Genomic DNA, 115,343 nt, shown 5'->3' on the forward strand with positions numbered 1-115,343 from the left:
AACGGATGCCGAGATCAAAACCCGGTGCCTTACCACTTGGCGACGCCCCTATCTTCAAAGCTGAAAATTATATAGTGGAGATCGTTGTAAACTTTTTACCACGTAAGCCTTACATGGTGCATTTGCAACAATTTCAACAACATTCATTTCATCATTGATCTCAGTAAAAACACAAGCACCTGTTCCTGTAAGCTTTGCTGGACCAAATTGATCTAAATAATGCATTGCTTCATCAACTTGTGGATATAGACTTCTTGCGACTGGCTCAAAGTTATTTCCAAAGCTGGATGGCTTTAACTGATAGGCGCAAAATGTAGTAGTCTTAGAATCTCTTGTCAATGTTTTTTGCGAAAAAAGTAGTTGAGTGCTGATAAAACAATCAGGTTTTAAAATAATGTATTGTTTTTGAGCTAAGTCTATGAATGATAAACGTTCACCTATGCCTTCCGCCCATGCATTTTGCCCATGGATGAACACCGGAACATCGGCACCTAACTGTAGTCCAAGTTGAGCCAATTGTTGAATATTTAACCCGCATTGCCAAAGCTGATTGAGCACGATAAGTGTAGTAGCAGCATTGGATGAACCTCCGCCTAATCCTGCACCCATAGGAATGTTTTTCTCAATTTGAATATTCAAGCCACATATTTTTTTTGCATAGGGCTTTAATATTTCTGCTGCCCGATAAATCAGATTATTTTTTAGATCGATTTGCTCCAGTCCAGCTATATATATTGCCAAATCAGTTTTCGATTCAAAACTCATCCAGTCATACAAATCAATCAGTTCAAAAATGGTTTGCAATTCATGGTAGCCGTCTGCACGGCGACCTGTTATATGCAAAAACAAATTGAGTTTGGCAGGAGAGGGAACCCGAATCATAATATTAACTTGGCTTAACGATTTTGAATGACCATTGTAATACGATTTTCTTTATGATCTTCAAGCATTTGGTTTAAAATAAGTTTGTTCGGTAGTTTTTGTTCAGCGTCATAGCTTAGATCAACATTCCAGCCATCTTCCTCAATATGATTGATTCGACCAGTTGAATCTTGAGAGGTCTGTGCTTGTGTCGTTGCTGGTCTGGCTTGTACCCAGCTAATAATATGAGTAATTGGTGCTTGCCATCCTGTTGCACGTTCGAGTAATTCTTCGGGCGAGGATGCTGTGATGAGGCCAGTTTTTGCGCTATTCAGCGTGACTTTACCATTTTGCCCCTGAATCTGGGTTTTACCCATGCCTAAAATCCCAGTCAATTCAATATCGAAATTCTGTTGTTGCTGTGCCCATGTAAAAAACGCACTTCCTGATTGTTGGGGGGTACGTACACCAATTTTGCCTTGTAAGTTAAATTGATTTTCACTTTCATGAGTGCTCTTTGGAAGTTGCGGCTGGGTAAAATGCTGACAACCTGTCAAAAAGAATACACTTGAACTGCATAAAATAAGACAGGTTTGAGAAAGCTTATTCATAAATTAACTCTTTTTGGTACTGAGCGGTAAGATTAATCCATCAAGTTGTTGTAATTGTGGATCATTTGCATGCTTTTGTTTTAGCTGTTGTAACACCTGACTATATTTGTCCAGATCACCTTGCATATACAATGCTTTTGCAAATCGTACCCCGATATTAACGTTATGACTGAGAGTATAAGCTTTACCTAATGAGTCAGCGGCGGCAGAAAAATCATTTTGTAAAAAAGCGATATAGCCTAAAGTATCTAGAATTGAAGCTTGTTCAGGTGCATATTCTAGCGCTAGTTCAGCATATTCTCTGGCCTCGTTCAGACGACGATTTTGTAAGGCAAGCGTATAAGCGTAAGCATTTAAATAGGTTGGACTATTGGGCTCAATTTGTAGCAATTGCTTTAATGCCCGATCAAGTTTATCCCGATCAATATTGGGATCGAGCATCAGCACTTCAGCATAAATCAGTTCGGGATCATCTGTAATACTTTTGATGGCTTCATCCAGCAAACGAATGGCTGCTTTTTTATTGCCCATTTTTTTGAGGATTTCAGCCTGAGCCTGATATAAAAAACTGGCATGTTGAGGATAATTGACGCGTTCTTGAGTTAAAAAACGTAAGGCATCATTTAGGTTATTCTGTTTTTCAAAAATCGCTACCATATTGCGGCGTGAAACGACATAGAGACTACCATCTACTAGTCGATAATAGGCTTTTGCTGTTTCAAAATGCTGTTTGCGTTCAGCATTCACGGCCAGATAGTAGTAGGCTTCATTTTGATATTTGGCCGAATAACGTAAATCAACTAGATATTGTTCGGCTTTTTCATATTGTTTTAAATCAATACTGGTCAAACCTGCAATAAACTTGGCTTCTTCCGCGTCTGGCCAATCTTTGATAATACTTTGTAATTTTTCTAGTGCCAGCTCTGGCTCATTATTTTTGACTAAAAAACGTGCCTCTGCCAAACGGACCTCTAGATTATCCTTATGGCGTCTGCTGGATTTTGCGTACCATGCCTGAACACCTTCAAGATCATCTAATCCAAGGAGTAAATTGGCTTTCATGAGAATAAAACCCGTGACTTTGGGACGTTTGCGCAAGGCTCGATTAATGGTGGTAAGTGCTTGCTCTAGATCATTGTTTTGTGCTTCTAAACCTGCAATCAGTGCCAATACGGATGGGTTATTCTTTTCTTTACTTGTATTTAAAATATTAAGTAAGTCAGCACGATCTGATGCTGATTCAGGTGCAATACCTGCAACAATTTGTTCAAGATCTGCATTAGGATCGATATTTAAAATTTTATCGAGTGTATCTGCGGCTAGCTTGTATTCATGTGCTTTTAGCGCAATATGTGCGAGATAAAATAGCGCTGGTACATCTTCTGGCTCTTGTACCACCCAGTGGGTCGCAATATCCAGTGCAGCTTTCGTGTCATTATATTCCAGTGCAATATCTAGTGCGCGTTGTTTAATGGCAGGAGAGTTGCTTTTAATCGCTAAAACAGTGTAATTATGAATTGCTGTAGGAATATCATCATACGCAAGTGCAAACTCAGCAATCATACTTTGCTTAAGAGCTTCAGTATTCGGTTGAAGTGGATAAAAATCAGTCACAGCACGTACATGCGCTGATGATGCCATGCTCCCTAACAGTAAGAATGTGGTAGAATATTGTCTAATCGACGTACCATTAATTCGGCAATTCATTTGACGCAATTTTAGTAATCCATTTTTCCGTAATCTAAGTATGCTTTTTATGACACCGTTATTGCACAATAGCATAAATTTAGCGAAATGATGATCTGATATGTCCTTCTTTGCATTGGGTGTCAACCATCAAACAGCTTCCGTAGAGTTAAGAGAACAAATCGCCTTTAATGCAGAGCGATTAAGTGCTTTGCTTGCCGAACAACGTGATCATCATCATTTAAATGATATGGTCGTGGTTTCGACCTGTAATCGTACAGAGGTGTATGCCATTGCAGACAATGCTGAAATGGTACTCGACTGGCTTGCCCAATCAAATGATATTGAAGTAAAACAATTACTTCATCATGTTTATCGTTACGAAAATGCGCAGGCAGTTACACATTTGATGCGTGTTGCCAGTGGACTAGATTCACTTATGTTAGGTGAGCCACAAATTTTGGGGCAGGTCAAAAGTGCGCTGAATCTGTCTAAAGACGCTCATACTATATCTCCAGATTTAAATCGAATTTTTGAATACGCTTTCTATGCAGCCAAGCGAGTAAGAACGGAAACGGCTGTTGGTAGTCATGCCGTGTCAATGGGCTATGCTGTGGCTCAACTGGCTTTGCAGGTATTTAGCCATCCTGAAAAGTTAACCGTAATGGTGGTGGCTGCAGGGGAAATGAATAGTTTAGTGGCGAAGCATTTTGCGGAAATGGGAGTTGCAAATATTATTATCTGTAATCGTAGTCGTGAACGTGCTGAAAGCCTATCACAGGAAATTGCTCAGCAGGTCGATGTCGAGATTATAGAGTTTAGTCAGTTAGCGGATCATTTGCATCGGGCTGATGTCGTGTCGAGTTGTACTGGCAGTTTACATCAAGTGATTCACTATAAAGATGTACGGGTTGCTTTAAAAAAACGCCGTTATAAACAGATGTTATTGGTGGATTTGGCTGTACCGCGTGATATCGACCCCAAAGTCGAAAGTCTGGATGGCGTTTATCTGTATGGTGTTGATGATCTACAAAGTGTGATTGATGAAAATCTGGCGCAACGTCGTCAGGCCGCGGTGGAAGCTGAAGTTATGGTCAACCAGTTGGCGACTCAACTGGTGACTCAGCAAAAAATACAGCAGGCAGGCAGCACCATACAGGCCTATCGTGAACATGGCGAGACGCAAAGTCAGGTTGAACTGAATTTGGCGCTTGAGGCATTAAAAACGGGACAGAATCCAGAAAAGGTGCTTCAAGCTTTCGCACATCGTTTGACACAGAAAATGCTGCATCCGACTTCAATTTTATTACGTGAAGCTGCACAAAATGAAAGCCCTGATTATTTCGAGTGGATGCAAAGTGAATTGGCTGATGTTTTTGCCAAAGAACGAAAGCCAAAAAAATAATTAGGATTCAGTTAATAATCTTAAACTGATCTGCTTGGTTAGTTCATTGAGTTGCTGACGTAAGTTGCGTGACTCTAAAAGAGAAATAGGCGCTTTCAATTTTTGTCGTAAATATTTTTCCTGTAAGCCAAGCGAATATTCTTTAGCCAATTTATCTGCAGTCTCGGGCGCTTGGGTCAAGCTTTCGATATTGGTTCTTTGCATGATGTCTGCAATTTCATGGCAATACGCACTACATGCTCCTAACACATAATAAGTTGCCAATTCCTGATCATCAGGTAATTCATCAAAGATTCGATCGAAAATTGCTAAAGTTTTGCCTAACAATTCATTCGAATCAATTACGGCGCGTAAGGCTTCAAAATGAATATATAAATAAGGATGGTGCATCAAAATCGCCAGTGCAAAATCTTCATCTTTCGTCTGGATGTTAAAAGATAAGGATGCATCATGGCTGATTTGTGGTGTCCATTTACGCCCTAAACCCAATTTTTCCCTAAAAGATTGGGTCAGCAAATAACGAAATGAACCATGTTTGGGTAATAACTCTGTAAGTTCCTTAAGCTCACCCATGACCAGACTTTTACCTTCTGGGGTAGAGATATCATGTTGTCCTGTTAAGTGTGCAAAGACAAAATCTGATAATAATGGAGCCTGATCCAGTAAACGATTAAAATTTTCTAAGCCTTCACGGCGAATTAGCGAATCTGGATCGTGTTCATTGGGCAAGACAAAAAATTTAAGTTCACGTCCGTCATTTAAGAGTGGAAGTGCTATTTCTAAAGTCCGTCGAGCTGCTTTTTGACCTGCGGTATCCCCATCAAAAGCAATAGTAATACGCGAATTTTGTTTAAATAAAGTATTTAGATGATCTGCATTACTGGCTGTTCCAAGTGTAGCAACTGCACCATATACACCGTATTGTTGTAATGCAATGACATCCATATAACCTTCAACCATCAGCCAGTCATGTGCTTTAAGTTTTCGGCCTTCATAAAGACCATAGAGCAATTGATTCTTATGAAATACTTCTGAATCAGGTGAGTTGATATATTTAGGTTTAATTTCATCATTGAGTGCTCGACCGCCAAAGCCAACTACGCGTCCCTTATGATCACGAATTGGAAAAATCACCCGTTCACGCAATAAGTCAAAATCACGGCCATTATCACTTGACCGAATTAAGCCAACTTTTTTTAAACCATCAATATCTTGTGGAAACGCTTTTTCCAAATGTTGCCAATCTTCAGGCGCATAACCCAAACGCCAAAATTGAATGGTTTCAGGTGTTAAGCCACGTTGTTTAAAATAGGCTTGTGCCTTTTTACTAGGAGGAAGTTGTCGTTCATAAAATTGTGCTACATTTTCAAGTAAGTCATACAGATTTCCCTCTTGTGGCATGTCCTCAAAATTAGAAAAAGAAGTATCAAACTGGGCAAAAGGGTCATCAAAATAAGCAGGAATCTCTAAATTTGGAGACTCTGCAAACGCCTGTTTTGGGTCTTGTTGTAGGATGGGTGGCAAGACGCTTTCGTTTGTCGCAATCGCTTGAGGCTCAATTTTTTGTGGGGTGCGTTTATACGAAAGTTTTTTATTGTCAAAATTATCTTTTGGTAATTCAATGCCTGCTTTACTGGAAAGCTCCTGCATGACATCAATAAAATTACGGCTATCAATATCCATGAGAAAACGAATGGCATTACCATTGGCTTGACAGCCAAAACAGTGATAATAGCCTTTGTCCCGATACACGTGAAAAGATGGCGTTTTTTCCTGATGGAATGGGCAACAGCCCGAATAACTGCGTCCAGTTTTCTTAAGCTTTACCCGTTGACCAATCAGCTCGACCAGATCGGTACGATCCAGAATCTGATCAATCGTATGTTGAGGAATCGCCATAATAAAATACCGTGTCTGAATCGGGACGAAAATGCTTTTGCTACGCAGAGGTATCTACATGATGCAGTGTAATGGATATGATTTCAATGCACTAAAAATGAAAAAGGCAAGTCATATAAACTTGCCTTACCGTACAACTAAAAAATTAGTTGGCAGCATCATCATCATTTGTTTGCGGTGCAACCGTATCTGGTACAACACTCATACTCGGAACAGTTTGTTGTACGGGTGGTGCGGAAATAGGCGAGACTTCATGTTGTTCAGGTTTATCCAGTAAACCAAAACTCAAGCGATTTGTCAGACTACGTGTTTCGGTAGGATGATCTGATGCTACTTCTTCAACACCAGAAGTTTTTGCACCACGACCTAAGATACCTAAAGTGGCACGGTTCCACCAGCTTCCTTCATGACGAGCTGCACGTAAATTCACTTTGCCATTCGACTTAATTAAATCTGGATAGTTGAGTTTTAACACGTCTACATATTGTTGTGACGTCGCATTATCACCTAACTCGTCATAGGCATAGGCCAATGTTGCTAGTGCCTCTGGAACTTGAGGAGTTTGTGGATAATGTTCGACCACCCATTGCGCACGTTCCGCTGCTGCCAGCCATGCTTTACGTTTTAAGTTAAAACGCGCCACATTAATTTCATTTTCAGCCAGTTCTTGCTGAATGTATTTCATGCGTTGTGCTGCATCCACTGCATATTCGCTGCTTGGGAAACGACGAATAAAATCGACAAAATTCTGATAGGCCAGTTTTAAATAACTCACATCACGGTGTGATTGTTGTAATGAGGTATAACGTAGCAAACTATCGTAATTAAGTTCCATGTTCGATACGCCACGTACATAGTAAGCATAATCTACATTTGGATGTTGGGGATTCAAACGAATAAAACGATCTGCTAGCGCAATAGCACCTTCATAATCTTTTTGCTGAAATTTGACATACAGAAGCTCAAGCTGCGCTTGTTGGGCGTATTGGCCTGTAGGATAATAAGTATCAATCGCTTCTAATGATTTTGCAGCGTCAGAATATTGCTTACGATCGAGTGACTTTTCTGCTTTTTCAAAATAAACTAGTTCACTTGACTTAGGCCCAGTATCGACTACTTCTTTTTTTGGATTACTGCTACAACCCACCATTGCAGCCGCTACGCCAAGAGAAAGGGCAAGCATGGTAATCTTATAATTTGGTAGCGACATAAAAACTCCTCTGTTATATACGGGCAATGAGCTACAATTGCGCTATTAAACCACTTTTATCACTTTGAGCAAATGACTTCAGCACAATCTTCTAATTCAAATCTCTCAGAAACAGACTTCAATCTACTTGAAGATTCTGAGGATGCAGATAATCATAATTCTGACACAACTGCAACACGTTTATCGTTGCAGGAGCAGCTTGACGAAACTTATCTGGGACAACGCATTGATCAGGTCGCGGCCACTGTCTGGAGCGACTTTTCCCGAGAACGCCTTAAACAATGGATGAAAGACGGCCATTTATTGGTAAATGGTAATATCGTTAAGCCTAAATATCGTTGTGAAGGCAATGAGTTATTGACTTTAAATGTTGAACTGGAAGCACAAACGACCAGTCAACCTGAAAATATTCCTCTTGATATTGTTTATGAAGATGCAGATATTTTGGTCATTAATAAACCTGTTGGGATGGTTGTACATCCTGGTGCAGGCAATAGCTCAGGTACTTTGGTTAATGCTTTGCTCTATCATTATCCAAAATCGGCAGAACTGTCGCGAGCTGGACTGGTGCATCGAATCGACAAAGATACCAGCGGCTTGCTCGTGGTGGCCAAAAATCTCGAAGCGCAATTTTCCTTGAGTAAACAGTTGGCTGATAAATCTGTCTATCGAATTTATGATTTAATCGTCTATGGCAATATCGTCGCAGGCGGCACTATCGATGAACCAATTAAACGTCATCCTGTTGACCGTATTAAAATGGCTATTCTACCGGGTGGGCGAGATGCGGTGACCCATTATAATGTCAAGGAGCGTTTTCAAAACTTTACCCGTGTACAGGCACAGCTTGAAACAGGGCGAACTCATCAGATTCGGGTGCATTTTAGCTATATTGGGCATGGGCTGGTGGGCGATTCAGTTTATATGAATCGTGTGCGTGTTCCTGCAGGTGCGAGTGAGCGTTTAAATATAACATTACGTGCTTTTAAACATCAGGCTTTACATGCAGCTAAATTAGGGTTGGTTCATCCTCGTACTCAGGAAAATATGATGTTTGAAGCGCCTTGGCCAGAAGATTTTACTTATTTGGTCGAGGTTCTACGTCAGGACAATGCTGCTTATTAGAGAAAGGAATTCATTCATGAATTTTGTACAGGGTTTACCACAAGGCGTTTATGTGGGGCAGACGACCATTCAGCATGTGCATGCCTTACCAAGTGCTAATCCTGATCTAGCTGGATTCAATCTGGCTTTACATGTTAATGACGATCCAGAACGCGTTCAGCAGCATCGCATGATATTGCTGAATGAATTTGCAAAGTTTGATGTGAACAAAATTACATGGATGACCCAAACCCATAGCACCATTTGCCATACAGTCAATGAGCAAATTACTTTTGAAGCATTGATAGGAGATGGCCTGGTGACTCAGACGAAAGGTCATGCCTTGATGATGATGACAGCGGATTGTCTACCTGTAGTTTTGGGTAATCGGGACGGTACTGAAGTTGCCAATCTGCATGCAGGTTGGCGTGGTCTGGCAGGCGGGATTATTGAAAATACTATTGAAGCTATGCAGAGTGGTGCGACATGGGCATGGTTAGGTGCGGCGATTAGTCAACCCTGTTTTGAAGTGGGTATAGAAGTCAAACAAACATTTTGTGAGAAATATCCAGAGCTGGCTATGGCCTTTGAACAAGGTAAACAGAAGAATAAATTTTATGCTGATCTCTATGCCATTGCACGTTACATATTAGAGCAGCAAGGCATAGAGCATATTTTGGGGGGAGATCAATGCTCCTATCGTCAGCAAAGCGATTACTATTCTTATCGGCGTAATGCTAAAACAGGACGCATGGCGACATTCGTTTTTATGAAATAAAAGTGGTAAACTTTCAAGGTACTATCAGTTTAATTTATTTATGTCATTGCTCAAGAAATCGCTTTGTATTGTTTATCATAGCCCATACGGACATACAGCCAGAGTTGCTTCGCATATTGCACAAGGTGCGAAAACCTTGGGTATCGAGGTGCATTTGATGTCGATTGAACATATAGACTGGGATGCGTTAGATACAGCACAAGGCATTATTTTTGGTTCACCGACTTATATGGGTAGTGTTTCAGCTGATTTTAAAAAATTTATGGATAGTACTTCTAAACGCTGGAAGAATCGCATTTGGCAAGGAAAACTTGCTGCAGGATTTTCTAATTCAGGTGGGTTAAGTGGTGATAAATTAGCTGTTTTACAACAGTTAAATATCTTTGCCATGCAGCACGGCATGTTGTGGTCAGGTTTGCCCTTAATGCCAACAGGACATACTGAAACAGATTTAAATCGGCTTTCAAGTTGTTTGGGGTTGATGACTCAATCAGACAATGCGCCTGTTGAAATTACGCCACCCAAAGGTGATCTAGATACCGCAGTATGGTTTGGAGAATATATTGCTGGAATTTTATATCGTTTGCATTAAATAGAGTTCGTATGAGTAAAAAAAGCCTCGTGATGAGGCTTTTTTGCGTTTTATTTATGCATCAAACGTGCTTTATCGCGTTGCCAGTCACGGTCTTTTTCAGTAGCACGTTTATCATGTAACTGTTTACCTTTTACTAGTGCAATTTCAAGTTTGACCAGATGACCTTTCCAGTAACAGGCCAAAGGAACACAAGAATAACCTTTTTGATTCACTGCACCCATCAATTGTTCAATTTGTCTGCGTGACAGCAACAACTTACGGGTTCGTGTTGCTTCAGGAACGATATGCGTGGATGCAGAAAGCAAAGGCTGAATTTGTGCACCAAATAAATAAGCTTCGTTATTTTTAAAAATAATATAACTTTCGGTCAGGCTCATACGGCCTGCACGTAAAGACTTTACTTCCCAACCAAGCAGCGCAATGCCTGCTTCAAATTTTTCTTCAATAAAATAATCGTGGCGCGCGCGTTTGTTCTGCGCAATGGTGCCGCCGTTATTTTTTTTAACTACTACTGCTTTCGCCATAATCTTAAAATTCCAAAGTTAAGCCTATTGTGCCTGAAACAGTGACCGAGGTGAAGTTTTTTCATTTTAATCAGGTCGCTTATTCATGGGATGTCTTCGCTAAGAAATCAAGATTTGCTAGAATATAACCCTCAGAAAATAAACTAGAGTAAAAATGGATGACTAAAGCACGTGTTATCTATCCAGGTACATTTGACCCAATCACCAATGGACACATTGATTTGGTCACTCGGGCCTCACGAATGTTTGATGAAGTCGTGGTTGCAATTGCGATAGGACATCATAAGAATCCTGTCTTTAGTTTAGACGAGCGAGTTGCATTAGCCAAAGCATCTTTAAGCCATTTGCCCAATGTTGAATTTGTTGGATTTGATGGATTATTGGTTAATTTTTTTCGTGAGCAAAAAGCTACCGCAGTATTGCGTGGTTTACGTGCAGTTTCTGATTTTGAATATGAATTTCAGTTGGCTAATATGAACCGTCAACTTGATTCACATTTTGAAGCGGTGTTTTTAACACCGTCTGAACAATATTCCTTTATTTCATCGACTTTAGTTCGTGAAATCGCGCGTTTAAGAGGTGATGTTGCCAAGTTTGTTCCACAAGCTGTGGTAGAGGCCTTTGAACGCAAGCACCAACAAGGCTGGTAGTGTGTCATTAATTATTACCGAAGAATGCATCAACTGTGATGTCTGTGAACCCGTTTGTCCCAATGAAGCAATATTTATGGGCGAGGTGATTTACGAGATCCATCCAGACTTATGTACTGAATGTGTGGGGCATTTCGATGAACCACAATGTCAGTTATTTTGTCCGGTCGATTGTATTCCTAAAGATCCTGATCATGTGGAAACCCAAGATCAGTTGTTGCAAAAGTATCAAAAACTAATTGATCAAAAAAGCACGAGCAATTAGTCTAAATTTTTGTTACCATGCGCTCCTGAAGTGGACTGGACGGTCGCTGCTGTGGAGGTCTTCGTGACTGAAGCAGGGGAGGAAAGTCCGGGCTTCACAGGGCAGGGTGCCAGGTAACGCCTGGGCGGTGAAAGCCGACGGAAAGTGCAGCAGAGAGTAGACCGCCTCATTCGTGAGGTAAGGGTGAAAGGGTGCGGTAAGAGCGCACCGCGTGTCTGGTAACAGTTCACGGCATGGTAAACCCCACCAGAAGCAAGACCAAATAGGAATCCTGAGGTACGGCCCGTACTGGATTCGGGTAGGTCGCTTGAGCGTATGAGTGATTGTACGCCTAGAGGAATGATCGTCCTCGACAGAACCCGGCTTACAGGTCCACTTCACCAATTTTTGAAAAATTTGCTTGACGTATCTAGGATAACTTTAGATAATGCGCGCACAGTTTTCGGCTATGTAGCTCAGTTGGTTAGAGCACAGCACTCATAATGCTGGGGTCACAGGTTCAAGTCCCGTCATAGCCACCATTTAACAGACCATGCTCCTGCATGGTCTTTTTTTATGTCAATTTTATTGCTTATATATACATTTATAAAACGCTTACCTTGCTATCCTCTAAGTAGTTGAATGCATAGGTGTACATAAATTAATCGCCATGTAAATCAACTGTGAATATTTGTAGCAAATAATATTATTTTTGATTATCATTCTCATTTAAATCTATTCGCTCTTTATCTCCTCCAATTTATCAGGATAAAACTAAATAAATTGGCATATTGAATAGTAATCATTATCCTTAGTACTATTATTTAGGTGTTGACTATGCATTGTCATCAGAATCTGTCTGTGTCCAAAAATAAGATCAATCATTCGATTACATTGAGACCGCATTATTTAGCTGTATGTCTTGGAATGCTGATGGCACCCATTTCAACGGGTTTATTTGCAGCGGAGGAGAGTAAAACAGCTGATTCAAATCACTACACCAAGCTTTCTGTGATTACCGTGTATGCCGAAAAAGAAGATAAAATTCCTTCTTCAGTCACGACGATTAGCCGAGATAATTTAGATCGTACTGGCGCGACAGATATGGCAAGTATTGTGAAATATTTGCCGCTCGTAAGTGCACCATTTGCAGCCAATGGTGCTAGTGCATTTTATGCAGGTTCAGGTACGAGCAGCTACAATATCCGAGGTATCGATGGTAATCGAGTTGGATTAGATGTCGATGGCATTGATATTGCTGATGCAACTGTTGCGACTTGGACAGGTGCAAGTATGCGTAATAGTGCAGCAGGCCGGGATTATATTGAACCTGAAATGTTTCAAACGGTGAATATTCAATCAGGCACAACAGGCGCTTCTACGGATGGAATAGGGGGGCGTGTTTCATTTAAAAACAAATCACCAGAAGATTATCTGGTGAATGGTAAAAATTTAGCTGCTACTGCTAAGGTGGGTTATAGCTCAGCAGATGAAGCTTGGTTGAGTTCTGTAACAGGCGCAGTCGGAAATGATACATTTAAAGCGCTTATTGTTTATGCACACCGAGATGGTCATGAAATGCAGGGTAACTCTAATACCAAACAATTCCCTGCTGACTGGAAATCTGATGCAATTTTAAGTCGTATCATCTGGGATATTAATGAACAAAATCAATTGGGTTTTACTGCTGATTATTATAAAAAGAAAAATGATATTAGTGGAATGGATGGTTCGACCTACACGGGTATCACTTTTAATGATGGTACACAACATCAGGATATTGAACGCGAACAATATAGCCTAGATTATCGCTTTAAACCCCAAAATTTTGCTTTATTTGATCAGCTAAAAGCTAAGCTTTGGTATCAGGAGTCACATAATGATACCCGTACTGGTTATAAGGCTACGACGTATTATCGCGATGTCAATAACACCTTTAAAGAAGAAAATACAGGAATTAAGCTCGATATTGAGAAATATCTGGGCATACATCATTTTGAATATGGTCTATTAATGGATCAAAAGGAATATTCAAGTAATCGAAAAGAATTGCGTAATGGTGCTCCGACTTCATCGACTTTGTATCAAGGCGCTTATTTATTTGACTCAAAGGTTAATCGTTATGCAGCTTATGTGACCGATACAATGAAGTTTAATCTTTGGGAGCGTGATCTTAAACTCACTCCTTCTTTACGTGTAGAACGTCAAGAATACAAACCAGAAAATTCAACTTATGGGGGAGTGGTTGATAAAGACTTTAACTATGTCTCACCAGGGTTATCATTAAGCTATCAGTTGACCCCTTATAATTATACTTATGCAAAATATACTCGTGGTGCCCGTGTTCCAAGCGCAACAGAATTAGGAAGTTATTTTCAAACAACTTCAGGGGTTTCATATTACTTATCTGGAAATTCAGACTTGAAAAAAGAGACCAGTGACGCATTTGAGGTTGGTCTAAGAAATGATTCAATTGAAGGAATTAAATTTGATCTAACTGGATTCTATACCAAATACGATAATTTCATTGATTATAAATCACTTCCTGCTTCTGAATGCACAGTTTCAGGCGTATTTTTATGTTATGAGGCACAGAATTTGGCGCAAGCTGCAATTTGGGGGGGAGAGCTTTCTACGCATGTCGATCTAGGGCATTTTATTAATAATGCTGATGGTTTTAGCTTAGCCCTAGTAGCCGGTAAAACAAAAGGTCATGCCAAAGATAATGAGGGCAATAAAAGTGGCATAAACTCTGTAACCCCAGGCAAGGCTAGTCTATCTCTTGCTTATGATGATCCTGACCAAGTATTTGGTCTTGGATTTACCACTACAGCAGTAGAAAGTAAAACTGCTTCCCAAGATGTCAGTACCTATTCAGGTAACGCAGGTTATATTCCTGTGAAGGGATACACTGTATTTGATTTATCAGCATATTGGAATATTCATAAAAATGTGAAACTCAATGTGTCGTTAAACAATATCTTTGACAAAACTTATTGGAATTACGCAAGTGTAGGCACTTTAAATAAATCTACTAGTACAAGTGGAAGTATCGATGCATTACGTGACCGTTCGGCTGAAGCTGGTCGCAATGTGGTCGCTAGTGTTGAGTTTAAATATTAATTTTATCAGGGGCCCTTTAGGATATTGCTATGAAAAACATCAAATTTACACTTTTGGCTTGTAGTACGTTATTGAGTTCAGTTGTAATTGCTGCTCCTTTAGAGAATCAGACCGAAATGCAGGCTTACGGTCTTTATTCTCTCTATCATTCACAGGAGCAAAATCCAAATAACGCGACATTTGTTAAAAACTATACAGCTGACTATGCAGACTTATTCAAAACCCAAAAGCAAGTGAATCAGTTACAATATGTACAGTTTGAGCAAGCTAGATTAGAACCCATATTAAAACAACGCCGTGAGATGTCATTAAAACAAGCTCATGTCCGTTTTGGCGTATTGAATACCAATAAAGATGATAAAATTACCTTAAAGGAATATCAGGAAATTGGTCTTAAGACTTTTGATCAATTCGACAAAAATCAGGATGGTCTGATTAGTGCCGAAGATGCCAAGCTTGAATCAACACCAATAGGAACGCATGATGGTTTTAGAATGAAATCACCACTATCTATGCCGATGGCAGGTAATGTGAATGAATTTATTCAAATGTATGCAAATAACAACAAAACTTATGTCACTCTAGGTGACTATTTAACGCATCGTGATCAACAATTCGTCTTAACTGATACCAATAAAGATCTAAGCTTATCTGAAGATGAATATGTTGGCGAATTTACCCAACGTTATGATGAGCATTTGGCGCAAGCTCGGAAGGGATATCGTGAAATTTTTGATCAGCAATTTTTGAAAATAAGTCATGGCAAAGCCACGATTCAGGAAAAAGACATCAAAGCGTTTGCAACCAATGTCGCTAAAGAGAAGAGTTTGAAAAAATAATCGGATCAATTTATTGGAATAAGCCACTATTGACCGTTTTTTTTGTTTTATTAAAGCAAAGACGGTCAATGGATGATTTAAAAATTTTACTCTATGCGTGAGTAAAAGATGAAAATTTTGACAGGTTTATTTCGATGATTTTTATATTACTTTGATCAGTTTTGTTCGGAAATTCAACTAAATTTTTCTTACCATAGAAAGATGACCCTACAATACGTTGCAGCATGATTTGTGAGTTTAATAAGCTGTTTGAAAATTGAATTTTGATTGCACGTTTTTGGGTTCCATAGCCCAATTTATCTAATATATTGTAAATATTATGCAGCATGGCTTTTTCGCGGTGTCTGTTATTTATTCTTATCTTAGAAAAAGGGGACGTACAAATCTTGTCACTTCCCACTTTATCCTTAGTATAAAAAACAATCTAGATTATGAAGATCAAATATGGGGAGAAGTCTTAGTTTTGTGTTTTAGTTCGGTCTTACAATCAAATTTATAAATACTTGATTAATCAGACCTGAATCGCATCCAAAATCAGATTTATGTTTAAACGCTGACGGCATTGCTCGACAAAGTCTTTAATTTTTTCAGTTTTATAACGTTGAAAATCAAAACCTTGATAATCTGTAGAGATCGATCCTAAGTATTTTGACCGAAAAGCATTGTGATCAAAGATTTGATGAATAAAACTTCCTTGAATATGTTCATGTTGAAAATAAAGTGGATATTTTTTACTTACCCCATGATGCATCTCAAAACCTTCAATTGGCATGTCAAAAATAGTATAGATTTTTTTTGCTAAAATTTTATCTTTGATAAATTCAATATCATCATCAATAAAACCTAGCCCTTCGGCAGTTGTAGGTTGGGGGTTTTCGACCTGTTCTGGGTCATTTAGGTTTTGAAAGAGCATTTCATAACCGCCGCAAATGGCAAAAATCGCTTTTTTACGCTGTTGTAGCTGTTCAAATAAGCCATTTTGTTTTAACCAGTTTAAATCTTGAATCACCAGTTTTGAACCAGGTAGTATCACCAGATCAAAACGCTCCAGTGAAATAGGGCTATTGATAAATTCCAGTAAGACTTCATCATCAGCAATCAAAGGTTCAAAGTCGTTGTAATTACTCATATAAGGATAGGCAATGACACCAATCGCTATTTTTTTCTGACTGGGTTGTTGTACAAAATTTTGCAGGCTGGCATTGTCTTCAAAACCAAGATTAAATGGCATATACGGCAAAACGCCCAGCACTGGAATTTTAAATTTTTCCTGAATAATATGTATGCCTTCATCAAATAAAGACAAATCACCACGAAATTTATTGATGATCACACCAATGACACTGTCACGTAAGTGCGCAGGAAGCAGATTATAAGTACCCCAAACCGAAGCAAATACGCCGCCTTTTTCAATATCAGCTACCAAGATGATTTTAGTGCGGTAGGTTTCAGCAATGAAAAGGTTGGATAAATCCTTGTCGATTAAGTTGAGTTCAACCGGGCTGCCTGCACCTTCTGCTACAACGCAATCATAATGTTCAGCCAGATACTCAAAACAGCGTTGTACCGCAGGTTTGAGTTGATCCAAGTCACGATAATATTCCAGCACATGTTGCTGGGAAATCACTTTACCTTCGACAATAACTAATGCGCGGCCATTTACGCCAGATTTCAACAATATTGGATTGAGATGATACGAGGTCGGAATACCCAGAACTTCAGCCTGAAATGATTGGGCAATAGCAATTTCACTGCCATCATCACAGACGCGTGCATTATTGGAGACATTTTGTGCTTTGAACGGAGCAACCCGAACACCAGCATCTTGTAAAATTTTGGCAATCACAAAGGTCAAGGTGGATTTTCCAGCATCACTGGACGTTCCAAAAATCGAAATATGTCTCATACTGATATGCTTATCAATAAAATCGGGTAGGCAGAAACAGGCGGCTACGGCATAATACGCTATTTTACGATCAACGTAGTGGTCAAATTCAGACTGCATTGCGTGTTTTGTATATGATTAAATCAGATATACATATGAAAAAACATGCAAAGTGGGCGCTGTTTAAATCACTATAATGAATATCTATTTCCAGATCTAGCATAAGGCCAATCTGGTGAGCTATGTCGAATTTTCAATTTGGAGTTGTTATGGCACTCGTTCCTCCATATGGTGGCGCAAGTTGTGACGAAAAAATACTTGGCGGCTTAATGATTAAAACGGACTGGAAAGGAGATGCACATGACTGAAGATAGATTAACCCATCTCAAGCAGCTTGAAGCTGAAAGTATCCATATTATTCGTGAAGTTGCAGCCGAATTTGAAAACCCAGTGATGCTTTACTCGATTGGTAAAGACTCTGCGGTTATGTTGCATCTTGCACTCAAAGCTTTTTATCCTGCAAAACTTCCATTTCCATTGTTACATGTGGATACTGGTTGGAAATTTAAGGACATGATTGCCTTTCGTGACAACATGGCTAAAACCCATGGCTTTGATTTGATCGTGCATCAAAACAAGGAAGGTCGTGACGCGGGCATCAATCCATTTGATCATGGTAGCTCGAAATATACCGATATCATGAAAACTCAAGGCTTAAAACAGGCTTTGGACAAGTACCAGTTTGATGCAGCTTTTGGTGGTGCGCGTCGTGATGAAGAAAAATCACGTGCTAAAGAACGTGTTTATTCATTCCGTGATAGCAAGCACCGTTGGGATCCTAAAAACCAGCGCCCAGAACTTTGGAATCTTTACAATGGTAAAGTAAACAAAGGTGAAAGCATTCGTGTATTCCCATTGTCTAACTGGACTGAACTGGATATCTGGCAATATATCTATTTGGAAAATATTCAAATCGTACCGTTGTATTTCTCTGCGGTGCGTCCTGTGGTTGAGCGTAGTGGTACGCTGATCATGGTAGATGATGAACGTATGCGTTTAAAAGAAGGCGAAGTTCCACAAATGAAATCAGTACGTTTCCGTACTCTCGGCTGTTACCCATTAACAGGTGCCGTGGAATCTGAGGCAGATACCTTGCCTGAGATTATTCAGGAAATGCTTTTGGCCACGAGCTCAGAACGTCAAGGTCGTATGATTGACCATGATGAAGCGGGCTCAATGGAAAAGAAAAAGCAGGAAGGTTATTTCTAAACAGCTTTAATGAATGTTTGGAAAAAGATTTCAGAATTTGTGGAGTTAGAGCATGTCTCATCAGTCAGATCTTATTAGTCAGGATATTCTGGCCTATTTAAAACAACATGAGCAAAAAGATTTACTACGCTTTTTGACGTGCGGTAATGTTGATGATGGTAAAAGTACCCTTATTGGGCGTTTACTTTATGATTCAAAATTGATTTATGAAGATCAATTACAGGCGGTTACGCGCGATAGTAAAAAAGTCGGAACCACTGGCGACGCTCCTGATCTAGCTTTACTTGTAGATGGTTTACAAGCTGAACGTGAGCAGGGCATTACCATTGATGTCGCCTATCGCTATTTCTCTACAGAAAAGCGTAAGTTCATTATTGCGGATACTCCGGGGCATGAGCAATACACACGTAATATGGCGACAGGTGCTTCAACAGCAGACCTCGCGATCATCCTGATCGATGCCCGTTATGGTGTACAAACTCAAACACGTCGCCATTCATTTATTGCAAGCTTACTCGGTATTAAAAATATCGTAGTTGCGATCAACAAAATGGACTTAGTTGAGTTTTCTGAAGCACGTTTCAATGAAATTCAGGTTGAATATGATGCTTTTGTGAGCCAATTGGGAGATCGTCGTCCAGAAAATATCCTATTTGTACCGATTTCAGCTTTAAATGGTGATAATGTCGTAAATCCATCGACGAGTACGCCATGGTACAAGGGTCAAACCTTGATGAACATTCTTGAATTGGTGGAAATTAAACGTGAATCCAATAAACATGAATTCCGTTTCCCTGTTCAATATGTGAATCGTCCAAACCTTGATTTCCGTGGCTTTGCAGGGACAATTGCACTCGGTGAAATCAATGTCGGTGATGAAATCGTGGCATTACCATCGGGCAAAAAATCGACTGTTAAAGAGATCGTAACTTTTGATGGTAATCTTGAACAGGCGATTGCAGGTCAGGCAGTAACCTTGACCTTAAATGATGAAATTGATATCTCTCGTGGCAACGTGTTGGTGCGTTCAGGTGAGCAGCCGCTGATTTCTCGTTCTGTACGTGCATCTGTGGTTTGGATGAATGAACATGCTTTAGTGAAAGGTAAGTTATATAACGTCAAGATTGGTACACAAACTGTTCCTGCCAAAGTGACCGAAATTAACTATCGTGTCAATGTGAACACACTTGAGCACACGCAAGTCGAAGAACTTGAATTGAATGCGATTGCTGATGTGACGGTTGAATTTGATGCGCCAGTAGTATTTGATCGTTATCAGGATTCTCGTTATACAGGTTCATTTATCTTCATCGATCGTTTGAGTAACGTAACGGTTGGGGCCGGTATGGTTGAAGCTGCGGTTGAATGGACTGCCAGCAATAATCCTGTAACCGCGGAAGATCGTGCAGCACGTTTGGGTCAAAAACCTGCAGTGATTGGTATAGCTGTATCCTTGCTTGAGAAAGCTCAAGCCTTGGAAAGCTTGCTGATTCAGCAGGGTGTCGTGGCGATTGTCAAGGCAGACTTGAATCTAGAACAGATTAACCTACTCCGTGAAACGGGTGTGGTGGTAATTACGACGATTATCGAAGGTACAGATACAAACGTAACAGCTGAAACTGTTGAGGATGTAGTTGACCAAGTCGTAGAGTTAGTTCGTTTGTAATTAGACTCTTGAAACAAAAAAAACCTCCTAAATTTAGGAGGTTTTTTTAATCGAACCATTTAAACGATACTGATCAATGGAAAAACGCCAAATACTAAAGCACTGCCCATAAGTACACAACACGTCATAAATGCCCATTTCAAAGTAAATTTTTGATGGTCAGCAAACTCAACTGCAGCTAGACCACACAGTAAATAAGTTGATGGAACTAATGGGGAGAGGAGGTGAATCGGCTGACCTACAATAGACGCTCGCGCAATTTCAACGGGTTCAATTCCATAATGAGTAGCAGCTTCGGCTAAAATTGGTAATACGCCAAAATAGAAAGCATCATTGGACATAAAAAATGTCAAAGGCATACTCAGCGCCCCCGTAATAGGTGCCATATATGGCCCCATACTTTCAGGAATGAGCGAAACAAATTGTTTTGACATGGCTTCTACCATACCTGTTCCCGTCAAAATTCCTGTGAAAACTCCTGCAGCAAAAATCACACCAACGACTGCAAGTACACTATCGGCATGCATAGCAATTCGTTTTTTCTGCATTTGTAAATCTGGGTAGTTCACGATAAGTGCAATACAGAAACCGAGCATAAATAGAATAGGCATTGGTAAAATTCCTTTTACCAAGGATGCCATCAGCACGATTGTCAAAATACCATTAAACCAGCGTAAATGTGGACGCTGCGCTTCAGGGTCTTTAGAGATAGTAATGTTGTCAGCATGGCTAATGTCGTCAATACTAATCACCCCCAGACGTTTACGTTCATGTTTACCATAGAGATAAGCAAGGAAGAATAGCCAAATAATGGCAATCAACATAGATGGAATCATTGGGATAAATACGTGGCTGGCATCGACTTGTAATGCACTCGCGGCACGAGCAGTTGGTCCACCCCAAGGTGTAAGATTCATAACTCCACTACTTAATAACATTAAACAGGTCATTACCAGTGGATTCATGCCAATACGTTTATAGAGTGGCATCATCGCTGCGACACAAATCATATATGTAGTTGAACCGTCACCATCCAAAGAAACAGTTAAGGTTAAAAAAACAGTACCTAATGTAATTTTAAGTGGATCTCCTTTCACCATCTTCAAAATCCATTTAATTGATGGGTCAAATAAGCCCGAATCGATCATTAAGGCAAAATACATAATTGCAAAGAGTAACATGACGCCAGTTGGTGCAAGCTTTTTAATACCATCTAGCATAGTTTCACCTAACATTGACACTTCAATATGGCTTAAACTGTCAATATGAAACCCAAGTCCCCAACCGATTAGAGCAAAAATAACAGGAATGAGAATGAGTGCAACCAACGCACTGAGACGTTTTGACATGATCAAATACATAAAACACATGATCATGCTAATACCTAAAAAAGTAAGCATAAAAGCGATCCTTAGCCCAAAAAATTATTATTGATAAAACACGCTTTCACTTTAATGTGGAGCAAATCTATATTTATTATTTATTCTAAAAAATGCAATTACAAAACATATTTATAATACTAAGGTCTATAGTGAGTGGCCTACGTATTTTATACGATGGAGGTAAAAATACCTTATGGCAACAAGCCATCTAAATGTGATGAAAATCTGCAATAGATTATTTATTTTTATTCTGCTTTGAAAACACTTTTATGCGACAATAGTTCTTTCATTTTTCCCAAGGACTCCCATGACAGAGCACTCTCATGAATCTTTAACTGATATCGAAATTATAGATATTTTACAGTCAATGAAGAAAGACGAGCTTGATGCTGAGGCGAAAGAAATTATTCGTGATGGGGGAAAGGCGGGTCGACAAGAAGCACATAAACAAGCACTTGTGGCCTTAAATCATAATTTTGAAGAAAAGTTTGTAGAAGCGGTAACTTTAGCATTGGGGTTAAATGCTGCACAGGCAAAGAAAATTCGATATAAAAAAGATCGTATCCGTATTTTCAAAGCCAAAGGTTTGGGTTATATGGCAATTGATGGTGCAGAAACAGCGCAGGTTTTAGCCCAAATTGCGCAGGCTATTTTACGTGAAGATGCAATTGTGACCAAAGATTTGCACAATATTTTTCCTTTTTGGAAAGAGGGCTGGCCGATGGTGCAATTTGATAGTGCCTACAAAATTTTGGCAGAAGACATCCAATTGCATTATGAGGCGTTAATTAATGCATTGCTTGGGCATTGATTAAAAAAATGAGAGAGATTCAAGATAGTCTCTCTCACGAATTAGTCTTCAAGTAAACTTTGATCTTCCAGTTTTTCCAAAATTCGTGTTACTAATAATTGGTCAATTTTATAATGATCAACATCGACCACTTCAAATTTAAAACCACTAAACTCTACACTATCCGCAGGGCGTGGAATTTTGCGTAATTGATACATCATAAATCCTGCCAGAGTTTCATAATTCTCTTCATCTGGCATTTCATCAATTTCAAGCGCATGTTTCAGGTCTTCAATTGGGGTGCTCCCATCAATTAGCCATGAATTATTATCGCGTTTAATAATTTGCTGATCTGCTTCAATTGGGGTTACCCAGTCACCCATTACCGTAATCATAATATCACTTAAGGTAATAACACCCACGACCAAGGCATATTCATTGATGACCACGGCAAATTTTTCTTTGGTTGATCGAAAGCGATCCAGCACTTCGGAAAGTGTCAGGGTATCTGGAATGGTCAAGACCGTACGAATAGTATTTTCTTTGAGCTGGATTAATGATTGACTATTTAAAATCCGAACCAGTATATCTTTGGCATCTACATAGCCAATGACCTGATCAATACTTTCATTACACACCAAAAATTTGGAATAAGGATATTCTGCTAGCTTTTGACGAATGCTTTGATCCGATTCATTCAGGGTAAAATACACGATATTTTCTCGTGTCGTCATACTTGATGGAACTGTTCGTTCTTCTAGCTCAAACACATTTTCAATAAAATGATGTTCTTGTTTTTGCAATACGCCCGCTTGTGCGCCCGCTTCCATTACAGCTGAAATATCATCAAAAGTAATATTGTCATCGCGTGTAGTATTCACCTTGAATAGGCGAAATAATAAATTAGCAATAGCATTGATTAACCATGCCAGGGGTTTACAGATTTTGATAAAAACCTGAATGGGGTTAATGACTGAAACTGCAATTTTTTCAGGTGCGATCATAGCCAGACGTTTAGGCATTAGATCGGCAAATAAAATGAACAGTGAAGTTACAAAGGTAAAGGAAAGGACAAATCCAATAGTCTGCGTCCACGGACCATCATAGAAACGATCCACTAAATTCACAAAAAATGGACGAAAAGCAGCTTCACCCAAAATACCGCCAAGAATAGCAACAGCATTTAGACCAATTTGCGATGCAGCAAAGAAATCAGCTGATTGATGCTGAAGATCAAGGACTTGTTGAGCACGTTCATCGCCTGATTCCGCAAGAATTTTTAATTTTACTTTACGCGCACCAGCAAGGGCGATTTCCGTTAAAGATAAAAAACCCGCCGCGATAATCAGCATGACAATGATAACGACGTTTTGAAAAAGGCTCACAGTTCACCTGTAGTCATTCGTTATTATGAGAAAGTTTTAATACAATGAAAAAGAGGGAGGTAGTTTTAACTACCTCGGTATAGGATCAGTATAAGCTTGAAAACAGAAGAAATTAACAAAAATTTATTTTAATAATGCGAAAATTGCGAATTATTGGTTAAAAACTCGCGATTTTCTTCTTCTATCATTTGACGTGCGACAAATAAAATCAGCTGTCGTAACCAACGATGGGCTGGATGATGATGCAATAGCGGACACCATGCCATTTTTAATTCGAACTCGGGAATATAAAACGGCGGATCTTTGATTAATAATTTTGGATTACTGGCTTGCAATCGAGCCATACGAGTAGGCAAGGTTGCAATTAAATCTACATTTTGAGCCAATAAAGCTGGCATTTGATAATGACGCGTAAATACTGAGATTTTACGTTTTTGACCAATACGTTCCAGCGCCTGATCAATCCAGCCTAATCCCGCTTGTTTATCCGGATTAATACCAAAACCAACACCCATTCCAGTTTTAGATACCCAAATATGTTGCGCATCTAAATAGTTTTTGAGATTGAGATGCTGACCCGCTGGGTGTTTATCATTTAACAAGCAGCTAAAACTATCACGCCAAACTAAAACTTGATGGAAACTTTGTGGTATTTCATTGAATCGGTTAATGGCAAGATCGACTTTACCTTGTTCCATATCACGGTAAGATACATCACTTGGAGTAAGAAAATCTAATACCACATTGGGAGCTTCAGAACGTAACGCTTTGACCAAACGAGGAACCAGAGTCGCTTCAGCGTAATCTGAAGTCATAATGCGAAACACTCGATTACTGGTATAAGGTCGAAATTCGGTACGCGGTTCCAAAATCATGGACAGATCAGAAAGTGCATCGCGAATACGGGGCTGTAATTCAAGTGCACGTTCCGTCGGAGTCATGCCTTCTGATGAGCGGATCAAGAGGGGATCATTAAATAAATTGCGAAGTCTACGCAAAATATTACTCATAGCGGGTTGGGTAACGCCTAACTGTTCGGCGGCACGAGTGACATTTTTTTCGCGAAGAAGCACGTCAAGATAAATTAATAGATTAAGATCTACCCGCTCCAGATTCATAAAAAAAATACCGAAAATAAAATCATGAAATTGTGATCGATTATGCCATAGATGAATGGATTTGTGTGAAAAAACGCTGAAAAAAACAGCGGTTCTAAGGCATAAATCTAAATATTATGATGGATTAGACATCTTGAAATATTGATAGAAAATTCTGAATCAACTTTAGAAAATAATTCAAAAAAGTAGAACTCGTGCGAGTCTAAATGATCTGATTCATCATTATAACGTGGGTTGTTAAGCTAAACATTGGCAAGTTTTTACTATTTCACATCATGAAACGATGAGTAAATTCACATTGTGACTTAAGTCGAATAGATCAAAAAACCACTTAAAACGACCAAATTGAATCATTTTATGAATTTTATAATTTAATTTAATTGATAAAAATCAATAATTTGAATTTTAGATATATAATTATAATACGACTTTAATCTATATATTTTTTTAAAAAATACTGAAGATTAATGGAGGATATTGGATTAATTTTTTGGCTCAGACTAAGCTGTGATCATATTGATGGAGTGGCTGAATTATAGTCGAGTCAAATAAACATGACAGTTCAGCATGACATCTTTTCGATGAAATCCTAAAAAGGAATATATCATGACATATCAATCAGCTCTTGAGCACGTACGTGCCGTAAAAAACAAATTAGGTGGCACTTGGGATGCAATTCGTCCTGAAGACGCTGCTCGTATGATCGTTCAGAACCGTTTCCATACGGGTTTGGACATCGCTAAATATACAGCTGCTATCATGCGTAAAGATATGGCTGAATATGATGCTGACAACAGCAACTATACTCAATCTTTGGGTTGCTGGCATGGTTTCATCGCTCAACAAAAAATGATTGCGAATAAAAAATATTTCGGCACAACCAACAAACGTTATATCTACCTTTCTGGTTGGATGGTTGCTGCACTTCGTTCTGAATTTGGTCCACTTCCTGACCAATCTATGCACGAAAAAACTGCTGTGCCAAAATTGATTGCAGAAATCTATACTTTCTTACGTCAAGCTGATGCGAAAGAATTAAATGACTTATTCCGTGCATTGCAAAAAGCTGAAGGTGCTGGCGATACTGCAAAAGTAAAAGAAATCGAAGCTCAAATCGATAACTTTGAAACTCATGTCGTGCCAATTATTGCTGACATTGATGCTGGTTTTGGTAACGAAGAAGCAACATATTTGTTAACTAAGCAAATGATCGAAGCGGGTGCATGTGCAATCCAAATCGAAAACCAGGTTTCTGACGCTAAACAATGTGGTCACCAAGCTGGTAAAGTAACAGTTCCACACGAAGACTTCCTTGCGAAAATTAATGCTGTACGTTATGCGTTCCTTGAGCTTGGTGTTGATGATGGTGTTATCGTTGCGCGTACTGACTCTGAAGGCGCAGACTTGACTCAAAAGATCCCTGTATCGAAAGAGAAAGGTGACTTGGCTTCTCAATATATCAGCTACTTAGATACTCAGGAAATTGATATCTCTGAAGCAAGTGATGACGAAATCCTGATCAAACGTGATGGTAAATTACACCGCCCAACGCGTTTAGCCTCTGGCTTGTATCAGTTCCGTGAAGGTACTCAGCATGACCGCGTTGTACTTGACTGTGTAACTAGCTTGCAAAATGGCGCGGACATGATCTGGATCGAAACTCCAACTCCAGATGTTCAAGGTATTGCTGGCTTTGTAAATGACATCAAAAAACAAGTTCCAAATGCAAAACTTGTTTATAACAACTCTCCATCGTTCAACTGGACCTTAAACTTCCGTCAACAAGCGTATGATCGTTGGGTTGCTGAAGGTAAAGATGTTTCTGGTTATGACCGTGCGAAGTTAATGAGCGCTGAATACGATGCTTCTGAATTGGCTGCTGATGCTGATGAAAAGATTCGTACTTTCCAAGCTGATGCTGCACGTGAAGCTGGTGTGTTCCATCACTTGATCACACTTCCGACTTACCACACTGCTGCTCTTTCTACTCATGAGCTTGCTAAAGGTTACTTCGGTGAAGAAGGTATGTTGGCTTATGTTGCTGGCGTACAACGTAAAGAAATCCGCGGTGGTATCGCGTGTGTTAAACACCAAGCAATGGCTGGTTCTGACATCGGTGATGATCACAAAGAAATCTTTGCGGGTGAACAAGCGCTTAAAGCGGGTGATGCAAGCAAAAATACAATGAATCAATTCTCAGCTCACTAAGTTGAAATTGATTTAAAAAAACCCTGCATATGCAGGGTTTTTTTATGAACTTTTGAGTTCAATTTGATCCAATAATTACGAACCGAGAAAACGGTTTAAGCGTTGTTGAATAATTTCATGCGCCTCAGTCATAATGCCGTGAATGAGATCATGACAGCTTGGAATATCGTGAATCAGTCCTAACACTTGTCCTGCTGAAAGTAATCCTGCATCAACATCACCTGCTTCCAAAGCAATTCGGCCTTTTGCACCAGATACATAAGGACGAATTTCTTCAAATTGAATGTCTGGTTTCTGGCTAAGTTCAACGACCAAATCAGAAATACTATTTTTGGCTACCCGAGTAGTATTACGAAATTTTCTAAAAATCAGGTTAGTTGAACGTTCATCTTGCGTTAAATAATACTGTTTGATTTTTTCATGAATAGGCGCTTCCTGCGTCATACAAAAACGAGTCCCCATATTGATGCCTTCTGCTCCAAGAGCCAGAGCTGCAACCAAACCACGACCGTCTGCAAAACCGCCACTGGCAATGAGTGGAATTTTTACTTGATCCGCGGCAGCTGGAATCAAAATTAATCCAGGAATATCATCCTCACCCGGATGTCCAGCGCATTCAAAACCATCAATTGAAATAATATCAGCCCCCATACGCTGTGCAGAAAGGGCGTGACGAACTGAAGTACATTTGTGGAGTACTGTAATGTTATGCTTCTTTAAATCTTCAATATGTTCCTGTGGCTTATTGCCTGCGGTTTCTACAATTTTGACACCACTTTCAATGATAGCTTGACGATATTCGGCATAAGGTGGTGGATTAATGGCTGGTAAAAAAGTCAAATTCACAGCAAAAGGTTTATCAGTCATTTCCCGACAACGCTGTATCTCTTTTAATAGATCTTCGGGGGTGGGTTGAGTCAATGCAGTAAGCGTTCCTAAACCACCCGCATTGGAAACTGCACTTGCTAATTCAGCTCGTCCGACCCACATCATGCCACCTTGAATAATGGGATATTCAATACCAAGTAATTCTGTCACACGAGTTTTCATTGAAGAGAGTCCTTATTTTTCATTGGATATATTTTGCAGTTTGATCTTACTATAGTGTTTTATTTTTAGAAATTTCAACCATGTTTTTAGAAATTTTATTTCATTATGCGATATTTATAAAAATACCAACCTCTTAGGATTGGTATTTATCAAGACGTTATATGAACTCAGCGTTTAATGGTTTTCTTTTTTTAATACATAAAGATCAGCCATCGCACCTTCGATTTTATTGCCTTCCATGTCCAATGCAGTTGCAGTGTTTTCACCAATAAAGAAGTAACGTTTATCGGGTTGAGTATCCAGAATAATCACAGAAGGTTTTTGCTCATCAAATTTAAAAGTACCTTTGGTCTCGATGGGTTTACCATCACTTTTGCCACCAAGATAAGTTTCTTTTAACTCAAAAGTTTTATCAGCTTTTAATTCTAGTTCAGTTTTAATACCTTCACAGTCGGCACAAGGTAATTTACCTTCATAATCACCCCCCCAGTCCAACGAGTTCTCAGCTGTATGAGCAGTATCGACAGCTGTTGCTGTTTCGGCAGGAGCAGATGCAACATGAGTTTGGTCCGCAGCAGCTGGTGTTGTTTCAGCTTGGTTTTCTTTTTTTGAACATGCCATTAATAAGGTCGTTGCGATTGCAATCCCAATAATTGATTTTTTCATTAGATGTGTCCAAGTATTTTTAAATCAAAACTTAGACTATAAAAATATAAGTCTTAGAAAAAGTGAGGATATGTAAGCAATTTGAATAAAATCATTCTTTTAGTATCAATTTGGTTGGTTTGTGTAGGTTTTGATAAGGTGATCATTTAAAAATCAGACGTTACGCCACCTAATGACTGACAAGCCGATTTATAAAGCTGATATTGCTGTTCAACCACTTCATCCAGTGGCATATCAAACAGCGTTTGACCTTCTTTATATTGTTCAATATAAGTACTGGCTTTCTGTTTGCTTACGGCTAAGGATTGCTGATGAAAAGTGTTGATATTACTTTGAGGCATATCATGCACTTCAATATTTTTGCATTGAAAGTGTTCAAGCATTTTTTCTGCGCTTTTAATTTCACTCGAGCTTCCTAGTGCGCAGCCAAACAATAAAGCAGAACTCGCCATAATAAAGAAAAATTTCATAAAATTGAGTGAAAGTAAAAGTGGAGTAATATTTTATAAGGATTTTAAAATAAAAAAGTTGGCGTATTTGAAAAAAGTGCTTAAATTTTGGCTAATTAAGCACTTTTAAACCTCTATACTGGAAATTTAGTTTTTCACCAAGCCGCCATCTACCATTAAATTTTGGCCAGTGATGGCCCGTGACCAAGGCGATAAGAATAGCAGAACGGCATCGGCAAATTCCTGCGGTGTTGTGGTTCGTCTGAGAGGGGTGGATGCTGCAATTAAATCGAATACTGCATCAGGAGTTGCTTTACTGGCATCCGTGGTTTGTAGCAAGCCACCCGAGAGCATGTTGATATTAATGCCAAATGGTCCTAATTCATGTGCACTGGTTCGAGTAAAAGCTAAAAGTGCTGCTTTGGCAGACGTATAATCATGGTAAGGCACTACAGGATTTTGCACCAGATTAGTTCCTATATTAATAATTCGTCCAAATTGCATGGCTTTCATGTCTTCAAGTCCAGCTTGTAAAGTGTTTAACGCGGCTTTTACTGCACCTTGAAATTGCTGTTGCATGGTCTCCCATGTCAAGTTCTCAATAAATGGACGAGCATCACCATTAAATTCAAACTGAATCAATGCATTATTAACTATAGACGTAATTCCACTTCCAAAATGATTTTTGGCTGCTTCAAACATGCGCAAAACCTGATCACTTTGGGTGACATCAGCTTGATAAATAAAAACGTGTTCTGGAAATTGTTGTTGTAAATTTTCGGCTGCTGTATGGCTTTTTAAATAGTTCACTACAACGCGGGAGCCTTGACTAAGTAAAGCGTGTGAAATTGCTAAACCTAAACCACGTGCCCCGCCAGTTACTAGCACGATTTGCTCTTGAATTTCCATGTTGAACCACTTTTAGATTGGATTAAAGACGACTCAAGATTAGGAAAAACCGAGACTGAAATCAAATATATATTTTCCTTTCAAGTGGGTGATAAATTAAGCATATAATTTGAAATACAATAATCTGCAAGTTATTGGTGCAGTTTTTGCATTATAAAAATGCCACTCACTTATGTCATAAAAGGATTGAAATGAATCAACCGCAAGACTTTATCGCCCAAAGGTCTAAAGCTTTGTGGTATGCCGAGTTGGAGTTGGGATTTAAGTATGATGGTCATCGCACCATTATGAATCATCGAAAACATTATGGTCCTGTTCGGGTGCAAAAAATGCTATGGCCCGAAAAAACAGGAGTTTGTCATGCGATTATTGTGCATCCACCCGCAGGAATTGCAGGGGGTGATCATTTAACTTTTCAAATTTCTACCCACCAAACTTCACATGCGGTAGTGACCACACCGGGTGCAGGTAAATGGTACAAAACTAATGGCAAGCAGGCGTTTCAGCATATTCATTTAAATGTAAAAGAGCATTCCATATTAGAGTGGTTGCCGCAAGAGACCATGTTATTTGATGGTGCAAATGCACATTCAGAAACCCACATTCACTTAGATCAACCTGCTAGTTTTATTGGTTGGGATATGTTGGTGCTTGGACGACAGGCACGTGCTGAGACCTTTCAGAGCGGTGCGTATGCCAATCAATTTAAACTTTATCGTGAACAAAAACTTTTAGTCGCAGATACGCTACGTTTTCAAGGGCAGGATCGATGGTTATCTTCTTGTTTGGGCATGAATAAACAGGCGGTAATGGGGAGTTTATGGGCAGTTGCTCCTGAACAATATCGTGCTTCTTCTTATTTAGAAGCGCAAATTGAACTGATTCGTGAATTAATGATGCGTATGGATGTACCCGTTACTTTAACTCGATTAGATGATGTCGTCTGTGCGCGTTTTCTAGGAGATGATGTCAGAATTTGTCACGATGCTTTTGCTGCGATTCGTGCACGATTACGCCGTTATTGGTATGGTTTGAATGAAGAATTTCCACGTATTTGGCGTACTTAGATATATGGCGTACTTAATAATGTGTTTTAGTCATATTACATACAAAGATCAAGATGGCGATTTGTGCATATATTTTGCTTCAACCTGAATAATCAAGATTAGGAATATTTATGGAACTTAATCCGACCGAAAAAGACAAGATGCTAATTTTTACTGCGGGACTTGTAGCAGAACGTCGCAAAGCCCGTGGTTTGAAATTGAATTATCCAGAAGCAGTGGCTTTTATTTCTGCCGCTTTGCTTGAGGGTGCACGTGATGGTATGAGCGTGGCTGACTTGATGCATTACGGAACGACATTATTAAGCAAAAATGATGTGATGGAAGGTGTACCTGAGATGATTGCGGAGGTACAAGTCGAAGCGACTTTCCCTGACGGCTCCAAACTGGTCACGGTTCATCAGCCCATTGTATAACGATAACAAAGGAGAGCGGCATGATTCCTGGTGAAGTGATTACCCTAGATCGTGAGATTGAGTTAAATGTAGGACGACAGACCATAAAAATAACGGTAGCTAACACAGGTGACCGTCCTATTCAGGTGGGGTCACATTTTCATTTTGCTGAGGCAAATGATGCTTTGCAGTTTAATCGTGAACAAACCAAAGGTTATCGTCTGAATATTGCCGCGGGTACTGCCGTACGTTTTGAACCAGGTCAGAGCCGTGATGTAGAGTTGGTCGCATTGTCAGGTAAGCGAGAAGTTTATGGTTTTGCTGGACGTGTGATGGGCGCATTAGATTCAGAAATAAAATGATTTAGAAGGTCTATGATTATGAAAATGTCGCGTCGTGCATACGCTGAAATGTTTGGGCCAACGGTGGGAGATCGTGTCCGCTTAGCCGATACAGAACTGTTTATTGAAGTTGAACAGGATCTGACCACTTACGGCGAAGAAGTTAAGTTTGGTGGGGGGAAAGTCATACGTGATGGCATGGGCCAATCGCAAATGTTGGCGAATGAGGTTGCAGATACCGTTATTACTAATGCCTTGATTGTCGATTGGTGGGGCATTGTCAAAGCAGATGTTGGCCTTAAAAATGGACGTATCTGGAAAATTGGTAAAGCAGGCAATCCTGATATTCAACCCGATATTACCATTCCACTTGGAGCGGCGACTGAAGTTATTGCGGGCGAAGGTCAGATTTTGACTGCAGGCGGGATCGATACACATATTCACTGGATTTGTCCGCAACAGGTTGAAACTGCGTTGATGTCAGGTGTGACGACTATGGTTGGTGGCGGTACAGGCCCGGCCGCAGGAACCTCAGCGACTACTGTTACACCGGGACCTTGGCACATTGGCACAATGCTACAGGCAATTGATGATTTGCCGATGAATATTGGTTTATTGGGTAAGGGGAATTTAAGTTTACCTGAGCCGATTCGAGAACAGATTAGAGCAGGTGTGGTGGGGTTAAAGCTACATGAAGACTGGGGATCAACACCCGCCGCAATTGACAACTGTCTCAGCGTCGCAGATGAATTTGATGTACAAGTAGCGATTCATACTGACACGCTTAATGAAAGCGGTTTTTTGGAAGAAACATTGGCTGCATTTAAAAATCGTACTATTCATACTTATCATACCGAAGGTGCCGGAGGAGGACACGCGCCTGATATTTTAAAAGCTATCGGCCAAGCGAATGTACTTCCATCTTCAACAAATCCGACTAGACCTTATACCATCAATACCATTGATGAACATTTGGACATGCTGATGGTGTGTCATCATCTTGATCCTGCAATTGCCGAAGATGTCGCATTTGCAGAAAGTCGTATTCGCCGTGAGACCATTGCAGCAGAGGATATTTTGCAAGATCTTGGCGCAATTGCGATGATGTCCTCAGATTCGCAAGCTATGGGACGTGTCGGCGAAGTGATTATTCGTACTTGGCAAACTGCGCATAAGATGAAAATTCAGCGCGGTGCTTTAGACGGTGATCATTCAAGTCACGATAATAATCGTGTCAAACGCTATATTGCTAAATACACCATTAATCCTGCAATTACGCACGGTCTAAGTCATGAAATAGGCTCAATTGAAGAAGGTAAGTTGGCAGACTTGGTGCTGTGGAAACCTGCATTTTTTGGGGTGAAACCGTCAATGATTATTAAAGGAGGCATGATCGCGGCGGCACCCATGGGAGATATTAATGCCTCAATTCCAACACCACAGCCCGTACATTATCGTCCGATGTTTGGCGCTTATCCGCGAGGTGTGCATAACACTTGTATTACATTCTTGTCTCAAGTCGCGATAGAAGAAGGTGTAGTAGAAAGGTTAAAACTGAAAAAGCTGATCAGTCCATGTAAAAATACCCGAAATATTACGAAAGCAGATATGAAACACAATACCTATTGTCCAGTGATGGATGTTCATCCAGAAACGTATGAGGTCCGCGCGGATGGTAAATTGTTGACGTGTGAACCTGCTGACGTATTACCGATGGCGCAGCGTTATTTCTTGTTTTGACCATCAAAATTAAGTATGAGGAATTCTATGAAAATCTACACCCAGCGTCTCAATGAAATATTACCTGATCAGACTTTTGATACTGTCGAATTGACTTTTGATACACGACAAAAATCGCGTTTCCGTGCCACTTTAGCCAATGGCACAGATATTGGTGTTGATTTACCACGTACCGGCATTTTACGCAGTGGATCTTTTATTGCCACTAACAACGGTGAGATATTACGCGTCGATGCCAAACCAGAACAACTCATGCAAGTGATGGCCAAAACTGATTTTGAATTACTTAAGGCCGCTTATCATCTAGGTAATCGTCATGTACCTTTAATGTTGACGCCTTATGCGCTTTATTTTGAGCCTGATCATGTATTGGCAGAAATGGTCGAGGGTTTAGGGCTGGACGTAAAACAAGTTGAACATGCTTTTGAACCCGAAAGTGGCGCTTATGCACAGCATGCGCATGATCATCGTTTAAGTCCAATCAAGTCCTTACATCATGTCCATTAAGGCTGCGCAACTACTCAAGCTGTTGACCTTGTCATCAACGGCGTTGCCTGTAGGCGCATATTGTTATTCTCAAGGTGTTGAAAGTGCAATTGAAACAGGATTGATTCAGGATGAAGCCAGTAGTGTGGCCTATTTTGAAGAAGTGCTGGAAATGCTTTTGATACGGTTTGAATTACCTGTATTGAAACGTTTAATGACGTCTTATGCCAATGATGTGCAGTTTTTATATTGGGCTGATTTATATAAAGCCAGCCGTGAGAGTAAAGAACTCTTGGCAGAGTCACAGCAGCTGGCATTTTCATTAAATGCATGGATTAAAGATGTCTTGAAAATGCCTGTTGAAGTGAAAAAACAATATGGTTTTGTACCTGTTTATGCACAATTATGTGGCCGTTTAGGTTTAAACGAAGCGGATGTTTTAACGGCTTATAGTTTTAGTGTGCTGGAAAACCAAGTCTTGGCAGCTGTTAAAACTGTACCGCTGGGTCAGATGAGTGGACAGCGGATTTTGTGGCATTTACATCATCTAGTGCCACAGGCAGTCGAACAGGCTTTAGCATTAGCAGATGATGAGATCAGCAGTGCCTTACCCCAATATGCCATGTTTAGTATGCGACATGAAACCCAGTATTCGCGATTATTTAGATCCTAAATTTTTACTACAACATTTTAGTTATCTTTCAAAAATGTAAGTGAAAAACTAGGTGTATAAAATTTTATAGAGTTATAGAAATAGGAATCAAAAATGACAGAACGTAGTCCTTTACGTGTAGGTATTGGTGGTCCAGTGGGATCAGGTAAAACTGCACTGACCTTAAACTTATGCCGTGCATTGCGTAATAAATACAACATGGCGGTTGTGACAAATGACATTTATACCAAAGAAGACTCTAATTTCCTGACACGTAATGAAGCGATGTCGCCAGACCGTATCGTGGGTGTTGAAACTGGCGGTTGTCCGCACACAGCAATCCGCGAAGATGCATCTATTAATCTGGCGGCGATTGATGACTTATGTGAAAAGTTTGGGGGTTTGGAACTAATCATCATTGAAAGTGGCGGCGATAATTTGGCTGCAACATTTAGTCCAGAATTGTCTGATCTCACTTTGTATGTGATTGATGTGGCAGGCGGTGAGAAAATTCCACGTAAAGGCGGCCCAGGCATTACCAAGTCAGATTTACTTATTATTAATAAGACTGATCTTGCGCCGATGGTAGGGGCAAATCTTGACGTTATGGAACAGGATGCCAAACGTATGCGCGGCGAAAAACCTTTTTTATTTTCAAACATGAAAACAGAAGATGGTTTAACCCAAATTATTGAATTCATTGAAAAGCAAGGCTTATTTAAAGCTTAAGGAGGCGCTATGCGCGCATTCAACAAACAGCTATTAGTGGTCATGTTTGGTTTTTTGCCGATGATCACTATGGCTCATCCTGGACATGATCAGACGCATTTGGGATTTTGGGAAGGCTTAATCCATCCTTTTACTGGACTTGATCATCTAATGATGGCGATTGGGTTTGGTGTATTGTTGTGGACCGTGGCAAAACAATGGCGAATTTTAGGCATATTGGGTTTAAGCTTAAGTTTGGTAATTGGCTTTATTCTGGGCGCAAATCAGATTGTATCAGCAAGTGTGGCTGAGTATGGCATCGTTGCTTCTTTGGTGGTGCTAGCGATTGCACTATGGAGCAGATCCTATCGCGTATTACCGATAGCCGCTGTATTGATGGCGAGTTTTCACGGAATAGCGCATGGGGTTGAACTTGCGCCACAAGGTCATACAGTGGGGTTAGTGCTCGGCATGATCTCTGGTATGACGATTTTATATGTTATGGGTCTGGGTTTGGGTGAATTCATTCGCCGCTATGTGCCTTATGGTCGTAAGATCATGGCAGGTTTGGCCGCCATCGTTGCCGTAGTTGGTTTAACTTAGTGAATTGTATTTATTCAAGTTTAAAGGTAGCGTATGCTACCTTTTTTATTCTTTTTTTAAGAGACAATGGGTTTTCATAAAATCATTTTCAGGATATTTATTGTATGGGATATTACATATTTACCCTATGCTTATGCCTATGATTTTTTTGCCGAAAATTCTTCAACACAGGTGGCAGAGGTCGAATATAGCCCTGAGAATACAGATTTGAATCAAATACAAAAACATTTGGCTGAACAGCATGAACAAGAAGAAAATAATTATGAGATTCTGAAAAATCCTTTTTACTCCAACGAACGTATCAATATCTACAACTACACCGCTTATAATGCTGATAGCCTAAAAAATAAAATGATCAATGGTGGTTCAGAGCATATAAGTGCCAATGATTTGTCCATTTCATTTGGCTATGGCATGACCTATAAAATTAATACACAACATAAAGTGGGTTACGAATATATTTCAAGTTTTCCTTATGATCGTGGCCAATTGATCCGTATTTTTTGGATTTGGTCTTTTTAAGATTGCAGTTAAGTATATTTACCGATTTAACATAACAGATATAGAGCATATCTAAATTACTTGTATTTTCTTCAAATTGATTTGTCTGGTTTCAGGCAGACTGATTGCAGTTTGAAAAGCAAGAGAGTTTAGGATGATGAAAAAAATACGTTCTTTAGTTTTGATTGTTTTGAGTTTATTTGGATGTATTTTGAGTTTACCTAGTCAGGCCCAAAACAATACACTAATCTCTAGTCAATTTATGATGCACCATTCAAAACATTGGAGCTTGCAGCCTCAGCAGCAAAATGACGATGATGATGTACGTGAACTTCGTGAGGAGGAAATGGTTCGTGATATTCGACCTGTTCGACTGGACCGTCCTCAGTAAATAAATGTTTAGACCAACGTTGAGACCACCAAAAAAGCTCCAGAAGCAAACAATAACGAGAGCACGATTTGTTTGAACTGCTTTTCTGAGATTTTATAAAATAACTGCGCGCCCAATATTGCTGGAACAGTAACACTGACCATCAGGGCAAAAATATAAGGCCATTGTCCGAATTGCACAGTACCTTGAAAAATATAGACAGCAAAAGTAAACAGCTGAATCCCAAAATTAAAATGTCTGAGGATGTAACGTTGTTCAATTTTACTTAAACCCTTAAGCATGACCCAAGCAGAGGGCAATGAACCGCAAAAACCACCCAGTCCACCTAACACACCACCAAAAAAACCAATCATTGCATCTGTTTTTTTGCCTAAGCTTTTTAATGATTTAAATTCAGGGGTAAAGTACATCACTGGACACCAGATCAGTAAAAAAAGACCTAAGATCAGTTTAAAAGTCTGCGCATTAATTTGATGTAAAAGGTACGTTCCTAAAGGAACTCCGATTAAGCCTGCGATGATATAAGGAAGAACCAGAGATACATTGAGCTGATGTGGGCGTTCTTTACTCAGTGCGATAATATGGCTCCATAAAGAAGCAAAAACCACAAGTGGAGCAGCCATTTGAGGCGGTAAAGCCCACACCCAAAAAGACATGGCAACCAAGGCAAAAGCAAAACCCGTTAGTCCCTGAACAAAACCTGCAATACACGCGCCGACTAAAAATAATGACCATGATTGCATAAATGTTTATCTCATTATTTAGACGAAGGATTTAATTTTTTTGGAAAAGTCCTGCGCGAACTGTGCCTGCCTTGGTGGATTTTATCAACTGCCATGATGATGGCAAATCTAACCGATTCAGTTCCTGATCTGCTTCGACATAAATAAATGCTTGCTCTTTTAATAAAGGATCGATCAATGCGGAAAGATCTTTCCAAAGTTGCAGGGTGTAGGGCGGATCAAGAAAAACCACATCAAACTGCTGATTAAGTTTTGGTAATACCTGTTGTGCGGTTGCAACCTTTAACTCACAATTTTGTGCGGCGAGAAGTTGAATATTTTGCTTCAGGATTTTAGCTTGAGTTAAATCAGGTTCGATCATCAGAACTGAACTAGCCCCGCGTGATAGTGCCTCAAAAGCCAAAGCACCTGAACCTGTACAAACGTCCAGCACCACAGCATTTGGAATGTCCCACATCAACCAATTGAATAAGGTTTCACGAACCCGATCTGGAGTAGGCCGCAATCCATCTATACTTGCAAAAGGAAGAACACGACGTTTCCATTCTCCTCCAATAATTCTGAGTTGATTCTTCATTACTCCGTATCCTCGGCAGTAATGGGAACAGATGCAGGTGCAGCTTGTGTTTGAGGTTTTTGTTCAGGTTTTTTCTTATTAAGATTGGCACTCGGATCAGCTTCTAGTATGGCACTACTTGGAAGTTCACCAGGCTTAATTCCTGCGGTCATTAATCCACCGCTAATTTGATGGTTTGCTGGGCGAATTTGCTCTTTTTTACGGTTGACAAGCCAATAATCAAATATAGGTTTGGCAAGCTGAGCGGCTGAACCCCCATGGCGGCCATTTTCCCAAATGACTGAAATGGCAATTTCAGGATTTTCGGCAGGCGCAAATCCAACAAATAAACCATGATCCAGTTGGCGCTGGGTAAGAATGGACTCGTTATAGCGTTTACCCTGTGCAATACTTTTAACTTGTGCAGTTCCAGTTTTACCCGCAATTTGATAAAGCGGTGTACGAATACCACGTCCAGTACCAGATTGAACTACATCGACCATTGCATCACGCATATTGATCCAGTCTTGTTCAGTCCCATTAAAATTGATTTTGCCATCTGGCGCATTGTGAATTTCATGTTTTTTTGCCCCACGAGTGGCACGTAATACATGCGGGGTCACATGCGCACCATGATTAGCCGTAATCGCGGTTGCCATTGCGAGTTGAAGTGGAGTAGCAGTAAAAGCACCCTGACCAATACTAACGGAAATAGTTTCACCTTTTAACCATTTTGATTTTCGGGTACGCATTTTCCATTCAGGACTTGGATAGAGACCGGTACTTTCACTAGGTAAATCAACTCCAGTTTTTTCACCGAAACCAAATTGACGCATCCAGTCATTCATGCGTTCGATGCCCATCTGATAGGACAATACATAAAAATAAGTATCACACGATTGAATGATGGCTTTGTGCATGTTTACGACACCATGACCAGTTTTTTTCCAGTCACGGAATTTATGTGAGTCACCAGGAAGATGGAAGTACCCTGGATCATTAATGGTCGTTGCCCAATCAACCAAACCATAATGAATACCACCCATAGCCTCCATTGGCTTGATCGTGGAACCGGGAGGATAAGCTCCCTGAACCGCACGGTTATAAAGTGGCTGATCCAGATTGTCGCGCAATGCACTATAGTCTGTACCGCTAATACCAGTAACAAATAGATTTGGATTAAAACTTGGACTGGAAACCAGTGCTAAAATTTCACCTGTGCGCGGGTCTATTGCTACGATTGCCCCACGTTTGTCTGCCAGTTGTTCTGCCGCAACCACTTGTAGGCCATAATCCAAAGACAGATATAAATCATTCCCGCGAGTGGATTCTTTACGACCTAAGTGCCTGAGAACATTCCCATGTGCATCGGCCTCAATAGATTCATAGCCAGGCGTACCATGCAATAAATCTTCGTAGGTTTTTTCAACTCCGATTTTCCCAATCAGGTTCGTTCCTGCATAAATATCACTATTAATCGATTTTAATTCTTTATCATTGATTCGACCCACATAACCAATCACATGAGCAAATAAATCACCATGTGGATAATAGCGTGTCATTTGGGTTTCAATCCGTACCCCAGGAAACTTATATTTTACTTCACTGAATTTAGCGATATCTGTTTCTGTTAGATTCAGCTTAATCGACACTCGTTCGGTTTTGCGTGCAGTTTTGATTCGTGATTTAAAACGATCAATATCATCCTGACTGAGGCTTAAAATAGGGGTCAGTTGTTCAACCGTGCCTTCAATATCTTCAATATCGGCTTTGCTTAGTGTTGCAGTAAAAACTGGATAATTATCTGCAAGCAAAACACCATTGCGATCATAGATATAACCTCGCGCAGGAGCGAGAGGTTGTAAGCGGATACGGTTTTTATCAGAAGCTGTTGAGAACTCCTCATAATGCACAATTTGCAAATATGCATAACGACTAAGCAGTAGTAATAAAGAACAGCAAACTAGTCCAATGGCAAAAAAGATTCGCCCTCGATAAATGCGCTTTTCTTGCTGATTATCTTTTAAAGGAAAGTGCTGTTTCATACCTAACTGACTTGACAAAGCAGACCACAAAAATAGCCGACAAGTTTAACCCATTCGTCATCATAATTTTGGATATTTTTAAATTATTCACGAAATTTTTTTAATTGCTTTTTTGACCATGCAGACATCAAAATTGTAATGTGCTGTATATAAGAACGAAAATAATTCTGTTAAAGTCACAAATTGGATGAGTGGAATCCCCTATATCAGATAAATAGGGAAACATGGAGAAAATAATGAAAAAAATCTATCCCTTGGTCGTGCTTCTAGCCCTTAGTCAGGCAGCCTTTGCAGATGAAAATCGTTTTAAACCTGAAGCAAAACTCACCGAGGGAAGCGCATCGACATGGAATGCAGGTGCCGGGATTACCCAAAAATTAATTCATCTGAACGGTGAATGGGTGAATCCATATGGAATAGCCTATGCTAAAGTGGGTACTTATCTCAATGGCGACCATAACTTTGGTGGTCAAGTCGGTTTTCGCTATCCTTATTACCTCACTGGTGTAAATAAAAATGGCTATTATGTGGGGCTGTATGCAGGTTCAATTGAAAGTAAAGAAATCAATGGTGATGATAAAACCCGTTTAGGTGGTGGCGTTGATCTCTCTTATGTATGGCTGGATAAAGAACGAATCAGTACTGTTAGTGTAGGCATTGGTGCTGGCGAAAAGTTAAAAGATGCGAGTGGCGAGGTTGTAGCGGATATAGAACCCAAACTACAAGTTTCCTATACGTTAAGTATTGGCCTGTAATGTTTAATTGTAGCTTTAAAAATGTAGAAGCCCATAAAGTAGAATGAAATACGAGAGTAATGGATGTTAGAGTTCGTCAGTAATTTGTGGCAAGCCTTTTTAAACCGACCTGATCATCTGGCGGTCTTGAGTATTATTCCAGTAACTGCCTTTGTGACATGGGCACATGTGTGGATGGCTTTAAAAATGGTGTTTTACCCAATTAATTTTTGGGGATTCCACCTAGGGCCATTACCCGTCGGCTGGCAGGGGATAGTGCCAAGAAAAGCTGGACGTATCTCGGGCATTATTACCGATAATACTTTATCCAAACTAGGTTCCCTACGCGAATTTCTTGAGGCGATGGATCCTGCTGACATGGCACGGATTATTGGCGAGCAGGTTGGTTTTGAGCTTGAGCATTTGATTGATGAAGTCATGATTGATCGAAATGCGGTCCTCTGGGAAAATTTGCCTTATTCCATTAAGCGTCGTATTTATGCGCAGGCGCACAAACAATTACCTGCTGTGTTAAAAGAATTAGTGACTGAACTGACCATGAACGTCGAGTCACTTGTAAATATGCGTGAAATGGTTGTTAGCCAGATGGAAGGTGACCGCCGTTTAATGGTACGCATGTTTTTAAAAGTGGGTCAAAAAGAAATCAATTTTATTTGGCATATTAGTGCATTAATTGGGATGTTTTTTGGTATTTTCCAAATGCTGGTGTGGTTCTTTGTGCCATGGCACTGGACAGTACCTTTCTGGGCTGCGATTTGGGGCTTTTTAACCAACTGGATTGCGATCTGGATGGTATTTAATCCGATTGAACCGCATTATATCCGCTATCCTCAGTTCTTTCGTTTAACGACTGACCGTAAGTTTCCGTGGGTTGTTCCCGTCATTCCACGTATTGGAACGTATAATGTTCAAGGCGCATTTATGAAGCGTCAGGAAGAAGTATCGGATGTATTTGCAAGTGTGGTCACCGAAGATCTGATTACTCTTAAATCCATTATGACTGAAATGATGTATGGCAGTAAAAAAGATAAAACTCGCCGAATTGTCAAGCGTCATATTAATGAAATAATGGAAACCCCGTTGGTAAGAACTTCACTACAGCTTTCCTTGGGACCACGTGAATATGCTAAACTTAAGACAGACTTGATTGATCGATCAATTGAAATTACGATGGTGCCTGTATGCGACCCTGCTTTTAATGCGAGCCGTGCACAGAAAATATTTCAAATGTTTCGTGATCGTATTCGTGAACTAACCCCCAAAGAGTTTCAGAATCTTTTGCGTCCTGCATTTCAGGAAGACGAATGGATTTTGATTGTGTTGGGTGGGGTCACAGGTTTTATCGCAGGTACGATTCACTTATTTGTTGCTTTCTTATAATTTAATTAGATGTTGGTAGGTATGGTCTATACAACCATAGTCAAAGACATCATGAAAATTGTTCTTAATGAGGATTTTTTGTTATGCGCATTATTTTACTCGGACCACCTGGAGCAGGTAAAGGTACTCAGGCTCAGTTGATCTGTAAGCGCTACGATATCCCACAAATTTCAACCGGTGATATGCTCCGTGCTGCAATTCGTGAAGGTACTGAACTCGGCCTTAAAGCTAAAAGCGTAATGGAATCTGGTGGTTTGGTATCAGATGAGCTGATTATTGGCTTGGTAAAAGAACGCATTGCACAACCTGATTGTGTTAATGGCTGCATTTTTGATGGTTTCCCGCGTACTATTCCACAAGCAGAAGCTTTGGAGAAAGAAGGTATTTCAATTGATCACGTGATTGAGATTGCTGTACCAGACGAAGAAATCATTAAACGTCTTTCAGGGCGCCGCCAACACCCTGCTTCTGGTCGTGTTTATCATATTGAATACAATCCACCAAAAGTCGAAGGTAAGGATGATGTAACAGGTGAAGAACTGGTACAACGTCCTGATGATCAGGAAGAAACGATTCGTAAACGTTTAGGATCTTATCATACTGAAACTGAGCAACTCGTAGGTTTTTATCAAGGACGTGCAGCATCTGGTGAAAATGCACCGACGTATGACAAACTAGACGGTTTACGTAAAATCGAAGATGTGCAAAAAGATTTATTTGCAATTTTAGATCAAACTAAATAAGCCGCATTATTTTGTTTTAAAAGAGCTCTGTTATGATAGGGCTCTTTTTATTTTTCAAGGTCGATTATTTTGAAGATCGCTTTAGTTGTTTTGGTGATTCTAAGTTTAGCTGGGCTTGGCTATTTACTTTATATTAGTTATAAAATGCTACGTCGTGTACAACAGCAGGAAGCACAGGAAAAAATACAAAATAAATCAATACATAAAGATCCTGTTAAATCTTCTGAAAAGAAGTCCGATTAAAAGAGTTTTATGATTGAATAGGTAGCGCACCTTTATGTGCCCCAAACTCAAAACGCTCAGGCCAATTACACACATCTGATACTACACATTCACCGCATTTGGGTTTACGTGCCACACAGCAGTAACGACCATGTAAAATTAACCAATGATGTGCATCCACGATAAATTCTTTAGGAATGACTTTAATTAGACGGTGTTCCACTTCCAATACATTTTTTCCAACTGCCAAACCTGTACGATTCCCTACGCGAAAAATATGGGTGTCGACGGCCATAGTGGGCTGACCAAACGCAGTATTTAATACCACATTTGCTGTTTTGCGTCCCACACCTGGTAATGCTTCAAGTTCAGGTCGGGTACTCGGAACTTCACCTTGATGCTTTTCCAGTAAAATTTGACAAGTCTTGATGACATTTTCTGCTTTGGCGTTATATAAACCAATGGTTTTAATATATTCTTTAAGCCCATCCACGCCAAGCGCATAAATTTGTGCGGGTGTATGAGCCACAGGATAAAGTTTATCTGTCGCTTTATTGACACTCACATCTGTGGCTTGTGCGGAAAGCATCACGGCAATCAATAGTTCAAATGGTGAAGAATAATTAAGTTCAGTTTGTGGATGAGGTCGCTGAGCACGTAGACGTTCAAAAAACGTTTGAATCTGTTTTTTGGTCATATTCTTCACTGGCATTTAAAGCTCCTGAATTTCGCCTAAACGTTGCTGTAATTGATCAAGTTGCTGCTGTTTTGTAGGATCTGGCCGAACATTTAGCTGTTTTTCTAGTTTTTTGATTTGTGTCCGGATTTTAGCCAATTCGATCGTGGTTTTGGCATCTATCGAATTTGTTATTTTGGTCTTACCTTCAAGACGCTGAATAACTGGTATTTCTTCAAGCGCATTTGAAAACTGGGCGAATAACTCAGTGTCAATCTCAGCACGAACAACAGGTCCTTTACGATGAACGCGACGTAATTCTTCACGTTGAATATGAGCGTAATAACGTTGTCTTAAATCACTTTGTTCCTGCTGCTTTTGGAGGGGAGTTAAAAGCGGCTGTGGGTCTTCAATGAGATCAATACAATCTACAGGACAAGGAGGAATACACAGTTCACAGCCTGTACATAAGTCGCTTAGAACACTATGCATAAGTTTTCCGCTACCGATGATGGCATCAACAGGGCAGGCATTAATACATTTGGTACAACCAATACACTCATCTTCACGAATAATGGCTTTCATTCGTTGTGGACGGCCATCCTCTTGAATGGGCCAAACACTTGCCTCAGCTTGCAAAAAAGGCCGCTGTAACAATGTTGCAAGGGCATCTGCAACGGGCTGACCACCCGGAACACATTTATTGGCATCTTCACCTTCAACAATCGATTTTGCATAAGGTAAACATCCATCACGATGTCCACATAAACCGCATTGGGTTTGGGGTAATAGAGCATCAATTTCGCGGATTAGCGTAATAGCAGCATTCATGGGTTTGGCAAACTGAAGAAAAGATTAAAGAAGTAGCAGTGAAAATAAATGATACACAGACCAGCGTGCTATTTTAGCATGAAAAAAGCCTTAAGATATTGATCTATTATGGTTCTATAAATGCGTTAAAATAGCGCATGATTAAACAAAAGTGATATAGCTAATAAATAAAGTGTTTAAACTAATTATATGAATTATAAATAAAAATAAAAAAATATAAATAATGATTGTGCTTGGGTGCCAAACATTATTTAATCAGTTGCTCTAAAATTTATCATTCTTTGAAAAATTTGCACAATATTGAATCATTTTACAACTGAGGACGAAGCGTTGAAATATACTAGCCTTAACGACTTCCTAAACGCCGTGAAAGCACGGGATCCGCATCAACCAGAATTTCTACAAGCCGTTGAAGAAGTCATGATGAGCTTGTGGCCCTTTATTGAAAAGCATCCTGAATATGCAGAGTATGGTTTGCTGGAACGTTTGGTCGAACCTGAGCGCGCAATTCAATTTCGTGTATCGTGGGTCGATGATCAAGGTCAAACGCAAGTTAATCGTGCTTTTCGGGTGCAATATAATTCTGCAATTGGACCATTTAAAGGCGGGATGCGTTTTCATCCTTCTGTTAATTTATCTATTCTCAAATTTCTAGGTTTTGAACAGACCTTTAAAAATGCATTGACGACCTTGCCTATGGGTGGCGGTAAAGGTGGTTCAGATTTTGATCCTAAAGGAAAGTCTGAAGGCGAAATCATGCGTTTTTGCCAGGCATTAATGATTGAACTTTATCGTCATTTAGGACCAGATACAGATATTCCCGCCGGTGATATTGGGGTAGGTGGGCGTGAAGTCGGCTACATGGCAGGTATGATGAAAAAACTCAGTAATAATACTTCATCTGTATTTACTGGTAAGGGAATTTCTTTTGGCGGCAGCTTAATGCGTCCTGAGGCTACAGGTTACGGTACGGTTTATTTTGCAGAAGAAATGTTAAAAACGCACGGAACACATTTTCAGGATAAAACAGTTGCAATCTCAGGTTCAGGAAATGTTGCCCAGTTTGCTGCTGAAAAAGCGATGTTTCTTGGTGCAAAAGTCGTGACATTATCTGATTCCAACGGCACGGTTTATCTAAAAAATGGGTTTACCGATGAGCTTTTAGTTGAAATCATGGAGCTTAAAAATAAAAAGCGTGGCCGTATTTCTGAGTTCGCATCTAAATACGGTTTTGAATATTTCGAAGGGAAAACGCCATGGCATATTCCTGTCGATATTGCTTTGCCGTGTGCCACTCAAAATGAATTGACGGCGCAAGATGCTGAAGTTTTGATTAAAAATGGAGTAATCTGTGTCGCTGAAGGTGCAAATATGCCATCGACATTGGGCGCAGTTGAGAAATTTATTGAGGCTAAAATTTTATATGCGCCAGGTAAAGCGTCAAATGCGGGCGGGGTAGCTACTTCTGGTCTTGAAATGTCACAGAATGCAATTCGTCTAGCGTGGTCTCATGCAGAAGTTGATGAGCGCTTACATGCCATTATGAAAGATATTCACGCGAACTGCGTGAAGTATGGAACCAAAGACGATGGTTCTGTGAATTATGTAGATGGTGCCAATATTGCAGGTTTTGTAAAAGTCGCTGATGCCATGTTGGCACAGGGTGTGTTTTAAATCTACAAATATGTAAATGCACATAAAAAAACCGATGCTCAATGCATCGGTTTTTTTATTCATATTTTGAGGTTATGGTTTTTTAACCATTTCCTGTTCAACAGTCATGTCGTGCACATAAGCATATTTTGACTGATCAGCCGCAGGGTTTTTACGTTCATAACGTTTTACCCGAATAATTACACGTTGATCATCACGATGCTGATAGCCTTCGATTTGATCATAAAACAATGTCCAGTCTTTATCGACCTGAGTTTTGATGCCTTTACCATCATATTTAATTTCACGAACCTGTAAGCAGGTTTGTGGCGCTACGCCAGTGCATTGTTTGGTTTCTGGAGCGATTTCCAGAAAAATAATTTCACCCTGAGACTGATACTTAGTTTCAGGAGTCATAGTTCCTTTAAATTCATATTGTTGACCATTCGATGCGGTAATAGTCAGGGTGGGTTGCTCAATAGAGGAAGTATTTAATTCAAATTTATTTTTTTGATCGCTTAAAAGACCGCTTGCGAATCGTTCATTCTTCATGAGAGCAGGTTCACAAGCTTTCATAGTTGAAACTAGAGAGGATGTAATTAATTGATTATTTTCGATTTTCCATGAGCCGCCCTGATTATTACAGCCCGTAATAATACTTAAACGATTTTCAGAAAAATTTAATTGAACTGGGCGAGGGGTACCATCTGGCTGATATGACCATGTATAAGCGCTCAAAATTTTGTTTGCATTCATTTGTTTTTCTGCATGAATTACGGCTGGAGCTGAAGTCTGTTGAACAGATTGGCATGCCACAATGGAAAAAGGTAAAAGAGCAAGGATTAAACATCTGATTTTCATTTAATAGTACAATTATTGCTTTAACAGACTGTATATTAATAGATTATTAGAAAAATAAAACAAGAACAATGCAGGCTTTCAGTTTCATATTGTATTTATTTTGCAACAATGACGTCATCTTAAAAAAATTATAAATTTTCTAAAAAATGGTTATCTTCTAAAGGCTTGTAAATTTATAAATGACTTTAATTAAGTTTTTTATAGTAATTCTTACCTTCATAACTATTATAACTCTGGCATTCTGCATGTATAGAATCCAGCAAATTGACACATGTGATCAAGATAATGAGAAGGACGAAGCTCTGTAAAATACAGAACTTCGTCCTTAAATGTTACTTGGTTAAATCATCCAACTCTTACTGAGAAAGATTAAATTTTAAGAGGATTCCTTGTTTAGCTTTACGCAATTGAATCATCTAAATTCGGTGCCAACCAACGTTTTGCTTCATCCAGTGTCCAACCTTTACGTTTTGCATAATCTTCAAGTTGATCCTGAGAAATTTTGCCAACGTTAAAGTATTCACTGTCTGGATGCGAATAGTAGAAGCCACTCACAGAAGAAGGGGGCATCATGGCAAAGTGCTCAGTCAACTTGGTCCCTATCTTCGCTTCAGAACCCAACCAGTCAAATAACACGGCTTTCTCAGAATGTTCTGGACAAGCAGGATAACCCGGCGCAGGACGAATACCGACATATTTCTCTTTAATTAAAGCGTCGTTATCTAAAGTCTCATCGGCTTTGTAACCCCAGAACTCCTTACGAATACGTTCATGCAAATGTTCAGCAAAAGCTTCAGCAAAACGATCAGCTAGAGATTGAACCAAGATCGCAGAGTAATCATCACCTTTGGCTTTATAGTCATTCGCCAATTCTTCTGCACCGAAAATTGACACAGTGAAACCACCCAGATAATCGGTATTGTCTTTTGATGAGCTAATGAAGTCGGCTAAAGATAGATTTGGCTTACCTGTGACTTTGTCAGATTGCTGACGAACATGTTCAAACGTATGCGTGACATTTTGACCATTTTCATCAAAAACGCTGACGCTATCTGCACCCGTACGTTGAGCTGGATATAAACCAAACACCGCACGTGCATCAAAACGATGATTCTCAATAATGTCTTTAAGCATGGCTTGTGCTTGCTTGTATAAATCAGTGGCTGCTTCACCCACTACTTCATCTTTCAAAATTTTAGGGAACTTACCTGCCAAACTCCAAGAAATAAAGAAAGGTGTCCAGTCAAAATATGGCACTAAAGTTTCAAGCGGATAATTTTTAATAACGTGTGTACCTAACGCATTTGGTTTTGGTGGCACGTAGTTTTCATCAACTTTGAAACCATTTGCAATCGATTCAGCATAACTGAGTTTAGCTGCTTTTGGTTGCTTGTTGGCTAAGCGTTCACGAATTTTGGCATATTCTGCTCTATGTTCTGCAATAAAATTACCACGCATTTCTTTCGAGAGCAGAGTTGTTGCTACGCCCACCGCACGCGAAGCATCGGCAACATAAATCACGGCATCATTTGAATATTGTGGATCGATTTTTACTGCGGTATGTGCTTTCGATGTGGTTGCACCACCAATCAATAAAGGGATATTGAAACCTTTTCGTTGCATTTCTTTGGCAACAAAGACCATTTCATCCAAAGATGGGGTGATCAAACCAGACAAACCAATGATGTCACATTTTTCATCAATGGCAGTTTGCAGAATTTTTTCCGCAGGTACCATCACTCCAAGATCAACAATATCGTAGCCATTACAGCCTAAAACCACGCCGACGATATTTTTACCAATATCGTGTACATCGCCTTTTACGGTCGCCATCAACACTTTACCTTTAGATTGGCTACCTGTTTTTTCAGCTTCGATGTAGGGGTTTAACCATGCCACGGCTTGTTTCATCACACGTGCAGATTTCACCACTTGCGGCAAGAACATTTTACCTGAGCCGAACAGGTCACCGACCACGTTCATACCATCCATCAATGCACCTTCAATAACATCCAGTGGACGTTTGGCTTTTAAACGGGCTTCTTCGGTATCTTCATCAATATACGTAGTGATCCCTTTCACAAGCGCGTATTCAAGGCGTTTTTCAACTGACTCATTTCGCCATTCCAGATTTTCAGCTTCACGCTGTGCACCACTGTGACCACGGAATTTCTCCGCTACTTCAAGCAGTTTTTCTGTAGCATTTTGACCAGATTCACCTTGGTTCTGGTTTAGAACCACATCTTCAACGGCTTCTTTGAGTTCTTTGGGAATATCATCATAAATCGCCATTTGACCTGCATTGACGATTCCCATGGTCATGCCTTGTTTAATGGCATGGTAGAGAAATACCGAGTGAATTGCTTCACGGACAGGTTCATTGCCACGGAAGGAGAAGGAAACGTTAGAGACACCGCCAGAAATCATGGCATGAGGCAAGTTTTGTTTGATCCAGCCTGTGGCTTCAATAAAGTCCACAGCATAATTGTTGTGTTCTTCGATTCCCGTTGCGACTGCAAATACGTTCGGGTCAAAAATAATGTCTTCAGCAGGGTAGCCTACTTCATTGACCAAAATGTCATAAGAACGTTTACAAATTTCACGTTTACGTGCAGCTGTATCTGCCTGACCAACTTCATCAAAAGCCATGACAATAATTGCAGCCCCAAACTGGCGACACAAACGTGCTTTTTCAACAAATTCGTCATACCCTTCTTTTAGGGAAATCGAGTTAACAACAGGTTTGCCTTGTACACACTTCAAGCCTGCCTCAATGATTTCCCATTTTGAGGAGTCAATCATGATTGGCACACGAGAGATATCTGGTTCAGACGCGACAAGATTCAGGAAGTGTACCATCGCATTTTGCGAATCGAGCATGCCCTCATCCATGTTGATGTCGATGATTTGTGCGCCTGCTTCAACCTGTTGCTGTGCAACGTCTAAGGCTTCACTAAAATTTTCTTCGCGAATTAAACGCAGGAATTTTTTTGAACCCGTCACGTTAGTGCGTTCGCCAACATTTACAAAAAGTGAATCATCATAAATATTAAATGGTTCTAAACCACTTAAACGGCAAGCGGGTTTAGTCTCAGGGATTTGGCGTGGTTTGATGTCTTTTACTGCGTTATAAATCGCACGAATATGATCAGGTGTTGTACCACAGCAACCGCCTGTAATATTGATTAAACCACTTTCGGCAAACTCTTTTAAAAATGCCGCGGTTTGCTCAGGAGTTTCATCATATTCACCAAAAGCATTTGGTAAGCCAGCATTCGGGTGCGCTGAAACAAAAGTATCAGCAACATCAGAAATCGTTTTCACGTGTGGACGCATTGCATCTGCGCCCAAAGCACAGTTAAACCCAATGGAAAGTAGATCGCCGTGACGCACTGAATTCCAAAACGCTTCCGCAGTTTGACCAGTTAAGGTACGACCCGATGCATCAGTGATCGTGCCCGAAATCATCAACGGGAGCTCTCGTCCAATTTGCTTGAATACTTCTTTGACTGCAAAGATTGCAGCTTTACAGTTTAAAGTATCAAACACGGTTTCGATCAAAAGGATATCTGCACCGCCTTCAATCAGCGCATGTGTTGCTTCAATATAGTTTTCTTTTAGTTCATCAAAAGTAATATTACGAAATGCTGGATCGTTCACATTAGGTGAAATAGAACAGGTCCGAGAGGTAGGGCCAAGTACACCAGCAACAAAACGAGGCTTATCAGGCGTCGAATATTTTTGACAAGCTTGCTTGGCTAAACGCGCAGCTTCACGGTTAATCTCAGGAACAAGGTCTTCCATGTGATAATCTGACATGGAAACACGTGTGCCGTTAAAGCTATTGGTTTCAATAATGTCTGCACCTGCATCCAGATACGCTTCATGAATACCTTGAATAATCTGGGGCTGTGTTAAAACCAATAAGTCGTTATTACCTTTTAGGTCAGAAGCCCAATCAGCAAAGCGTTCACCACGATAATCTTCTTCTTCTAATTTATGGCGTTGAATCATGGTTCCCATTGCACCATCAATAATCAAGATACGTTGGGCGAGAAGTGATTTCAGGGTGGCAAGCGTGGACATAAGAACCCCAGACGAAGTTTAAAAGGCGCATTATTGTAACAGAATCCCTAGCAATAGGTGGGTTTGATTGATCAATGAAATGCCCCAAAGGGATTCATACAATTTAGGATGAAGATGGTGATGATTTCATCAAAATGCAATATTCATGTTTCAGAATAAGACATCGATAAAAAAAGTACGCTGAAAGATGAAACTCTGTCATATTTCAGAATAATTGCTTCAAAATACTACACTTGAATGTCATAATTATTTTTTTGACTCAAGTTGTTGTATTTTATTAATTTAATTAATAAATTTGGCATATAATAACCCTAAAAATGGCCATTCATGAAGTCAAATGTCTAAAAAATGACTTCATTAGACCCCTATTTGTCATATAATTGTCATAATTTAATTTAAGAATATGGGGATTTTAACGATCCCCTCGAACCGTCTACATGAATTCAAATCTTCCTCCCGTTTCGGATTCAAATCATGTCGAAGCTGGACATGTTCAATCGACGAATGTACATGTACCTACACCGAAGTTTTTTATGCCGGTGTTTTTTACGGTTATTATTGCAACTCTGATTTACATCGCAGTTCAGGTGAATGCAGATTTGGCACATGTGCCTGCTTTAAGTTTATATTCCATGATTTTACTGGCAACTGCACTTTTCATTGCATTGGGCTTTGAGTTTGTGAATGGGTTTCATGACACGGCAAATGCTGTGGCGACGGTCATTTATACCAATGCACTGCCTGCGCCTGTTGCGGTCATGTGGGCGGGTTTCTGTAATTTTCTTGGTGTTATGGTGGCAAGTGGTGCAGTGGCCTACGGAATTATTGCGCTCTTACCTGTTGAACTGATCATGAACGTCAGCAGCGGTGCTGGGTTTGCCATGGTTTTCGCCTTGTTGATTGCCGCGATTATCTGGAATTTGGGAACTTGGTTTTTAGGAATTCCTGCTTCGAGTTCACATACTTTAATCGGTTCGATTTTAGGTGTGGGAATCATGAATCATCTGATTAATGCTGCAACGGGTAGTACCAGCGGCATTGATATGGATCAGGTAATTAAAGTAGGTAAAGCTTTACTCTTTTCTCCATTGATTGGTTTTGCCTTTGCTGCTGTTCTATTCCTATTAGTAAAAAAAGTATTTAAGCGCCAACTTGAACTTTTCCAACCACCAGAAGGTAATAAACCACCGCCACCGTTGATTCGTGCCATTTTAATTTTCACCTGTACAGGCGTAAGTTTTGCCCACGGTTCTAATGATGGCCAAAAAGGTATGGGTCTCATCATGTTGGTGTTGATTGGTTTGGTTCCAATGGCTTATTCATTGAATAAGAGTTTGGACGCGCAGCAATTACAAACCTTTGAGCAATTGTCTGGACAGACTTCAACCGTGCTTTATGCCCAGCATACTGATGTGGAAGATGAAAAAGCACGTATTATTTTGACTAAGTATATTCAGACCAAACAGCAAACGCCTGACGTGGTTCCTGCATTAGCTAGCTTGACTGAACATTTGGGTCAACGTGTCGGTAGTTATGGCAGTCTAAAAGATATTCCTGAAGATGCGATTGGTAATATTCGTAATGATATGTACTTAAGTACTACAACTTTTAAGCGTTTGGACAAGGCAGAAGCATTACCTGCAATGTCATCAGATCAGCAAAAAGTGGTTAAACAATATCGTGATAGTCTGGATTCTTTCCTGCAATATATTCCAACGTGGGTCAAAGTTGCAGTTGCGCTGGCTTTAGGTTTGGGAACAATGGTCGGTTGGAAGCGTATTGTGGTCACAGTCGGTGAGCGTATTGGTAAGCATCACATGACTTATGGACAAGGTATGTCAGCTGAATTGGTTGCAATGAGTACCATTGCAGCAGCTGATGGATTGGGGATGCCTGTTTCAACTACGCATGTATTAAACAGTGCGGTTGCAGGGACAATGGTTGCCAATAAATCGGGTTTAAATTTTAATACGATCAAAACGATTTTATCGGCTTGGGTATTTACTTTACCTGCAACTATCTGTTTATCGGGTGGTTTATATTGGTTGTTCTTGCAGTTTGTTGGCTAATTAAATCTTCATATAGCGAACAAAAGGTCACAAGAGTGGCCTTTTTCTTATCTGAATTTTTTACAAATAAACCTTTTATTTTCTACGATGTTTGATATTTTGTAGCTGAAAACTACTTTGATATTGATCATAATGACTGCTTTAAATTTAGCTAAATTACAACAAGATCCATTGATTCAAATATTACAACAGTACCAGCCGGTTTTTTGGTTTCCATCTGAAACCAACTCATTACAGCAAAGCTTACAGGCCGTAGGTTTAGTACGTTCCGATATTGAAGATGCAGAACGTAGATTACAATGTTTCGCGCCATTTATTGCTCAGGTTTTCCCAGAAACGCAAAATCAGCAGGGTGTGATTGAGTCTGAGTTGGTGCGTATTCCGCGCATACAGCAACAACTTTCACTACAGTGGAATATTCCTTTACAAGGTCAATGGTGGTTGAAAAAAGATAGTCATTTACCAATTTCAGGTTCGATCAAAGCGAGGGGTGGAATATATGAGGTGCTTGCTCATGCTGAAACATTAGCTTTAACTGCTGGCTTAATATCTGTAGAAGAAAATTATCGAAAATTTGATTCAGATGAATTCAGAACGTTTTTTCAGAAGTATCAGATCGCAGTCGGTTCAACAGGCAATCTAGGACTTTCGATTGGTATCATGAGTGCTAAACTAGGGTTTAGAGTTTCAGTACATATGTCTGCGGATGCCAGACAATGGAAAAAAGATAAGCTACGGTCTTTAGGTGTCAATGTGGTCGAATATGCCAGTGATTACGGAGTTGCTGTTGAGCAGGGGCGTAAATTGGCAGAGACCGATCCCAACTGTTTTTTTATTGATGATGAAAATTCCAAAACTTTATTTTTAGGCTATGCCGTCGCAGGTTTGAGACTTAAACACCAATTGATCGAGAACCATCAAGCAGTGGATGCAGAGCATCCATTATCTGTATATCTACCTTGCGGTGTCGGTGGTGGACCAGATGGTGTCAGCTTTGGACTTAAGCATGCTTTCGGTGAACATGTCCACTGTATCTTCGCTGAACCAACGCATTCGCCGTGTATGCTACTTGGCGTTTATACAGGTTTACACGATCAGATCTGTGTCAATGATATTGGACGGGATAATTTAACTGCCGCAGACGGCCTCGCAGTCGGACGAGCATCGGGTTTTGTGGGACGTGCTATGCAAGGCCTGATTGATGGGTACTACACTATCTCTGATCAAAGTCTCTACGATTTTATTTCACAATTAGATCAATCCGAACAAATTCGACTCGAACCTTCCGCAGCGGCGGGATTTGGCGGGGCATACTATACGGCCACGCAAATATCCTATCAACAATTGCATCAATTCACCCCATTGCAATTAGCCAATGCCACTCATGTTGTATGGGCAACGGGTGGGGGCATGGTGCCAGAAGATGAAATGCAAAAATACTTACAACAGGCTAAGAATACGAAAGAGCTCAATTAACGTGTACTGTATTGAGTCTCATTGAGCTTTAAATTGTTAATTGATGCTTTGAATTTGTTCAAGTTCGAACAGTGCTTTATTTAGTTCTTGCTGTGTTTTTGCAATTTTTTTCGTGTCTTGCTTTTGCTGGGCTTCAGAAAGTTCAGTTTTTAACTTCTTAATTTTCTGTTTAGTTTTTACCTGTATTCTAATTTGTACTGAAGTATCGTCGTGACAATAACGATCGATACTTTCTATTGCGCGTTTTAAATCTTCAACCCGATAATTGCTTGCATATTTTTCAGCATGGTGAAGTTGATAAGTAAGTTCCTGTTTTTTAATTTCACAATCTTGTGCAGCATAGGTTGAAGAGATAAATACCAAAACTGTTGCCAAAACAACGACAGTTTTTTTGACATTATTCATTAGGAGAAACCAAATTGTTAAAAAGATAGATAGAGTTTGGACATCCTCAGGTGATGAATTTATTTAAAAATCAGTCACCTGATGCCCAGAGCTCAATCTATCAAGTCTTCTCCCATAAATATTGGCATTTAAGACGGTTATATTTATCTTTTTTTCAATGGATTTTTATCACTAATAAAGCCATAAATTGCAGCAAATGGTAGTGCAGTCCTTGCCAAATAAGCCACGCGCCATAATCCTCCATGATTTGCGCCCTCCATCATTAACTCTAGCGGATGTTCAAGTTCAGTTTCTGGGTTAGCCACGCAATTATTATTTCTTAAATCATGTACCCATAGTGCAGCCATAATTGCATTGGTTGTTTCAGGTTTAAATGCTTCTACATCAAATAAATCGGCACCATTAAATGCTGCTTTTAAAAGCGGATTTTTGGTGACTGAATGGGTGGTGGTTGAGGGTGCGATATTGATGCTCACGCGCTGTCCTTGATAACGCGCCAAAGTTGCGCGCCACTGTTGAATGCGTTTTGCCAAAGCATAATTTGGCCCTTGTTCAATTACTAGACAATCTGCAATACCATATTCTTTTCCATTATCTGAACGAATCAGGCTTTGTTGATTGGCTTTAAAGAAATGCTTTAATGAAAGTGTTGAAATTCCTTTGGTCAGTAACTTTTGTAGTGTGGAGCGTTGTAATGACTTTTGATGCGCTGCCGCCACCACTTCTTTAGGCACAGCATAAACATCAGTAGGAGTACACATAAACATTAGACTAGTATTTGCCTTACGTTCGCTGACCAGACTCATGATGGTGTCCATGGCCATGGACACACGTACATGTTTTTCGCCATCCAGATAAGCAATAGCAGCGAGATCCAGACTTTGTTCAAACTTAATCAGCCATTCGGCAATTTCAGGTAATTGCGTCAGCAGGTTTGCTCCTAGCTTATCTTTAAGTTCATAAGACGGAGTCGTATTATTTACAGGCTCCAGACTTGGAGCAATCAAAGTGGCATTTCCCTGCTGAATGGTGGTTAATATCTTGTCCCAGACTTTGGCATTGGGTAAGTCAACTGCAACAATATTAGCTTTCCATTTTGCAAGCCATGTTAGTGGACCAGCTTCAGATGCCGCACCAAATAGCACCATGGTACGATCTGATAAATCAAACCATTCTGGATGAGCATTGACTTCTTTTAGGGCTTGAGCATGGCTTGGTTCAATGATACCGCGCTGCTCCCAATTTGAAATTTGATCGAGCAATGTTTGTCCCTGTAGTTTTTTACCTTGGTAGGGGACATACCATTCAGGCTTTTCCTGACTTTCGCCTTTTAATATAACAGTATTTAATTCTGCAATATCGGGTACCTGAATCACATCTTTAAGCAAATATTGTTCGCCATTACGATAAAATTCAAAACTATGGTGTGCTTTATGCAAGCCTTGTTTGGCGATGGTAATCGGATTGATTGTTTTAGCAATGCCTTGTTCAACTAACGCTTTAAAATAGGTCGGGTAGTTTTTACGCCAGTCTTTTTCTTTTGCAGCCTGTTGAGAGATTTGATTATCAACCAAAGACAATGCCTCAGAGATAATGGCTTTACCAGTCTGAGAGGTACTTGCCTTTTGAGTAGCAGGATTGACTGGAAATTGTAAACCTTCTATTGAACTGGACATGCAAAAAAACTCACTTTAAATGGCATTAATATACAGATGTAAACATTATCTATGCCAACTTGCTTTGTAGGGTGACATTAACTACCAAAATTGCAAGAAAGCGTTAAATCTAGTGTTCAGTCGTAAACAGATTTGAGAACTAAACGCTTTTTAAAAATAGGCTCAACGATATGAAAGCAAATTAAGAGCGTAATTTTTATAAAATCGTACGTATAAAAAAAGCCCTGAAGGGCTTAATTTAGTAGAGTCATCGATCAAAAAGGCAGATGTGTGAGTTTATTTATGAAATGTGTAATCAGTCGTGGCTCCAAAATAATAGTCATCACGACACCATAGGCTGCGCCCCATAAATGTGCACTATGATTAATATTACTATTGCCACGTTTACCAGACCAAATACTATATCCAACATATAAAATTGCAAAAATGATGGCAGGAACAGGAATAAAAAATACGAGAATTAATTTCCATGGCTCAAATAAAATATAGGCAAACAGGACCGCAGAGACTGCACCTGATGCACCTAAACTGGCCCAGTTCGCGTCATTTTTATGTTTTAGATAACTTGGCAAAATTGCAAAAATAAGACCACCTAAATAAAACAGCACAAAACCTAGATCATAGAAATATTGGCGATAAAAACTTTCAATGACACTGCCGAAGAAAAATAGGGTAATCATGTTAAATAGTAAATGCGTACCGTCTGCATGCACAAAACCATGGGTAATGAAGCGATCATATTGACCGCGTTGCATAGCAGGGGGCCAGAAAATCAGACGATTCATGAGTGCCTGATTGGAAAAGGCAAGGAGGGAAATGATGACGGTAATTGCAATGAGTGTAATCGTATGATTAAAAGGCAAATGAAACATAGGAAAATTTATAAAAATATTAAACTTAACTGCCATAATGCCATTAAAAACAAGGGAAGACACATTTTAGTGTGAATAAATCCGACAATTTTGGTTGATTTTTTTTAATTCTCCCGCATCTTCAGTTAAAATAAGCACTTCAGCTTGAGGATGATGATTATGTCGACTGAGAACACCAACACTGTGGTTGCAGAAGAAATTCCAAACCTTTTGATTACTCCATCTGCACAAGAGTATTTAAGTGATCTGTTGGACAAACAAAATACTCCGGGAATTGGCGTTCGTGTTTTTGTTGAACATCCGGGTACTCCACGTGCTGAATGTTGTATGGCATATAGCGCACCTGACGAAGTGGTTCCGACTGACTACAAACAGGATTATGCCGCATTTCCTGCTTACATCGATCAGCCATCTATTCCTTATTTAGTAGATGCTGTGATTGACTACAACAAAGACCGTTTTGGTGGTCAATTGACTTTTCGTGCTCCGAATTCCAAAGTGCCACGTGTTGGACCTGATGCATCAATTGAAGAGCGCATTACCTATGTACTTCAGTCTGAAATTAATCCAGGTTTAGCAGGCCACGGGGGCAATTGTGCTTTGGTTGAAGTACAGGATGATCCTGAAAAAGGGTTGACAGCAGTGCTCAAATTCGGAGGGGGGTGTCAGGGTTGTTCAGCAATTGATGTAACCTTAAAACAAGGGGTGGAAACGACTTTACGCCAGCATATTCCTGAGTTGCAGCGTGTTGTGGATCAAACTGACCATACACAGGCAGAAGGTGCTTATTTCAAATAATCACGAAATATGACCTAAAGACCTCTAGTTTAGCTAGAGGTTTTTTTTGCCTAGAAATCGGAATTTTAAATAAAATATGTAGAAATAATGATAATTATTATCATTAGTATTGTTTTTTATATGTGAATTGTTACAATGCAATCGTTTTTTTAAGCTTCTTTTAATATTTCTTAAAATAGGGGATGAAAATGTCTCAACCTATATTGCGTACCGTACTCTCAGCAGCAATTGCTGCAACTCTTTTCTCCACAGTTCATGCAGCAGATGAAGAGACTGTAAATGCTGAACAAAACACAACACAAACAGATTCTACAAAATTAGAAAAAATCGTTTTAACTGCCAGTGGTCAGGCAGTTGATTTAAAGGAAGCACCAGCTTCAATTTCTATTATTACTGCTGAAGAGATTGAAAAGCGTCCCGTATCAAGTTTGGCTGATGTATTAAAGCGTGTTCCTGGTGTAACAGGTGGTCTAAGTACAAATGGAGATGGGTCAAAAATAAAATTACGTGGTTTACCAGATAATTACACACTTATATTAATCGATGGTAAACGAATTGGTTCATCGCGTGATACTAACTATCGTCCAGATTTGGGCAGACAAGATTTAAACTGGATTACACCAGATATGATTGAACGAATTGAGGTTGTGCGTGGACCAATGTCATCACTTTATGGTTCAGATGCGATGGGGGGAGTAATCAATATTATTACTAAAAAGATTCAGGATCATTGGACAGGTAGTGCAACTTATAACTATACACAGCCGACAACTTCTGGTGATAAAGGTCGAACGTTTCAAACAGGTGCAGTTGTCAGTGGACCACTCGCTGATAATGTAGGATTACGTTTAAACGCAAGTCAGATTCGTCGAGAATCTGATAAAGGTTATACTATAACCACTCCGCCTAGAGGTGGTGATGCGAATTTAAATAATGTGGAGGGTACAACAGGTTATATTAATAATAACTTTGGTAGCCAATTTAACTTTAAATTGAATGATAATCATGACTTGTCTCTTGAAGCCACATACGGTATTGAAAAAAATTTAAAGGCAAAGGGTGTCACTACACAAAATGGTGCAACTGGAGCAATAACTGGTCAAAATACAAATCAGAGTTGGGGTGCTGATAAATTAGAGAAACAGGGATATGTTGCATCTTGGGATGGAAAATGGGGACATGAAATTACCTCAAAATTATCTGCTTATTACAACGATTATGATCAATCGGGCGATGGCTTAACTGCAAAATCCAATGAGTCGATTGTAGAAGGGCAGGTGAATTTACCATTTGACCTCATTGTGCCTAACAAATTAACTTTGGGTGGACAATGGCGTCGTTCAGAACTCAATAATACAGATACGATTGGTACTCCCATCAAAGATGCTAATGGGAATGTAGTACCTAGCTATGATGGAGCTGATTATGAAGGAGTTTCAAAATTAGAGGGCAAAACTTGGGCGTTATTCATTGAGGATACATTAGAGTTAAATGATAAGTTAAAGCTGACTCTAGGAAACCGTTATGACCATGACGAAAAATTTGGTGACCATAATAGTCCTCGTGCTTATTTAGTCTATTTGCCAAGTGATGATTGGGCTATAAAAGGTGGCGTGGCGAGTGGTTTCCGTGCTCCTACTATCAAGGAAAGTACAGCTGGTGCGGCTACTCAGTCGGGTGGAAATGGTTGCACGTCTTTAGCTTCAATGGGATATATTTCAGGTGGTTGTTATATGGCAGGTAATGCCGATTTGCAGCCAGAAAAAAGTACAAATTATGAAATAGGAGTAAACTACACAGGTTTTGGAACAGATATTAATCTGACTTATTTTTATACAAATTTTGAAAATAAAATTGAATATTCTCCTTTAGGGCAATTTAATGGGGTTTGGTGGACGCAGTTAAGAAATATCCAAAAAGCGAGAACGGAAGGGCTGGAATTTAGTGCATCCATTCCCTTAACTGACCAATTTAAATGGACAAATAGTGCAACTTATTTCTTTGAAGCAAAAAATTTGGACACAGGTGCAGCCTTAATTAATACGCCAGAATTAACAGCTACTTCGTCTTTAGACTATCTTATTAATGATGCTTGGGGAGTAAATTTACTTGCAGAATATGTGGGTAAACAATATACAACCAATGTGACCAAAGACACAACTTTGCAAAAAGCACATACGGTATTTGGTTTAGCTACAAATTATGATGTGAATGATGACATTACGATCCGTGCTGGTGTTAATAATTTGTTCAATAAAAAATTAGCACGTAGTACATCGGGTTATTATTTGGAAGGTCAAGCAGCATTTATAGGAATGACATATCGTTTCTAGAAGCTAATTGTAGTTAAAAAAGACGCATTAAGCGTCTTTTTTATTTAATTAAACTAAACAATGGCCTTGGTGTTAAATTATGAATAATAATAATTCTCGTTTTTATTGAATTTTACAATTTGTTTGCTAAAATGCCCCCAAGTTTTAAGCTATTTTTAAGTTTTTAAGAAATCATAAGGGGCGGGTAATGATTCAGCGTTCAATTTTAACGATATCAGTTTTAGCCAGTATGGCAGCAAATGCAAATATAGAGGTTGAGCAAAATAGCACTATAAGCGACAAGCAAGCAGAACACGTGAAACTTGAAACGCTTGTTGTTACTGCAACTGGTTATGAACAGGATGTTTCAAAAGCGCCTGCATCCATGACAGTCATTAGTCGCGAAGAACTTGATAAACGAGAATATAACGATATAACCGATGTGCTCAGAAATACACCTGGGGTCGTAATTTCAGGCTCAGGTTCTGCTCAGACTGTCAGCATTCGTGGTATGTCATCAAACTACACCTTATTTTTGGTCGATGGTAAACGCCAATACTCTAAAGATGTGAATCCTAATGGAGATGATAATGGATTCGAAAAAAATATCTTACCACCTATAGCGGCGATTGAACGTATCGAAATCATTCGTGGCCCTGCATCGACCTTGTATGGTACAGATGCAATGGGTGGTGTCATCAATATTATTACTAAGAAAGTAAGTGATGAGTGGACAGGTACAGTTGAACTAGGTACGTTGATTCAGGATCAAGGTGACGCTGGTGATATTAAGAATGGATCTATTTATATCGCAGGGCCACTTATTCCAAACAAACTGGGGTTACAACTCAATGTTAATAAACAAGAACGTGAAGAAGATCAATATGTCGGTGGTTTTCGTGGTAATAAACGAGAAAGTTTAAATACACGATTAACATATTTGATTAATGATAATCATGACCTTGCTTTAGATGCCAATTTTGTTAAACAAGAAAGTGAGTCGACAGTTGGGAAAACAGTGGAAGCAGTAGCCAATGCTGCTGACTCATATTCACGTAATTATCGTAATGTTTATTCGATTACACATAATGGGCATTACACCGATAATCTGAAAAGCACGACATATTTACAATACGAAAATTCTAAAAATCCTGATCGTGAAAATACCACATTAGACACCAAAGGTATTGAACTAGAGACTTGGACGTTCAATAATCAATGGAACTGGACTTTAGCCGATCATATTTTATCTTTTGGTGCTTATTATAAAGACGAATCATTAAACGATAAGGCGACAAACCGTAATCCGAACATCCCGACATTTAGTGAGCTGACACGCTGGTCTGCTGCGGTATTTTTGGAAGATACTTGGAGTATGACGGATCGTTTTAATCTTACAGGTGGTTTACGTTACGATTATGATGAAAACTATAAAGGTAATCTTTCACCGCGTCTATATGGTGTATATAGTTTCAATGATAACTTAACAGTAAAAGGTGGCATCTCAACTGGGTATAAACAACCTGACATCCGTTCTGCGACAGAGGGTTTTTATAGTGTAACTGGGGGGGGCGGTTCTCCTACACCTACAGGGCGTGGGATCATTCGTGCCAATCCTGAACTTGATCCAGAAACGAGCGTATCTTCAGAGCTAGGACTGAACTGGAAAAATGATTATCTTCGAGCATCACTAACCGGATATATCACTCAATTTAAAGATAAAATTACCGAAGTTCGCACCTGTGAAACAGATACTGATGGCTCTACAACCAATCGTAACAATGTTGCTGCATGGAAATGTGCCGAAGGTGCGATACCATTCTATTTTATCAGTGACCGTATCAATGTCGATAAAGCCGAACTTAAAGGTATAGAAGCGACAGTAGAGTCAGATGTGAACGAGTATATGACTGTAAGTGCAAACTATACTTATACAGATACAGAAATTAAATCTGGCGAGTTTAAAGGCCGTTCTTTAAATGAAATGCCTGAACACATGTTTAATATTACCATTGACTACGATATTAATGATGCTTTAAATATCTGGTCACGTTTGCATTATCGCGGCGAAACTTCTGCATATTTAAGCCGTACATCAATGTCTAATCCAAATCCAGGCTATAAGTTTTTAGATGTTGGTTTTAATTATCAATTTACCTCAAATCTGAAAGGTAAATTTGGTGTATATAACCTGTTAAATGAAAAAGCGGAAAATGCTGATGGAGATCAGTTACTGGATGGCCGTCGTTATGGCATCAGTTTCGTAGCTAATTTCTAATCATTAGAGTATGTCATGACCATCTAAAAAAGCCGCATAAGCGGCTTTTTTAATTTAATTCAGAATATTCTTAACCTGCTCAGAATAATAAAACTTTTCCAGATAATGTCGTGCACGTTCACGCAAATGCTTGGATTGAATCAATTCTTGAATAATGGGAGTCAATAATTCAGTCAGTTGATTCTGAATCAATTCTTCATTGATATTTAAGTCGCGTAATAGCAAATCAAAAGAACGTTCCTGATTGCGTGCATACCAAGCATATACACCATCATGTACCTGCTGTTTTAGATAATCGGTCTGACGAATGTGTTCCCAAATTTCGTGACCAAGTCCAACAGTCTTGGGCAGGTCATTTACTTCGATATAATTACGCACCACATTCACAGGTAGTTTTTTGATTTTGTGCCACAAACTGGCTTGAAACTGATACAGTTTTTCATCATTAAAATGTTGATTCAGTACCGTTTCACTTAGTTGACTAAGTTTAATAATATTTTTTTGAAGATAATTGGCAACGGTATCATCCAAATTAGAGTCGGTGACTGACTCAAGCACGGATTTTCCCATCTTCATAAAACGGCCAACACCAGGAACTTTTTTACTCATGAGGGAATTATCCAGATAATCCTGAATAGAATGCTGGATAAGTTGTGTCACCATGGTAGAAAATGCAGGATTATTGGTAATACGTTTAATGAGAACCTTACGATGTTCGCTTTTGCTGGCAACGTATTGGGCAATATGGTCAATTGTTGCTACAGGGATAATATCTTCAATCGTCGTATTATCATTGCTTGGGTGAATCAGTGCAAAACGAATATGTTCACTGATTTGCTCAATTAAAAAGGGACTGGCAGCACTATCCAAAATTTGGGTTTGAATTAAATGATAGATCTGTTCAAATGACCACAAATCTTTCAACTGTTGTTTTCTGAACCAATGATAGAACAAAGAAAATTCAGCCTGAACATTCTTTTTTTGTGAAAATTCCAGATCTAAAAAATCAAGCTGGGCTTCTATTAATTGGTCAATGATAGCGTTGTTCATAGGATCCCTGAATTGAGTGCCTGACTTTTTAAAGTTTGGCTTTTTAATGTGTGAATTTAGTGTGTAGCTTTTAATGTGTGCCTAGGGACACAAGCGGATCGATTAAGGGATTTTTTTGATGTTGGGTTTTTTCTAAAAAAGGCAGATAGTATTGAATAACCAATTGATCTGCTTCAAGTATAGGCATATGACCGACATGATTTAAAATAATAGGGGGTTCGGCACGTTTCAACATTTTTTTTAATTCGCTTGCTGCTTCTACATTCACAATTTTATCCTCTGCACCCCATAAAATTAGGGTCGGGGCTCCAATAGAACGGGTTAAAACAGAAAACGTATCTGGCGTATAGAGACGTTTCAAGGCAACCAGTTGATCAACAATTTTACCAGTTTCCTGTGCATGTGTGATTAAATTCTGTTCCATGGCATGTTTGTAATCATTGGACAAAAAAGGCGGATGATACATGACCTGACTCAGCACATAATTTAAATCGCCTTCTTTGGAAACAATTAACTGTTTGAGATAATTTGGATCTTTTAAATAAATGGTATTGGCAGAATGATAGACACCAGCACTGCTGATTAGAAACAGACTTTGTGTATCGAAGGCATATTGTGATGCATAGAGCATGGCAATGGCGCCACCCACAGAATGCCCGACAATATTAATCTGGTTGGATAAATGCGCGGCTTCAGTAAAGCGTCGCAGTTTCTCTGTTACATTGGGTACGGATAAATCAAAGTCTTTTGGAACGATAGTATCGCCTGCCATAGGAAGATCAGGAATAATCACGTGGTAATAGGGAGTTAATGCTCTAGCAATAGAGTTCCAGTTATCACGACTTCCTGCCAAACCATGAATAAGTAAAATAGTCGGCTTATTGCTTGCGCCACCTTCACTATAAACCCAGGTAACATCATCTACTTTAAGGGTTTTGGTTTTTAAGCCAGCCCAGTTACGTTGCTGTTGCAATTCGTCATGTAAATTAAAATGACATTCTGCGGCTTGAGCGACGTTCAAAGTTCCTCCCAAAAATCCTATACATATACAAAAAGCAAATGCCAATATGTACGAAAAAGTGATTTGAGGAACGCGGAAAGTCATTAAACTTCATCCTTGAAAGTTGCTGACGCTTTTTGAGTCTTTGTATTATGAAATAAAGACAAAATAGTCGTCATTTGCTGCTAGAAAAAATATAGAAGAATTATAGTCAATTTGGTCATTGGTCCAGACTCAAAAAATGTTAAATAGGTCGTATTATTGGGAAAATAAAATGTAAATAAATTTATAGACAACAAATAATTATCATAAATTGATTAAAAAAATATCAAAACTCAGAAAGATTGTCATAGTTTAGTTTTTGTCAGTGACTTTCACAGTCTAGCTTATTACACTATTTTGAATTCATTATTTGATGGCAAAACAAATGATCACTGCTCAGGAAGCGCTTGAACGTCTTAAAGCTGGTAATAAAAGATTTGCGACAGGTGAAGTTACTCATCGTAAATTATTATCACATCAAGAACGTACCGAAATGTCTCAAGACCAAAATCCGTTTGCCATCATTCTAGGGTGTTCTGATTCACGCGTACCCGCTGAAATTGTGTTTGATCAAGGATTGGGTGATTTATTTGTCATCCGTGTTGCAGGGAATATTGTTGCACCTTCGCAAGTGGGAAGTGTTGAATTTGCAGCTGAACGCTATGATTGCGCAGTTGTCGTCGTCTTGGGTCATAGTCATTGTGGGGCGATTCAAGCCACAGTGGATACCTTGATGAATCCAGATCATCCACCATCTGATAATTTGATGTCAATTGTGAATCGGGTACGTCCTTCAGTAGAAATTTTGCTGCAAACCGATTTAAAACATGATCATGCGAAGTTGTGTATGCATGCCGTTCGTTCAAACGTGTTTGCTTCCGTCAATCAGTTACGTCATGGTTCAGCTGTGCTTGAAAGCCTGATTGCCAAAGGTAAAATGATTGTAGTCGGTGCTGAGTATTCTCTAGAAACAGGCGAAGTCACTTTTTTTGATTTTTAATGGTTTTGGTAAAGATAAATTGAGTGACAGGCGCGTTATAACGCGCCTTTAATATAGGGATAGGCATTGTCCAGTAAAATAGTTTGCGCTTTAGCATTCGGATGAATCTGATCATTTTGCATCAGATTTTTATGACCAGCGATACCTTGCATGAAAAATGGCAGTAATTTGACCTTATACTGCTGACTAACGACTTTATAATTGTTTTCAAAGGCTTGACTATAAGCTGTACCGTAGTTAGGCGGAATTTTCATACCAAATAAGACTACTTTAGCTTTGGCTTGCTGACTTTGTTGTACTAATTTTCCCAGATTTTTTTGAATCATTTGAGGCGGTTGACCTCGTAAGGCATCATTACCACCTAACTCTATAACGACCACGTCAGGTTTATAACTTTGTAGTAATTTTGGCATTCGAGCCAGAGCACCGCTGGTGGTTTCACCACTCACACTTGCATTGACCACTTTATGCTGTTTCGGATACTGTTGGTCTAGACGTTTTTGTAGTAACTGAACCCAACCTTGTTCAGGGTTAATTCCATAACCTGCACTTAAGCTATCTCCCACGATCAGAATGGTTTTGGCAGAAACTGCAAAAGGTGTCAGTGTCAGCAGAGCGACCATGTAGCATTTTACAGATTTGGGTTTGAACAGCTGTTTTAAAATTTGCATAGTAAAAATGACCGATCATTGAATCAGACAGGATAGTGACCATCATGCCACAACCGATTATTTCTGCCCACCAACTGACACAAACGATTCAATTAAATAACAAAGTTTTAACTATTCTTAGTGATATTAATCTCGAAATTTATGCTGGCGAGCAGGTCGCGATTACTGGACGTTCAGGTTCTGGAAAATCTACATTGTTGGGTATATTGGCAACGCTAGATCAGCCGAGTTCTGGTGAAGTATGGGTCTGTGGACAAGCGGTGCATCAACTTAATGAAGAAGCGCGTGCAAAAGTACGTCTGGAAAATATCGGTTTTGTATTCCAATCTTTTCAACTATTACCCCATTTGAGTGCATTGGAAAATGTCATGCTACCACTGAGGTTACAACCTCATTTTGAGTATCAGGTGGCTGAACAAAAAGCATTATCTTGGCTAAAACGAGTAGGATTGGAACGTCAGGCATTGCAAACACCTAAAGTATTATCGGGTGGTGAACAACAACGTGTGGCGATTGCCCGAGCATTAATTGCAGCGCCTAAAATTATTTTTGCTGATGAACCCACAGGTAATCTCGATGGGCAAACCGCACAGGAAATAGAAACATTGTTGTTTGAACTCAATCGTGAGTTAGGAACCACGTTGATTCTGGTGACGCATGATGCAAAACTGGCAGAAATGTGTCAGCGCCGTTTACAGTTGATTGAGGGAAAGCTAGTTGAAGAACAAGGCATTGCCAGCTCATTGTTAGTAGATCAAGTTCCTTCAACGAAGGATCAGGCAGGGAGCGGAACATGAGTTCTTTGCTAAAACCTTTATTTATTCAGAGTTTTCGTACAGGTGGTATTTATCTTTTAATCATTGCCTTGTCACTGGCTATTAGCGCGACCACGGCACTCAAGTTTAGTAATGATCAGATTCAAAATGCAGTAACTTTGCAAGCGGCTGAAATGCTTGCGGCTGATTTGGTTCTTTCTGATAATGAACCGATTGCAGATACATGGAAGCAAAAAGCGAGTGCTGAAAACTTCCAACAATCCAATGTCACCGTATTTAGTTCAATGGCACGGACTCATGATCAATTTGTAATGGTCAATGTCAAGGCAATCGACACCCATTTCCCCTTACGCGGAAAATTACAGATTGAACCTGAAGCAAAACAGATAAAAACGGGCGACATCTGGCTGAGTCCACGTGCCATGGATTTACTCAAAGTCAAACTAGGAGAACAAGTTTTTATTGCAGATGGGGAGTTTAAGGTCGCGGGTATCATTACGCATGATTCCAATCAGGAATTGGGTTTTTCTGGATTTTCTCCCACTGTCATGATCAATCAGGCAGATATTGCCCAAACCAATGCGATTCAAGTAGGCAGTCGCATAGAATATCGTTTGCTGATGTCGGGTTCTCCTGAAAATATTAAAAATTTCGAGAAAATTTTTAAGCAGCAACACCATGTTAAAGAGGATGCAGAAGCAGACCCTGAGTCCAGTTTAAGACTGCGAAACGCGGCACAGGGTAATACACGTTTAATGAAGCCCATTGAAAATCTGGATACATTTTTACAATTAGCTAATATTTTAACCATTTTGCTCTGCGGTATAGCAATTGCTTTAACCAGTCAGCGTTATGTACAACAAAATCAGGATCATATTGCCCTAATGCGCTGTCTGGGAGCAACACGTGTCCAAATTGTTTGGGCCTATCTTGGCTTGCTAAGTTTAGTGAGTTTAATTTCGATTTTGATTGGTTCGCTGCTGGGTGTGGTATTAGGTTATGGTCTGTTACAACTAATGTTGCAATTGATTCCCCAATTACAGTTAAGTTTTTCTGTCATTGCGTTTTTATTCGGGCCATTACCGATTGCGATTTTTACCAGTATGGTGGTAATGGCAGGGTTTATCTTGCCAAGTATCTGGGAGTTATTAAATACACCTCCAATTCGAGTGATTCGACAGGAAAGCCGTTCTAGCCGTTCATTTGCTTTTATGTTTTTAGCTGGTGTTTTCAGTTTGGCTATTTTTAGCATGGTACTAAGTGAAAATATTCAACTGAGTGGATTAATGTTGATTGCTATTTTATTACTGAGTGCGATTTTATATGGTGCGGTTTGGAGTTTATTAAAATTTTTCAAACAACGTAAAAATCAGTTTTCAGTCTATGTGCGTACACCTGCGCATACTGCACTACAGGTTACGGCATTGGCTTTAGGTTTAAGTCTAATTACAGTATTGACCGTTTTACGTACAGATCTGTTACAGCGTTGGCAGCAACAATTGCCTGAAGGAACGCCTAATCAATTTGTGTACGGTTTACCGCCTTTTGATATGCCAGAGTTTAAGCAACAACTTGAGCACAATGGCTGGAAAGCTACTCCTTTATATCCCAATATTCGTGGAAGATTGGTGGGGAAGAATGATCAGCCATTTTCAACTGAATTGATTCAGCGCAATAATTCACTACGTCGTGAACTTAATCTGACACAGGCAACGACATTGCCACAGGATAATGTCATTACACAGGGGCAGCCCTTATTTAATCAGACCAATCAAGTGTCGGTTGAGGCTAAACTCGCTGAAGAGTTAGGTATAAAAGTAGGGGATAAGCTAACCTTTAATTTAGCCGAAGGCGCTTTATCTGCAACGGTAGTCAACTTGCGAACGGTGCAATGGGAAAGCTTTAGCCCTAATTTCTTCTTTATTTTTTCACCGCATAGCATGGATGAAAATGCAGGAAGTTATTTAGGCAGTTTTTATGTACCGCCTCAGGATAAAAATAAACTGATTCAGGTTATTCAACGATTTTCAAATACTGTATTTATCGATGTCAGCTTGATACTGGATGAAATTAAGAGACTGGTCAGTGTGTTGGTCCAAGTGATTACTGTCTTGGCCATATTGGTAGGAGTGTCTGGTGTTCTCGTTCTGGTAGCTTGTCTAAACCTGCTTATGGATGAACGCCGTCGTGAAGTGGCATTGATGCGTTCCTTTGGTATGTCAAAATTAAAGCTTAAGCAAATGCTAAGTCTGGAAATTGGATTGATTGGCTTAATTGCAGGCATTGTCTCTTGTTTCTTTGCTGAGATTATTAGTGCTATTGCTAGTTATAAAATGAATATTGGCTTGCAGTGGCACCCTGAAATCTGGTTGATTTTACCTGTTGCCATGATGTTGATTTGTGGCTTGATCGGGCGATATCGACTGAGTTACTTATGTGATATTCCGCCTTTACAAAGTTTAAGAGAAATTAATCCGTCCTAAACTGTGAATTGAAGTAAATCATGAAAAGCCAGCTATATACCCAGCTGGCTTTTCATATGTACCAAAATTTCCTGCCAAAGAGGCTCAATGGGTGGAATCAGGCTCATACAGTATTGATAAAATAGGGCACAAGTCACTGCGGCAATCACCAATCCAATTATCGGGCCTATCTGGGTCATATTCGTTTTTTGACTGATATACCAAATGAGCGCCAACAAAGCCCCCATGATCATTCCACCAATATGCGCTGCATTATTAATGCCTGCCGCCATGAAACCAAAAGCAAGGTTAATCGCCATCACTATCAATAGTGACTTTTTATCCAGAATGAAACATTGATAAGGTAAGGGAGGCGCTAATGCTAATATGGTTAATGCTGCTCCAAGTCCCATTACGGCACCAGAAGCGCCTGCACCAATGTGAGGTAAAAGGGATGGATCAAAATGTTCAAGTAAGGCATAGCTGTCACGAATGGTCATATAACTGCTAAGTAAACTTCCCATCAAACCCGCGAGCAAATACAAACCAATGAAATAAAAACGTCCAAGCATTTGCTCGGCAATACTGCCGAAAATATATAATGCCCACATATTCAGCATAAGATGCACTAAACCAAAATGAAAAAACATGCTGGTAAATAACCGCTGTGGTTGCTCCAAAAATGTCATGGGTGAAAAGTCTGCACCCCAACGTATTGCGTCAGCTGTTGTGGGGCTGGTGGCATCGACACCTGACAACACTTGCCAGCCATATAAACCAACATTAATGGCAATTAAAATCGCGGTAATCCACCACTGATTCACTTCAAGTTTACGATTTATTTGAGGAGGACTATATTCAGACATGATATGCTTTTGTTATATATCAATAATGCTTGTATCAAGCTTAACATGAAATATGCTGATTTCTGGAGAACCCTACTGGCATGAAGAAATTTATTGTTCGCGCTGTTTTAATTCTTGTCAGTTTTATTCTTTTGGTGCAGTTATGGATTTTTTGTAGTTTGGCTTGGTGGCGGACTCATCCTGTAGAAACCACCATGTTCATGCGTATCGATTATTGGTCGGATCCTTCAGAACCGCTGAAGCATGAATGGCGTGACTATGATCATATCAGTGACACATTTAAACGAGCGGTGGTTGCGGCTGAAGATGGTAAATTCTTGCAGCATCATGGTTTTGACTGGGATGGAATTCAGTATGCCCTCGAGAAAAATGAAAAATCAGGTGAAGTGGTAAATGGTGGATCAACCATTTCACAGCAATTGGCAAAGAATTTATTTTTATATAATAAGCGCTCATTTATTCGTAAAGGTCAGGAAGCAGTTGCAACGTGGATGATGGAGCGAATGTGGTCAAAGCAGCGCATTTTGGAAGTGTATATGAACTCCGTCGAATTTGGAGATAACATTTATGGTGTCGAAGCGGCTTCCCAATACTATTTTCATAAAAGCTCCAAAAGTTTAACCAATCAGCAAGCAGCTTTTTTGGCTGCGTTATTGCCTAATCCAAAGGGCTATCAAGAAAATCGGAATGATCCAAAGTTTAAATTTAAACAGCGTTTTGCCTTAAAATATATGCGTTATAGCCAGATTCCTTAAGCCCCTCGCATGAATTGTAGTAATTTTTAAAAAAGCTTGTGAAAACGGGCTTTTTTTATGAAATTGTCATAATTTTGCAGCATACTAATAACAGGCATCAAAAATTTATAACCTTAGGTTGAATGCATGAATACCGCGATTACAACTCCATCAGAAACTACGCCGACAGAAGCGGAGTATACCTATAACAATCGCTATATTAATCGTGAACTTTCAATTCTCGATTTCCATCTACGCGTATTGGAACAGGCGGTTGATCCACTGCATCCACTTTTAGAGCGGATGAATTTCCTATTAATTTTCTCGCGTAATCTGGATGAATTTTTTGAAATTCGTGTTGCGGGTGTAATGGAGCAAATGTATCTGGGAAATGAAAGCCGTAGCCCAGATGGTTTAACACCACGACAAGTCTTAGATCAAATATCTGAAACGGCACATGCAGCGATTGAACGTCAATATCGTATCTTAAATGAAGAAATTTTGACGAAACTTCGCGACGAAGATATTTGCTTTCTGCGTCGTGGTGAACTTACACCTGCGCAGTCTTCATGGATTAAAAAATATTTTCAGGAACAAGTTGCACCTGTATTAACTCCCATCAGCTTAGATCCTGCGCATCCATTTCCCCGCTTGGTGAATAAAAGTCTGAATTTTATTGTGACTTTAGAAGGTAAAGATGCCTTTGGACGTCAGATTGATCTAGCAGTTGTACCAGCACCGCGTTCATTACCGCGCGTTGTACGCTTGCCTGATGAGTTAACAGGCGGTAAAGAACATCATGTAATGCTTTCAGCTATTATTCATGAACATATCTCTGACCTTTTTCCAGGAATGACCGCGACAGGCTGTTACCAGTTCCGTGTTACTCGTAATGCAGATTTAGCATTAAATGAAGATGTCGAAGACTTGGCCAAAGCCTTAAAGGGTGAATTGAGTTCACGGCGTTTTGGTCGTGCAGTACGTCTAGAGGTGACTGAAAACTGTCCAAAGCATATTTACGAATATTTGCTGGATGAGTTTGATCTGGATGACGAACAACTTTATAAAGTCGATGGCCCAGTCAACCTTGCACGGTTATTGTCAAATTTTAAACGTCCGCATTTACGCTATGATTCGCATACGCCTGTAATTCCCAAAATATTGAAAAAATCTGAAAATATTTTTGCCGCTATGCAAAAGCAGGATATTTTACTCCACCATCCATTTGAATCTTTTGCACCTGTGATTAACTTGCTACGTGAAGCAGCACGTGATCCTCAGGTCCTTGCAATTAAACAGACGTTATACCGTAGTGGCGCGGATTCTGAAATTGTACAGGTTTTGGCAGAAGCTGCACGTAACGGTAAGGAAGTTACAGCCGTCATTGAGCTACGTGCGCGTTTTGATGAAGAATCTAATATCGAAGTGGCTAACTTGCTACAAGAGGCAGGGGCGGTAGTCGTTTATGGTATTGTTGGTTATAAAACTCACGCCAAAATGATTATGGTGGTGCGTCGAGAAAATAATAAACTAGTTCGTTATGTGCATTTGGGTACAGGTAACTATCATGCGGGCAATGCTCGTATATACACTGACTATGGTTTGCTGACCACAGATAAAGAACTGTGTGATGATGTGCATCGTATCTTTCAAGAATTGACAGGTATGGGCAAAATGGCAAAATTAAAGAAATTATTACATGCGCCATTTACTTTACATGCACAACTAATCAATTTTATCGACGATGAAATTGCCAATGCCAAAGCTGGAAAATCTGCTCAAATTATTGTCAAAGTTAATGCGCTAACTGAAATGCAATTGATTAATAAATTGTATGAAGCATCACAAGCGGGCGTTAAAATTGATTTGATCATTCGTTCCATTTGCTGTTTACGTCCTGGTTTACCTGGCCTTTCAGAAAATATCCGTGTGCGATCTATTGTTGGTCGCTTTTTAGAACATACGCGTGTGTATTATTTTAGCAATAACGGCGATGCTCGGATTTATTGTTCAAGTGCCGACTGGATGGATCGTAATTTGTTTAATCGTGTGGAAGCGTGTTTTCCCGTTGAAGATCCTGTGTTAAAGAAACGCATCTATCAACAGGGGTTAGTGAATTATCTTAAAGATAATCAACAGGCATGGTTATTACGGGGCGATGGTACATGGGTTCGCGCTCAATTAGCTGAAGGTGAAGAACCGCATAATGCCCAACAGACTCTATTAGAGCTTTTTAAATAGCATTCAATCATTTTTTTAAAAAATTGTATTAAAAAAAGAGAATCGCAGGATTCTCTTTTTTTATTTTTAAATTTTATCGTATTATTCACGGACGACTAAAACAGGTACATGAACTTCACCTAAAACTTTTTGTGCCACGCTACCCAGTACAAGTTTTTTGATTCCTGTGCGTCCATGTGAACCAATGACCACCAGATCTGCATTTAAATCGGTGGCGGCTTTTACAATTTCTTTATAAATTTCCTGTCCTTCCACAACTTTAGTCTTCGCGTCTATTCCTTGATCTGCAAACTTTTGTTTTGCTTCATCTAAAATGCCTTTGATCATGGTTTGACTATGATTTAAAGCATCTTCTTTTTGATTTTGTGCATTAATATATTCAACCCCTATAAATGGATCGATCGTAATGACTAATAAGAGAGTGACTTGGCTAGAATAGGTTTTTGCAAGATTGGCGGCCTGATTAACGGCGGCTAATGATGTTGGTGAACCATCTACAGGAACTAAAATATGTTGGTAGGACATAATAATGTACTCCTTTTTCGTTGTGAACTGTATGAAATATTTATTTAAAGTTATTTAAAATCAGAATGTTGTGAAATTAATACAATTGATCTGATTCATTCAATATTGATATTAAAATGTTGCTAATTCTACATTAGCATAAATTTGTGAATTATGATCTTGTCTAAAACTAAAGTTAAATTTTAATCGGAATTTTACGATGGCTGAGGTTTCGTCGTTTCATTTTAAGTATATGTGATAGTCGGTTTTATAATAAAATTAATGGCATAGTTCCTTAAAAATATATCTGTATGTCAAAAGAACTTTATCTACAAATACTGGAAGTGATTGCTCTGATTCCTTATGGGAAAGTAGCCACCTATGGACAGATTGCACAACTAGCAGGATTGCCTAAACATGCCCGGCTGGTCGGTTATGTACTTAAGCATCTTGATCCAGACAGTGAAATACCGTGGCACCGGGTAATTAACTCGCAAGGAAAAATTAGTACCACGCGACTAAACTTTCAGGGTGAAAATATTCAGCAGGTAAAGCTGCTTGAAGAAGGTGTAGTTGTACTCGATAGAAAAGTTAAATTAAAGAAATATCAGTGGAGTTAATTGTTAAACACTCTTTACTCTTTATTTAACAATTAAAACGGGTATAGAACTTTCATTAAGAACCTTCTGTGCAACGCTACCCAATACAATTTTTTTGATTCCAGTGCGTCCATGAGAACCCATCACAATTAAATCTACATGTAATTCTTGGGCCGCCTGATTAATCGCATCAGCAACCGAGAAACCTTCGAGTAATTGAGTCGATATTTCAAGGGTTGAAGCATATTCGGCCTTAATTGTGGCTAAAGATTCTAAAATATAATTTCTGGCCCGTTCAATATATTCATTGCTTTGTCCAGTTTTAACGTATTCTTCAGCGGTAATTGGATCTAACTGCATCACTTCTACAAGCGTGACTTTGCTGTTTAAATCTTGGGCAAGTTTGAGTGCTTGCTTTAATGCAATAACAGAAGGGGCAGAATCATCAATTGCGATGAGAATATGAGGGTAGCTCATGTGGATTAACCTTATTATAAAAATCATGGATCTAATAGTTTTGTAGCATATATTCAAATCGAATAGGTTATATGATTAATAAAAAGAATTTTTTTTGTAATAAATTACGTTTTAAATATAAAAAAAGCCTCCCTAAGGAGGCCTGATCATTAAATGTATTCTACATTCACGATTTCATATTCAACCTCACCTTGAGGCGTCACAATTTTGGCTTCATCGCCTTCACTTTTTCCTAAAAGACCACGTGCGATAGGTGAGTTCACTGAAATTTTATTTATTTTAAAATCAGCTTCATCGTCACCCACGATTTTATAGGTTTTGCGTTCTTCCGTGTCTAAATTTTCAATGGTCACGGTTACCCCAAAAACAACACGACCATTTTTTTCAAGTTCGTGAATATCAATAACCTGAGCTGCGCCTAATTTACCTTCAATATCTTGAATACGGCCTTCACAAAAACCTTGTTGCTCACGTGCAGCATGATATTCAGCATTTTCTTTCAAATCACCGTGTTCACGTGCTTCAGCAATCGCTTGAGTAATACGTGGACGTTCAACACTTTTCAGTTGGTGTAATTCTTTCTCTAGAGCTTCTTTGCCCTCGGGAGTCATTGGATAACGTTGCATTCTAGTCCCTCTAAATGAAATGGGAGTGAGTATTTATTGATAAATTCATATCTAAATGCATAATAATATTGCATTTTACGCTTTTGGCTCCTGCCGAAAGGTAGCGAAATATCAGTAAACTCTCTTTTAAAAAAAACAAAAAACCCGCCACCGATAAGATGACGGGCTTATCAGTAACGAATTAACCTACAGTTTGTAAATCTTGCAAACGATATACATCCATTGGCAATTGAATTGCAAAGGCTTGGCAAACCGCTTCAGCGCCATTAATCGTAGTGGTGTAATACACTTTGCCTTGTAGGGCAGCACGACGAATCATGGCAGAATCATACTGAGCTTGTTTACCTTCAGTGGTATTGACAATAAGGTGTATTTCACCATTTTTCAAGCGGTCAACAATATGTGGACGGCCTTCAGTTACTTTATTTACACGTTCGCATTCCAAACCTGCATCTTTAAGAACGTGATAAGTTCCACCTGTTGCCACTAGTTTAAAGCCATAATCAACCAGTTTCTTTGCGATATCAGCAATATATTTCTTGTCTGATTCTCGGACAGACAAGAAAGCATGCTTTACTTCGCCTTCTGTTGGTAAGCCCGGTAAACGTTCATTTGAGCCTAATACAGCTTTATAGAATGCTTCGCCAAAGGTTGTACCTACACCCATAACTTCGCCTGTCGATTTCATCTCAGGCCCAAGCATTGGGTCAACACCTTGGAATTTAGCAAACGGGAATACCGCTTCTTTTACTGCAAAGTGAGTCGGGATAATCTCTTTGGTGAAACCTTGCGATTCCAGTGATTGACCCGCCATACAACGCGCAGCAACTTTGGCTAAAGATTCACCGATACATTTAGACACGAAAGGAACAGTACGTGATGCACGTGGGTTGACTTCAAGAATATAAATATCATTGCCCTTCACGGCAAACTGTACATTCATCAAACCCACAACGCCAAGTTCTTTAGCCATTGCAACTGTTTGACGGCGCATTTCATCTTGAACTTCTTGAGAAAGTGAGTATGGAGGAATCGAACATGCTGAATCACCTGAGTGAATACCAGCTTGTTCAATATGCTGCATGATTCCGCCAATCACCACATCTTTACCATCAGAGACGCAGTCCACATCAACTTCGGTAGCATCATCAAGGAAACGATCCAGCAGGACAGGAGCTTCGTTAGATGCTTGTACTGCTTCACGAAGATAACGTTTAAGTTCATCTTCGTTATATACGATTTCCATAGCACGACCACCTAATACATAAGATGGACGGACAACGAGTGGATAACCAACTTTAGCTGCTTCAGAAATACCTTCTTCAGCAGACTTCACAATGCTGTTGTTTGGTTGACGAAGCTGTAGACGTTGAATCATTTGCTGGAAACGTTCACGGTCTTCAGCACGGTCAATTGCGTCAGGTGATGTCCCGATAATTGGAGTCCCTGCTTCTTCTAAAGCGCGTGCCAATTTCAATGGTGTTTGACCACCGTACTGTACGATCACACCTTTAGGCTTTTCGGTACGTACGATTTCAAGAACATCTTCAAGTGTTACAGGTTCAAAGTATAAACGATCAGAAGTGTCATAGTCAGTTGAAACCGTTTCAGGGTTACAGTTGACCATAATCGTTTCATAACCATCATCACGCATCGCAAGCGCCGCGTGTACACAGCAGTAGTCAAACTCGATCCCTTGACCGATACGGTTCGGGCCACCGCCAATCACCATGATTTTGTCACGGTTTGATGGATTTGCTTCACATTCTTCATCGTAAGTTGAGTACATATATGCTGTTGAAGATTCAAACTCAGCCGCACAAGTATCAACACGTTTATAAACTGGATAAACGCCCAAGTTCCAACGTTGTTTACGGAATTGCTTTTGTGAAATTCCCATTAAGTTGGCAATGCGCAGATCAGATAAGCCTTTGCGCTTAAATGAACGAATATTGTCAGCGTTCAAATCACCAAAACCAAGAGTTTTAACTTGTTCTTCAGTTTTAATAATATCTTCGATTTGAACGAGGAACCAACGGTCAATTTTAGTTGCTTCAAAGACTTCATCCAGCGTGAAGCCGTGACGGAAAGCATCAGCCACATACCAAATACGCTCTGGACCTGGAACTTTCAGTTCTTGTAAAAGTTTTTCTTTTACATTAGTGGCACCAGCTTCAATTTTCTCATCAAAACCACACACGCCTACTTCAAGACCACGAAGTGCTTTTTGCACTGATTCTTGGAAGTTACGGCCAATCGCCATCACTTCACCTACAGATTTCATCTGAGTGGTCAATACAGGTTCAGCTTGTGGGAATTTCTCGAAGTTAAAACGAGGAATTTTAGTGACTACATAATCGATTGATGGTTCAAATGACGCCGGGGTTGTACCGCCAGTAATGTCATTTTTCAGTTCATCAAGGGTGTAACCTACTGCAAGTTTCGCTGCAATTTTGGCAATCGGGAAACCAGTTGCTTTTGATGCAAGAGCAGAGGAACGTGATACACGGGGGTTCATCTCAATGACAACCATTCGGCCGTCTTCAGGATTAATACCAAATTGAACGTTTGAACCGCCTGTTTCTACACCAATTTCACGAAGAACTGCAATCGATGCATTACGCATGATTTGATATTCTTTGTCAGTCAATGTTTGCGCGGGTGCAACAGTGATGGAGTCGCCTGTATGAACACCCATTGGGTCAAAGTTTTCAATGGCGCAGACAATAATACAGTTGTCGTTTTTATCACGCACAACTTCCATCTCGTATTCTTTCCAACCAATTAATGATTCATCGATCAATAATTGGTGAGTCGGAGACAGGTCAAAACCACGTTCACAAATTTCAAGGAATTCTTCACGGTTATACGCGATACCGCCGCCTGAACCACCCATAGTAAAGGATGGGCGGATAATGACAGGAAAACCAAATTTTGCCTGAATATCTAAAGCTTCTTGAATGTTTTCTGCAATCGCAGCTTTTGGACATTCCAAACCAATTTTACGCATTGCGATATCAAATAGCTTACGATCTTCAGCTTTTTCAATCGCTTCTTTAGTCGCGCCAATCAATTCAACGCCGTATTTTTCCAAAACGCCGTTTTCATCAAGTGCTAATGCACAGTTTAATGCTGTTTGACCACCCATAGTCGGGAGGACGGCATCTGGACGTTCTTTTTCAATGATTTGTGCAACCGTTTGCCACGTGATTGGTTCAATATAGGTTGCATCGGCCATTGAAGGGTCAGTCATAATGGTCGCAGGATTCGAGTTGACCAAAATAACGCGGTAACCTTCTTCTCGAAGCGCTTTACACGCTTGTGCACCCGAATAGTCAAACTCACACGCTTGACCAATCACAATGGGACCCGCACCAATAATCAAGATGCTTTTAATATCCGTACGTTTAGGCATTATTCGCTCCTTAATTACTTCTTAGCTGCTTCAATAAGTTCGATGAAATGATCGAACAACGGGGCACAGTCATGTGGACCTGGGCTAGCTTCTGGGTGACCCTGAAAGCTAAATGCTGGTTTGTCCGTACGATGAATTCCTTGGTTTGTACCATCAAACAATGAACGATGTGTCACTTTTAAGTTGGATGGTAAGGTACTTTCATCAACAGCAAAACCGTGGTTTTGGGAGGTAATCATCACGGTACCGTGATGTGGGCTAAGAGGATCAAGGTTTTGTACAGGATGGTTAGCACCATGATGACCATGATTCATTTTCATGGTTTTGGCGCCTGAAGCAAGTGCTAAAATTTGATGGCCTAAACAAATACCAAATACTGGTAGATGTGTGGTTTCAACAATAGTTTTTACTGCTTCAATGGCATAGTCACATGCTGCTGGATCACCAGGACCATTTGATAAGAACACACCATCTGGATTGAGTGCGAGTACTTTTTCAGCAGGAGTTTGTGCTGGAACCACAGTCAGTTTACATCCACGGTCAGCAAGCATACGCAAGATGTTGGTTTTGACACCGTAATCGTATGCAACGACATGATACTTTAATTCAGGTTGACTAAAACCTGTCCCTAATTCCCATGAACCTTCAGTCCACTCAAAACCAGTTGGATCGCAACATTCTTTGGCAAGATCTAGACCATTTAAACCACCAAAGGCACGTGCTTTTGCCAAAGCTTCTTCTTCAGTAATATTTTCACCAGCAAGAATACAGCCATTTTGCGCACCTTTATCTCGCAAAATACGTGTTAATTTACGGGTATCAATATCTGCAATCGCAACGACATTATTGTGTTGTAAGTAGTCGCCTAATGATTGCTCTGCACGGAAGTTGCTATGGAGTAGGGGAAGATCACGAATGATTAAGCCATTAGCCCATACTTTATGAATACGTCCAGATTCAGTATCTTCAGTATTGCATCCAGTATTACCAATGTGAGGATAAGTTAATGTCACTAGCTGTTGTGCATAACTTGGGTCGGTCAGAATTTCTTGATAGCCAGTCATGGCTGTATTAAAAACGACTTCACCAGTCGTTGATCCCGTTGCACCAATAGACGTACCTTTAAAGATCGTTCCATCAGCAAGGGCTAAAATGGCGGGGGTGCTCAAACCAAAGCTCCTGAATTAAAACCACAAAAATAGGGCTGTAAAAAAGCGAGTAGACATAAAAAAAGGCCGGCTGTCTTTCAAAAACACGCCCTCCTTTTGGTCTGCTCGCTTATAACTTAACAGCGCATTATACGCATGAAGCCCTCACAAGTCTACGAGTTTTAACTGAAATCCATGCTTATTTCAGCATTTAAAAAAATCATGTTTTTTTATCGGAATTTTGTTGAAAATAAAAATTGTCTAACAATTTACATGTTGAGTAAATGTTGATCGATTTACACTAGGGACTGTCATAATTCAAAAAGAAGAGGGTAAGCGTATGCCAGCAAAAAAAACATTAAAGGCGGTGGTTGAAGAACATCAACAACAAGTTGAACAGCTATATACTGAAACGACAGCTCAGGTTAAAGAAGTTCTAAATGAAACGCAGGAAAAAATTGAAGCTGAAGCGAAAGAATTGAATCAGACTTTTCAAACTCAATTTTCACATCTTAAAGAAGATGTATTGCAACGTGTCGATGTTATCAAATCTCAATTTAACAATTCACAAGGTGATCTAACTGAACTTGGGGACGTGATTAAAAAAGAGTTTGGAACATTGGTAGAGGATCTAGGCAAAGTTGGTCGTGAAATTAAAGATGATTTGAGTCAAATCACTTTAAAGCACAAAGATACTTTAACAGATGTCCTAAAACGCTCAAAAGAACATGCTGTTGAAGCATGGAATAAAGTACGCGAAGGCTAAACGCTCTAGCAACTGACCAGTAAGAGTACATGACTTTTACTGGTTGTTTTGCAAATAATCTCTAATGCTTAAAACTCATGCAACCAATCACGTTTATTATGAAAATCAGCAGTAGGACTACTATGTTGCATGGCATAAAAATGCATGCCCTGTGAAGTATTGAGAACTGCGGATAAACCCACATATAGATCTGGCCATTTGAGTTGATACTTCTGCATAAACTCAGCTAAATCTAAACTGACATTCAAACCATAATGGGTTCGTTTAAGTTGATTTAACTCAATGTCATAAGCTGCTAGGGGCGGTAAATTTTCAGGATAACGATATTCTTCAAACTGATAAGCCTGCCATGCTTCAGATGGAGACAAATTAATCTCGCGATAATAATCCTGATTTTTAACCCCAATAAAAATTTCATAACAAGTTTGTTCCCATAAAAAATCACGACGCGGGTGAGCCGCAACCTTTTCAGGCCAAACCATCAAATGATTAGGATCACGTAGCCAATAACCAACATTGAGGGTAAAGGGAGATTGTTGTTCAATCGCTCCGACCAATGAAATTGAGTCAAAACGATCAAAGGACATCAATTCATAACTTGCCATAATGGGAATCGATTTATTTGGCTAAATGTGCGTGACGAACGAGATTGGATAAATTAGGATTCTGTTTGGGTGCTTTTTTATAGAGTAATACAATTTTACCAATTTTCTGAACAGCTTCGGCGCCTGTGGCTTTTGCCAGTTCATCGATCACCTGCGCACGGACTTCGCGATCTTCACCAGCAACTTTTACTTTAATCAATTCATGATCGTTTAAAGCACGGTGAGTTTCTTCGATAACGTTTTCAGTTAAACCTTGTCCACCAATCATGACCACTGGATTTAGTGCATGTCCGATTTGACGTAAACGTTTGCGCTCTTGGATAGATAAAGCCGCCATGAAAACTACCTAAATGTAAAAACAACCTAGTATAACTTGCATCCCGCATCTAAGATAGCAGCAAGACGCAGACAAGCCAGATAAAAATACAAAAATATCCGATCATGAACATTGAAAAAAATATAATCAAAGAGAGCTGTTTAGATACATATGCATACTGCAAAATCTGTATTTTTCACGTACAATGACAGGTCAGAAGTTTTTTAATATTTAGTGAGTTATGGCGACACGCATTACCAATCAGAAGTTATCTAAGAGTAGTCGTGCGTGGATGCGGGAACACCTTGATGATCCTTTTGTTAAAAGAGCCCAAAAGGAGGGATACCGTGCCCGTGCCGCATACAAACTTCTTGAAATTCAGGAAAAATATAAACTGATCAAGCCAGGCATGACAGTGGTTGACCTTGGTGCGGCTCCTGGTAGTTGGTCGCAAATCGCAGGGAAACTGGTTGGAAGTAAAGGTCTGGTCATTGCATCTGATATTTTACCTATGGATGCACTTCCTGATGTTACTTTCCTACAAGGTGACTTTCGCGAAGAAGAAGTCTTCGAAAAATTGTTAAATATTTTAAATGGACGTGTTGTAGACATTGTAATTTCAGATATGGCCCCCAATACATCAGGTAATAGGGCTGTAGATCAACCCCGTCAGATTTATTTATGTGAACTGGCTCTTGATTTCGCCCAGAAAGTACTCGGCCCAAATGGACAATTTGTGGTAAAAGTATTTCAGGGTGCTGGTTTCGATGAATTTCGAAAGCAAGTCGTCGACAGTTTTGATGTATTGAAAACTGCCAAACCAGAAGCTTCCCGTGCGCGTTCTAAAGAAGTATTTTTGATCGGGCAGGGTCGTAAAAAGGCAATGCGATAAAGTTTACTTGCCAAGTCGAGAAAAATTGTGCATTTTGTACAATTTCAACTTGTAGCAAGCATTAGACTTGCTGTTTACTAGGGTCTACCCCGTAATGGGCATGATCAAATTAGATTGATAATGGGAATAAAGCTTTGAGCGATCTCTTCAAGAATGCCGTATTGTGGCTAATAATACTTGGTGTTCTGATTTTGATTTTCAGTAACATCAGTGACCGCAATAAACCATCAGCAATGAATTATTCAGAATTCGTCGCTGCGGTGAATGCTGGTCAAATTAAGCAAGTCACTATTGATGGTTTAAATATTAGTGGTGAAAAAACCAACGGCTCTCATTTTGAGACAGTACGTCCGCAGGTTGAAGACACCGAGCTTTTACCAAGCCTGAACAAAAATAACGTTGTGGTTGAAGGAACAGCACCTCAACGTCAAGGCTTGTTGATGCAACTTCTCATTGCTAGTTTTCCTGTACTTCTCATCATTTTGTTATTCATGTTCTTTATGCGAAATATGGGTGGGGGAGCTGGTGGCAAGAACGGACCAATGAGTTTTGGTAAGTCTAAGGCCAAGATGCTTTCAGAAGACCAGATTAAAGTGACATTTAAGGATGTTGCTGGTTGTGATGAAGCTAAACAAGAAGTAGTTGAAATTGTTGACTTTTTGAAAGATCCTGCCAAATTCAAACGCTTAGGTGCAACTATTCCTCGTGGTGTACTAATGGTAGGACCACCGGGAACAGGTAAGACTTTATTAGCCAAAGCGATTGCGGGTGAAGCTAAAGTTCCATTCTTTAGTATTTCTGGTTCTGACTTTGTTGAAATGTTTGTGGGTGTGGGTGCATCTCGTGTGCGTGACATGTTCGAACAAGCCAAACGTCATGCGCCTTGTATCATCTTTATTGATGAGATTGATGCTGTAGGCCGTCATCGTGGTTCAGGTACAGGCGGTGGGCATGATGAACGCGAGCAGACGTTGAACCAAATGCTGGTTGAAATGGATGGTTTTGAAGGTAATGAGGGCGTGATCGTCATTGCTGCAACCAACCGTGCTGATGTTTTGGATAAAGCCTTATTGCGTCCTGGTCGTTTTGATCGACAAGTTATGGTGGGTTTACCTGATATAAATGGGCGTGAGCAAATTCTCAATGTTCATTTGAAAAAACTTCCTTCGGTTACAGGTGTAGACCTAAAAGTTTTGGCGCGTGGTACACCTGGATTTTCTGGTGCACAATTGGCAAATCTTGTAAATGAAGCAGCTCTTTTTGCAGCTCGTCGTAATAAAAATACGGTGGACATGCATGATTTTGAAGATGCTAAAGACAAGATATATATGGGGCCTGAGCGTAAATCGATGATTCTTCGTGAAGAAGAGCGTCGTGCTACCGCGTACCATGAGTCTGGACATGCGATTGTTGCTGAGACTTTGCCGGGTACCGATCCTGTGCATAAAGTAACGATTATGCCACGTGGATGGGCATTGGGTGTGACTTGGCAGCTACCTGAACAAGACCAGATTAGTCATTATAAAGATAAAATGCTCAATGAAATTTCGATTTTATTTGGTGGTCGTATTGCTGAGGAGATTTTTATCAATCAGCAATCAACGGGTGCTTCAAATGACTTTGAGCGTGCAACTAAAATGGCGCGTGCGATGGTTACCAAATATGGTATGTCGGATAAACTAGGTGTAATGGTTTATGAAGACGAAAATCAAAATGGTTTCTTCGGTAACGTTGGAAGTCGTACTATTTCGGAAGCTACTCAGCAACAGGTTGATCAGGAAGTACGTCGTATTCTTGATGAACAATATAAAGTTGCATGGGATATTCTTGAAAGCAACAAGGATAAAGCTCATGTTATGGTCAAAGCACTTCTGGATTGGGAAACGATTGATCGTGAGCAGGTACGTGACATTATGGAAGGTCGTGAACCACGTCCACCAAAAGTCTATGTTGCTGAAAATCCAGTGGTTGATTTGGATCCGCCTGGTAGTGGTCCCTCAACACCACCTCCATTACCCTCTATGAGTTAATGATCTGATGAATATATAAGAGCTGCTTCGGCAGCTCTTTTTATTTGGATATTATTCAGCTAGACGTTGAGTTAAATCCATCCTTTTATTGGAACATGCTGCTAAACTTTAGTTGGACTTTAGGAGTAAGAAAATGCGTTTAATGCCTTTACCTCAGCGAAAACTCAAGTGCGGCCGGCATCAACTTGATTTATCTCAACCAAAGGTGATGGGCATTTTAAATGTTACTCCTGACTCATTTAGTGATGGTGGTCAGCATAATCAAAAACAGCAAGCCTATGCATATGCTATGCAAATGATTGAAGATGGAGCTTCTATTATTGATATTGGTGGGGAATCTACACGCCCAGGAGCTTCACCAGTTGAGATTAAGGAAGAAATTTGCCGTGTAGTACCAGTGGTTGAACTATTGGCCAAAGAAGATGTCATTTTATCGATTGATACAAGCCAGCCTGAAGTCATCAAAGCCGCTGTTGAGGCTGGAGCACATATCTGGAATGATGTTCGTGCTTTAACTCGTCCAGAGGCCTTGGAGACTGCAACAGCATTAGATATTCCCGTCATGATTATGCATATGCGTGGAGAGCCGACTACGATGAATCAGTTGGATCACTATGTCGATGTAACCTTGGACGTGATGCAGGAATTACGGCAACGAATTGATGATGCACTGCTTGCAGGAGTGAAATCAGAAAATATTATTATTGATCCAGGATTTGGGTTTGCTAAAAATGCCCAACAAAACTTACAACTCTTAAATGAATTCTGGAAACTTAATGAGTTGGGGTATCCTATTTTATCTGCATTATCACGCAAACGTTTTATTGGTGAAGCATTGGGTGGAGCAAATGCTCAGCAACGTGCGGTCGGGAGTGTTACAGCACATTTGTTAAGTATTCAGCAGGGAGCCTCGATTGTGCGTGCACATGATGTCAAAGCAACGGTAGATGCTATTCGGGTTTGGCAGGCAATGCTAGAGGTTTAATAAAAACAAAGCATAATGAGGAATTTTATATATTTCAGAAAAACAATTCAGTTGTTTGAGAAGATGAAGTTTTGAGTGTTTGGAGATAAGGTTGAAAATTTAGCATATGTTAATTTACTGATCAATTCTTCAGTTGATTAGTAATATTTATGATGCAAATTCATCCTTTTGCTTTTATGATTTTTATTGCCTCTATTATTTTGGATATTTTTTTTCTTATTCTAGCGATTTTTTATGCAGATAGACTATTTGTATTTATTGCAATACTATTGCTTGCTGTTGCTTGGCTTATTTATAAAGAATATCAGTTATACCTTGAGCTTCTTGAAGATTGGGGGAGAATTTAATCTCAGGATATGTTATAAGCAGCGCGGAATTTTAATATTGTTAAGTATTTATTCATGTTGAACGATCTTCTTCTCCCTATGTTTGATGATGACTATTATCCCCAGATTTTGGTCGCTGAAATTAAGCAATATATCGTTGATTTCTCCAAAAAAATTCAGGTCTCTGTTAAAGAGGAATCTGAGATTTATCAATTTGCAAATTTGACCTTATTAAAAATTAATGAGATGAAGGCTGAATTTGAAGATCTGGATTCGAGTCTGGATGACACTGCAACTGATTATATTGCTGAAGCAATGATGATGGTTGTACAGAATGCAGGATATATGGATATAGATTTAGAAGAGCTGGTTGCTCGTAGAGAATGGTAATAACCACTCTCTATGTTATTTCTTTTCAATATTTTAGGCATAAAAAAACCAGCGCTTGCTGGATTCTTTATTAACACCATTTTAATTATTTTAAAATGGTGCCCGGGGCCGGACTCGAACCGGCACGCTTTGTGGGCGGGGGATTTTAAATCCCCTGTGTCTACCTATTTCACCACCCGGGCATGACGGCAATAATAGAGGAACTCCCTATTATTGGCAAGAATATCCTGAATTATTTGTAGATTTTTCAGGCAACTACTCCCTATTTAATCATTAGGGATTTAGTGCGCAGATGAGTCTGCCAATATTCTCACAACTTGTGCTAAGGTTTTTTGAACCATTTTCAAGTGCTGTTTCGAGATCGCTGCATTGATTCAGAATCCCAAAAATTGCCGTGATTCCTTCTTGATAAAGTGTTTCGATTCCTTTGCCAAGATATCCAGCGCAAACAAAGACGGGTTTGTTGTATTGTTTGGCAATACGGGCAACTCCAATTGGAGTTTTTCCAAATTTGGTCTGAAAGTCGATGGCACCTTCACCTGTAAAAACATAATCGGCTTGCTGAATAGCTTGTTTTAAATTTGTGTGTTCGATAATGGTTTCTACACCAGATTGAATTTTGGCTGGGGTAAATGCTAAAAGACCAGCAGCGAGGCCACCAGCAGCTCCAGCACCTGCTGTATCTTTAACTTTAATATTGAGCTGTTTTTCAATTAAATCAGCAAAATGGGTGAGATTAGATTCAAGTTTTTCAATCATTTCAGCGTTTGCACCTTTTTGCGGGCCAAAAACTCGTGTGGCTCCTTCATCACCGAGTAAAGGGTTGCTCACATCATTAGCAATGATAATTTCAACGTTTTTCAAGCGAGGATCAAGCTGATTAATGTCGATTGCTTGAATTTGGTCAAGGTAACCGCCTCCAAGATTTACTATTTGTTGATTGTGATCCAGAAATTTTGCCCCTAAAGCAACGGCCATTCCCATACCTGCATCATTAGTAACACTTCCTCCTAGGCCAATAATGATTTGAGTGACACCATGATCAAGTGCGGCACGAATCATTTCACCCGTACCAAATGTTGAAGTCAGTAAAGGATTGCGTTGTTTGGGGGAGAGTAGGTGAATGCCATTGGCCTTAGCCATTTCAATCACGGCAGTTTTTCCGTGATTAATTAAGCCAAAATAAGTCGAAATCTGTTGAGAAGTTAATGGACCTGATACGTTGAGATTGATTCTTTGGCCTTGTTTTGCATCAACCAGTGCATCTACAGTACCTTCACCACCATCCGCCATGGGACACAAAATAAAACGGGCGTCTGGAAATATGCTTTGTAAGCCTGTTTGCATGGCGTGACAGGCTTCAAGTGCTGTCATGCTTTCTTTAAAAGAATCTGGTGCAAGCACAAAGGTTTTGGGCATTTTCAAGACTACTAATTTTAGTGGGTATTCAGAATATAATCGAATTTAAGATAACATTGCTTCAATGTAATATTCAATTTTTTAATTGGGCTGTAAAAGTGAGTACAAATGATAAAGATTGAACAATGATCGATCGAGTAGTCTTTGCTGGGTGTTATGGGTGACTGAGTTTTGTTCTTGGCTTTACTGTGCCTTGTTGATTATGCAGTCTGTTAATACGGCATAAATTTCTTAATTATTGTATTTATCACGGGGAGTGTATGGTGTTATAAACATCGTTTTATCCTCATTTATGATTCGATTTTTATAAAAGTCTAGCGCTGGTTCTAATTATAAGAAAGCTGTTATAAATGCTAGGCATAAAAAAACCAGCGTCTGCTGGATTCTTTATTGACACCATCTTAATCATCTTAAGATGGTGCCCGGGGCCGGACTCGAACCGGCACGCTTTGTGGGCGGGGGATTTTAAATCCCCTGTGTCTACCTATTTCACCACCCGGGCTTGACCAAATTTGGAGGCGGAGGTCGGAATCGAACCGGCGTACACGGAGTTGCAGTCCGCTGCATGACCACTCTGCCACCCCGCCATCATTTGGTGATGCACATATTAGCAAGCTTCACAAAAAAAACAATAGTGATTTCAGCGAATATGCACAGAAAAACAACATCTAAAATAAAATTGGCTCAATTATCATGTATCATTTGCAAAATCGAATTCATATCTACTTTGGAGATGTGCTGTGGCATTGGTTCTTGATGGTCGTGCATTGGCAAAACAAATTGAAGCTGACTTGCTTACACGTGTAGAAGCATTAAAGGCAAAATCTGGACGTACCCCAATTTTGGCTACCATTTTGGTTGGAGATGATGGTGCATCTGCAACGTATGTGCGAATGAAGGGCAATGCTTGTCGCCGCGTAGGAATGGATTCACTCAAAATTGAATTAACGCAAGACACGACTACAGAGCAACTTTTAGCGGAAATTGAAAAACTAAATGCAAATCCAGATGTACATGGAATCTTGTTACAGCATCCTGTGCCTGCTCAAATCGATGAGCGTGCTTGTTTTGATGCTATTTCTCTGGCAAAAGATGTGGACGGTGTGACGTGTTTAGGCTATGGCCGTATGGCAATGGGCGAATCTGCATATGGTTCTGCAACACCCGCGGGAATTATGACTATTCTAAAAGAAAATAAGATCGAAATTGCAGGCAAACATGCGGTTGTGGTTGGTCGCTCAGCAATTTTGGGTAAACCAATGGCAGCGATGCTACTTGAAGCGAATGCTACAGTGACTATTTGTCATTCGCGCACTCAAAACCTCGCTGATTTTGTAAAACAGGCAGACATTATTGTGGGTGCAGTGGGCAAGGCTGAGTTGATTCAAAAAGATTGGATTAAACAGGGCGCGGTTGTGGTTGATGCTGGTTTCCATCCACGTGATGGTGGCGGCGTAGGTGATATTCAATTAGTAGGCATTGAAGAAGTTGCGTCTGCTTATACTCCTGTACCAGGTGGGGTAGGACCAATGACCATTACCACTTTGATTCGTCAAACTGTTGAAGCTGCTGAGAAAGCTTTAGCTTAAGATGAGCTGTTCATTTCAATTTTCAAAAGCGCCTCAGCATTTGCTTGAGGCGCTTCATCATGTCATTCCTCACTGTGAATTAATGGCACAACAGTTGCCTGAAACGCCTATTTCACTTTGGTTGATCCCACCTGTGTTTCCCACTGATCGATTGGATGATGAGGTGATTCGACGCATATGGAATGACACGCCCTATTGGATTTTCTGCTGGGCATCTGGTTTAGCGATGGCACAATGGTTGCTGGCAGAACCAGAACATGTCAAAGATAAAGTGGTCTTGGATTTTGGTGCGGGCTCGGGTGTCGTGGCGATTGCTGCAAAAATGGCTGGTGCTAAACGTGTGATTTGTTGTGATATTGATCCAGTAAGCCTAAATGCCTGTCGTGAGAATGCACTGCTCAATGACGTTGAGCTTGAGTATCTGGATGATTTATACAAGACAGAACAAGTGGATATATTGCTTGCTGCCGATGTGTTATATGACCAATGTAACCGTTTTTTTCTGGATGAGTTTTTAAAGTTTGCATCCGAAGTATGGGTGGCCGATAGCCGGGTCAAAAATTTTAGTCATCCTAAATATATTAAAATTGATGAGCGCAGCGCCACTACATGGCCTGATCTGGATGAGGCTAAAGAGTTTCGTAATGTTAGTTTTTATAAAACGCTGTAATATTTAAATTTACAGCGTTTTCTTTAGATTTTATGAGCAGGTATAGCGTACAACTTTAAGGGTACTTGGTTTGGTATCTAGCGCTTGACGGGTTGCGTAGCCTTCGCTGTTATTTAGGCTAGGAGAATCCATTAATCCTACAGACATTCGTGAATTGCCTACTTGTAAGCCATCAGGAGTTGATTGTGACGCGGCTGGATTTGCAATTTCGTTAATACTTAAAATTGATAATTTATACGTTTGTGTCGTGCCTAAAACTTGTTGGCAGGCGCGTTGTAATTTTCGCTCGTCAAGTTCCTGATTAGAGCGCCCTGCAAGTGTGTAAGCTAGCGTCGCAGACGTTGCTGTTTTATTTTCAACTTGATAGCCTGTATTACCATTGTATTGACGAGGTGTACTCTGACACGCACTTAATGCAATGACACTCCCTGAAATTAAAAATAATACTGTTTTTTTCATGAGGTTGTTCCTTCTAATCGTATTCAAATAAGCAGTCGTGTTTTTTATATTTTAAGCATTTACGCGTTTAAACAAACGATAAAATTGTATTAACTTTAAAACAAATAAAGATACATTAAAAATACACTCATCTGATCTCACTGAAATGCTTTTACTTTGTGTTCAAATTTGCTAACTTCAAATCATCTCGATTAAATACGATGATAATAATAAAAAAGGGGAATCGAATATGACATCTCATTTTAATGATCTTCCTTTTTATGATCTGGCGGTGATAGGAGGAGGGATTAATGGTGTAGGTATCGCCAATGATGCTGCAGGACGAGGATTATCTGTTTTTTTATGTGAAAAAGACGACTTTGCCAGTCATACTTCATCTGCCAGTAGCAAACTGATTCATGGCGGCTTGCGCTATTTAGAACATTTTGAATTTCGTTTAGTTCGTGAAGCACTTGCGGAACGTGAAATATTAATGGCAAAGGCTCCCCACATTATTCGTCCTCTGCGTTTTGTTTTGCCACATCGCCCACATTTACGTCCTGCATGGCTTATTCGGTCAGGATTATTTTTGTATGATTATTTGGGGAAGCGAGAAAAGCTGCCAGCCTCTAAACGTTTGGTATTGGATCATCATGGCCCATTAAAACACGATATTGTTTTAGGATTTGAATATTCAGATTGCGCTGTAGATGATGCGCGATTGGTTATTTTAAATGCCATTCAGGCTCGAGAAAAAGGCGCAGAATTGCAGATAAGGACTGAATGTATTGCTGCGGAAGTGATAGATGGTATCTGGTTATTAACTTTGAGACAGCAACAAACGCAATATCAAATACGAACCAAAGCCTTGATCAATGCAGCAGGGCCGTGGGTTGAACATTTTATAAAAGAGACGTTAAAGCTAAATTCACCTTATAAAATTCGTCAAATTCAGGGAAGTCATCTGATTGTGCCTAAACTTTATGAGGGCGATTATGCCTATATTTTACAAAATGAAGATCGGCGCATTGTATTTACTATTCCTTATCTGCATGAATATACGCTGATTGGAACAACTGACCAAATTTATCAGGGTGATTTAGAGCAAGTTGAAATCACGTCGAATGAAATTGAATATTTACTTGCCGTCGTGAATTTACATTTTGAGCAGAGTATCACCCAAGCCGATATTATTGAAACATTTTCAGGAGTTCGGCCCCTTTGCGATGACGAGTCGGATCAACCTTCAGCGGTAACTCGTGATTATACTCTGGCAATGACTACGTTGAATGGGTCGCCCCCGTTATTATCCATATTTGGTGGCAAGCTTACGACTTACCGGAAGCTTGCCGAAGCTGCGCTGGATGAATTGAGTCCTTATTTTTCAGAAATGCAGACACAATGGACTGAGCACGAGCCCTTACCAGGTGGTGAGCATTTTAAAGGTCTGGATAGCCTGATTCGAGGTATTCAATTACGAATTAAAAATATTCCAACCGAAATTGCAACACGTTGGGCGAGTAGTTACGGTACTCGTGTGTGGCAATTGCTTAGAGGAGTCGATTCTTTGGATGATTTTGGAATATATTTTGAACATAGTCTCTATCAACTTGAAGTGGATTACCTTATCAAAGTCGAGTGGGCGCAATCAGTAGATGATATTTTGTGGCGACGCAGCAAGCTAGGGTTAAAGTTTGATAAGACTCAAGTGATGGTATTAGATAATTATCTTCAAAATGTTTTGGGCAACCAACGAAGCAAGATTGCTTAAAGTGAAAGCGGCATAAAAATTTATTTATGCCACTATAAAACATAATGTATAAAGCGTTAGATCTCTTTGCCGCCGACGTTTTGGCAATTAACATTCGATGTCGTCCATCGCACCGCTGTACCAGTTGCTACAGGGCGGACAACACGCCATGGCCAAAAGCCAAAACGTTGACTCGCATTGTAGTCTACGATAGCGTCGGCATTGAGTTTTTTCGCTGTATTTCCTAATTTGGGATAAAGTTCTTCTACACTTCCATATGTGCCTTTTGCAACTTTTACACGCTTAACAACGACATATTGTTGTGATGGAATTCCATCAATGAGGCATACCCCAAAATGATGGTTTGCTTTTTCAGTTGCTGTTACTGCATGGGACGTGCCACAAAAAATAAATAAAGACAAAGTAGAAAGAATAAACTTTTTCATTGTTTGTTTCTCGTTGGATGTAAAAAAATAAATTTTAAATTATGAGTATTTTAAAGACTTTACTTCGAAATTTCTTAGCATATAACACATACTAAAACAGGCCATTATATGGCCTGTTTTATAGATTTTTGATCTTTATTTAGTGGTTTTTAACCGCATTTAATAACGCTTCTTGACGCTCTTTCAATGCTTGTGGTAAACGATCGCCAAGTTTGTTGAATAACTCAGTATGGCTCTCAATTTCGGTAATCCACTGATCTTTGTCTTGTGCTGTAATCAATTCAAATTCTTCTTTAGAAAAATCTGTACCAGCCCAGTTTAAATCATCGTAAGTTGGAACATAACCAATTGGTGTTTCAACAGCATTGGCACGACCTTCAACACGATCGATCATCCACTCAAGTACACGCATGTTCTGACCAAAACCAGGCCATACAAAGTTGCCTTCAGCATCACGACGGAACCAGTTTACGTTGAAGATTTTTGGCAATTTATTACCAGCAGCTTCAGCCTTTTCACCCACTTGCTGACCTACTTCTAACCAGTGCTGGAAGTAGTCTGCCATGTTGTAACCAGTGAATGGAAGCATTGCAAATGGGTCACGACGTACGACACCTTGCTGACCAACAGCGGCCGCAGTTGTTTCAGACCCCATAGTCGCTGCTTTATATACACCATCGATCCAGTCAAAGGCTTCAGAGACTAAAGGTACAGTATCGGCACGACGACCACCGAAGATGAACGCAGAAATTGGAACACCTGCTGGATTTTCCCAGTCAGCGTCAATTGAAGGACATTGGCCTGCTGATACAGTGAAACGTGCATTAGGATGAGCTGCCTTTTCACCGTTAACGTGTGGTTGGCCTTTCCAGTTGGTTAAATTTGCTGGAACTTCTTTAGATAAGCCTTCCCACCATACTTCACCGTTATCCGTCACAGCAACGTTGGTATAAATGACATCTTTATGCAATGTTGCCATACAGTTCGGGTTGGTCTTGGTATTTGTACCTGGCGCAACGCCGAAGAAACCAGCTTCTGGATTGATTGCATATAAGCGACCATCTTCACCTGGCTTGATCCATGCAATATCATCACCTACAGTTTCAATTTTCCAGCCTTCATAGCCTGCTGGTGGAATCAACATTGCAAAGTTGGTTTTACCACAAGCAGAAGGGAAAGCTGCTGCGATATAGTGTTTTTCACCTTTCGGGTTAGTTACACCTAAAATAAGCATATGTTCAGCTAACCAGCCTTGTTCACGACCCATTGCAGAGGCAATACGAAGCGCTAAACATTTTTTACCCAGTAGTGCGTTGCCGCCGTAACCTGAACCAAATGACCAGATTTCACGAGTTTCTGGATAATGCACAATATATTTTTCAGGGTTACATGGCCATGCAACATCTTTTTCACCATCTGCAAGCGGCGCGCCTACAGTGTGAACACATGGTACGAATTCGCCATCTGTACCCAATACGTCATAAACAGCTTTACCCATACGTGCCATTTTGCGCATGCTTACCGCAACATATGGAGAATCGGTTAGTTCAATACCAATTTGTGCGATGTGGCTACCCAATGGACCCATTGAGAATGGAACCACATACATGGTACGACCTTGCATTGCGCCATCAAACAAACCGTTTAATTTCGCGCGCATCGCTGCTGGTGCTTCCCAGTTATTTGTTGCGCCCGCATCTTCCTGCTTTTCAGAGCAGATAAAGGTACGATCTTCGACACGAGCAACGTCAGAAGGGTCAGAGTTTGCAAGATAAGAACCTGGATGTTTTTCTTGGTTGAGTGCTTGCATTGTGCCGTTTGCGATCATCAGGTCAATAAGACGCTGATATTCTTCTTCGCTACCGTCACACCACTCGATTTTTGCAGGTTTGGTTAATTTTGCAATTTCTTCAACCCATGCAATAAGCTTAGGATGACGAACGAATTCTGGTGCGTTCACTTGGGTCATGGTGAGGCCTATTTAAAAAACGTACTAAAGTACAAATCTAGATGCAGGGATACAGCAAATAGATGAAGTAAAAAAAAGTGGCGCTATTAAAGCATAAATTGATGGAAAAAATAAGACTAAAGACTAAATTAGAGTTTTAGGTCAAAAAACAGGTTAATTTTTTAAAAAACATGCATTTAACTTATTTAAGGTGCCATTAATATATGTATTAATATAGGTAATATGTATTATTTTAATTTAAAATATATTTAAAAATTAATATGTTAATTTAAAATTAAACTTGAGAACAATTATCGATTAAATAAATGGTCATCATTTAAATTTTACATAAAGCGTATTTTATTTGACTAATTCTTGGACAAAAATAGGAGAAATCATCAGCTTAGAATGATAAAAATGCCGCCACTTCGACCACTATCCATCATTTATAACGAAAAGTCTGGGTTCCATGCAGCCAATAAAGAAGGAGTATATGAGCAAATTATGACGATTTTTACTCATCATGATTTCGAGATTCAAGTGTTTGAGCTCGGTGTCGAAGATAATTTTGATGATTTTATGCAGCAGGTTCTTGCTCGCCATACAGGAGAGGAGCGTGGTGTTGTCGTTGCTGCTGGTGGGGATGGAACTTTAAATGCTGTGGCCTCCAAACTAAAAAATACCGATATTCCAATGGGAATTTTACCCTTAGGCACTTTTAACTACGTGGCTCGTGTTTTGGGTATTCCGCAAGATTTACTTCAGGCAGCGCAGGTGATTGCTACAGGTGTACCACGTTCTGTTCATGTTGCTACAATTAATGATCGTATTTATTTAAATAATGCGAGTTTAGGTTTATATCCTTTATTTATTCAAAAAAGGGAACACTATAACCAACGCTTTGGGCGTTTTATTTTTAATGCCTATACCTCGGGTTTAGATGTGCTTATTCGTGATCATAAAGAGCTTAAATTATCAGTAACAGTGGATAAGCAAGTTTATCCGGTGAAAACACCCTTGATTTTTTTTGGTAATAATCAGTTGCAACTGCAAGAAATGAATTTACACATTGCTGAATGTGTGGCAGAAGGGCGTGTTGCAGGCGTTGTGGTAGCCAAAAGTGATAAATTAAGTTTATTTCGGATGCTCTTTCAATTGATCAAAGGAGATCTTGAGCATGCTAGAGATGTTTATAGCTTTAGTGCCGATCAGGTTATCGTGGAATCAAAAAGTAAAACTTTAACTGTTGCTATTGATGGGGAAATTGAAGAGTTAAGCACGCCATTAAAATTTGGTGTGGTAAAGAATGCTTTAAATATTATGGTACCTGATCATGTTATTGCATCTGTCTGATTTGCATTTTGGTACAGAAAAGCAAGAATGTCTGACTGCAATCCAAAAGTTCTGTCTGGAGCAACAACCAGAACTAATCGTAGTAAGTGGTGATTTAACCCAGAGAGCAAAATTTATTCAGTTTTATAGCTGTCGGCAGTTTTTGGATTCACTTCATATTCCTTATATTGTCGTTCCGGGAAATCATGATATTTCTTTATATAATTTGTGGAATCGTTTTTTTTCTCCATTTGTACGGTATCAATTCTTTTTTGGTGAACTCGAGCCTACTCTGGAAACTGAACATTTTTTTATTGTGGGTGTGAATAGTATTCGTCGACGTTACCATACACGTGGTTATATCTCATTGGAACAAATTCAGCGAACCAATGAAATCCTTAAACATGCACCTGATCAGAAGTTAAAACTGGTCGTTCTACATCAGCCTTTTTATACTCCGCCCGATGATCCACACGGGATTAAAGATTGTCCAGTTTTAGGGCGGATGGCATTAGAAAACTGGAGCAGAAGCGGTTTGTTTGGAGTGTTACATGGACATTTACATAAAACTGCAGTTTACAATTTAACCGAAATTTATCATCTGAAAGTTGATCATCCTGTTTATGATATTCATGCAGGGACAGCGACGTCTTATCGTTTGCATAAAGGGCTGCCTAATAGTTTTAATACAATTTTAAATGATGGCTCTATTCAGCATTACTGGTTCGATGAAAAAGCACAATCTTTTGTTTTGCGCATTGATTCGGTAGTGAAAAACCATAAAGATGCCTGAGTGATTAAAAAAAATACAAAAAATAGCATTTTTTTTGATTTTTCCCCTTGAAGCGTTTTTTTCCATCCCCACAAAAGTGTCATCAAATTCATTTTGATGGTTGCTAAAGGAATAATGACGGCAAGCATCATTTATCAAATCATAGACTTAGTCTGATGGAGTTATTTATGAGCAACATTCGTCCATTACATGACCGTGTAGTAATTCGTCGTGTTGAAGAAGAAACAAAAACGGCTGGCGGAATTTTATTGCCAGGTTCTGCTGCTGAGAAACCTGCTCAAGGTGAAGTTATCGCAGTAGGTAATGGTCAAATCACTGACAATGGCGTACGCGCTTTGGACGTAAAAGTAGGCGATAAAGTGTTATTTGGTACTTATGCAGGTACAACTGTAAAAGTAAATGGCGACGAATTTTTAATCATGAAAGAATCTGACATTTTAGCCGTTCTTGAAGGCTAATTTTTCACTTTAACTCATTGATAAATCAGATCAAGCATAGATAGAAATATTTGGAGTAAATAATGTCAGCTAAAGACGTTAAATTCGGTGATTCAGCGCGTTCAAAAATGATCGCAGGTGTCAACGTTCTTGCAGATGCAGTGAAAGTGACTTTAGGCCCTAAAGGTCGTAACGTAGTAATCGATCGCTCTTTTGGTGCACCGCACATCACTAAAGATGGTGTCACTGTCGCAAAAGAAATCAGCTTAAAAGACAAGTTTGAAAACATGGGTGCGCAGCTTGTACGCGAAGTATCAAGCAAAACTAATGATATTGCGGGTGACGGTACGACAACTGCAACTGTACTTGCTCAAGCTATCTTAAATGAAGGGATCAAATCAGTAACTGCTGGTATGAACCCAATGGATCTTAAACGCGGTATTGATATTGCAGTTCGTGCTGTAGTAGAAAACATCCGTACCACATCTAAACCGGCGGATGACTTTAAAGCGATTGAGCAAGTGGGTTCAATTTCTGCAAACTCTGACGAGACTGTGGGCAAATTGATTGCTCAAGCGATGGAAAAAGTCGGAAAAGAAGGCGTGATCACAGTTGAAGAAGGTTCAGGCTTTGAAGACGCGCTTGATGTTGTTGAGGGCATGCAGTTCGATCGTGGTTATATCTCACCTTATTTTGCTAATAAACAAGATACTTTAACCGCTGAACTTGAAAATCCGTTCATCTTATTGGTTGATAAAAAAATCAGCAATATTCGTGAATTGATTACCACTTTAGAAGCAGTTGCTAAAACAGGTAAACCGCTTTTAATCATTGCCGAAGATGTTGAGGGTGAAGCGCTTGCAACATTGGTTGTCAATAACATGCGCGGTATTATCAAAGTATGTGCAGTTAAAGCACCTGGTTTCGGTGACCGTCGTAAAGCAATGCTTCAAGACATTGCGATCTTGACGGGTGCGACTGTGATTTCTGAAGAAGTGGGCATGTCTTTAGAACAAGCAACACTTCAAGATTTGGGTACTGCGCATAAAGTAACCGTTTCTAAAGAAAACACTGTAATCGTGGATGGTGCTGGTGATGCCAATGCGATTGCTGAACGTGTTCAACAGATTCGCGCGCAAATCGAAGAATCAACGTCTGAATACGACAAAGAAAAACTTCAAGAGCGTGTTGCAAAACTTGCTGGCGGTGTTGCCGTGATCAAAATCGGTGCAGCGACTGAAGTTGAAATGAAAGAGAAGAAAGACCGTGTAGATGATGCTCTTCATGCGACTCGCGCTGCAGTTGAAGAAGGTGTAGTTGCAGGTGGTGGTGTTGCGCTAGTACGTGCAGTTAATGCATTAGAAGGTCTAAAAGGCATAAACGAAGACCAAACAGCAGGTATCAACATTTTACGTCGCGCTATCGAAGCACCACTTCGTCAAATCGTGGCTAATGCGGGTGATGAACCTTCTGTCGTTGTAAATGCGGTTAAAGCAGGTGAAGGTAACTATGGTTACAACGCTGCGACAGGTGTTTATGGCGACATGCTTGAGATGGGTATTCTTGATCCAGCAAAAGTAACTCGTTCTGCTCTTGAACATGCTGCTTCTGTAGCAGGCTTAATGTTGACGACTGAAGCTATGATCACTGACATTCCAGAAGATAAACCAGCAATGCCAGACATGGGTGGCATGGGTGGTATGGGCGGCATGATGTAAACCGCTTATATATAGTTTAAGTTATATTAATTTAATATGATTTAGACTATAAATTTTTAACTTGCTCATAATGTACCCACGTTTGAGTTTGTAAAAAAGGTCACAAATTTTATTTGTGACCTTTTTAATTTGATACTTGGATGCTTAGCTTTCTTAAAATAAGTTAAAATATCGGTAAGATTTTAACTGTTGAATAAATGAATATTTAAATAAATATGCTTGAATAAAATTAGGTGTTTATAGTTGTGGAATAAAATCTATTCTATTTTAAGTAATAAAAGAGTTTTCAAGAATGCAGGTAAAAGATAGCTATTAAGATAAATTTTTACCTCAAAAAGATAATTTAAAAATAAAAATATTTTCTTGCTCATAAACTACAAAGATAAAATTTTCTAGAATTATATTTTTAACTGAGACAGCCAGTGTTTGAGCATTCTTTACCTTAAACCATATTTTAAGCTACATGGGGTATTTTTTTAATGACCAATGATATAGCTATGGCGCAAACTCCTCACAAGTGAACTAAAAATAAACTAAGTAAAAATCCTCTGTCTATTTAGACAGAGGATAGCTGACATCATTTCATAGAATTAAAATTTGTATTTTAAGCTGAGCATTCCGTTGATGGGTTCTGCATAAGTATATTCATAAGCTGAATATCCAGAGTAATATGCTTTATCAAATAAATTATTGATATTTAGCTGTCCGGTTAGATTTTTAGAAAAGCTGTATGAAGCCATTAAATCAACGGTTGCATAAGCCTCTTGAGTCACTTTTTTAGCTCCGGAACCTTTATAGCCATCACTTTTCCAGTTTAATCCTGCACCTATACTAAAATCGTTAATACTATATTTTGTAAAAATATTGATATTGCTTCTCGGAGCTTTTGTATTAATTTTTTCTCCATCTTGTTTTATCTCAAAATTTACAAATCCTGCACTTAAATCCCAGTTATCAGTCAGTTTTCCAGTTACTTCTAACTCTATTCCCTTAGATGTTACTCCGTCTTTGGCTTCGTAGATATAATTTCCTACTGAATTTTTCTCCCAAGTATTTTCTGCGTAATTATCTTGCTCTACTCTAAATAAAGTGATGCCCGCATTGAGTCTTTGATCAAAATACTCACCTTTGATTCCGATTTCATAATTTTTCCCTAAAATTGGATCTAAGAGTTTATTATCTTTATTTCTTGCATTTTGAGGTTTAAAAATATCAGTATAACTTGCATAAATAGAGTGGTTATTATTGATATCATAAGTTAAACCGATGAATGGTGTAAGTTCATTGTTAAAATCATAATTCGAATAACCATCATATTTGTTCCATACATCATATTCGTAAGTTGTAAGTCTTCCACCAGCAATAATTTTTAAATCCTCAACTATCTCAAATCTACCCGTTAAATAAAAAGCTGTTTGTTTTGCATCAATATTTTCATATTTCGGTTGAGGATTTGGAGTGTCAGATAAAGAAACTTCACTTCCATTTTGTGTGAAGAAATTATTAATTGTATGAGGTGATCCAATCGTTTTTATTTGAGTATCAATTTTTTGTCTATTATATTGAAATCCTGCGATGATTTCATGTTCTCTGTTGAAAAGTTTAAAAGGTATAGAGCCATAAATATCAAAATTATCTTCTTTTATATCTTGAACATTATTGCCAAAATCTTGATATTTTAACCCTGAACCATCTTTATTTAAACTTCCTGTCCATACGTCTATATATCCATAATGATTGTCATTTTTTATATCATTATGGGTATAAATTGCATTTAATAATATGTCATATGCAAAATATTGTTTAATACCTACAAAGTATGAGTATCTTTCCGAATTCCAATATGACCAATCAGATGAATAATTTTTTGATCTGGAAAACTTTGTTTTTGTGCCATCACTATAAAAAGCAGGCAAGTTCGAAGAATCGCCCTCTATTTTTTCTTTTTCATAGCTTGCACCAGCAGATAAGGTTGTATTATCGCTCATATCTGCATCAAAAACGCCATAAACTAAATCATTTTCATCATGTACTCTATCTTTAAACGTATCAGTTTCTTTGTGACTGGTAACTAGTCGCCCTCTAATACTTCCATCCTCATTCAGGGGAGCGGATAGATCTGCCTTGATTTTATAAGTATCCCAAGTGCCAGCACTGGCATCTATACTGCCAGTAAATATTTTTGAATCTGCATGTTTTCTTACTAGGTTTATAGCACCAGCTGGATTTCCTGCACCATTTGTAAGTCCATTTGCACCTTTTACGATTTCGACCCGATCAAATTTATCCATATTATAATTATTCATCGCATAAATACTGGTAGGCATTGGAATGCCATCCATTTGATAGTAATCTAATTCAAATCCTCTTAATGTATAATATGCTCTATTATCTTGAACTCCTTTATCCGCTCCCACACCAGTCACATTTTTCATTAATGTATCAAAATCATCAATTTTTTTATCTTCAATGAGCTGGTTACTAATGACTGTGACCGATTGAGGCGTTTCTCGGATTGATAAATTGAGTTTAGTTGCGGTACGCATTTTTCCTGTAGTGTAAGAACCTGTGCCTTCCGTTGTACTTGAATCTGCATTTACTGTGATCATAGGTAATTGTGTTGTATTGCTATTTTTTGACGTGGTTGCGGTTACATCAATTTTTTTAAGCTGTCCGACATCTCGGGTTTGTTGTGGCGATTGTGGTTTAGCAATAATGGTATAGCCTGTCGCAGTTTTTTGGAGTTGTAAGCCATGTTGTGAAAGTAGAGTATTAAAACCACTTTCTACATTATATGATCCTTTTAAACCTGTACTCTGTTTACGTTCAAGCAATTTGGCATCATAGGTTAGTAAAATGCCTGTCTGCTCCGCAAATTGATTTACCACTTGAGCAAGTGATCCAGCGGAAATCTGAATATTTTGTACAATCGTTGTATTGGCAAATACTGATGCACTATTGATACTACTAGTAAGTACTGTAACAGCTAATAGACTATGTCTGATTGCAATGCTGAGTAAATTCGCTTTAAATTCTATATGCTTCATTTAACTTCCCCATAGGTAAAAATTGTTTTCTTATTACCTATGCCCCCTGAGAATGAAAAACCCCTCACCAAAATTAAAAATATTTTCATTTTTATTTTAAGTGTATGATTTTATTTAAATTAAATTTATTAATTTTCTTTTAAAGAGATTTTTTTCCAGTAATAAAACTCAGATTCAACTTTGATTGGTAATTGTTGCTCAAGAGAATGTAAGACTTTTTCACTGTCCTGCACTGGGAATACGCCAGAAACTTCTAATCCTGCAATGTTGTGATCATAGCGTAATTTACCTCGATGATAACGATCTAGCTCAGTGATAAATTCTGTGAGTGGCATTTTATAGACATTAAGTGTGCCGCTGCTCCAAGAGCTATACTTTGAATGAAGAGGTTCAATCGGTTGAATGGTTTGTTGGTTAAACAAGACTTGCTGATTCGCCAAAAGATTCGTTTTTTCTTTTGATTTCAGGGTGGTGATTTGTACTTCACCTTCCGTCACGGCAACTACGGTATTTTGATCATTTTGCCGAATATCAAAGTGTGTACCAACATCCTGCATCATGCCGTCACGACCTTGAACCAGAAAAGGTCGGTGCTGTGCGTCATGTCCTACCACAATTTGGATTTCGCCTTTGATTAATTCAATTTTGCGTTTTGACGTATTGTAATCAATGTTAATTGCTGTATTAGTATTTAAAATAATCTGTGATCCATCAGCCAAGCGAATCTGTCTTTGTTCACCCACTTCGGTTTTATAGTCAGCTTGCCATTGCTGCCAAAGTTGGTGTTGCTCAGCCTGATACAACCCCAACATGCTTGTGCCAAATACGAGCAACCAAATGATGGACTTTAGGCTATATTGCCAGAGAGATTTGTCCTTCTGTTCAACTGCTACAATTGCCTGATGGAGAAGAGGGTGTTTAATATTGGCAAGTGAGAAACCAAATTGTTCCAGACATTGCCAAGCGTATTGGTGACTTTGATCTTGTTTTAGCCAGTCTTGAAATTCAGAAAGTTCCTGTTCGCTTATGTCATCTGCTTGCAAACGTACAAACCATTCAGTTGCTTGTTGGCTAATCTCTATTGAAATGTGAGATGAATTTTCTGGAAAAATTGATTTATTTGACATAAATCAAGCAATGTCAAAGGAAAAGATTATCATATGCTAAATTAAATCGGCAAAACAACATTGATGTAAAGCCTTAATGAGATAGCGTTGAACAGTTGCAATAGAAATGTTGAGTTGTTTGGCTGCTTGCGCCTGCGTTAAACCTTCTAATTGAGTCAGGAGAAAAGCCTGTTTCACTATTGTCTCCAAGCCACTTAGACGACGATCGAGTTCGACAATCGCATCTAGCAAAATGATCTGGGTTTCTGGATCTGGTGAATATTCTTCCGGAAGACTTGCAATAAATTCCAAGTAACTTTCTTCAATTTTTTGATGGCGATAAAAATTGCTGACCATACCTTTTGCGATTGTTAATAATAATGCACGAGGTTCTAGGGGAGTAATGGATGTTTTTTTGCTTAATAAACGGACAAAAGTATCTTGAGCAATATCTTCGGCGTATTGTCGATTTGGCATCTTTTTTGATAACCAGCGATATAACCATTGATGATGATCTTTATAAAGATGCTCAACAAGATTCATCATAATTGAACTAAAATAATTAAATAATAATTATTCTCAATTTTAACCTTGTTCTCATCGTTGTGCAATTGTATAAAATGAATGTCTTACTTTATAGAAAAAGGTGAGTTAAATCCCATCATTTTGAGATGAAACTTTGAACAGATGAAGAACTAAACATGCTTCATTATTCTATTCTTTAAGACGAGCACGTTAAAAAACTGACTGTAGCGTTAATTTTTTAATCTAAAATTATTTCATAACGAGATATTTGTATTTAATTAAGCGAACTCTTATCAGAAATCAATGTGTGGTCATTTCTTTAAATCAGATTCTATTTGCAACTGTTCACAGGTGGCCCATAGGTAACGTTCGTTCTCGAAAAAGTCGGTTTGATGGACACAATAAGGCAAATTTATTACAAAAAACTCCCTGTGGATGTAGGAATTTTTGTTTAAAAGTTAATCTAATTTTAAGCTTCTATGTTTATTCTAAAAATTAAGAAATCTAGGCTGTAATTTTTCTTTTGCCATACTTATCACAAAAAAGTATGGTTTTTTTATGCCCATAAAATCATAATCCAAGTCAACGCAATTAAACTCAAGGCGACAAATTGAGCAGCGCTACCCATATCCTTGGCATTTTTAGAAAGTTCATGTTTTTCCAGTGAAATACGATCGACAACTGCTTCAATAGCAGAATTAAAAAGCTCAACGATAATGGCAATGAAACCTACACCAATCAATAAAATTCTTTCGATTACACTAAATTTTAAACTTAAGTTTATGATTAATAAAATAATATTGAGTAATATAATCTGTCTAAATGCTGCTTCCTGAGTAAACGCTGTTTTAAAACCAGCGATGGAGTAGTTGGTGGCATTTAAAATACGTTTTATGCCGTGTTGACCTTTATAGGGAGATGGGACAGTGGTTTTCATGAAAATTTACCATTAATCAGAATATGGTTTAAAGTTTAAAAAAAATTGCTTAAGACAAAATGAGGATCGTGAGAAATTTCTTTGATTGAAAGCAGGAGATTTATGACCTAGCATTATCTCCTTATTTGACACAGTGATGACAGTTTCATTATTTTTTAATGAAGAACAGCCTGAAATTTCGCAGTCTTTATACATAATCTCCATGATTTATCCGTTTTTTTTTAAGTCTGAAAAATTATATTAAAAAAACTTGTATTTAAATAAAGACTCATTGATTATCAATGAATTATTTAAATTGTTAATCATTCCCATTGAACAATTTTTTATTACACATTTTCGCTCCCTTACATTGGAAGTAAAGCGCTCATGCTCTCCAGATTTTTTATTGATCGTCCCATATTTGCCTGTGTGCTCGCCATTATTGTGATGGCGGTGGGTTTATTTTCAGTTTTAAATTTGCCTGTTGAGCGTTATCCAGATATTGCACCACCGCGTATTACTGTTTCAGCGACCTATAGTGGTGCGGATGCACAGGCAGTTGAAGATAGCGTGACACAAGTATTGGAACAGCAAATCAAGGGAATCGATCATTTACTGTATTTTAGTTCAAGTAGTGATGCCAATGGCAGTAGCCGAATTAGCCTATATTTTGCTCAGGGGACTGATCCTGATGAAGCTCAGGTTCAGGTTCAAAATGCAGTTAATGGCGCGATTAATCGACTCCCAGATGATGTTCAGCGCCAAGGAATCACAGTTCGTAAATCCTTAAGTGATTCATTCATGGTGATTGGTCTAGGGGATCGTTCAGGACGTTCAAGTAACATTGATATTTCGGACTATTTAAGCAATAACTTTGAGCTGAATTTGAGCCGGATTGAGGGAGTGGGTGAGGTCAATGTATTTGGCTCACAGTATGCAATGCGTATCTGGCTGGATCCTATTAAGCTTCGTCAATATCAATTGATGGTGAGCGATGTTCGTACCGCACTGGAAAACCAGAATACCCAAGTAGCAGCTGGAGCAATTGGTGAATTACCAGCCAGTAATGATCAATATCTAAATGCCAAAGTTACTTCAGGTTCGCTACTTAAAACGCCTCAAGAATTTGAAAATATTATTCTTAAAGCCAATCAAAATGGCAGTTTCGTTTATCTCAAAGATGTAGCAAGAATTGAGGTAGGTGCAGAAAACTATCAAGTTTTCAACCGACTTAATGGCTATCCCGGTTCTGGTTTATCGATTTCGCTTGCAGTAGGAGCCAACTTGATGCAAACCGCGAAAGCAGTTTATGCAGAGGTGGATACCCTTAAGAAGAATTTACCTGATGGTTATTTTGTCATTTACCCCCGCGATGATACGCCTTTTGTCAAAGAGTCGATTGCACAAGTGGTTTCTACCTTGGTTGAAGCCATTGTACTGGTCGTATTGGTCATGTTTTTGTTCCTACAAAACTGGCGAGCTACCTTGATTCCCGCGATCACCGTGCCTGTGGTGATTCTCGGTACCTTTGCGATATTGTCGGTCTTGGGTATGAGTATTAATACTCTAACTTTGTTTGCCATGGTTCTAGCAATTGGTCTGTTGGTGGATGATGCCATTGTCGTGGTTGAAAATGTCGAACGAATTATGCATGAGCAACATGTAGATGCTAGACAAGCCAGCATTCAGTCTATGCAAGAAATTGGTGGGGCGCTGGTTGGGATTACGTTGGTGCTTACCGCTGTCTTTATTCCAATGTCATTTTTCAGTGGTGCAACAGGCATTATCTACCGTCAGTTTTCCATTACTTTAGTTGCCGCTATGGGTTTATCCTTAATGGTTGCGCTGATTTTAACCCCAGCATTATGTGCTGTTTTACTTAAGCCGCAAAAAAAACAGTTTCGATGGGCACAATGGTTTAATGGTCGTTTGGAAAAATTAAAGACGCATTATCTGGCTCTCTCTAAAAAATCTATCGATTTTAAATATATTTCTGGCGCAGCTTTTGTTGTATTGGTTTTCAGTTTTATTTTGATTTATCGGGCTTTGCCTACCAGTTTTCTCCCTCAGGAAGATCAGGGAGCCTTAATGGTTCAATTCACCTTGCCTGAAGGTACGCCTCTGAGTAAGACTGAAGAAGTAGGAAAACAGATTTCAGATTATTTTCAAAATACTGAGAAAGAAAACACCAATGGAATCATGGTCATCAATGGTCGTAATTTTTCAGGAACAGGGCAAAATCTGGGGCAAGCTTATGTTTCCCTGAAACACTGGGATGATCGTAAAGGACAGAAAAATAGTGCTCAGCAGATCCGTGCTAGAGCCACTAAATATTTTCTAAAAAACAATCAGGCAAGGATTAATGTCCTGATGCCTTCGGTAATTCGCGGGTTAGGTAATTCAGATAAAGTTGATTTCTGGATACAGGATGTGAAGGGTTTAGGGCGTGAGAAATTGATTGCCGCCTTTCAAAATCTTCAACAGAAAAGCGAAACCACACAGCAAGTCACGAATGTCGATAAAAAAAGTAATGACGATCAGGCGGTGTTGAATATCAAGATTGATCATCGAATTGCCATGGCAAATGGGGTGAATGTTAATGATATTAACCAAACCTTATCGACTGCATGGAGTGGAACCTATGTGAATGACTTTATTGATCGTGGACGCATTAAACGCGTTTATTTGCAAGGTGATGCACCATATCGTTCTAAACCCGAAGATTTAAGCTACTGGTTTGTCAAAAATGCACAAGGCCAAATGATTCCGTTTAACCAGTTTAGTTCGGTACAATGGCAGGGCGCGCCGCCTTTATTAGAGCGCTTTATGGGTTATCCATCTATTGAACTTGAAGCTGATGCTGCTAATGGATTTAGTTCAGGTCAGGCTATGCAGCAAATCGGCACAATGGTAGAACAAATGCCAGATATTGGTTTGGCGTGGAGTGGATTATCCTATCAGGAATTACAATCCAGTAATCAGGCGGTCTGGTTATATGTGATCTCAATTGCATTTATCTTTTTATGTTTGGCTGCACTCTATGAGAGCTGGTCTATTCCGACTGTAGTGATGATGGCTATTCCCTTAGGGATTGGTGGAACTATCCTGTTTAGCTACTGGTTTAACTTTGCCAATGATATTTATTTCCAGATAGCCTTACTGACAACGATCGGGTTGTCTTGTAAAAATGCCATTCTGATGGTTGAATTTGCTGCAAATTTACAAGAGCAGGGCGCAAGCGCAATGGATGCAGCGTTGAAATCCGCTGGATTACGCTTACGTCCCATTCTTATGACGTCGCTTGCTTTTGGCGCAGGTGTTGTCCCGCTCATGTTTTCTAGTGGTGCTGGTGCATTAAGTCGTCAGGCCATCGGTTATAGTGTATTTGGCGGAGTTTTATTTGGGACTATTCTAGTTTTAATATTTATTCCCTTTATGTATGTTCTGATCCGGACGGTTTTTAAATATCAGGCTAAAAGAACTTAATTGGATTAAACGTGAATAGCGTAAAGTGAGAAATCTAAATGATATAAATCTCGTGATTAAAAGATTATTTAATTTTTCCGTTACGCTTTTAATATGTATTCAATGATTTAATTCGAGTAAAAATAATATCAAGCCAGACAGAATAGTCTAATGCTTATTCTGAAGTGGCGTACTTTATAAGCATAAACAAATCAATTTTGAAGCGCTGCTTCGATTAAATAAGGGTATATGATGAACGCTCCGCTCTCATTTTTAGTCAATGAGGCGATTCAACGCTTTGATATTGCTCAGGCTCTTGAGTTGGTCGCCGATTTAAAAAAAGCTGATCTTGCCGATCTTTTGGAACAAATGCCAGCGCAATCCAGTTGCCAATTGCTGGAATATTTGCCGCGTCGCGCCAAAGTTTTTGCCAAGATTGATCCTGACTATCAATCCAAACTTGTGCATGAATTTTCAAGAGCAAGTCTCGCTGAAATTATTGCCGAAATGCCCGCAGATAAACGAACGGATTTATTTAAACGCTTGGATTTAAAAGAACAAGAAGCTTTGCTCCCTGCCTTGGCTCAGGCGCAGCGTGAAGATATACGTCGTCTTTCAACTTATCAAGAAGAGACCGCGGGCGCGATCATGACATCGCAATATATTACGTTGAGCCAAGACATGACCGTCACTCAAGCTATGGAAACCTTAAGACGTTTAGCCCCAGATGCTGAAACGATTTACGAATCTTATATTGTTGATGAAAAACGTCGTTTGATTGGTGTTGTGTCATTGCACGAGCTGGTTTTGGCACCTTTACAACAAAAAATTCAAGAATTAATGAGCAGCGATGTGATTAGCGCCTATGTCGATGATGATCAAGATGATGTTGCAAAGAAAATAGCGCGTTATGATTTATTGGCACTTCCTGTTATTGATCATCAAAGAGCGTTGCTAGGGATAGTGACTTATGATGACGCAATGGATGTTGCCAGTGAAGAAGCCAGTGAAGATTTCTTAAAAGTGGGTGGGGTAGAAGCATCGGCACCCAGCTTGAATATTAAAGAGGCGTCGCTGTTTTTACTTTATCGAAAACGGGTGTTCTGGCTGGTTATTCTGGTTTTTGGCAGTTTATTGTCTGGATTGGGAATTGCTCATTTTGAATCGGTAATTGAATCTAATATTGTGCTGGTCTTCTTTTTACCTTTATTAGTCGGGAGTGGGGGGAACGCTGGATCACAATCATCCACTCTGATGGTACGCGCTTTAGCAACGGGTGATGTAGTAATGAAAGACTGGTTTAAATTACTTAGCCGCGAATGTGTGGTGGCTTTGGGGCTAGGGGTCACTATGGCGATTGCAGTGGCGATTTTAGGCTATATTCGTGGTGATGCAATGGTGGCTTTGGTTCTCATTCTGAGCATGATCGGAATCGTGCTCATTGGAAGCATCATTGGAATGAGTTTGCCTTTTATTCTAGATAGGATAGGATTAGACCCTGCTAGCGCTTCTGCACCATTAGTTACCTCAATTTGTGATGCAACTGGCGTCATCATCTATTTATTTATAGCAGCGCAGTTATTGAATAATGTTGCCTTGTAAACAGATGTAGAAAGTCAAAGTAATTAAGCTGAAATAGATTAAAATACATAAAACTGTTTTGATATCGAATGTATGGTACAACAAAAAAAATTAGCACAACATGAAGTCATTCAGCTGGAACGTGATCTGGCCAAGTTTGCCAATGTTATGGATAGTCTGGTTCGTATTCCATTTACCAAACAAGGGATTGGAGCAGATGCTGCGTTGAGTACTATTCCTTTTGCTGGAGATGTAGCAGGCTTTGTATTGACCTGCTATGCGATTTATAAAGCCAAACAAATTGGTGTACCACAGCATAAGCTGAATCCTGTAATTAAACTGGCCGCACTTGATGCAGTCGTCGGTTTTATCCCAGTTGCGGGAACTGTATTCGATGTGTTTATACGACCTAGTCGTAAGGCATTGGATATCGTACATGAGCATATTCGAGAGGAATATCAGATTCAAAGTCAATCACACGTGATTCATCCCTATTTGCATGAACGTTTGGAGCGTAAACAGCAACAGTCAGCATTTTGGCGAAATCCTGTGGTGAGCTGGTTTTGGCTACATTTACCTGATCTCATCGGGCTGCTTTTTATTCTATTTTTTGTGGCTGCTTTGTGGTTAGGTAGTCATTATCTATGGTCATGGTATCAAAGCTATCATTGAGCTGAGTTTTGCAATTAAAAAAGCCAGTCATGATGACTGGCTTTTGCTAGAAAAGAATTTAGTGCAATTAAGGGTAGTTCAATTGTTGTAGCGCTGCTACACGTTGTTCAATGGTCGGGTGGGTATGAAACAACGCTGCAAGACTAAAGCCTTGTTCTTTGCCTTCGGCAATCGCAAATGCTTTCATTTCTTTTGGCATTTGATCTGGAAGTTCAGATTCTGCCTGTAAGCGTAACAATGCGGAAATCATGGCTTGTTTACCTGCTAAACGCGCACCTGCTTCATCAGCACGGTATTCACGTTGACGTGAGAACCATAACACAATCGTTGAAGCTAAAATACCAAACACAATATCCAGTACAATCGTCACGACAAAATAGCCCATGCCAGGTGCTTCGCCATCCTGACGACCAAAAACATTACGATCGACAAAGTCTCCAATTACACGAGCGAAGAACATTACAAATGCGTTGACCACGCCCTGAATTAGAGCAAGCGTCACCATATCACCATTCGCAACATGTCCAATTTCATGGGCCAAAACTGCGCGTAGTTCATCTTTATTCATTCGTTCGAGTAAGCCACTGGATACTGATACGAGTGCGTCATTTTTATTCCAGCCTGTTGCAAAAGCATTGGACTGGTAAGAAGGGAAAATCCCCACTTCTGGCATTTTAATGCCTGCGCGTTGCGAAAGTTCTGCAACAGTTTGCAATAACCATGCTTCAGCCTGATTACGTGGAGCATTGGGGTCAATCAGTTCTGTACCTGTGGTTTTCTTCGCCATCCATTTTGACATGAATAGGGAAATGAGAGAGCCAACCATACCAAACACAAAACAGATGACCAAGAGGTTGCCTAGATTTAAGCCACCCGCGCCATGGTAACTACCGACACCGAAGAGTGACAAAATAATGCCAGCTACAACCAGTACCGCGAGGTTGGTTAGCAAAAACAAACCAATCCGCATCATTGAGTAAATCCTCTTTCAGGGTATTAAAATAAAATAGAACATGATCCTAAAATCATTATGGTAAATATGCGGGGCTTTTCTTAAAAATTCAAGACATATTATTTTATTTAAGGAGTTTTTAAGTTAACTGTTGTAAGTGATCTAAGCCTTTAATTTGAAATATGAATTCTTGCTGAAGCGGTTGCATTATCTGTTACATAAGTCCCAGGCGCGTCAGTAAAACTATTATTGGATACAGAAATAATTTGGCGGTTATATTTTGAAGTACTTTCGTTCTGATTGCTCGGCGGAACTGTGCTGCTGTAATTAGGGGATTGGGCTATGATTTGAGGCGTAGTCGTTGTTGTTGTACTGCTCCCTACGCCTGAGGCATAAAGATTGTTAAAACGACTAGTGACACGTTGCACATAATCCTGAGTTTCTCGAAATGGAGGAATTCCGCCGTATTTATCAACATTCCCTTCACCTGCATTATAAGCTGCTAAAGCGAGTTGGGTATTGCCATTAAAACGCTTGAGTAACCAACTTAAATACTTGACACCTCCAAAAATATTTTCATAAGGATCATATATATTAGAGACATTAAAACGTTTGGCTGTAGCAGGCATTAATTGCATTAACCCTTGTGCTCCAACAGGGGAGCGGGCATTGGTATTAAAACCTGATTCAGTGTGCATGACCGCTTTAATTAAGCCTTCAGAAACACCATGCTGTTGAGCAGCTTGATGAATAATATGATCAAATGCATTTTTATTTTTGCTATAACTGGGTAAAACAGCAGCTTCAGAATTACCCCAGTTGCGATAAGAATGGATGTTACTATCAGGATAATAAGTTGCTTTTATCTTTGTCAGTGAACGATCTGAACTTTTCCGATTTGTGAGCAATGTACCGCCATCCCGATCTTTATAAACATAAATTTGACCAGCATGAACTGACACAGCAAATACAGTTGTAATTACTGACCCCAAAATAAAATGTAAAGAAAAATGCACGCCCTTATTCATTGTATATTATTCGCTGTATCAAAATATGTAACGTCACGTGACCTAGTTTAACAAAAAAAAGTAAATTAACTAGATTTTATGAAAGTTTTTTTAAACCTGTTTGACAAATAAAATCAAGTTATTTTGTCTGAATACTAATCAAAAAAAATTAAAAAAAAATTTTAGAAAAGTGAGCTTGACATAAATAAGTATTTGAAAAATAAATATAAAAATAATTGATTAAAAAATGATCAATTTAAACAAAAGCCTTATTTTCACATTAGAATACTTTGTCAAGTCTAAAGAAATCCACAATTTTATCCACAGGTTTTGTGGAAAACTGTGGAAAAGTCCAAAATATAAGCATCTTGGCGAAATCTTACACAACTAAGCTTAATTTTTCTTTAAGGCAAAATATTATAAATCGCAAAAATGACAAAGCAGAGAAATTAAAAATTCTTTAGGTGCGCTTCATGAATGAATCGGATAAAATTATGCGGTATTTTTTTTATGGGTCACGTGTGTCTATGTACTCGCCAGTTGAGTCCGATCAGGGATTTAAGTTTAAACCTGAGCTGCCAACCAGTTCAGCATATTATCGCTTGCTAAAAAAACTCCGTCGTCAAGTGGGTCACGCTATTCGTGACTTTAAAATGATTGAGGAGGGTGACAAGGTTATGGTATGCGTGTCTGGTGGTAAAGACAGCTATACTTTACTGGACATTTTGTTGCAGTTTAAGCGTATTGCGCCCATCAGTTTTGATATCGTTGCAGTTAATCTGGATCAGAAACAACCCGGTTTTCCTGAAGATGTGCTTCCACGCTATATGGAAGAAAATAATATTCCGTATTATATTTTGGAAAAAGATACTTATACCATCACCAAGCGTTTAACCCCGGAGGGGAAAACTTATTGCGCAGTGTGTTCGCGTTTACGTCGCGGTTCACTCTATGGTTTTGCTCAGGAAATCGGAGCGACCAAAGTTGCACTTGGGCATCATCGTGATGATATTATTGCGACTTTCTTTTTGAACCTGTTTCATGGTGGTAGCTTGAAGGCAATGCCACCAAAACTTTTGTCCTCAGACAAAAAAAATATTTTGATACGTCCTTTGGCTTATGTCGAAGAAAAAGACATTATCAAATATGCGGAAATGCGTCAGTTCCCAATAATCCCATGTAACTTATGTGGTTCTCAGGAAAATTTACAACGAGCCATGCTTAACGAAATGTTACGTGAATGGGACAAACAGTATCCAAAACGTTTACACAGTATTTTTGGTGCACTACAAAATGTATCACCATCACAACTCGCAGATCGAGAATTGTTTGATTTTGAAGTTCTTGATTCTCAACGCGAATTAGACTTTAAAGATCCAGAAGAAATGAAGAAAAAACTGGATGTTGTCAATTTAAGTTTTGCTGCTGAATAAACAATTTCAATGCTAACTCATTTATAAGTTAGCATTTTTTTTACACGTTGATGTCTTGAAATACTCTAAAATGAATGGCGCGTACAAAAAAGGTTAGCTCAAAATAAAAAGAACGTGCTATAACAAGGCACAAGCAAATTGCTTCAAAATGATGTTGTCTATACTGACCTAGTCAACACAAGGAATTGAAAAAATATATTTGAGGATAGAACATGCCTGCATTTTTAACTGATGACTGGTTTTCGACTGTTGACCAATTAACTGCTGAGGCAGGTGACTTAAATTTACCACCTGCGTTAGCAAATCTTGCTATTAATTTGGTGGTTACAGATGCCAGTGGTAATAGTGAATTGGCTTTAGATGGTGGGAAAATTCAAAAAGGTTTGTCATCAAATGCCAAAACCACGTTGAATATGGATGCTGAAACACTTCGTAAAGTCTTCCTTGAGTTTGATATGGCTGCTGCAATGCAAGCATTCATGACAGGTAAAATTAAAGTTCAGGGTGATATGTCTCAGTTAATGGCATTACAAACTGCTAAACCAAGCCAAGAA

Annotated in this window: 101 protein-coding genes, 4 tRNA genes, 1 other RNA gene and 1 pseudogene (1 of these 107 running past the window's edge); 58 read left to right on the forward strand and 49 right to left on the reverse strand. The window is 39.4% G+C overall.

Going from position 1 to position 115,343, the window contains the following annotated elements:
• Nucleotides 1–54 precede the first annotated feature (54 nt).
• From ispE to IAE20_RS08225, 3 genes are read right to left on the reverse strand one after another with little or no spacing between them, the layout of a single operon-like run.
• Nucleotides 55–882 (reverse strand): 4-(cytidine 5'-diphospho)-2-C-methyl-D-erythritol kinase, encoded by an 828-nt coding sequence (ispE, locus tag IAE20_RS08215; protein ID WP_200460489.1) that lies wholly within the window; start codon nt 880–882, stop codon nt 55–57.
• A gap of 14 nt (nt 883–896) precedes the next feature.
• On the reverse strand, nt 897–1,472 hold the full coding sequence (lolB, locus tag IAE20_RS08220) for a lipoprotein insertase outer membrane protein LolB (RefSeq protein ID WP_200460488.1): 576 nt from the start codon (nt 1,470–1,472) through the stop codon (nt 897–899).
• 3 nt (nt 1,473–1,475) lie between these two features.
• Nucleotides 1,476–3,179 carry a tetratricopeptide repeat protein gene (locus tag IAE20_RS08225; protein WP_200460503.1) on the reverse strand — a complete coding sequence of 568 codons (1,704 nt, stop codon included), beginning with the start codon at nt 3,177–3,179 and terminating at the stop codon, nt 1,476–1,478.
• 100 nt (nt 3,180–3,279) lie between these two features.
• Between IAE20_RS08225 and hemA the strand changes: the two genes are divergently transcribed.
• A complete protein-coding gene (hemA, locus tag IAE20_RS08230) occupies nt 3,280–4,563 on the forward strand; it encodes a glutamyl-tRNA reductase (protein ID WP_200482156.1) in 1,284 nt (427 codons plus the stop codon).
• On the opposite strand, the gene IAE20_RS08235 is transcribed toward hemA, so the two are convergent.
• The gene (locus IAE20_RS08235) at nt 4,564–6,462 is read right to left on the reverse strand and encodes a DNA primase (protein ID WP_200460486.1); all 1,899 of its coding nucleotides are present in this window, start codon (nt 6,460–6,462) and stop codon (nt 4,564–4,566) included.
• A gap of 145 nt (nt 6,463–6,607) precedes the next feature.
• Entirely contained in the window at nt 6,608–7,672 is a 1,065-nt protein-coding gene (locus IAE20_RS08240) for an outer membrane protein assembly factor BamD (protein WP_200460485.1), read from the reverse strand.
• A 72-nt stretch (nt 7,673–7,744) separates the two neighbouring features.
• Here IAE20_RS08240 and rluD point away from each other — a divergent pair, with 72 nt between their 5' ends.
• From rluD to IAE20_RS08255, 3 genes are read left to right on the forward strand one after another with little or no spacing between them, the layout of a single operon-like run.
• A complete protein-coding gene (gene rluD, locus IAE20_RS08245) occupies nt 7,745–8,797 on the forward strand; it encodes a 23S rRNA pseudouridine(1911/1915/1917) synthase RluD (protein WP_200460484.1) in 1,053 nt (350 codons plus the stop codon).
• A 16-nt stretch (nt 8,798–8,813) separates the two neighbouring features.
• On the forward strand, nt 8,814–9,554 hold the full coding sequence (gene pgeF / locus IAE20_RS08250) for a peptidoglycan editing factor PgeF (protein WP_200482155.1): 741 nt from the start codon (nt 8,814–8,816) through the stop codon (nt 9,552–9,554).
• 40 nt (nt 9,555–9,594) lie between these two features.
• A complete protein-coding gene (locus tag IAE20_RS08255) occupies nt 9,595–10,146 on the forward strand; it encodes a flavodoxin family protein (protein ID WP_200460482.1) in 552 nt (183 codons plus the stop codon).
• 50 nt (nt 10,147–10,196) lie between these two features.
• Here IAE20_RS08255 and smpB read toward each other — a convergent pair whose 3' ends face one another.
• On the reverse strand, nt 10,197–10,673 hold the full coding sequence (gene smpB, locus IAE20_RS08260; protein ID WP_200460481.1) for an SsrA-binding protein SmpB: 477 nt from the start codon (nt 10,671–10,673) through the stop codon (nt 10,197–10,199).
• Between the two features lie 158 nt (nt 10,674–10,831).
• Here smpB and coaD point away from each other — a divergent pair, with 158 nt between their 5' ends.
• The 6 genes from coaD to IAE20_RS08290 all read left to right on the forward strand — a co-directional run bounded on the left by coaD (nt 10,832) and on the right by IAE20_RS08290 (nt 15,529).
• A complete protein-coding gene (gene coaD, locus IAE20_RS08265; RefSeq protein ID WP_200460480.1) occupies nt 10,832–11,323 on the forward strand; it encodes a pantetheine-phosphate adenylyltransferase in 492 nt (163 codons plus the stop codon).
• Between the two features lies 1 nt (nt 11,324).
• Nucleotides 11,325–11,588, forward strand: coding sequence for a YfhL family 4Fe-4S dicluster ferredoxin (locus IAE20_RS08270; RefSeq protein WP_200460479.1), 264 nt, complete (start codon nt 11,325–11,327; stop codon nt 11,586–11,588).
• Between the two features lie 27 nt (nt 11,589–11,615).
• Nucleotides 11,616–11,971: RNase P RNA component class A (rnpB, locus tag IAE20_RS08275), an RNA gene on the forward strand.
• Between the two features lie 61 nt (nt 11,972–12,032).
• Nucleotides 12,033–12,109, forward strand: a tRNA-Met gene (locus IAE20_RS08280).
• Between the two features lie 391 nt (nt 12,110–12,500).
• Nucleotides 12,501–14,690, forward strand: coding sequence for a TonB-dependent hemoglobin/transferrin/lactoferrin family receptor (locus IAE20_RS08285; RefSeq protein ID WP_227610965.1), 2,190 nt, complete (start codon nt 12,501–12,503; stop codon nt 14,688–14,690).
• A 29-nt stretch (nt 14,691–14,719) separates the two neighbouring features.
• Complete coding sequence (locus tag IAE20_RS08290) at nt 14,720–15,529, forward strand: hypothetical protein (protein ID WP_200482153.1); 810 nt, start codon at nt 14,720–14,722, stop codon at nt 15,527–15,529.
• A gap of 205 nt (nt 15,530–15,734) precedes the next feature.
• On the opposite strand, the pseudogene IAE20_RS16920 reads toward IAE20_RS08290, so the two are convergent.
• Both IAE20_RS16920 and IAE20_RS08295 read right to left on the reverse strand, forming a co-directional pair.
• Nucleotides 15,735–15,857: pseudogene (locus IAE20_RS16920) on the reverse strand (hypothetical protein); the annotation flags it as partial.
• Nucleotides 15,858–16,040: 183 nt separating this feature from the next.
• The gene (locus IAE20_RS08295; protein ID WP_200482152.1) at nt 16,041–17,435 is read right to left on the reverse strand and encodes a cobyric acid synthase; all 1,395 of its coding nucleotides are present in this window, start codon (nt 17,433–17,435) and stop codon (nt 16,041–16,043) included.
• A gap of 339 nt (nt 17,436–17,774) precedes the next feature.
• Between IAE20_RS08295 and cysD the strand changes: the two genes are divergently transcribed.
• Complete coding sequence (gene cysD, locus IAE20_RS08300) at nt 17,775–18,683, forward strand: sulfate adenylyltransferase subunit CysD (RefSeq protein WP_004990602.1); 909 nt, start codon at nt 17,775–17,777, stop codon at nt 18,681–18,683.
• Between the two features lie 52 nt (nt 18,684–18,735).
• Nucleotides 18,736–20,349, forward strand: coding sequence for a sulfate adenylyltransferase subunit CysN (gene cysN / locus IAE20_RS08305; RefSeq protein WP_200460475.1), 1,614 nt, complete (start codon nt 18,736–18,738; stop codon nt 20,347–20,349).
• Nucleotides 20,350–20,408: 59 nt separating this feature from the next.
• Here cysN and IAE20_RS08310 read toward each other — a convergent pair whose 3' ends face one another.
• The gene (locus IAE20_RS08310) at nt 20,409–21,749 is read right to left on the reverse strand and encodes a CitMHS family transporter (RefSeq protein ID WP_200482151.1); all 1,341 of its coding nucleotides are present in this window, start codon (nt 21,747–21,749) and stop codon (nt 20,409–20,411) included.
• A 289-nt stretch (nt 21,750–22,038) separates the two neighbouring features.
• Between IAE20_RS08310 and IAE20_RS08315 the strand changes: the two genes are divergently transcribed.
• Nucleotides 22,039–22,542 carry a hypothetical protein gene (locus IAE20_RS08315; protein WP_200482150.1) on the forward strand — a complete coding sequence of 168 codons (504 nt, stop codon included), beginning with the start codon at nt 22,039–22,041 and terminating at the stop codon, nt 22,540–22,542.
• A gap of 41 nt (nt 22,543–22,583) precedes the next feature.
• On the opposite strand, the gene IAE20_RS08320 is transcribed toward IAE20_RS08315, so the two are convergent.
• A complete protein-coding gene (locus tag IAE20_RS08320; RefSeq protein WP_200460472.1) occupies nt 22,584–23,906 on the reverse strand; it encodes a hemolysin family protein in 1,323 nt (440 codons plus the stop codon).
• Between the two features lie 128 nt (nt 23,907–24,034).
• A complete protein-coding gene (locus IAE20_RS08325; RefSeq protein WP_200460471.1) occupies nt 24,035–25,024 on the reverse strand; it encodes a LysR family transcriptional regulator in 990 nt (329 codons plus the stop codon).
• A gap of 603 nt (nt 25,025–25,627) precedes the next feature.
• Here IAE20_RS08325 and IAE20_RS08330 point away from each other — a divergent pair.
• Nucleotides 25,628–27,232, forward strand: coding sequence for an isocitrate lyase (locus IAE20_RS08330; RefSeq protein WP_200460502.1), 1,605 nt, complete (start codon nt 25,628–25,630; stop codon nt 27,230–27,232).
• A gap of 75 nt (nt 27,233–27,307) precedes the next feature.
• On the opposite strand, the gene IAE20_RS08335 is transcribed toward IAE20_RS08330, so the two are convergent.
• The 4 genes from IAE20_RS08335 to IAE20_RS08350 all read right to left on the reverse strand — a co-directional run bounded on the left by IAE20_RS08335 (nt 27,308) and on the right by IAE20_RS08350 (nt 30,306).
• Complete coding sequence (locus tag IAE20_RS08335; RefSeq protein WP_200482149.1) at nt 27,308–28,282, reverse strand: NAD(P)H-dependent flavin oxidoreductase; 975 nt, start codon at nt 28,280–28,282, stop codon at nt 27,308–27,310.
• A gap of 174 nt (nt 28,283–28,456) precedes the next feature.
• Nucleotides 28,457–28,948, reverse strand: coding sequence for a copper resistance protein NlpE (locus IAE20_RS08340; protein WP_200482148.1), 492 nt, complete (start codon nt 28,946–28,948; stop codon nt 28,457–28,459).
• A 146-nt stretch (nt 28,949–29,094) separates the two neighbouring features.
• Nucleotides 29,095–29,418 (reverse strand): hypothetical protein, encoded by a 324-nt coding sequence (locus tag IAE20_RS08345; RefSeq protein ID WP_200460468.1) that lies wholly within the window; start codon nt 29,416–29,418, stop codon nt 29,095–29,097.
• A 126-nt stretch (nt 29,419–29,544) separates the two neighbouring features.
• Nucleotides 29,545–30,306, reverse strand: coding sequence for a 3-oxoacyl-ACP reductase (locus IAE20_RS08350; protein WP_200482147.1), 762 nt, complete (start codon nt 30,304–30,306; stop codon nt 29,545–29,547).
• A gap of 191 nt (nt 30,307–30,497) precedes the next feature.
• Here IAE20_RS08350 and IAE20_RS08355 point away from each other — a divergent pair, with 191 nt between their 5' ends.
• The 10 genes from IAE20_RS08355 to IAE20_RS08400 all read left to right on the forward strand — a co-directional run bounded on the left by IAE20_RS08355 (nt 30,498) and on the right by IAE20_RS08400 (nt 37,187).
• A complete protein-coding gene (locus IAE20_RS08355; protein WP_200482146.1) occupies nt 30,498–31,373 on the forward strand; it encodes an urease accessory protein UreD in 876 nt (291 codons plus the stop codon).
• 110 nt (nt 31,374–31,483) lie between these two features.
• On the forward strand, nt 31,484–31,786 hold the full coding sequence (ureA, locus tag IAE20_RS08360; protein WP_200482145.1) for an urease subunit gamma: 303 nt from the start codon (nt 31,484–31,486) through the stop codon (nt 31,784–31,786).
• Nucleotides 31,787–31,806: 20 nt separating this feature from the next.
• Nucleotides 31,807–32,127, forward strand: coding sequence for an urease subunit beta (locus IAE20_RS08365; protein WP_200529618.1), 321 nt, complete (start codon nt 31,807–31,809; stop codon nt 32,125–32,127).
• A gap of 18 nt (nt 32,128–32,145) precedes the next feature.
• Nucleotides 32,146–33,846, forward strand: coding sequence for an urease subunit alpha (gene ureC, locus IAE20_RS08370; RefSeq protein WP_200529619.1), 1,701 nt, complete (start codon nt 32,146–32,148; stop codon nt 33,844–33,846).
• Nucleotides 33,847–33,873: 27 nt separating this feature from the next.
• Complete coding sequence (gene ureE, locus IAE20_RS08375; protein ID WP_200482144.1) at nt 33,874–34,353, forward strand: urease accessory protein UreE; 480 nt, start codon at nt 33,874–33,876, stop codon at nt 34,351–34,353.
• The gene (locus IAE20_RS08380; RefSeq protein WP_200460463.1) at nt 34,343–35,005 is read left to right on the forward strand and encodes an urease accessory protein UreF; all 663 of its coding nucleotides are present in this window, start codon (nt 34,343–34,345) and stop codon (nt 35,003–35,005) included. The genes ureE and IAE20_RS08380 overlap by 11 nt, the downstream gene beginning before the upstream one ends.
• 93 nt (nt 35,006–35,098) lie before the next feature.
• The gene (gene ureG / locus IAE20_RS08385; RefSeq protein ID WP_200482143.1) at nt 35,099–35,713 is read left to right on the forward strand and encodes an urease accessory protein UreG; all 615 of its coding nucleotides are present in this window, start codon (nt 35,099–35,101) and stop codon (nt 35,711–35,713) included.
• Between the two features lie 9 nt (nt 35,714–35,722).
• Nucleotides 35,723–36,295, forward strand: coding sequence for a HupE/UreJ family protein (locus tag IAE20_RS08390; RefSeq protein ID WP_200460461.1), 573 nt, complete (start codon nt 35,723–35,725; stop codon nt 36,293–36,295).
• 66 nt (nt 36,296–36,361) lie between these two features.
• Nucleotides 36,362–36,817 carry a hypothetical protein gene (locus IAE20_RS08395; protein ID WP_200460460.1) on the forward strand — a complete coding sequence of 152 codons (456 nt, stop codon included), beginning with the start codon at nt 36,362–36,364 and terminating at the stop codon, nt 36,815–36,817.
• Nucleotides 36,818–36,950: 133 nt separating this feature from the next.
• Complete coding sequence (locus IAE20_RS08400) at nt 36,951–37,187, forward strand: hypothetical protein (protein ID WP_227610963.1); 237 nt, start codon at nt 36,951–36,953, stop codon at nt 37,185–37,187.
• Nucleotides 37,188–37,195: 8 nt separating this feature from the next.
• Here IAE20_RS08400 and IAE20_RS08405 read toward each other — a convergent pair whose 3' ends face one another.
• Genes IAE20_RS08405 through mrdA form a run of 3 tightly spaced genes read right to left on the reverse strand, consistent with a single transcriptional unit; the run spans nt 37,196 to nt 40,531 of the window.
• Nucleotides 37,196–37,930, reverse strand: a complete 735-nt coding sequence (locus tag IAE20_RS08405) for a sulfite exporter TauE/SafE family protein (RefSeq protein WP_200482142.1) — start codon at nt 37,928–37,930, stop codon at nt 37,196–37,198.
• Between the two features lie 31 nt (nt 37,931–37,961).
• Nucleotides 37,962–38,507, reverse strand: coding sequence for a 16S rRNA (guanine(966)-N(2))-methyltransferase RsmD (rsmD, locus tag IAE20_RS08410; RefSeq protein WP_200482141.1), 546 nt, complete (start codon nt 38,505–38,507; stop codon nt 37,962–37,964).
• Nucleotides 38,507–40,531 (reverse strand): penicillin-binding protein 2, encoded by a 2,025-nt coding sequence (gene mrdA / locus IAE20_RS08415; protein ID WP_200482140.1) that lies wholly within the window; start codon nt 40,529–40,531, stop codon nt 38,507–38,509. The genes rsmD and mrdA overlap by 1 nt, the downstream gene beginning before the upstream one ends.
• 236 nt (nt 40,532–40,767) lie before the next feature.
• Here mrdA and IAE20_RS08420 point away from each other — a divergent pair, with 236 nt between their 5' ends.
• The 4 genes from IAE20_RS08420 to IAE20_RS08435 all read left to right on the forward strand — a co-directional run bounded on the left by IAE20_RS08420 (nt 40,768) and on the right by IAE20_RS08435 (nt 43,652).
• On the forward strand, nt 40,768–41,286 hold the full coding sequence (locus IAE20_RS08420; RefSeq protein ID WP_200460456.1) for a hypothetical protein: 519 nt from the start codon (nt 40,768–40,770) through the stop codon (nt 41,284–41,286).
• A gap of 63 nt (nt 41,287–41,349) precedes the next feature.
• Nucleotides 41,350–42,666, forward strand: coding sequence for a hypothetical protein (locus tag IAE20_RS08425; protein ID WP_200460455.1), 1,317 nt, complete (start codon nt 41,350–41,352; stop codon nt 42,664–42,666).
• A gap of 83 nt (nt 42,667–42,749) precedes the next feature.
• A complete protein-coding gene (gene adk / locus IAE20_RS08430) occupies nt 42,750–43,409 on the forward strand; it encodes an adenylate kinase (RefSeq protein WP_200460454.1) in 660 nt (219 codons plus the stop codon).
• A gap of 69 nt (nt 43,410–43,478) precedes the next feature.
• Entirely contained in the window at nt 43,479–43,652 is a 174-nt protein-coding gene (locus tag IAE20_RS08435; RefSeq protein WP_200460453.1) for a hypothetical protein, read from the forward strand.
• Nucleotides 43,653–43,659: 7 nt separating this feature from the next.
• Here IAE20_RS08435 and nth read toward each other — a convergent pair whose 3' ends face one another.
• Nucleotides 43,660–44,343, reverse strand: coding sequence for an endonuclease III (nth, locus tag IAE20_RS08440; RefSeq protein ID WP_200482139.1), 684 nt, complete (start codon nt 44,341–44,343; stop codon nt 43,660–43,662).
• On the reverse strand, nt 44,344–45,138 hold the full coding sequence (locus IAE20_RS08445) for an RnfABCDGE type electron transport complex subunit B (RefSeq protein ID WP_200460451.1): 795 nt from the start codon (nt 45,136–45,138) through the stop codon (nt 44,344–44,346). It lies immediately after the preceding gene.
• A 288-nt stretch (nt 45,139–45,426) separates the two neighbouring features.
• On the opposite strand from IAE20_RS08445, the gene gdhA reads away from it, so the two are divergent.
• Nucleotides 45,427–46,812: an NADP-specific glutamate dehydrogenase gene (gdhA, locus tag IAE20_RS08450; protein ID WP_320159392.1), complete on the forward strand. Its 1,386-nt coding sequence runs from the start codon at nt 45,427–45,429 to the stop codon at nt 46,810–46,812.
• A gap of 72 nt (nt 46,813–46,884) precedes the next feature.
• Here gdhA and IAE20_RS08455 read toward each other — a convergent pair whose 3' ends face one another.
• Together IAE20_RS08455 and metH are read right to left on the reverse strand one after the other, a co-directional pair.
• Nucleotides 46,885–47,652, reverse strand: coding sequence for an META and DUF4377 domain-containing protein (locus tag IAE20_RS08455; RefSeq protein ID WP_200482137.1), 768 nt, complete (start codon nt 47,650–47,652; stop codon nt 46,885–46,887).
• A 399-nt stretch (nt 47,653–48,051) separates the two neighbouring features.
• Nucleotides 48,052–51,738, reverse strand: coding sequence for a methionine synthase (gene metH / locus IAE20_RS08460; RefSeq protein WP_200482136.1), 3,687 nt, complete (start codon nt 51,736–51,738; stop codon nt 48,052–48,054).
• Between the two features lie 437 nt (nt 51,739–52,175).
• Between metH and IAE20_RS08465 the strand changes: the two genes are divergently transcribed.
• Complete coding sequence (locus tag IAE20_RS08465; protein ID WP_200460447.1) at nt 52,176–53,807, forward strand: inorganic phosphate transporter; 1,632 nt, start codon at nt 52,176–52,178, stop codon at nt 53,805–53,807.
• Nucleotides 53,808–53,939: 132 nt separating this feature from the next.
• A complete protein-coding gene (locus IAE20_RS08470; RefSeq protein WP_200482135.1) occupies nt 53,940–55,283 on the forward strand; it encodes a D-serine ammonia-lyase in 1,344 nt (447 codons plus the stop codon).
• Nucleotides 55,284–55,319: 36 nt separating this feature from the next.
• On the opposite strand, the gene IAE20_RS08475 is transcribed toward IAE20_RS08470, so the two are convergent.
• From IAE20_RS08475 to IAE20_RS08485, 3 genes are all read right to left on the reverse strand, one after another.
• Entirely contained in the window at nt 55,320–55,688 is a 369-nt protein-coding gene (locus IAE20_RS08475; protein WP_200482134.1) for a DUF1090 family protein, read from the reverse strand.
• Nucleotides 55,689–55,831: 143 nt separating this feature from the next.
• The gene (locus tag IAE20_RS08480) at nt 55,832–57,364 is read right to left on the reverse strand and encodes a hypothetical protein (protein ID WP_200482133.1); all 1,533 of its coding nucleotides are present in this window, start codon (nt 57,362–57,364) and stop codon (nt 55,832–55,834) included.
• 254 nt (nt 57,365–57,618) lie between these two features.
• A complete protein-coding gene (locus tag IAE20_RS08485) occupies nt 57,619–58,236 on the reverse strand; it encodes a rhomboid family intramembrane serine protease (RefSeq protein ID WP_200460443.1) in 618 nt (205 codons plus the stop codon).
• Between the two features lie 159 nt (nt 58,237–58,395).
• Here IAE20_RS08485 and nfuA point away from each other — a divergent pair, with 159 nt between their 5' ends.
• From nfuA to IAE20_RS08500, 3 genes are all read left to right on the forward strand, one after another.
• The gene (nfuA, locus tag IAE20_RS08490) at nt 58,396–59,034 is read left to right on the forward strand and encodes a Fe-S biogenesis protein NfuA (protein ID WP_200460442.1); all 639 of its coding nucleotides are present in this window, start codon (nt 58,396–58,398) and stop codon (nt 59,032–59,034) included.
• A gap of 188 nt (nt 59,035–59,222) precedes the next feature.
• Nucleotides 59,223–61,367, forward strand: a complete 2,145-nt coding sequence (locus IAE20_RS08495; RefSeq protein ID WP_200482132.1) for a TonB-dependent receptor domain-containing protein — start codon at nt 59,223–59,225, stop codon at nt 61,365–61,367.
• A 187-nt stretch (nt 61,368–61,554) separates the two neighbouring features.
• Nucleotides 61,555–63,624 carry a TonB-dependent receptor domain-containing protein gene (locus IAE20_RS08500; protein ID WP_200482131.1) on the forward strand — a complete coding sequence of 690 codons (2,070 nt, stop codon included), beginning with the start codon at nt 61,555–61,557 and terminating at the stop codon, nt 63,622–63,624.
• Nucleotides 63,625–63,678: 54 nt separating this feature from the next.
• On the opposite strand, the gene IAE20_RS08505 is transcribed toward IAE20_RS08500, so the two are convergent.
• Nucleotides 63,679–64,674, reverse strand: coding sequence for a hypothetical protein (locus IAE20_RS08505; RefSeq protein ID WP_200482130.1), 996 nt, complete (start codon nt 64,672–64,674; stop codon nt 63,679–63,681).
• Nucleotides 64,675–64,744: 70 nt separating this feature from the next.
• Nucleotides 64,745–65,779, reverse strand: coding sequence for an alpha/beta fold hydrolase (locus IAE20_RS08510; protein WP_200460438.1), 1,035 nt, complete (start codon nt 65,777–65,779; stop codon nt 64,745–64,747).
• A gap of 322 nt (nt 65,780–66,101) precedes the next feature.
• Here IAE20_RS08510 and IAE20_RS08515 point away from each other — a divergent pair, with 322 nt between their 5' ends.
• On the forward strand, nt 66,102–66,716 hold the full coding sequence (locus IAE20_RS08515) for a carbonic anhydrase (protein WP_200460437.1): 615 nt from the start codon (nt 66,102–66,104) through the stop codon (nt 66,714–66,716).
• A gap of 35 nt (nt 66,717–66,751) precedes the next feature.
• On the opposite strand, the gene IAE20_RS08520 is transcribed toward IAE20_RS08515, so the two are convergent.
• The gene (locus tag IAE20_RS08520; RefSeq protein WP_227610961.1) at nt 66,752–67,339 is read right to left on the reverse strand and encodes an arylesterase; all 588 of its coding nucleotides are present in this window, start codon (nt 67,337–67,339) and stop codon (nt 66,752–66,754) included.
• Between the two features lie 92 nt (nt 67,340–67,431).
• Here IAE20_RS08520 and IAE20_RS08525 point away from each other — a divergent pair, with 92 nt between their 5' ends.
• Both IAE20_RS08525 and IAE20_RS08530 read left to right on the forward strand, forming a co-directional pair.
• Nucleotides 67,432–68,184, forward strand: a complete 753-nt coding sequence (locus IAE20_RS08525; RefSeq protein WP_200460435.1) for an ABC transporter ATP-binding protein — start codon at nt 67,432–67,434, stop codon at nt 68,182–68,184.
• Nucleotides 68,181–70,646 (forward strand): ABC transporter permease, encoded by a 2,466-nt coding sequence (locus IAE20_RS08530; protein ID WP_200482128.1) that lies wholly within the window; start codon nt 68,181–68,183, stop codon nt 70,644–70,646. Before IAE20_RS08525 ends, IAE20_RS08530 begins: the two co-directional genes overlap by 4 nt.
• Nucleotides 70,647–70,678: 32 nt before the next feature.
• Here IAE20_RS08530 and IAE20_RS08535 read toward each other — a convergent pair whose 3' ends face one another.
• Nucleotides 70,679–71,491 carry a rhomboid family intramembrane serine protease gene (locus tag IAE20_RS08535; RefSeq protein WP_200482127.1) on the reverse strand — a complete coding sequence of 271 codons (813 nt, stop codon included), beginning with the start codon at nt 71,489–71,491 and terminating at the stop codon, nt 70,679–70,681.
• A gap of 80 nt (nt 71,492–71,571) precedes the next feature.
• Between IAE20_RS08535 and mtgA the strand changes: the two genes are divergently transcribed.
• Nucleotides 71,572–72,246: a monofunctional biosynthetic peptidoglycan transglycosylase gene (gene mtgA / locus IAE20_RS08540; RefSeq protein WP_200482126.1), complete on the forward strand. Its 675-nt coding sequence runs from the start codon at nt 71,572–71,574 to the stop codon at nt 72,244–72,246.
• A gap of 126 nt (nt 72,247–72,372) precedes the next feature.
• Nucleotides 72,373–74,466 (forward strand): polyphosphate kinase 1, encoded by a 2,094-nt coding sequence (gene ppk1 / locus IAE20_RS08545; protein ID WP_200460431.1) that lies wholly within the window; start codon nt 72,373–72,375, stop codon nt 74,464–74,466.
• Between the two features lie 81 nt (nt 74,467–74,547).
• Here the strand turns inward: ppk1 and IAE20_RS08550 are convergent, their stop codons facing one another.
• Nucleotides 74,548–74,991, reverse strand: coding sequence for a universal stress protein (locus tag IAE20_RS08550; protein WP_200460430.1), 444 nt, complete (start codon nt 74,989–74,991; stop codon nt 74,548–74,550).
• Between the two features lie 290 nt (nt 74,992–75,281).
• On the opposite strand from IAE20_RS08550, the gene IAE20_RS08555 reads away from it, so the two are divergent.
• Nucleotides 75,282–75,590, forward strand: coding sequence for an MGMT family protein (locus IAE20_RS08555; protein WP_200460429.1), 309 nt, complete (start codon nt 75,282–75,284; stop codon nt 75,588–75,590).
• 21 nt (nt 75,591–75,611) lie between these two features.
• On the opposite strand, the gene IAE20_RS08560 is transcribed toward IAE20_RS08555, so the two are convergent.
• The 4 genes from IAE20_RS08560 to carA form a co-directional block, all read right to left on the reverse strand.
• Nucleotides 75,612–76,046 (reverse strand): universal stress protein, encoded by a 435-nt coding sequence (locus tag IAE20_RS08560; RefSeq protein WP_200460428.1) that lies wholly within the window; start codon nt 76,044–76,046, stop codon nt 75,612–75,614.
• A gap of 149 nt (nt 76,047–76,195) precedes the next feature.
• Nucleotides 76,196–76,672 carry a transcription elongation factor GreA gene (gene greA, locus IAE20_RS08565; protein ID WP_200460427.1) on the reverse strand — a complete coding sequence of 159 codons (477 nt, stop codon included), beginning with the start codon at nt 76,670–76,672 and terminating at the stop codon, nt 76,196–76,198.
• Nucleotides 76,673–76,853: 181 nt separating this feature from the next.
• Nucleotides 76,854–80,087, reverse strand: coding sequence for a carbamoyl-phosphate synthase large subunit (gene carB / locus IAE20_RS08570; RefSeq protein ID WP_200482125.1), 3,234 nt, complete (start codon nt 80,085–80,087; stop codon nt 76,854–76,856).
• 14 nt (nt 80,088–80,101) lie between these two features.
• The gene (carA, locus tag IAE20_RS08575) at nt 80,102–81,256 is read right to left on the reverse strand and encodes a glutamine-hydrolyzing carbamoyl-phosphate synthase small subunit (protein WP_200460425.1); all 1,155 of its coding nucleotides are present in this window, start codon (nt 81,254–81,256) and stop codon (nt 80,102–80,104) included.
• Nucleotides 81,257–81,575: 319 nt separating this feature from the next.
• On the opposite strand from carA, the gene IAE20_RS08580 reads away from it, so the two are divergent.
• Nucleotides 81,576–82,001, forward strand: coding sequence for a hypothetical protein (locus IAE20_RS08580; RefSeq protein ID WP_200482124.1), 426 nt, complete (start codon nt 81,576–81,578; stop codon nt 81,999–82,001).
• A 68-nt stretch (nt 82,002–82,069) separates the two neighbouring features.
• Here the strand turns inward: IAE20_RS08580 and IAE20_RS08585 are convergent, their stop codons facing one another.
• Together IAE20_RS08585 and yhbY are read right to left on the reverse strand one after the other, a co-directional pair.
• Nucleotides 82,070–82,606 carry a DOMON-like domain-containing protein gene (locus IAE20_RS08585; protein ID WP_200482123.1) on the reverse strand — a complete coding sequence of 179 codons (537 nt, stop codon included), beginning with the start codon at nt 82,604–82,606 and terminating at the stop codon, nt 82,070–82,072.
• Between the two features lie 13 nt (nt 82,607–82,619).
• Nucleotides 82,620–82,943 carry a ribosome assembly RNA-binding protein YhbY gene (gene yhbY / locus IAE20_RS08590; protein WP_200460422.1) on the reverse strand — a complete coding sequence of 108 codons (324 nt, stop codon included), beginning with the start codon at nt 82,941–82,943 and terminating at the stop codon, nt 82,620–82,622.
• A 220-nt stretch (nt 82,944–83,163) separates the two neighbouring features.
• Between yhbY and rlmE the strand changes: the two genes are divergently transcribed.
• From rlmE to IAE20_RS08615, 5 genes are all read left to right on the forward strand, one after another.
• Nucleotides 83,164–83,814 (forward strand): 23S rRNA (uridine(2552)-2'-O)-methyltransferase RlmE, encoded by a 651-nt coding sequence (rlmE, locus tag IAE20_RS08595; RefSeq protein WP_200460421.1) that lies wholly within the window; start codon nt 83,164–83,166, stop codon nt 83,812–83,814.
• Between the two features lie 134 nt (nt 83,815–83,948).
• Nucleotides 83,949–85,844, forward strand: coding sequence for an ATP-dependent zinc metalloprotease FtsH (ftsH, locus tag IAE20_RS08600; protein ID WP_200460420.1), 1,896 nt, complete (start codon nt 83,949–83,951; stop codon nt 85,842–85,844).
• A gap of 133 nt (nt 85,845–85,977) precedes the next feature.
• Nucleotides 85,978–86,829, forward strand: a complete 852-nt coding sequence (gene folP / locus IAE20_RS08605) for a dihydropteroate synthase (protein ID WP_200460419.1) — start codon at nt 85,978–85,980, stop codon at nt 86,827–86,829.
• A gap of 149 nt (nt 86,830–86,978) precedes the next feature.
• Nucleotides 86,979–87,176 (forward strand): hypothetical protein, encoded by a 198-nt coding sequence (locus IAE20_RS08610; protein ID WP_227610959.1) that lies wholly within the window; start codon nt 86,979–86,981, stop codon nt 87,174–87,176.
• A gap of 54 nt (nt 87,177–87,230) precedes the next feature.
• Entirely contained in the window at nt 87,231–87,545 is a 315-nt protein-coding gene (locus IAE20_RS08615; RefSeq protein WP_200460418.1) for a DUF5713 family protein, read from the forward strand.
• A 96-nt stretch (nt 87,546–87,641) separates the two neighbouring features.
• Here IAE20_RS08615 and IAE20_RS08620 read toward each other — a convergent pair.
• The 4 genes from IAE20_RS08620 to IAE20_RS08635 form a co-directional block, all read right to left on the reverse strand.
• Nucleotides 87,642–87,727 (reverse strand) — tRNA-Leu (locus tag IAE20_RS08620).
• A 91-nt stretch (nt 87,728–87,818) separates the two neighbouring features.
• Entirely contained in the window at nt 87,819–88,964 is a 1,146-nt protein-coding gene (locus tag IAE20_RS08625; RefSeq protein ID WP_200460417.1) for a glycerate kinase, read from the reverse strand.
• 416 nt (nt 88,965–89,380) lie between these two features.
• A tRNA-Leu gene (locus tag IAE20_RS08630) sits at nt 89,381–89,466 on the reverse strand.
• Between the two features lie 11 nt (nt 89,467–89,477).
• A tRNA-Cys gene (locus IAE20_RS08635) sits at nt 89,478–89,551 on the reverse strand.
• A gap of 153 nt (nt 89,552–89,704) precedes the next feature.
• Between IAE20_RS08635 and folD the strand changes: the two genes are divergently transcribed.
• Nucleotides 89,705–90,553 (forward strand): bifunctional methylenetetrahydrofolate dehydrogenase/methenyltetrahydrofolate cyclohydrolase FolD, encoded by an 849-nt coding sequence (gene folD, locus IAE20_RS08640; RefSeq protein ID WP_200460416.1) that lies wholly within the window; start codon nt 89,705–89,707, stop codon nt 90,551–90,553.
• 1 nt (nt 90,554) lies between these two features.
• The gene (locus IAE20_RS08645; RefSeq protein WP_200460415.1) at nt 90,555–91,223 is read left to right on the forward strand and encodes a class I SAM-dependent methyltransferase; all 669 of its coding nucleotides are present in this window, start codon (nt 90,555–90,557) and stop codon (nt 91,221–91,223) included.
• 30 nt (nt 91,224–91,253) lie between these two features.
• Here IAE20_RS08645 and IAE20_RS08650 read toward each other — a convergent pair whose 3' ends face one another.
• Nucleotides 91,254–91,682: a hypothetical protein gene (locus IAE20_RS08650; RefSeq protein ID WP_200460414.1), complete on the reverse strand. Its 429-nt coding sequence runs from the start codon at nt 91,680–91,682 to the stop codon at nt 91,254–91,256.
• A 229-nt stretch (nt 91,683–91,911) separates the two neighbouring features.
• Between IAE20_RS08650 and glpD the strand changes: the two genes are divergently transcribed.
• Nucleotides 91,912–93,432 carry a glycerol-3-phosphate dehydrogenase gene (glpD, locus tag IAE20_RS08655; protein ID WP_200460413.1) on the forward strand — a complete coding sequence of 507 codons (1,521 nt, stop codon included), beginning with the start codon at nt 91,912–91,914 and terminating at the stop codon, nt 93,430–93,432.
• Nucleotides 93,433–93,488: 56 nt separating this feature from the next.
• Here the strand turns inward: glpD and IAE20_RS08660 are convergent, their stop codons facing one another.
• Complete coding sequence (locus tag IAE20_RS08660) at nt 93,489–93,857, reverse strand: hypothetical protein (protein ID WP_200460412.1); 369 nt, start codon at nt 93,855–93,857, stop codon at nt 93,489–93,491.
• 139 nt (nt 93,858–93,996) lie between these two features.
• On the reverse strand, nt 93,997–95,826 hold the full coding sequence (locus IAE20_RS08665) for a phosphoenolpyruvate carboxykinase (GTP) (protein ID WP_200460411.1): 1,830 nt from the start codon (nt 95,824–95,826) through the stop codon (nt 93,997–93,999).
• A 396-nt stretch (nt 95,827–96,222) separates the two neighbouring features.
• On the opposite strand from IAE20_RS08665, the gene IAE20_RS08670 reads away from it, so the two are divergent.
• From IAE20_RS08670 to groL, 4 genes are all read left to right on the forward strand, one after another.
• Complete coding sequence (locus IAE20_RS08670; protein WP_200460410.1) at nt 96,223–97,158, forward strand: diacylglycerol/lipid kinase family protein; 936 nt, start codon at nt 96,223–96,225, stop codon at nt 97,156–97,158.
• The gene (locus IAE20_RS08675) at nt 97,139–97,930 is read left to right on the forward strand and encodes a metallophosphoesterase family protein (protein WP_200460409.1); all 792 of its coding nucleotides are present in this window, start codon (nt 97,139–97,141) and stop codon (nt 97,928–97,930) included. The genes IAE20_RS08670 and IAE20_RS08675 overlap by 20 nt, the downstream gene beginning before the upstream one ends.
• Before the next feature lie 167 nt (nt 97,931–98,097).
• Nucleotides 98,098–98,388 carry a co-chaperone GroES gene (gene groES, locus IAE20_RS08680; RefSeq protein WP_004939735.1) on the forward strand — a complete coding sequence of 97 codons (291 nt, stop codon included), beginning with the start codon at nt 98,098–98,100 and terminating at the stop codon, nt 98,386–98,388.
• Between the two features lie 62 nt (nt 98,389–98,450).
• The gene (groL, locus tag IAE20_RS08685; protein ID WP_200460408.1) at nt 98,451–100,085 is read left to right on the forward strand and encodes a chaperonin GroEL; all 1,635 of its coding nucleotides are present in this window, start codon (nt 98,451–98,453) and stop codon (nt 100,083–100,085) included.
• 590 nt (nt 100,086–100,675) lie between these two features.
• Here groL and IAE20_RS08690 read toward each other — a convergent pair.
• The 4 genes from IAE20_RS08690 to IAE20_RS08705 form a co-directional block, all read right to left on the reverse strand.
• Nucleotides 100,676–103,132 (reverse strand): TonB-dependent siderophore receptor, encoded by a 2,457-nt coding sequence (locus IAE20_RS08690; RefSeq protein ID WP_200460407.1) that lies wholly within the window; start codon nt 103,130–103,132, stop codon nt 100,676–100,678.
• A 128-nt stretch (nt 103,133–103,260) separates the two neighbouring features.
• A complete protein-coding gene (locus IAE20_RS08695) occupies nt 103,261–104,259 on the reverse strand; it encodes a FecR domain-containing protein (protein WP_200460406.1) in 999 nt (332 codons plus the stop codon).
• Nucleotides 104,260–104,295: 36 nt separating this feature from the next.
• Nucleotides 104,296–104,784, reverse strand: a complete 489-nt coding sequence (locus IAE20_RS08700; protein ID WP_200460405.1) for a sigma-70 family RNA polymerase sigma factor — start codon at nt 104,782–104,784, stop codon at nt 104,296–104,298.
• Between the two features lie 535 nt (nt 104,785–105,319).
• Nucleotides 105,320–105,700 carry a diacylglycerol kinase gene (locus tag IAE20_RS08705; protein ID WP_200482122.1) on the reverse strand — a complete coding sequence of 127 codons (381 nt, stop codon included), beginning with the start codon at nt 105,698–105,700 and terminating at the stop codon, nt 105,320–105,322.
• Between the two features lie 366 nt (nt 105,701–106,066).
• Here IAE20_RS08705 and IAE20_RS08710 point away from each other — a divergent pair, with 366 nt between their 5' ends.
• The 3 genes from IAE20_RS08710 to IAE20_RS08720 all read left to right on the forward strand — a co-directional run bounded on the left by IAE20_RS08710 (nt 106,067) and on the right by IAE20_RS08720 (nt 111,397).
• Nucleotides 106,067–109,165, forward strand: coding sequence for an efflux RND transporter permease subunit (locus tag IAE20_RS08710; protein ID WP_200460403.1), 3,099 nt, complete (start codon nt 106,067–106,069; stop codon nt 109,163–109,165).
• A gap of 228 nt (nt 109,166–109,393) precedes the next feature.
• On the forward strand, nt 109,394–110,746 hold the full coding sequence (mgtE, locus tag IAE20_RS08715; RefSeq protein ID WP_413784488.1) for a magnesium transporter: 1,353 nt from the start codon (nt 109,394–109,396) through the stop codon (nt 110,744–110,746).
• 72 nt (nt 110,747–110,818) lie between these two features.
• Nucleotides 110,819–111,397, forward strand: coding sequence for a DUF4112 domain-containing protein (locus tag IAE20_RS08720; protein WP_200460401.1), 579 nt, complete (start codon nt 110,819–110,821; stop codon nt 111,395–111,397).
• Nucleotides 111,398–111,464: 67 nt separating this feature from the next.
• Here IAE20_RS08720 and htpX read toward each other — a convergent pair whose 3' ends face one another.
• Together htpX and IAE20_RS08730 are read right to left on the reverse strand one after the other, a co-directional pair.
• Nucleotides 111,465–112,370 carry a protease HtpX gene (gene htpX, locus IAE20_RS08725; RefSeq protein ID WP_200460400.1) on the reverse strand — a complete coding sequence of 302 codons (906 nt, stop codon included), beginning with the start codon at nt 112,368–112,370 and terminating at the stop codon, nt 111,465–111,467.
• Between the two features lie 149 nt (nt 112,371–112,519).
• Entirely contained in the window at nt 112,520–113,377 is an 858-nt protein-coding gene (locus tag IAE20_RS08730; RefSeq protein ID WP_200460399.1) for a lytic transglycosylase domain-containing protein, read from the reverse strand.
• 506 nt (nt 113,378–113,883) lie between these two features.
• Between IAE20_RS08730 and ttcA the strand changes: the two genes are divergently transcribed.
• The gene (gene ttcA, locus IAE20_RS08735; RefSeq protein ID WP_200460499.1) at nt 113,884–114,789 is read left to right on the forward strand and encodes a tRNA 2-thiocytidine(32) synthetase TtcA; all 906 of its coding nucleotides are present in this window, start codon (nt 113,884–113,886) and stop codon (nt 114,787–114,789) included.
• A 212-nt stretch (nt 114,790–115,001) separates the two neighbouring features.
• On the forward strand, nt 115,002–115,343 hold the 5' portion of the coding sequence (locus tag IAE20_RS08740) for an SCP2 sterol-binding domain-containing protein (protein WP_200482121.1). The gene runs 42 nt beyond the window's last position; the window shows 342 of its 384 coding nt (coding positions 1–342); the start codon lies at nt 115,002–115,004; the stop codon falls past the right edge of the window.

It is taken from the genome of Acinetobacter sp. S54, assembly GCF_016624945.1.
Lineage (GTDB): Bacteria > Pseudomonadota > Gammaproteobacteria > Pseudomonadales > Moraxellaceae > Acinetobacter.

Bases quoted from the DNA above. Each gene is read 5' to 3' on its own strand.
- IAE20_RS08290 (WP_200482153.1), top strand. From the start codon at position 14,720: ATGAAAAACATCAAATTTACACTTTTGGCTTGTAGTACGTTATTGAGT.
- IAE20_RS08285 (WP_227610965.1), top strand. From the start codon at position 12,501: ATGGCACCCATTTCAACGGGTTTATTTGCAGCGGAGGAGAGTAAAACA.
- IAE20_RS08480 (WP_200482133.1), bottom strand. From the start codon at position 57,364: ATGTCCAGTTCAATAGAAGGTTTACAATTTCCAGTCAATCCTGCTACT.
- IAE20_RS08495 (WP_200482132.1), top strand. From the start codon at position 59,223: ATGTCTCAACCTATATTGCGTACCGTACTCTCAGCAGCAATTGCTGCA.
- groES (WP_004939735.1), top strand. From the start codon at position 98,098: ATGAGCAACATTCGTCCATTACATGACCGTGTAGTAATTCGTCGTGTT.
- IAE20_RS08690 (WP_200460407.1), bottom strand. From the start codon at position 103,132: ATGAAGCATATAGAATTTAAAGCGAATTTACTCAGCATTGCAATCAGA.
- IAE20_RS08390 (WP_200460461.1), top strand. From the start codon at position 35,723: ATGCGCGCATTCAACAAACAGCTATTAGTGGTCATGTTTGGTTTTTTG.
- IAE20_RS08535 (WP_200482127.1), bottom strand. From the start codon at position 71,491: ATGTCTGAATATAGTCCTCCTCAAATAAATCGTAAACTTGAAGTGAAT.
- IAE20_RS08475 (WP_200482134.1), bottom strand. From the start codon at position 55,688: ATGAATAATGTCAAAAAAACTGTCGTTGTTTTGGCAACAGTTTTGGTA.
- IAE20_RS08660 (WP_200460412.1), bottom strand. From the start codon at position 93,857: ATGAAAAAGTTTATTCTTTCTACTTTGTCTTTATTTATTTTTTGTGGC.
- IAE20_RS08345 (WP_200460468.1), bottom strand. From the start codon at position 29,418: ATGAAATTTTTCTTTATTATGGCGAGTTCTGCTTTATTGTTTGGCTGC.
- glpD (WP_200460413.1), top strand. From the start codon at position 91,912: ATGACATCTCATTTTAATGATCTTCCTTTTTATGATCTGGCGGTGATA.
- IAE20_RS08720 (WP_200460401.1), top strand. From the start codon at position 110,819: ATGGTACAACAAAAAAAATTAGCACAACATGAAGTCATTCAGCTGGAA.
- nfuA (WP_200460442.1), top strand. From the start codon at position 58,396: ATGTCGACTGAGAACACCAACACTGTGGTTGCAGAAGAAATTCCAAAC.
- IAE20_RS08505 (WP_200482130.1), bottom strand. From the start codon at position 64,674: ATGAACAACGCTATCATTGACCAATTAATAGAAGCCCAGCTTGATTTT.
- IAE20_RS08610 (WP_227610959.1), top strand. From the start codon at position 86,979: ATGATGCAAATTCATCCTTTTGCTTTTATGATTTTTATTGCCTCTATT.
- IAE20_RS08325 (WP_200460471.1), bottom strand. From the start codon at position 25,024: ATGAATCTGGAGCGGGTAGATCTTAATCTATTAATTTATCTTGACGTG.
- coaD (WP_200460480.1), top strand. From the start codon at position 10,832: ATGACTAAAGCACGTGTTATCTATCCAGGTACATTTGACCCAATCACC.
- IAE20_RS08445 (WP_200460451.1), bottom strand. From the start codon at position 45,138: ATGAATGCTGCTATTACGCTAATCCGCGAAATTGATGCTCTATTACCC.
- IAE20_RS08405 (WP_200482142.1), bottom strand. From the start codon at position 37,930: ATGCAATCATGGTCATTATTTTTAGTCGGCGCGTGTATTGCAGGTTTT.
- IAE20_RS08340 (WP_200482148.1), bottom strand. From the start codon at position 28,948: ATGAAAAAATCAATTATTGGGATTGCAATCGCAACGACCTTATTAATG.
- IAE20_RS08650 (WP_200460414.1), bottom strand. From the start codon at position 91,682: ATGAAAAAAACAGTATTATTTTTAATTTCAGGGAGTGTCATTGCATTA.
- IAE20_RS08355 (WP_200482146.1), top strand. From the start codon at position 30,498: ATGAATCAACCGCAAGACTTTATCGCCCAAAGGTCTAAAGCTTTGTGG.
- IAE20_RS08665 (WP_200460411.1), bottom strand. From the start codon at position 95,826: ATGACCCAAGTGAACGCACCAGAATTCGTTCGTCATCCTAAGCTTATT.
- IAE20_RS08670 (WP_200460410.1), top strand. From the start codon at position 96,223: ATGCCGCCACTTCGACCACTATCCATCATTTATAACGAAAAGTCTGGG.
- adk (WP_200460454.1), top strand. From the start codon at position 42,750: ATGCGCATTATTTTACTCGGACCACCTGGAGCAGGTAAAGGTACTCAG.
- rsmD (WP_200482141.1), bottom strand. From the start codon at position 38,507: ATGAAGAATCAACTCAGAATTATTGGAGGAGAATGGAAACGTCGTGTT.
- ureE (WP_200482144.1), top strand. From the start codon at position 33,874: ATGAAAATCTACACCCAGCGTCTCAATGAAATATTACCTGATCAGACT.
- mtgA (WP_200482126.1), top strand. From the start codon at position 71,572: ATGAAGAAATTTATTGTTCGCGCTGTTTTAATTCTTGTCAGTTTTATT.
- IAE20_RS08525 (WP_200460435.1), top strand. From the start codon at position 67,432: ATGCCACAACCGATTATTTCTGCCCACCAACTGACACAAACGATTCAA.
- ppk1 (WP_200460431.1), top strand. From the start codon at position 72,373: ATGAATACCGCGATTACAACTCCATCAGAAACTACGCCGACAGAAGCG.
- mrdA (WP_200482140.1), bottom strand. From the start codon at position 40,531: ATGAAACAGCACTTTCCTTTAAAAGATAATCAGCAAGAAAAGCGCATT.
- smpB (WP_200460481.1), bottom strand. From the start codon at position 10,673: ATGGCGAAAGCAGTAGTAGTTAAAAAAAATAACGGCGGCACCATTGCG.
- IAE20_RS08695 (WP_200460406.1), bottom strand. From the start codon at position 104,259: ATGTCAAATAAATCAATTTTTCCAGAAAATTCATCTCACATTTCAATA.
- lolB (WP_200460488.1), bottom strand. From the start codon at position 1,472: ATGAATAAGCTTTCTCAAACCTGTCTTATTTTATGCAGTTCAAGTGTA.
- IAE20_RS08615 (WP_200460418.1), top strand. From the start codon at position 87,231: ATGTTGAACGATCTTCTTCTCCCTATGTTTGATGATGACTATTATCCC.
- IAE20_RS08255 (WP_200460482.1), top strand. From the start codon at position 9,595: ATGTCATTGCTCAAGAAATCGCTTTGTATTGTTTATCATAGCCCATAC.
- hemA (WP_200482156.1), top strand. From the start codon at position 3,280: ATGTCCTTCTTTGCATTGGGTGTCAACCATCAAACAGCTTCCGTAGAG.
- IAE20_RS08550 (WP_200460430.1), bottom strand. From the start codon at position 74,991: ATGTCCTACCAACATATTTTAGTTCCTGTAGATGGTTCACCAACATCA.
- IAE20_RS08465 (WP_200460447.1), top strand. From the start codon at position 52,176: ATGAATTCAAATCTTCCTCCCGTTTCGGATTCAAATCATGTCGAAGCT.
- IAE20_RS08470 (WP_200482135.1), top strand. From the start codon at position 53,940: ATGACTGCTTTAAATTTAGCTAAATTACAACAAGATCCATTGATTCAA.
- nth (WP_200482139.1), bottom strand. From the start codon at position 44,343: ATGCCAGTGAAGAATATGACCAAAAAACAGATTCAAACGTTTTTTGAA.
- IAE20_RS08485 (WP_200460443.1), bottom strand. From the start codon at position 58,236: ATGTTTCATTTGCCTTTTAATCATACGATTACACTCATTGCAATTACC.
- ureG (WP_200482143.1), top strand. From the start codon at position 35,099: ATGACAGAACGTAGTCCTTTACGTGTAGGTATTGGTGGTCCAGTGGGA.
- htpX (WP_200460400.1), bottom strand. From the start codon at position 112,370: ATGATGCGGATTGGTTTGTTTTTGCTAACCAACCTCGCGGTACTGGTT.
- IAE20_RS08235 (WP_200460486.1), bottom strand. From the start codon at position 6,462: ATGGCGATTCCTCAACATACGATTGATCAGATTCTGGATCGTACCGAT.
- IAE20_RS08520 (WP_227610961.1), bottom strand. From the start codon at position 67,339: ATGGTCGCTCTGCTGACACTGACACCTTTTGCAGTTTCTGCCAAAACC.
- IAE20_RS08315 (WP_200482150.1), top strand. From the start codon at position 22,039: ATGACAGAGCACTCTCATGAATCTTTAACTGATATCGAAATTATAGAT.
- IAE20_RS08310 (WP_200482151.1), bottom strand. From the start codon at position 21,749: ATGCTTACTTTTTTAGGTATTAGCATGATCATGTGTTTTATGTATTTG.
- IAE20_RS08555 (WP_200460429.1), top strand. From the start codon at position 75,282: ATGTCAAAAGAACTTTATCTACAAATACTGGAAGTGATTGCTCTGATT.
- IAE20_RS08675 (WP_200460409.1), top strand. From the start codon at position 97,139: ATGTTATTGCATCTGTCTGATTTGCATTTTGGTACAGAAAAGCAAGAA.
- IAE20_RS08380 (WP_200460463.1), top strand. From the start codon at position 34,343: ATGTCCATTAAGGCTGCGCAACTACTCAAGCTGTTGACCTTGTCATCA.
- greA (WP_200460427.1), bottom strand. From the start codon at position 76,672: ATGCAACGTTATCCAATGACTCCCGAGGGCAAAGAAGCTCTAGAGAAA.
- IAE20_RS08515 (WP_200460437.1), top strand. From the start codon at position 66,102: ATGATCACTGCTCAGGAAGCGCTTGAACGTCTTAAAGCTGGTAATAAA.
- IAE20_RS08700 (WP_200460405.1), bottom strand. From the start codon at position 104,784: ATGATGAATCTTGTTGAGCATCTTTATAAAGATCATCATCAATGGTTA.
- IAE20_RS08645 (WP_200460415.1), top strand. From the start codon at position 90,555: ATGAGCTGTTCATTTCAATTTTCAAAAGCGCCTCAGCATTTGCTTGAG.
- IAE20_RS08705 (WP_200482122.1), bottom strand. From the start codon at position 105,700: ATGAAAACCACTGTCCCATCTCCCTATAAAGGTCAACACGGCATAAAA.
- IAE20_RS08455 (WP_200482137.1), bottom strand. From the start codon at position 47,652: ATGAAAATCAGATGTTTAATCCTTGCTCTTTTACCTTTTTCCATTGTG.
- ureC (WP_200529619.1), top strand. From the start codon at position 32,146: ATGAAAATGTCGCGTCGTGCATACGCTGAAATGTTTGGGCCAACGGTG.
- IAE20_RS08580 (WP_200482124.1), top strand. From the start codon at position 81,576: ATGCCAGCAAAAAAAACATTAAAGGCGGTGGTTGAAGAACATCAACAA.
- IAE20_RS08225 (WP_200460503.1), bottom strand. From the start codon at position 3,179: ATGAATTGCCGAATTAATGGTACGTCGATTAGACAATATTCTACCACA.
- IAE20_RS08530 (WP_200482128.1), top strand. From the start codon at position 68,181: ATGAGTTCTTTGCTAAAACCTTTATTTATTCAGAGTTTTCGTACAGGT.
- IAE20_RS08510 (WP_200460438.1), bottom strand. From the start codon at position 65,779: ATGACTTTCCGCGTTCCTCAAATCACTTTTTCGTACATATTGGCATTT.
- IAE20_RS08240 (WP_200460485.1), bottom strand. From the start codon at position 7,672: ATGTCGCTACCAAATTATAAGATTACCATGCTTGCCCTTTCTCTTGGC.
- carB (WP_200482125.1), bottom strand. From the start codon at position 80,087: ATGCCTAAACGTACGGATATTAAAAGCATCTTGATTATTGGTGCGGGT.
- ispE (WP_200460489.1), bottom strand. From the start codon at position 882: ATGATTCGGGTTCCCTCTCCTGCCAAACTCAATTTGTTTTTGCATATA.
- rluD (WP_200460484.1), top strand. From the start codon at position 7,745: ATGACTTCAGCACAATCTTCTAATTCAAATCTCTCAGAAACAGACTTC.
- IAE20_RS08395 (WP_200460460.1), top strand. From the start codon at position 36,362: ATGGGTTTTCATAAAATCATTTTCAGGATATTTATTGTATGGGATATT.
- IAE20_RS08365 (WP_200529618.1), top strand. From the start codon at position 31,807: ATGATTCCTGGTGAAGTGATTACCCTAGATCGTGAGATTGAGTTAAAT.
- yhbY (WP_200460422.1), bottom strand. From the start codon at position 82,943: ATGGCGGCTTTATCTATCCAAGAGCGCAAACGTTTACGTCAAATCGGA.
- IAE20_RS08560 (WP_200460428.1), bottom strand. From the start codon at position 76,046: ATGAGCTACCCTCATATTCTCATCGCAATTGATGATTCTGCCCCTTCT.
- groL (WP_200460408.1), top strand. From the start codon at position 98,451: ATGTCAGCTAAAGACGTTAAATTCGGTGATTCAGCGCGTTCAAAAATG.
- cysD (WP_004990602.1), top strand. From the start codon at position 17,775: ATGACTGAAGATAGATTAACCCATCTCAAGCAGCTTGAAGCTGAAAGT.
- metH (WP_200482136.1), bottom strand. From the start codon at position 51,738: ATGTCCACGCTTGCCACCCTGAAATCACTTCTCGCCCAACGTATCTTG.
- IAE20_RS08400 (WP_227610963.1), top strand. From the start codon at position 36,951: ATGATGAAAAAAATACGTTCTTTAGTTTTGATTGTTTTGAGTTTATTT.
- IAE20_RS08420 (WP_200460456.1), top strand. From the start codon at position 40,768: ATGAAAAAAATCTATCCCTTGGTCGTGCTTCTAGCCCTTAGTCAGGCA.
- IAE20_RS08335 (WP_200482149.1), bottom strand. From the start codon at position 28,282: ATGAAAACTCGTGTGACAGAATTACTTGGTATTGAATATCCCATTATT.
- ttcA (WP_200460499.1), top strand. From the start codon at position 113,884: ATGTACTCGCCAGTTGAGTCCGATCAGGGATTTAAGTTTAAACCTGAG.
- rlmE (WP_200460421.1), top strand. From the start codon at position 83,164: ATGGCGACACGCATTACCAATCAGAAGTTATCTAAGAGTAGTCGTGCG.
- IAE20_RS08295 (WP_200482152.1), bottom strand. From the start codon at position 17,435: ATGAGACATATTTCGATTTTTGGAACGTCCAGTGATGCTGGAAAATCC.
- IAE20_RS08425 (WP_200460455.1), top strand. From the start codon at position 41,350: ATGTTAGAGTTCGTCAGTAATTTGTGGCAAGCCTTTTTAAACCGACCT.
- folP (WP_200460419.1), top strand. From the start codon at position 85,978: ATGCGTTTAATGCCTTTACCTCAGCGAAAACTCAAGTGCGGCCGGCAT.
- mgtE (WP_413784488.1), top strand. From the start codon at position 109,394: ATGATGAACGCTCCGCTCTCATTTTTAGTCAATGAGGCGATTCAACGC.
- IAE20_RS08350 (WP_200482147.1), bottom strand. From the start codon at position 30,306: ATGGAAATTCAAGAGCAAATCGTGCTAGTAACTGGCGGGGCACGTGGT.
- IAE20_RS08585 (WP_200482123.1), bottom strand. From the start codon at position 82,606: ATGGCAAGTTATGAATTGATGTCCTTTGATCGTTTTGACTCAATTTCA.
- ureA (WP_200482145.1), top strand. From the start codon at position 31,484: ATGGAACTTAATCCGACCGAAAAAGACAAGATGCTAATTTTTACTGCG.
- IAE20_RS08710 (WP_200460403.1), top strand. From the start codon at position 106,067: ATGCTCTCCAGATTTTTTATTGATCGTCCCATATTTGCCTGTGTGCTC.
- IAE20_RS08730 (WP_200460399.1), bottom strand. From the start codon at position 113,377: ATGAATAAGGGCGTGCATTTTTCTTTACATTTTATTTTGGGGTCAGTA.
- cysN (WP_200460475.1), top strand. From the start codon at position 18,736: ATGTCTCATCAGTCAGATCTTATTAGTCAGGATATTCTGGCCTATTTA.
- IAE20_RS08625 (WP_200460417.1), bottom strand. From the start codon at position 88,964: ATGCCCAAAACCTTTGTGCTTGCACCAGATTCTTTTAAAGAAAGCATG.
- pgeF (WP_200482155.1), top strand. From the start codon at position 8,814: ATGAATTTTGTACAGGGTTTACCACAAGGCGTTTATGTGGGGCAGACG.
- IAE20_RS08500 (WP_200482131.1), top strand. From the start codon at position 61,555: ATGATTCAGCGTTCAATTTTAACGATATCAGTTTTAGCCAGTATGGCA.